This is a genomic window from Bacillus massiliglaciei (assembly GCF_900098925.1).
Classification (GTDB): domain Bacteria; phylum Bacillota; class Bacilli; order Bacillales; family DSM-1321; genus Peribacillus; species Peribacillus massiliglaciei.
On the sequence record NZ_LT622356.1, the window covers coordinates 1 to 115,343 of the forward strand.

112 protein-coding genes, 1 rRNA gene, 2 pseudogenes and 2 riboswitches (1 of these 117 running past the window's edge) are annotated in these 115,343 nt (G+C 45.9%); of the genes and pseudogenes, 31 read left to right on the top strand and 84 right to left on the bottom strand.

From position 1 onward, the window contains the following. The 6 genes from BQ4305_RS04155 to BQ4305_RS04180 all read right to left on the bottom strand — a co-directional run. Positions 1-217: ribosomal RNA gene (locus BQ4305_RS04155) — 16S ribosomal RNA — on the bottom strand; the annotation flags it as partial. A 698-nt stretch (positions 218-915) separates the two neighbouring features. Continuing rightward, positions 916-1,065 carry a hypothetical protein gene (locus BQ4305_RS04160; protein WP_110926605.1) on the bottom strand — a complete coding sequence of 50 codons (150 nt, stop codon included), beginning with the start codon at positions 1,063-1,065 and terminating at the stop codon, positions 916-918. Positions 1,066-1,341: 276 nt separating this feature from the next. Continuing rightward, positions 1,342-2,862, bottom strand: a complete 1,521-nt coding sequence (guaA, locus tag BQ4305_RS04165) for a glutamine-hydrolyzing GMP synthase (protein ID WP_199880577.1) — start codon at positions 2,860-2,862, stop codon at positions 1,342-1,344. A 188-nt stretch (positions 2,863-3,050) separates the two neighbouring features. Then, a riboswitch (purine riboswitch) is annotated at positions 3,051-3,152 on the bottom strand. A gap of 32 nt (positions 3,153-3,184) precedes the next feature. Then, positions 3,185-5,389, bottom strand: a complete 2,205-nt coding sequence (locus BQ4305_RS04170) for a DUF4129 domain-containing transglutaminase family protein (protein ID WP_110926607.1) — start codon at positions 5,387-5,389, stop codon at positions 3,185-3,187. Next, on the bottom strand, positions 5,386-6,576 hold the full coding sequence (locus BQ4305_RS04175) for a DUF58 domain-containing protein (protein WP_110926608.1): 1,191 nt from the start codon (positions 6,574-6,576) through the stop codon (positions 5,386-5,388). Before BQ4305_RS04175 ends, BQ4305_RS04170 begins: the two co-directional genes overlap by 4 nt. Continuing rightward, the gene (locus tag BQ4305_RS04180) at positions 6,576-7,529 is read right to left on the bottom strand and encodes an AAA family ATPase (protein WP_110926609.1); all 954 of its coding nucleotides are present in this window, start codon (positions 7,527-7,529) and stop codon (positions 6,576-6,578) included. The genes BQ4305_RS04175 and BQ4305_RS04180 overlap by 1 nt, the downstream gene beginning before the upstream one ends. A 224-nt stretch (positions 7,530-7,753) precedes the next feature. Between BQ4305_RS04180 and BQ4305_RS04185 the strand changes: the two genes are divergently transcribed. Genes BQ4305_RS04185 through BQ4305_RS04195 form a run of 3 tightly spaced genes read left to right on the top strand, consistent with a single transcriptional unit; the run spans position 7,754 to position 11,462 of the window. Further along, on the top strand, positions 7,754-9,277 hold the full coding sequence (locus BQ4305_RS04185; RefSeq protein ID WP_110926859.1) for a spore germination protein: 1,524 nt from the start codon (positions 7,754-7,756) through the stop codon (positions 9,275-9,277). 17 nt (positions 9,278-9,294) lie between these two features. Next, positions 9,295-10,389, top strand: a complete 1,095-nt coding sequence (locus BQ4305_RS04190; protein WP_199880549.1) for a GerAB/ArcD/ProY family transporter — start codon at positions 9,295-9,297, stop codon at positions 10,387-10,389. Continuing rightward, positions 10,359-11,462 (top strand): Ger(x)C family spore germination protein, encoded by a 1,104-nt coding sequence (locus BQ4305_RS04195; RefSeq protein ID WP_110926611.1) that lies wholly within the window; start codon positions 10,359-10,361, stop codon positions 11,460-11,462. Before BQ4305_RS04190 ends, BQ4305_RS04195 begins: the two co-directional genes overlap by 31 nt. Positions 11,463-11,507: 45 nt before the next feature. On the opposite strand, the gene mnmH is transcribed toward BQ4305_RS04195, so the two are convergent. Together mnmH and selD are read right to left on the bottom strand one after the other, a co-directional pair. Further along, complete coding sequence (gene mnmH / locus BQ4305_RS04200; RefSeq protein ID WP_110926612.1) at positions 11,508-12,557, bottom strand: tRNA 2-selenouridine(34) synthase MnmH; 1,050 nt, start codon at positions 12,555-12,557, stop codon at positions 11,508-11,510. A gap of 77 nt (positions 12,558-12,634) precedes the next feature. Beyond that, a complete protein-coding gene (gene selD, locus BQ4305_RS04205) occupies positions 12,635-13,675 on the bottom strand; it encodes a selenide, water dikinase SelD (protein WP_407640137.1) in 1,041 nt (346 codons plus the stop codon). A 175-nt stretch (positions 13,676-13,850) separates the two neighbouring features. On the opposite strand from selD, the gene BQ4305_RS04210 reads away from it, so the two are divergent. Further along, complete coding sequence (locus tag BQ4305_RS04210) at positions 13,851-14,912, top strand: permease (protein WP_110926614.1); 1,062 nt, start codon at positions 13,851-13,853, stop codon at positions 14,910-14,912. 96 nt (positions 14,913-15,008) lie between these two features. On the opposite strand, the gene BQ4305_RS04215 is transcribed toward BQ4305_RS04210, so the two are convergent. After that, positions 15,009-16,412, bottom strand: a complete 1,404-nt coding sequence (locus BQ4305_RS04215; protein WP_110926615.1) for a sodium:solute symporter family protein — start codon at positions 16,410-16,412, stop codon at positions 15,009-15,011. 51 nt (positions 16,413-16,463) lie between these two features. Next, the gene (gene speB, locus BQ4305_RS04220; protein WP_110926616.1) at positions 16,464-17,450 is read right to left on the bottom strand and encodes an agmatinase; all 987 of its coding nucleotides are present in this window, start codon (positions 17,448-17,450) and stop codon (positions 16,464-16,466) included. 341 nt (positions 17,451-17,791) lie between these two features. Here speB and BQ4305_RS04225 point away from each other — a divergent pair, with 341 nt between their 5' ends. Further along, positions 17,792-17,998 carry a DUF5316 family protein gene (locus BQ4305_RS04225; RefSeq protein ID WP_110926617.1) on the top strand — a complete coding sequence of 69 codons (207 nt, stop codon included), beginning with the start codon at positions 17,792-17,794 and terminating at the stop codon, positions 17,996-17,998. A gap of 97 nt (positions 17,999-18,095) precedes the next feature. On the opposite strand, the gene BQ4305_RS04230 is transcribed toward BQ4305_RS04225, so the two are convergent. Next, positions 18,096-19,403 (bottom strand): MFS transporter, encoded by a 1,308-nt coding sequence (locus BQ4305_RS04230; protein WP_110926618.1) that lies wholly within the window; start codon positions 19,401-19,403, stop codon positions 18,096-18,098. Between the two features lie 344 nt (positions 19,404-19,747). On the opposite strand from BQ4305_RS04230, the gene BQ4305_RS04240 reads away from it, so the two are divergent. Then, positions 19,748-20,248 carry a DUF6141 family protein gene (locus BQ4305_RS04240; RefSeq protein WP_110926620.1) on the top strand — a complete coding sequence of 167 codons (501 nt, stop codon included), beginning with the start codon at positions 19,748-19,750 and terminating at the stop codon, positions 20,246-20,248. A 59-nt stretch (positions 20,249-20,307) separates the two neighbouring features. Next, on the top strand, positions 20,308-20,652 hold the full coding sequence (locus BQ4305_RS04245) for a DUF6176 family protein (protein ID WP_110926621.1): 345 nt from the start codon (positions 20,308-20,310) through the stop codon (positions 20,650-20,652). 52 nt (positions 20,653-20,704) lie between these two features. On the opposite strand, the gene BQ4305_RS04250 is transcribed toward BQ4305_RS04245, so the two are convergent. From BQ4305_RS04250 to BQ4305_RS04285, 8 genes are all read right to left on the bottom strand, one after another. Further along, complete coding sequence (locus BQ4305_RS04250; RefSeq protein WP_110926622.1) at positions 20,705-21,589, bottom strand: SDR family oxidoreductase; 885 nt, start codon at positions 21,587-21,589, stop codon at positions 20,705-20,707. Positions 21,590-22,002: 413 nt separating this feature from the next. Beyond that, positions 22,003-23,376, bottom strand: coding sequence for a VWA domain-containing protein (locus tag BQ4305_RS04255; protein ID WP_110926860.1), 1,374 nt, complete (start codon positions 23,374-23,376; stop codon positions 22,003-22,005). A 75-nt stretch (positions 23,377-23,451) separates the two neighbouring features. After that, on the bottom strand, positions 23,452-23,937 hold the full coding sequence (gene essA / locus BQ4305_RS04260; RefSeq protein WP_199880550.1) for a type VII secretion protein EssA: 486 nt from the start codon (positions 23,935-23,937) through the stop codon (positions 23,452-23,454). Further along, positions 23,924-27,010, bottom strand: coding sequence for a type VII secretion protein EsaA (gene esaA, locus BQ4305_RS04265; protein WP_110926624.1), 3,087 nt, complete (start codon positions 27,008-27,010; stop codon positions 23,924-23,926). The genes essA and esaA overlap by 14 nt, the downstream gene beginning before the upstream one ends. A 15-nt stretch (positions 27,011-27,025) precedes the next feature. Next, positions 27,026-31,459 (bottom strand): type VII secretion protein EssC, encoded by a 4,434-nt coding sequence (essC, locus tag BQ4305_RS04270; RefSeq protein WP_110926625.1) that lies wholly within the window; start codon positions 31,457-31,459, stop codon positions 27,026-27,028. A gap of 44 nt (positions 31,460-31,503) precedes the next feature. Beyond that, positions 31,504-32,841: a type VII secretion protein EssB gene (essB, locus tag BQ4305_RS04275; RefSeq protein ID WP_110926626.1), complete on the bottom strand. Its 1,338-nt coding sequence runs from the start codon at positions 32,839-32,841 to the stop codon at positions 31,504-31,506. 78 nt (positions 32,842-32,919) lie between these two features. Continuing rightward, the gene (locus BQ4305_RS04280) at positions 32,920-33,159 is read right to left on the bottom strand and encodes an ESX secretion system protein YukD (RefSeq protein WP_110926627.1); all 240 of its coding nucleotides are present in this window, start codon (positions 33,157-33,159) and stop codon (positions 32,920-32,922) included. 119 nt (positions 33,160-33,278) lie between these two features. Continuing rightward, positions 33,279-33,572 (bottom strand): WXG100 family type VII secretion target, encoded by a 294-nt coding sequence (locus BQ4305_RS04285; RefSeq protein WP_110926628.1) that lies wholly within the window; start codon positions 33,570-33,572, stop codon positions 33,279-33,281. Between the two features lie 447 nt (positions 33,573-34,019). On the opposite strand from BQ4305_RS04285, the gene ypfJ reads away from it, so the two are divergent. Together ypfJ and BQ4305_RS04295 are read left to right on the top strand one after the other, a co-directional pair. Further along, positions 34,020-34,865, top strand: coding sequence for a KPN_02809 family neutral zinc metallopeptidase (gene ypfJ, locus BQ4305_RS04290; protein ID WP_110926629.1), 846 nt, complete (start codon positions 34,020-34,022; stop codon positions 34,863-34,865). 275 nt (positions 34,866-35,140) lie between these two features. Then, positions 35,141-35,635: a hypothetical protein gene (locus tag BQ4305_RS04295; protein WP_110926861.1), complete on the top strand. Its 495-nt coding sequence runs from the start codon at positions 35,141-35,143 to the stop codon at positions 35,633-35,635. A 198-nt stretch (positions 35,636-35,833) separates the two neighbouring features. Here BQ4305_RS04295 and BQ4305_RS04300 read toward each other — a convergent pair whose 3' ends face one another. From BQ4305_RS04300 to BQ4305_RS04325, 6 genes are read right to left on the bottom strand one after another with little or no spacing between them, the layout of a single operon-like run. Then, the gene (locus tag BQ4305_RS04300; RefSeq protein ID WP_110926630.1) at positions 35,834-37,333 is read right to left on the bottom strand and encodes an amidase; all 1,500 of its coding nucleotides are present in this window, start codon (positions 37,331-37,333) and stop codon (positions 35,834-35,836) included. Between the two features lie 28 nt (positions 37,334-37,361). Next, positions 37,362-38,372: an oligopeptide/dipeptide ABC transporter ATP-binding protein gene (locus BQ4305_RS04305; protein ID WP_110926631.1), complete on the bottom strand. Its 1,011-nt coding sequence runs from the start codon at positions 38,370-38,372 to the stop codon at positions 37,362-37,364. Between the two features lie 2 nt (positions 38,373-38,374). Further along, positions 38,375-39,364: an ABC transporter ATP-binding protein gene (locus BQ4305_RS04310; RefSeq protein WP_110926632.1), complete on the bottom strand. Its 990-nt coding sequence runs from the start codon at positions 39,362-39,364 to the stop codon at positions 38,375-38,377. Between the two features lie 26 nt (positions 39,365-39,390). Beyond that, positions 39,391-40,305, bottom strand: coding sequence for an ABC transporter permease (locus BQ4305_RS04315; protein ID WP_110926633.1), 915 nt, complete (start codon positions 40,303-40,305; stop codon positions 39,391-39,393). A 20-nt stretch (positions 40,306-40,325) separates the two neighbouring features. Then, positions 40,326-41,273 (bottom strand): ABC transporter permease, encoded by a 948-nt coding sequence (locus BQ4305_RS04320; protein WP_110926634.1) that lies wholly within the window; start codon positions 41,271-41,273, stop codon positions 40,326-40,328. Positions 41,274-41,314: 41 nt separating this feature from the next. Beyond that, the gene (locus BQ4305_RS04325) at positions 41,315-42,892 is read right to left on the bottom strand and encodes an ABC transporter substrate-binding protein (RefSeq protein ID WP_110926635.1); all 1,578 of its coding nucleotides are present in this window, start codon (positions 42,890-42,892) and stop codon (positions 41,315-41,317) included. 254 nt (positions 42,893-43,146) lie between these two features. On the opposite strand from BQ4305_RS04325, the gene BQ4305_RS04330 reads away from it, so the two are divergent. Together BQ4305_RS04330 and BQ4305_RS04335 are read left to right on the top strand one after the other, a co-directional pair. Then, positions 43,147-43,329, top strand: a complete 183-nt coding sequence (locus BQ4305_RS04330; protein WP_110926636.1) for a hypothetical protein — start codon at positions 43,147-43,149, stop codon at positions 43,327-43,329. Further along, positions 43,326-44,753 carry an amidase gene (locus BQ4305_RS04335; protein WP_110926637.1) on the top strand — a complete coding sequence of 476 codons (1,428 nt, stop codon included), beginning with the start codon at positions 43,326-43,328 and terminating at the stop codon, positions 44,751-44,753. Before BQ4305_RS04330 ends, BQ4305_RS04335 begins: the two co-directional genes overlap by 4 nt. Before the next feature lie 501 nt (positions 44,754-45,254). Here the strand turns inward: BQ4305_RS04335 and BQ4305_RS04340 are convergent. From BQ4305_RS04340 to BQ4305_RS04375, 8 genes and pseudogenes are all read right to left on the bottom strand, one after another. Beyond that, complete coding sequence (locus BQ4305_RS04340; protein WP_324611564.1) at positions 45,255-46,028, bottom strand: LamB/YcsF family protein; 774 nt, start codon at positions 46,026-46,028, stop codon at positions 45,255-45,257. A 25-nt stretch (positions 46,029-46,053) separates the two neighbouring features. Continuing rightward, positions 46,054-47,409 (bottom strand): acetyl-CoA carboxylase biotin carboxylase subunit, encoded by a 1,356-nt coding sequence (locus tag BQ4305_RS04345; protein WP_110926638.1) that lies wholly within the window; start codon positions 47,407-47,409, stop codon positions 46,054-46,056. Positions 47,410-47,425: 16 nt separating this feature from the next. Continuing rightward, on the bottom strand, positions 47,426-47,692 hold the full coding sequence (locus BQ4305_RS04350) for an acetyl-CoA carboxylase (protein ID WP_110926639.1): 267 nt from the start codon (positions 47,690-47,692) through the stop codon (positions 47,426-47,428). Between the two features lie 27 nt (positions 47,693-47,719). Beyond that, positions 47,720-48,691 (bottom strand): 5-oxoprolinase subunit C family protein, encoded by a 972-nt coding sequence (locus BQ4305_RS04355; RefSeq protein WP_110926640.1) that lies wholly within the window; start codon positions 48,689-48,691, stop codon positions 47,720-47,722. Continuing rightward, positions 48,684-49,580 (bottom strand): 5-oxoprolinase subunit B family protein, encoded by an 897-nt coding sequence (locus BQ4305_RS04360; protein WP_110926641.1) that lies wholly within the window; start codon positions 49,578-49,580, stop codon positions 48,684-48,686. The genes BQ4305_RS04355 and BQ4305_RS04360 overlap by 8 nt, the downstream gene beginning before the upstream one ends. Before the next feature lie 296 nt (positions 49,581-49,876). Then, on the bottom strand, positions 49,877-50,197 hold the full coding sequence (locus BQ4305_RS04365; RefSeq protein WP_199880552.1) for a hypothetical protein: 321 nt from the start codon (positions 50,195-50,197) through the stop codon (positions 49,877-49,879). 591 nt (positions 50,198-50,788) lie between these two features. Beyond that, on the bottom strand, positions 50,789-50,923 hold the full coding sequence (locus tag BQ4305_RS22070; RefSeq protein WP_324611561.1) for an SMI1/KNR4 family protein: 135 nt from the start codon (positions 50,921-50,923) through the stop codon (positions 50,789-50,791). Between the two features lie 352 nt (positions 50,924-51,275). After that, positions 51,276-51,374: pseudogene (locus BQ4305_RS04375) on the bottom strand (recombinase family protein); the annotation flags it as partial. A gap of 165 nt (positions 51,375-51,539) precedes the next feature. Here BQ4305_RS04375 and BQ4305_RS04380 point away from each other — a divergent pair. Next, entirely contained in the window at positions 51,540-51,740 is a 201-nt protein-coding gene (locus tag BQ4305_RS04380; RefSeq protein WP_026089141.1) for a helix-turn-helix domain-containing protein, read from the top strand. 325 nt (positions 51,741-52,065) lie between these two features. On the opposite strand, the gene BQ4305_RS04385 is transcribed toward BQ4305_RS04380, so the two are convergent. From BQ4305_RS04385 to gabT, 11 genes are all read right to left on the bottom strand, one after another. After that, positions 52,066-52,365 carry a contact-dependent growth inhibition system immunity protein gene (locus BQ4305_RS04385; RefSeq protein ID WP_110926644.1) on the bottom strand — a complete coding sequence of 100 codons (300 nt, stop codon included), beginning with the start codon at positions 52,363-52,365 and terminating at the stop codon, positions 52,066-52,068. Between the two features lie 16 nt (positions 52,366-52,381). Continuing rightward, positions 52,382-54,130 carry an RNase A-like domain-containing protein gene (locus BQ4305_RS21275; protein WP_234396872.1) on the bottom strand — a complete coding sequence of 583 codons (1,749 nt, stop codon included), beginning with the start codon at positions 54,128-54,130 and terminating at the stop codon, positions 52,382-52,384. Next, the gene (locus tag BQ4305_RS21980; protein ID WP_267888086.1) at positions 54,127-54,258 is read right to left on the bottom strand and encodes a hypothetical protein; all 132 of its coding nucleotides are present in this window, start codon (positions 54,256-54,258) and stop codon (positions 54,127-54,129) included. The genes BQ4305_RS21275 and BQ4305_RS21980 overlap by 4 nt, the downstream gene beginning before the upstream one ends. 26 nt (positions 54,259-54,284) lie before the next feature. Beyond that, positions 54,285-54,434, bottom strand: coding sequence for a hypothetical protein (locus tag BQ4305_RS21280; protein ID WP_199880553.1), 150 nt, complete (start codon positions 54,432-54,434; stop codon positions 54,285-54,287). Positions 54,435-54,459: 25 nt separating this feature from the next. Next, complete coding sequence (locus tag BQ4305_RS04395) at positions 54,460-54,669, bottom strand: hypothetical protein (RefSeq protein WP_110926645.1); 210 nt, start codon at positions 54,667-54,669, stop codon at positions 54,460-54,462. Further along, entirely contained in the window at positions 54,669-54,932 is a 264-nt protein-coding gene (locus tag BQ4305_RS04400) for a DUF4176 domain-containing protein (RefSeq protein WP_199880554.1), read from the bottom strand. The genes BQ4305_RS04395 and BQ4305_RS04400 overlap by 1 nt, the downstream gene beginning before the upstream one ends. Beyond that, positions 54,878-55,363 carry a hypothetical protein gene (locus BQ4305_RS04405; protein WP_110926647.1) on the bottom strand — a complete coding sequence of 162 codons (486 nt, stop codon included), beginning with the start codon at positions 55,361-55,363 and terminating at the stop codon, positions 54,878-54,880. Before BQ4305_RS04405 ends, BQ4305_RS04400 begins: the two co-directional genes overlap by 55 nt. 450 nt (positions 55,364-55,813) lie before the next feature. After that, the gene (locus BQ4305_RS04410; RefSeq protein WP_324611565.1) at positions 55,814-57,223 is read right to left on the bottom strand and encodes an NAD-dependent succinate-semialdehyde dehydrogenase; all 1,410 of its coding nucleotides are present in this window, start codon (positions 57,221-57,223) and stop codon (positions 55,814-55,816) included. Continuing rightward, positions 57,213-58,661 carry an APC family permease gene (locus tag BQ4305_RS04415; protein WP_407640134.1) on the bottom strand — a complete coding sequence of 483 codons (1,449 nt, stop codon included), beginning with the start codon at positions 58,659-58,661 and terminating at the stop codon, positions 57,213-57,215. The genes BQ4305_RS04410 and BQ4305_RS04415 overlap by 11 nt, the downstream gene beginning before the upstream one ends. A gap of 13 nt (positions 58,662-58,674) precedes the next feature. Further along, positions 58,675-60,024, bottom strand: a complete 1,350-nt coding sequence (locus BQ4305_RS04420) for a sigma-54 interaction domain-containing protein (RefSeq protein WP_110926650.1) — start codon at positions 60,022-60,024, stop codon at positions 58,675-58,677. Positions 60,025-60,110: 86 nt separating this feature from the next. Next, positions 60,111-61,469, bottom strand: a complete 1,359-nt coding sequence (gene gabT / locus BQ4305_RS04425; RefSeq protein ID WP_110926651.1) for a 4-aminobutyrate--2-oxoglutarate transaminase — start codon at positions 61,467-61,469, stop codon at positions 60,111-60,113. A gap of 282 nt (positions 61,470-61,751) precedes the next feature. On the opposite strand from gabT, the gene BQ4305_RS04430 reads away from it, so the two are divergent. From BQ4305_RS04430 to BQ4305_RS04440, 3 genes are all read left to right on the top strand, one after another. Further along, entirely contained in the window at positions 61,752-62,615 is an 864-nt protein-coding gene (locus BQ4305_RS04430) for a replication protein (protein ID WP_199880556.1), read from the top strand. Between the two features lie 196 nt (positions 62,616-62,811). Beyond that, positions 62,812-63,672, top strand: a complete 861-nt coding sequence (locus BQ4305_RS04435; protein WP_110926653.1) for a permease — start codon at positions 62,812-62,814, stop codon at positions 63,670-63,672. A 17-nt stretch (positions 63,673-63,689) separates the two neighbouring features. Continuing rightward, the gene (locus BQ4305_RS04440) at positions 63,690-64,523 is read left to right on the top strand and encodes a TIGR03943 family putative permease subunit (protein WP_110926654.1); all 834 of its coding nucleotides are present in this window, start codon (positions 63,690-63,692) and stop codon (positions 64,521-64,523) included. A 199-nt stretch (positions 64,524-64,722) separates the two neighbouring features. On the opposite strand, the gene BQ4305_RS04445 is transcribed toward BQ4305_RS04440, so the two are convergent. From BQ4305_RS04445 to rpmG, 3 genes are read right to left on the bottom strand one after another with little or no spacing between them, the layout of a single operon-like run. Continuing rightward, a complete protein-coding gene (locus BQ4305_RS04445) occupies positions 64,723-65,067 on the bottom strand; it encodes a hypothetical protein (RefSeq protein WP_110926655.1) in 345 nt (114 codons plus the stop codon). Positions 65,068-65,086: 19 nt separating this feature from the next. Then, on the bottom strand, positions 65,087-65,356 hold the full coding sequence (rpsN, locus tag BQ4305_RS04450) for a 30S ribosomal protein S14 (protein ID WP_110926656.1): 270 nt from the start codon (positions 65,354-65,356) through the stop codon (positions 65,087-65,089). Positions 65,357-65,406: 50 nt separating this feature from the next. Further along, a complete protein-coding gene (gene rpmG, locus BQ4305_RS04455; RefSeq protein WP_110926657.1) occupies positions 65,407-65,556 on the bottom strand; it encodes a 50S ribosomal protein L33 in 150 nt (49 codons plus the stop codon). 408 nt (positions 65,557-65,964) lie between these two features. Between rpmG and BQ4305_RS04460 the strand changes: the two genes are divergently transcribed. Continuing rightward, the gene (locus tag BQ4305_RS04460; protein WP_110926658.1) at positions 65,965-67,068 is read left to right on the top strand and encodes a 5-methyltetrahydropteroyltriglutamate--homocysteine S-methyltransferase; all 1,104 of its coding nucleotides are present in this window, start codon (positions 65,965-65,967) and stop codon (positions 67,066-67,068) included. Between the two features lie 41 nt (positions 67,069-67,109). On the opposite strand, the gene BQ4305_RS04465 is transcribed toward BQ4305_RS04460, so the two are convergent. The 6 genes from BQ4305_RS04465 to glcD form a co-directional block, all read right to left on the bottom strand. Beyond that, the gene (locus tag BQ4305_RS04465) at positions 67,110-68,291 is read right to left on the bottom strand and encodes a CdaR family transcriptional regulator (protein ID WP_110926659.1); all 1,182 of its coding nucleotides are present in this window, start codon (positions 68,289-68,291) and stop codon (positions 67,110-67,112) included. A gap of 74 nt (positions 68,292-68,365) precedes the next feature. After that, on the bottom strand, positions 68,366-68,938 hold the full coding sequence (locus BQ4305_RS04470) for a DJ-1/PfpI family protein (RefSeq protein ID WP_110926660.1): 573 nt from the start codon (positions 68,936-68,938) through the stop codon (positions 68,366-68,368). A gap of 27 nt (positions 68,939-68,965) precedes the next feature. Beyond that, positions 68,966-69,679: an iron-sulfur cluster assembly protein gene (locus tag BQ4305_RS04475; RefSeq protein WP_110926661.1), complete on the bottom strand. Its 714-nt coding sequence runs from the start codon at positions 69,677-69,679 to the stop codon at positions 68,966-68,968. A gap of 20 nt (positions 69,680-69,699) precedes the next feature. Next, the gene (locus BQ4305_RS04480; protein WP_110926662.1) at positions 69,700-70,722 is read right to left on the bottom strand and encodes an amidohydrolase family protein; all 1,023 of its coding nucleotides are present in this window, start codon (positions 70,720-70,722) and stop codon (positions 69,700-69,702) included. A 185-nt stretch (positions 70,723-70,907) separates the two neighbouring features. Continuing rightward, positions 70,908-72,278, bottom strand: a complete 1,371-nt coding sequence (locus tag BQ4305_RS04485; protein WP_110926663.1) for a (Fe-S)-binding protein — start codon at positions 72,276-72,278, stop codon at positions 70,908-70,910. Continuing rightward, positions 72,275-73,687, bottom strand: a complete 1,413-nt coding sequence (gene glcD, locus BQ4305_RS04490; protein ID WP_110926664.1) for a glycolate oxidase subunit GlcD — start codon at positions 73,685-73,687, stop codon at positions 72,275-72,277. Before glcD ends, BQ4305_RS04485 begins: the two co-directional genes overlap by 4 nt. Positions 73,688-73,903: 216 nt before the next feature. On the opposite strand from glcD, the gene BQ4305_RS21285 reads away from it, so the two are divergent. Then, positions 73,904-74,053 (top strand): hypothetical protein, encoded by a 150-nt coding sequence (locus tag BQ4305_RS21285; RefSeq protein ID WP_199880557.1) that lies wholly within the window; start codon positions 73,904-73,906, stop codon positions 74,051-74,053. 82 nt (positions 74,054-74,135) lie between these two features. Next, complete coding sequence (locus BQ4305_RS04495; RefSeq protein WP_199880558.1) at positions 74,136-74,552, top strand: GNAT family N-acetyltransferase; 417 nt, start codon at positions 74,136-74,138, stop codon at positions 74,550-74,552. Positions 74,553-74,689: 137 nt separating this feature from the next. Here the strand turns inward: BQ4305_RS04495 and BQ4305_RS04500 are convergent, their stop codons facing one another. Then, positions 74,690-75,013, bottom strand: coding sequence for a hypothetical protein (locus tag BQ4305_RS04500; protein ID WP_110926666.1), 324 nt, complete (start codon positions 75,011-75,013; stop codon positions 74,690-74,692). Positions 75,014-75,057: 44 nt separating this feature from the next. After that, entirely contained in the window at positions 75,058-75,675 is a 618-nt protein-coding gene (locus tag BQ4305_RS04505) for a TetR/AcrR family transcriptional regulator (RefSeq protein WP_110926667.1), read from the bottom strand. Between the two features lie 173 nt (positions 75,676-75,848). Between BQ4305_RS04505 and BQ4305_RS04510 the strand changes: the two genes are divergently transcribed. After that, positions 75,849-77,018, top strand: coding sequence for a YhgE/Pip domain-containing protein (locus BQ4305_RS04510; RefSeq protein WP_110926863.1), 1,170 nt, complete (start codon positions 75,849-75,851; stop codon positions 77,016-77,018). Positions 77,019-77,207: 189 nt separating this feature from the next. Here the strand turns inward: BQ4305_RS04510 and xylA are convergent, their stop codons facing one another. Continuing rightward, positions 77,208-78,533: a xylose isomerase gene (gene xylA / locus BQ4305_RS04515; RefSeq protein WP_110926668.1), complete on the bottom strand. Its 1,326-nt coding sequence runs from the start codon at positions 78,531-78,533 to the stop codon at positions 77,208-77,210. Positions 78,534-78,799: 266 nt separating this feature from the next. On the opposite strand from xylA, the pseudogene BQ4305_RS04525 reads away from it, so the two are divergent. Further along, a pseudogene (locus BQ4305_RS04525) lies at positions 78,800-79,848 on the top strand (IS3 family transposase); the annotation flags it as partial. Positions 79,849-79,870: 22 nt separating this feature from the next. Here the strand turns inward: BQ4305_RS04525 and BQ4305_RS04530 are convergent. Both BQ4305_RS04530 and BQ4305_RS04535 read right to left on the bottom strand, forming a co-directional pair. Further along, on the bottom strand, positions 79,871-80,914 hold the full coding sequence (locus BQ4305_RS04530) for a 2,5-dihydroxypyridine 5,6-dioxygenase NicX family protein (RefSeq protein WP_110926671.1): 1,044 nt from the start codon (positions 80,912-80,914) through the stop codon (positions 79,871-79,873). 20 nt (positions 80,915-80,934) lie between these two features. Next, on the bottom strand, positions 80,935-81,753 hold the full coding sequence (locus BQ4305_RS04535; protein WP_110926672.1) for an alpha/beta fold hydrolase: 819 nt from the start codon (positions 81,751-81,753) through the stop codon (positions 80,935-80,937). A 337-nt stretch (positions 81,754-82,090) separates the two neighbouring features. Between BQ4305_RS04535 and BQ4305_RS04540 the strand changes: the two genes are divergently transcribed. After that, a complete protein-coding gene (locus BQ4305_RS04540; protein WP_110926673.1) occupies positions 82,091-82,276 on the top strand; it encodes a hypothetical protein in 186 nt (61 codons plus the stop codon). Positions 82,277-82,789: 513 nt separating this feature from the next. Here BQ4305_RS04540 and BQ4305_RS04545 read toward each other — a convergent pair. The 6 genes from BQ4305_RS04545 to BQ4305_RS04570 all read right to left on the bottom strand — a co-directional run bounded on the left by BQ4305_RS04545 (position 82,790) and on the right by BQ4305_RS04570 (position 88,469). Further along, positions 82,790-83,662, bottom strand: coding sequence for an FAD synthetase family protein (locus tag BQ4305_RS04545; protein WP_110926674.1), 873 nt, complete (start codon positions 83,660-83,662; stop codon positions 82,790-82,792). A gap of 83 nt (positions 83,663-83,745) precedes the next feature. Beyond that, entirely contained in the window at positions 83,746-84,414 is a 669-nt protein-coding gene (locus tag BQ4305_RS04550) for an isochorismatase family protein (protein ID WP_110926675.1), read from the bottom strand. Between the two features lie 67 nt (positions 84,415-84,481). Continuing rightward, complete coding sequence (locus BQ4305_RS04555) at positions 84,482-84,970, bottom strand: flavin reductase family protein (protein WP_199880559.1); 489 nt, start codon at positions 84,968-84,970, stop codon at positions 84,482-84,484. Beyond that, positions 84,963-85,760: a maleate cis-trans isomerase family protein gene (locus BQ4305_RS04560; RefSeq protein ID WP_110926677.1), complete on the bottom strand. Its 798-nt coding sequence runs from the start codon at positions 85,758-85,760 to the stop codon at positions 84,963-84,965. Before BQ4305_RS04560 ends, BQ4305_RS04555 begins: the two co-directional genes overlap by 8 nt. A 44-nt stretch (positions 85,761-85,804) precedes the next feature. Further along, entirely contained in the window at positions 85,805-87,310 is a 1,506-nt protein-coding gene (locus BQ4305_RS04565; RefSeq protein ID WP_110926678.1) for a 4-hydroxyphenylacetate 3-hydroxylase N-terminal domain-containing protein, read from the bottom strand. A gap of 391 nt (positions 87,311-87,701) precedes the next feature. After that, a complete protein-coding gene (locus BQ4305_RS04570) occupies positions 87,702-88,469 on the bottom strand; it encodes an isochorismatase family protein (RefSeq protein WP_110926679.1) in 768 nt (255 codons plus the stop codon). A gap of 808 nt (positions 88,470-89,277) precedes the next feature. Between BQ4305_RS04570 and BQ4305_RS04580 the strand changes: the two genes are divergently transcribed. From BQ4305_RS04580 to BQ4305_RS04590, 3 genes are all read left to right on the top strand, one after another. Continuing rightward, complete coding sequence (locus BQ4305_RS04580) at positions 89,278-90,480, top strand: ROK family transcriptional regulator (protein ID WP_110926864.1); 1,203 nt, start codon at positions 89,278-89,280, stop codon at positions 90,478-90,480. Between the two features lie 218 nt (positions 90,481-90,698). Next, positions 90,699-92,216: an acetaldehyde dehydrogenase ExaC gene (gene exaC, locus BQ4305_RS04585; protein ID WP_110926681.1), complete on the top strand. Its 1,518-nt coding sequence runs from the start codon at positions 90,699-90,701 to the stop codon at positions 92,214-92,216. 8 nt (positions 92,217-92,224) lie between these two features. Then, positions 92,225-92,575: a DUF779 domain-containing protein gene (locus BQ4305_RS04590; RefSeq protein ID WP_110926682.1), complete on the top strand. Its 351-nt coding sequence runs from the start codon at positions 92,225-92,227 to the stop codon at positions 92,573-92,575. 55 nt (positions 92,576-92,630) lie between these two features. On the opposite strand, the gene BQ4305_RS04595 is transcribed toward BQ4305_RS04590, so the two are convergent. Continuing rightward, positions 92,631-93,116 (bottom strand): YjdJ family protein, encoded by a 486-nt coding sequence (locus tag BQ4305_RS04595; protein WP_110926683.1) that lies wholly within the window; start codon positions 93,114-93,116, stop codon positions 92,631-92,633. A 636-nt stretch (positions 93,117-93,752) separates the two neighbouring features. Further along, positions 93,753-94,271: an NUDIX hydrolase gene (locus BQ4305_RS04605; protein ID WP_110926685.1), complete on the bottom strand. Its 519-nt coding sequence runs from the start codon at positions 94,269-94,271 to the stop codon at positions 93,753-93,755. A gap of 853 nt (positions 94,272-95,124) precedes the next feature. Next, positions 95,125-95,223: riboswitch (guanidine-I (ykkC/yxkD leader) on the top strand. 60 nt (positions 95,224-95,283) lie between these two features. On the opposite strand from BQ4305_RS04605, the gene BQ4305_RS04610 reads away from it, so the two are divergent. Both BQ4305_RS04610 and BQ4305_RS04615 read left to right on the top strand, forming a co-directional pair. Continuing rightward, entirely contained in the window at positions 95,284-95,625 is a 342-nt protein-coding gene (locus tag BQ4305_RS04610) for a DMT family transporter (protein ID WP_110926686.1), read from the top strand. Then, complete coding sequence (locus BQ4305_RS04615; RefSeq protein ID WP_110926687.1) at positions 95,625-95,939, top strand: DMT family transporter; 315 nt, start codon at positions 95,625-95,627, stop codon at positions 95,937-95,939. The genes BQ4305_RS04610 and BQ4305_RS04615 overlap by 1 nt, the downstream gene beginning before the upstream one ends. A gap of 30 nt (positions 95,940-95,969) precedes the next feature. Here BQ4305_RS04615 and BQ4305_RS21805 read toward each other — a convergent pair whose 3' ends face one another. The 3 genes from BQ4305_RS21805 to BQ4305_RS21290 all read right to left on the bottom strand — a co-directional run bounded on the left by BQ4305_RS21805 (position 95,970) and on the right by BQ4305_RS21290 (position 96,952). Next, positions 95,970-96,197 carry a DUF3953 domain-containing protein gene (locus BQ4305_RS21805; RefSeq protein WP_234396873.1) on the bottom strand — a complete coding sequence of 76 codons (228 nt, stop codon included), beginning with the start codon at positions 96,195-96,197 and terminating at the stop codon, positions 95,970-95,972. 117 nt (positions 96,198-96,314) lie between these two features. Then, complete coding sequence (locus BQ4305_RS04625; RefSeq protein ID WP_110926688.1) at positions 96,315-96,506, bottom strand: hypothetical protein; 192 nt, start codon at positions 96,504-96,506, stop codon at positions 96,315-96,317. A 284-nt stretch (positions 96,507-96,790) separates the two neighbouring features. Next, positions 96,791-96,952, bottom strand: a complete 162-nt coding sequence (locus BQ4305_RS21290; protein ID WP_199880560.1) for a hypothetical protein — start codon at positions 96,950-96,952, stop codon at positions 96,791-96,793. Positions 96,953-97,130: 178 nt separating this feature from the next. On the opposite strand from BQ4305_RS21290, the gene BQ4305_RS04630 reads away from it, so the two are divergent. Beyond that, positions 97,131-97,817, top strand: coding sequence for an FHA domain-containing protein (locus BQ4305_RS04630; protein WP_110926689.1), 687 nt, complete (start codon positions 97,131-97,133; stop codon positions 97,815-97,817). 36 nt (positions 97,818-97,853) lie between these two features. On the opposite strand, the gene BQ4305_RS04635 is transcribed toward BQ4305_RS04630, so the two are convergent. Next, entirely contained in the window at positions 97,854-98,057 is a 204-nt protein-coding gene (locus tag BQ4305_RS04635; protein ID WP_110926690.1) for a hypothetical protein, read from the bottom strand. Between the two features lie 280 nt (positions 98,058-98,337). Further along, positions 98,338-98,973, bottom strand: a complete 636-nt coding sequence (locus BQ4305_RS04640; protein WP_110926691.1) for a cupin domain-containing protein — start codon at positions 98,971-98,973, stop codon at positions 98,338-98,340. 93 nt (positions 98,974-99,066) lie between these two features. Between BQ4305_RS04640 and BQ4305_RS04645 the strand changes: the two genes are divergently transcribed. Beyond that, positions 99,067-100,419 (top strand): MFS transporter, encoded by a 1,353-nt coding sequence (locus BQ4305_RS04645; RefSeq protein WP_110926692.1) that lies wholly within the window; start codon positions 99,067-99,069, stop codon positions 100,417-100,419. A gap of 84 nt (positions 100,420-100,503) precedes the next feature. Here the strand turns inward: BQ4305_RS04645 and BQ4305_RS04650 are convergent, their stop codons facing one another. From BQ4305_RS04650 to BQ4305_RS04675, 6 genes are all read right to left on the bottom strand, one after another. Beyond that, on the bottom strand, positions 100,504-100,968 hold the full coding sequence (locus tag BQ4305_RS04650; protein WP_110926693.1) for a hypothetical protein: 465 nt from the start codon (positions 100,966-100,968) through the stop codon (positions 100,504-100,506). 28 nt (positions 100,969-100,996) lie between these two features. After that, entirely contained in the window at positions 100,997-101,407 is a 411-nt protein-coding gene (locus tag BQ4305_RS04655; RefSeq protein WP_407640135.1) for a ribosomal maturation YjgA family protein, read from the bottom strand. Positions 101,408-101,442: 35 nt separating this feature from the next. Further along, positions 101,443-101,814, bottom strand: a complete 372-nt coding sequence (locus BQ4305_RS04660; protein WP_110926694.1) for an iron chaperone — start codon at positions 101,812-101,814, stop codon at positions 101,443-101,445. A 90-nt stretch (positions 101,815-101,904) separates the two neighbouring features. After that, on the bottom strand, positions 101,905-102,876 hold the full coding sequence (locus BQ4305_RS04665) for an ABC transporter substrate-binding protein (RefSeq protein ID WP_110926695.1): 972 nt from the start codon (positions 102,874-102,876) through the stop codon (positions 101,905-101,907). Between the two features lies 1 nt (position 102,877). Continuing rightward, positions 102,878-103,666 (bottom strand): heme ABC transporter ATP-binding protein, encoded by a 789-nt coding sequence (locus tag BQ4305_RS04670; protein WP_110926696.1) that lies wholly within the window; start codon positions 103,664-103,666, stop codon positions 102,878-102,880. A gap of 11 nt (positions 103,667-103,677) precedes the next feature. Continuing rightward, positions 103,678-104,697: a FecCD family ABC transporter permease gene (locus tag BQ4305_RS04675; protein ID WP_110926867.1), complete on the bottom strand. Its 1,020-nt coding sequence runs from the start codon at positions 104,695-104,697 to the stop codon at positions 103,678-103,680. Positions 104,698-104,861: 164 nt separating this feature from the next. Here BQ4305_RS04675 and nikR point away from each other — a divergent pair, with 164 nt between their 5' ends. Together nikR and BQ4305_RS04690 are read left to right on the top strand one after the other, a co-directional pair. Continuing rightward, entirely contained in the window at positions 104,862-105,275 is a 414-nt protein-coding gene (nikR, locus tag BQ4305_RS04680; RefSeq protein WP_199880561.1) for a nickel-responsive transcriptional regulator NikR, read from the top strand. Between the two features lie 310 nt (positions 105,276-105,585). Beyond that, complete coding sequence (locus tag BQ4305_RS04690; RefSeq protein ID WP_110926699.1) at positions 105,586-107,517, top strand: ABC transporter ATP-binding protein/permease; 1,932 nt, start codon at positions 105,586-105,588, stop codon at positions 107,515-107,517. 237 nt (positions 107,518-107,754) lie between these two features. Here the strand turns inward: BQ4305_RS04690 and BQ4305_RS04695 are convergent, their stop codons facing one another. Next, a complete protein-coding gene (locus BQ4305_RS04695; RefSeq protein WP_110926700.1) occupies positions 107,755-108,216 on the bottom strand; it encodes a YfmQ family protein in 462 nt (153 codons plus the stop codon). 150 nt (positions 108,217-108,366) lie between these two features. Beyond that, positions 108,367-108,534, bottom strand: a complete 168-nt coding sequence (locus BQ4305_RS04700) for an aspartyl-phosphate phosphatase Spo0E family protein (RefSeq protein ID WP_110926701.1) — start codon at positions 108,532-108,534, stop codon at positions 108,367-108,369. A 409-nt stretch (positions 108,535-108,943) separates the two neighbouring features. Here BQ4305_RS04700 and abc-f point away from each other — a divergent pair, with 409 nt between their 5' ends. Further along, positions 108,944-110,575 (top strand): ribosomal protection-like ABC-F family protein, encoded by a 1,632-nt coding sequence (gene abc-f / locus BQ4305_RS04710; protein WP_110926703.1) that lies wholly within the window; start codon positions 108,944-108,946, stop codon positions 110,573-110,575. Positions 110,576-110,706: 131 nt separating this feature from the next. Here the strand turns inward: abc-f and BQ4305_RS04715 are convergent, their stop codons facing one another. The 5 genes from BQ4305_RS04715 to ltrA (BQ4305_RS04735) all read right to left on the bottom strand — a co-directional run. Then, a complete protein-coding gene (locus tag BQ4305_RS04715; RefSeq protein WP_110926704.1) occupies positions 110,707-110,907 on the bottom strand; it encodes a hypothetical protein in 201 nt (66 codons plus the stop codon). A 127-nt stretch (positions 110,908-111,034) separates the two neighbouring features. After that, positions 111,035-111,973 (bottom strand): acetamidase/formamidase family protein, encoded by a 939-nt coding sequence (locus tag BQ4305_RS04720; protein ID WP_110926705.1) that lies wholly within the window; start codon positions 111,971-111,973, stop codon positions 111,035-111,037. 258 nt (positions 111,974-112,231) lie between these two features. After that, positions 112,232-113,491, bottom strand: a complete 1,260-nt coding sequence (gene ltrA / locus BQ4305_RS04725) for a group II intron reverse transcriptase/maturase (protein WP_110926455.1) — start codon at positions 113,489-113,491, stop codon at positions 112,232-112,234. A gap of 158 nt (positions 113,492-113,649) precedes the next feature. Beyond that, positions 113,650-113,820: a hypothetical protein gene (locus BQ4305_RS21295; protein WP_199880500.1), complete on the bottom strand. Its 171-nt coding sequence runs from the start codon at positions 113,818-113,820 to the stop codon at positions 113,650-113,652. A gap of 296 nt (positions 113,821-114,116) precedes the next feature. Next, positions 114,117-115,343: the 3' portion of a group II intron reverse transcriptase/maturase gene (gene ltrA, locus BQ4305_RS04735; protein WP_110926706.1), read on the bottom strand. Its footprint extends 33 nt past the window's final position; the window shows 1,227 of its 1,260 coding nt (coding positions 34-1,260); its start codon lies off the right edge, out of view; its stop codon occupies positions 114,117-114,119.

Here is a 115,343-nt window from a genome sequence, read left to right on the forward strand (position 1 = left end):
AGACCGTCTTTCCATCTTCCCTCATGAGAGGGAAGAAACTATCCGGTATTAGCTCCGGTTTCCCGAAGTTATCCCAGTCTTACAGGCAGGTTGCCCACGTGTTACTCACCCGTCCGCCGCTAATCTCCGGGAGCAAGCTCCCTTTGATTCGCTCGACTTGCATGTATTAGGCACGCCGCCAGCGTTCGTCCTGAGCCAGGATCAAACTCTCCGAAGAATGTTTGACTTGCTCATAGAAGTGCTGGCATTGATATCAATCAATGGTCAACATTACTTTTTTAAAATAGTGTTAGTTCACTATATATCGTACGCTTACGCTTTGTTTTGTTCAGTTTTCAAAGAGCAATTTCGTTTACTTCATCTGTGTGATGACTTTATCTATCATATCATCTTGTTTCGCAGAAGTCAACTTCTTTTTTATTTTCTTTTCTCTCTCAATTCCTTGAAAGAAAAGAAGAAAACGTCTGTGTCGCATATCAGCAACATATAATACTATATCATTCTATTTCGCGGAAGTCAACTTCTTTTTCAAGATTTGTTTTCCCGAAGAAAGTTATTCAGTTAGCTCTGCCGCGAAGCAGCTTTATTAATTTACTACGTATCCAGTCCGAAGTCAACAAGTATTTTCAACTTATTCTTTCTCATACTTATCCGGCATGTTAACTAACTTTTAAGATCCATCTTCTTGGATCCTGAAACAATCGCTCCAGCTGCACCTGAAATTTCTATCCTATGGATTTGTTGTTTCTGAATGAAAGGATGCCCATCCTCCTAAAAATAGACTGGGGTTGTTTATCCTCCTTACACCTATGCTTAATAAAATATGGACATGCCACTTCCGCAGCCTGTCCTGCAATCTCCAAACCTCAACAAAAAACATAGGGGAATTTTGTTCTTCCTATGTTTTCTGTCCTATTATTTATCTGATTGTATTTGCTTCTTTTTCAAATACTCCGCACGTAGTTTTTCAAGTTGTTGCTTTTTATCAAATTTGGCAGGCTTTTGTTTTTCATGATACTTTGCCACGGCTAGCTTACCTTTGGAATCCAATTGATATTTTCCCATGTTGTTCACCTACTTTTCTTTAAAGAGAATCTATTCAACACATATACTATACCTTATTTGACTGAAGTAAACCTTTTTACTTTATTAGTGTACTGCTTAACCTTGTATCCGTAATGGGATTCATTCTGCTTATCTTTGCCGACATTGAAGTGCTGATTCCATCCATCCATTCGCTCATTTTGACCATAATAAAAGCCCTCTTCTAGTTACTCGTTATAAATAACTAAAAGAGGGTTTAATTGATTTAGTGATGACTGACCTGCTTAGAGAATAGTCTTATTCCCACTCGATCGTTGCAGGCGGCTTGGATGTGATGTCATACACAACGCGGTTTACATGCGGCACTTCGTTGACGATCCTTGTAGAGATGACTTCGAGGACATCCCAAGGGATCCTTGCCCAGTCAGAAGTCATGCCGTCGATGGATGTGACGGCACGGATGCCGACTGTGTGGTCATACGTACGTCCGTCTCCCATAACACCTACGCTGCGGATGTTTGGCAGACATGTGAAGTATTGCCATACTTCCCGTTCAAGTCCGGCTTTGCGGATTTCTTCGCGAAGGATGTAGTCTGATTCGCGGACGATTTCCAGTCCTTCTTCGGTGATTTCTCCAAGTACACGGATACCAAGGCCTGGTCCAGGGAAAGGCTGGCGCCAGACGATTTCGTCCGGAATGCCCAGTTCTGTTCCAAGTGCGCGGACTTCGTCTTTGAATAGAGTGTTCAATGGTTCGATCAGTGTGAAGTCCATGTCTTCCGGAAGCCCGCCGACATTATGGTGAGATTTGATTGTTTGAGCCGTAGCCGTACCGCTCTCGATAATGTCTGTATAAAGCGTTCCTTGGGCCAGGAATTTAATACCTTCCAGTTTAGCTGATTCATCGTCGAATACATAAATGAATTCGTTACCGATGATTTTACGTTTTTGCTCAGGATCAGAAACTCCGGCAAGTTTCTTCATAAAACGTTCTTTTGCATCAACTTTAATGACATTCATGTTAAAGCCTTCGCTGAATGTTTTCATGACGCTTTCTGCTTCGCCTTTGCGGAGCAGGCCGTGGTCAACAAAGATACATGTAAGCTGATCGCCGATTGCTTTGTGGATCAATACGGCAACAACGGATGAATCCACACCGCCGCTTAAAGCACAAAGGACTTTTTTGTCTCCGACAGTCTGGCGGATTTTCTCCATTTCAATTTCAATAAAGTTGTCCATAGACCAGTCGCCTTTACAGCCGCATACATGAAAGACAAAATTCTTTAGAATTTCATTTCCATAAACGGAGTGACGCACTTCCGGGTGGAATTGCACAGCATAGAAGCCGCGGGATTCATCACTCATGGCTGAAATCGGGCATGATGGATTGGTCGCATCGACAGTAAACCCTTCTGGCGCTTCCACGACTAAGTCGCCATGGCTCATCCATACGACCTGCTCTTCCGGCAGTTCGCTGAACAATTTGGATTGGTGCTCGATTTTCAATGTTGCTTTTCCGTATTCACGGTTTTTCGCAGGCTCTACTTTTCCGCCCAAATGCTTGCTCATCAGCTGCATTCCGTAACAAATGCCGAAAATAGGCAGGCCTAAATCAAAGATGCGCTCGTCACAGCCAAAAGCAGCTGCATCATATACGCTGTTCGGGCCTCCTGAGAAAATGATTCCGCTTGGATTCATTTCCTTGATTTCTTCGACAGTAATCGTATGCGGATGCAATTCACTGTACACTCCGAATTCACGGATCCGGCGTGTGATCAGCTGGTTATACTGGCTTCCGAAATCGAGCACTACGATCATTTCTTGGTTTTGCAATTCTTTTTTCCCCGGCACTACAGTCACCTCAATTAATATAAATTCATCTTCCGTCCTTATTCGGACGCAGAACGCTTGCTTCTTAGCTTTCGCCTAAAATTGGTATCATATAAGAAAAAAAAACCAGAAATCTCCCTTGTATATCCATACAAAAAAAGGCAGATTTCCGGTTTCCTGATATCATCTGCCTTCATAGTCAAATCATTTACGGTGATTCGGTAGAGACTTTCGATCCATATTATCGAGGATATACGAAGGAATATATATTATTTTTCTAAAATATTGTAACAACAGATAGGAAAAGCGGTCAAGCGGCAGTTTTTCTCATTATCGTTTCCCATGGTTCCCGAAGTTCATCCCATGATGTCTCTTCTTCCCCACGATAGATCACTTTCTCATAATAGCTTGTTATTTCCCTCATTTCAACCGTCCCGTAGATCTCGTCGACATATTTAGCATATTCTCTCAGCGTCTGACCTTTTGGGCGTTTCAATCCCGCTCTTTCCAGCTGCTTCAGCAAAAGGCTGAACGCGCTGTTGAATTCATAACTGTGATTCTTTTTCACCTGGGCAATCCAGAAACGCGGCAGCCATTTCCGCCGGCTGAGATACAGCAGAACGGCAAGGACCAAAACGGCAGCTGCAGCAATCAAGATGCCTGTCCAAACGGAACCGGAATCCGATTCGTTTGAAGCGGCACCGCTCTGCTCATCCAGCTTCTTCTGTTCTTCCGCTTTTTTCTCCGCTGCCGGCTTCTCTTCCTCAGGTTCTGCTGCCGGAGAAGCTTCTCTTTCCTCGGCTGCAGCTCCGTCTGTATTCAAATCGGAATTATAAAATTCAGCCTGTCCTGAAAAACCCTTAGTCGGCTCGAACGGCACCCAGCCAACACCCGGAAAGTACGCTTCTGCCCAGGAGTGGGCCTGGTTATTCGTCACTTCATATACACTTTTTCCTTTATATAGGGTCTTTTCCCCTTCTGTATAGCCCTTCACCCATCTGGCCGGTATCCCGATGGAACGGAGCATGACGACCATTGAGGTGGAAAAGTTATCGCAATAGCCCATTTGGGTTTCAAACAGAAACTGATCAACATAATCCTGGTTTTCCCTCGGATACGTGATATCACTTTTAGAATAAATGAAATCCGGCCCATGGAGATAATTTTCAATGGCTTTCGCCTGATCATACCAGTTGTCCTTCCCTTCCGTCAGCTCAGCTGCCAGCTGCTTTGTCCGATCTGTCACTGTCAGAGGAAGCTCTGTGTTCGATGCCATAAGTTCCTGCATATTTCCGTCCGGACCGTCGGCTTCCCTTAGCTTAGCGATATCAAAGGAAGGAAGACTGTATTCAAGTGAAAGGCTGTCCGGCAGCATCGGCCTCCCGTTCTCTCCTTGAATGGTAATCTTTTCGATATCGCGGTTATAGCGGTACACCTGACCGCCTTCCACTTTTTTCACATAGCCGGAAGCAGGGTATGGGACATGATCATGGCGTTCTTCGATGACCAGGTCGGCCTCCATCTCCTCGATCCTGACGCCTTCAGGAATCTGATATCCTGCCGTCCCAGACAGGTCCTCGCCTTCATTGAAATAATAAAAATCCTGAATGCCCTTGGACTCCCAGCCTTTTCCGGTATAGATATTTTTGCTCTCCACCTTCCAATAATGGCCTGTCACAGAATTGCTGTAGAAGACGACCGAGTCATCCGGCTCAATGCTTCCGCCGAGACGGGAGTCATCTTCCCCGTAGCCGACCCGATTGACGCCTTCGCCCCCCCCTTCCTTACCAGTAAATTTATCTGAATAAGTGGTGATGAAGGGCACCGGATCGGCCCACTGCGCATCCAGCTTCGGGCCGCTGAAGCCAATCAATATGCTCACACAAAGCATAACGCCAAGCGGGATTCCCCACTTACGCATCATTTTCCCCGAAAGCGGCAGCTGTTCGCGAATAGACAAACGGAGCATAGTGAGCAGCCCCAGAACGCCAAACCCGACTAAGACCAGCCTTAGTATCGGCATTTCAGCATCATAGGGAGTGAACGTATCAAGTGTGGCCAAAAATAGAACAGTCAGCAGGAAAAAGAAGAAAATGCTCCGCTTCACCATTACCCAATAATGAATCAAATACGTTACAAGCCAAAGAAGGACGAAAAACAGGAAGGTCCGGAATGAATTGGATATTTCTGAAAGCCCTCCATTCCAAATCAGTCCGAAATTCTCGAATACATGCTGGAAATAATCGCCGATCCAGCTTAATGCAAATAGCGGAGTATTGCTGTAGAGAAGCTGGATTGACAGCATCAAATAAAGATTTAATATCACAAAGCGGAGCACCCAATGCACCCCGAAATAATGGAGCACCAACGAAAGGACGACAAACACGACAAAAACTGAAATATTATGAGTATCCGTCAGTTCATTGACCGGACGAAGCCATTCCGTGATCAGCAAAATCCCAAAACCGTACAATATGATATGGATCGCCAGTTCAAGTCCCTTCTCGGTCTTCATACCATCATTCCCCCTGTATTCTCTTTCCCCAAGGCACCTTCGCCAAGATAACGGACCTGGATTCCCTTCAGCTGCATGGCTTCCCTGGCTCCCTTCTCCTCTTCTGTCAGTTCGCTGCTGCTTTTAGCAACCAAAAGAACAGGCTTCTGATTCGTCCCCAAGAGAGGGAAGGCGTCCGCTTTATCAAAATCCAGGCTGCCTGTCACCAGGATCACCCGGGCGGATTGCGGAATTCTCCCTTTCAGTTCCGCCTCGCTGTCAGGCATCGCTTTCACCCGGGCCAATTCACTGAAAATCTTCTGTCTTTGGACGGATCCTCCCTGAACAGGAAGGATTGAAGCAGAATGAGTGCCCGCAAATCCAAGCTGAACGCCCCTTTTAATGGCCGCATGGGCAAAAGAAGCCGCAAGCATCACCGCTTCCTCAAAAGAAGCAGAATCGCTCTCGTCAAGTAAAAGAAACAGGTCCTGGCTTCTTTGATCTTCAAATTCCTTGGTCATAATTTCATTCGTCCGGGCCGTTGCTTTCCAATTAATCCAGGAAAACTGATCGCCCGGTTCATATTCGCGGATCCCTGAAACAACCGACTGTTCACGCTGCATTTTTTTGGCGGACCCAGCCTGCCCAAACTGAAACAGTCCTTCGAGCTGACGGTAGGATAATTCATAATAGGCCGGATAGACGACAATCCGTCCCGCAAGGTCAAACTGGGCTTCTTTTTCAAATAAGCCGAGGAAATCACCCGTTTGAATCCGGATGGCCTGAAACGCATGCTCCCCGCGCGGCAGGGGGCCAAGCTGATAGTCCAGCGTGAAGGAATCTCTGAAACCGGGGAATACAATAGACTTTCTTGTCCTTGAAGACACGCCGGCCAATGAATCCGGCAGCCAGTCCTCAACGACCAGGTACAGCAGGGGAAATCGGTTTTTCCGGGAAAGGCTCAGCTTGACCGAAAGCTCATCGCCTTGGCGAAATTCACGTTTCTCAAGCCCTCTCTCTGCCTCAAACTGCTTAATTGGATAGAAAAATACCAAGATGGCATAACACGCAAAAGGCAGGAATGTATAGAACAAAAACCAGCTGACAAACCCGCCTTGAAACATCGCAAACGAAAAGGCGGCGGCCAGCAGCACAAGCAGTCCGGCCAGCCTCCCGTATTTCTTTGCATACAGGAATCCTTTTTTCATTAATTCACAGCCCTTTTCACCGGAACCGGCACGGAAGAAAGAATTTCCCGGACAACGGCTTCTGATTCAAGACCGTTATATTTCGCTTCAGATTTTAAAATCAGCCTGTGTGACAGCACATAAGGGGCAAGGAACTGCACATCATCCGGCAGCACATAATCCCGTCCATTCAGAAAGGCGTACGCCTGCGCCGCCTTCATCAGGGCAATTGTCCCGCGAGGACTGGCACCCAAATACACTTGATTATGAGCCCTTGTCCGGTTAACCACGTCCACGATATACCATTTCACCGTTTCTTCCACACGGACGGTCTTCACTTCTTCCTGCAGTCCGACAAGCTCCTCCAAGGTTATGACAGACCGCAGCTCTTCAAGCGGCAGCACAAACTGAGAACGGCTGAGGATTTCCATTTCCTCCTCTGCCGTCGGATAGCCCATTTGCATTTTGAGCAAAAACCGATCCAGCTGTGCCTCTGGAAGCGGATAGGTTCCTTCATACTCGATCGGATTCTGAGTCGCCATGACAAAGAATGGCCTGCCCAGCTTCCTCGTCACTCCGTCCACCGTCACGCTCGCCTCTTCCATCGCCTCCAGCAGGGCAGACTGCGTTTTCGGTGAGGTTCGGTTAATCTCATCCGCCAAGATAATATGCCCCATCACCGGTCCGGCCCGGAAGATAAACTCCTGTTCTTTCGGATTATAGACGGAAACGCCCGTCACATCGGACGGCAATAAATCCGGGGTGAACTGAATACGTTTGAACTCCGCTCCGATCGATTTCGCCAATGCCCTGACCATAACCGTCTTGCCGACACCCGGGACATCCTCCAGGAGGACATGTCCGTCCGCAAGCAGAGCCACCAAACTTAATTCCGCGACCTCTCTTTTCCCAATGATGACCTTTTCTATATTAACGAGAACTTCTTCCAGCTTCGCATTCCTCATATATTCCATGCCACTCCTCCTCCTCAAACTTTCACAAGCCGACGACCAAAAAACTTTCTCTTTCATACAAGTTTACAAGATAACCGCCAAATGTAAAATAAAACAACTCTTCCAATTTCTGAAGAATTCAGGAGCGGCAAATGGCGTATTTTTTCAAAACCGGCCGGCAATGGATATTCTTCAGAAATCTAGTCATATTAAACCTAAGAAATGCTTTCAATCGAGGTGATCACATGCTGCGGAAAAAGAAATTCGGAAGAAGAAAAAAAGAAGAGACGGAAAACCTTTCTCCTCGTGAAGAAACGGTTACGAACTTATTTCAGGAGTTTGCTGCATCCCATGATTTTATAGACTATCAAAATATCCTGAACGGTGTGCCCTACAACGTCTCTTTTATCGGGACGTTAATAGATGCGCAGGAACTTCATCAAATTGTGCTCTCTGCCATCCAAAAAGTACCCGAAGTCAGCCTGCAAAGCTTCAAAGAAGTCATCCCTGTCGAAAATATGGTGATCACCGATTCCCCTGAGGTCATCAAAGAAAGAATTCTGAGAGGAGATATGGCCCTGCGCCTCGCCTCAAAGCCCGATGAAGTGCTTTTAATCAGCGTTCCCGCGCAAAAAGGAAGGCAGGTCAACATCCCCGAACTGGAATTTGGCACCATCAGCCCACAGGAGGCCTTTGTTGAAGATATTGACACCAACCTGAACTTAATTAGGAGGCGGCTGCCGACTCCAAACCTGAGGGTGAAAGAAACCGTCGTAGGATCGCGATCCAAATCACGTGTGGCGATTCTTTACATCGAGGACATTGCGGATACTACGAATGTCGAAACAGTCACTCAGAGAATTAATGACCTTGATTATGATGAGGTATTAGATACCACAAACTTGATCCAAATGATCTATGACGACTCCAATACCATTTTTCCGCTGTTTTTATATACAGAGAGGCCGGACCGTGTCGCCGGCGCCCTGAATGAAGGGAAAATCATCATTGCCGTTGACCGGTCGCCATTAGTCATTCTTGCGCCAACCACGCTTCTGGAGTATTTTGCGACGATGGAAGACTATAACATGTCCTGGATTCCCGGCTCCTTCTTTCGTCTGCTTCGGGTGTTTGCGGTTGTCTTCTCCATTTACGGCACACCGCTTTATGTAGCAATTCTGACCTTTCACTACGAACTGATTCCGAAAGATTTGCTGGAGACGATTATCTCATCGAGAATTCTCATTCCCTTTCCGCCGCTTATCGAGGCCCTGTTCCTTGAGATCGCCATTGAGCTTTTAAGGGAAGCTGCAGCCCGGCTCCCGACCAAGGTCGGCCAAACCCTTGGTATCGTAGGAGGGATTGTCATCGGGCAGGCATCCGTCGAAGCCGGCCTGACAAGCAATATCCTCTTAATTATCGTAGCGGCTTCCGCACTGGCTTCATTTGTGACGCCGATTTACAAAATGGGCAACGCCATCAGGCTCCTGCGTTTCCCATTCCTGCTCGGAGCTCAAGTCTGGGGGGGCCTGGGCATCATGATTGTGACGATGTTTACCCTGACTCACTTGGTTCGGCTGACATCTCTCGGGAGACCGTATCTGGAACCGATCTATCCATTCCGATTTCAAGACTGGAAAGACGGGATTGTCAAACTCCCGTTTAACTTTTTTCAGAAACGGCCTTCGAATATGAAGCCTAAAAAAGCAAACAGGTTTCATGCAACCGAGAAAAAAGATAATAAAGGAAAGAATGATTTTTATGAATAAAAAGGATGGGGGCTGCTATGAATAACTGTGAAGTAAATGTTAAAAATCAAGTTTCCCCTTTTTACGCATTCTTTTTGATTCATGCCATGCAGACAGGAATCAGTGTCCTGTCGTTTCAAAAGTTTTTAGTCAAGAGAGCTGGAACAGACGGCTGGATTTCCATCCTGTTAGCGGGCATGATGGTCCATTTGTTTATCGCCGTCATCTATAAAATTTTCAGCATGGCACCCGGAGACATTGTGTCCGTCAATAAGCATGCCATTGGGAAATACGCCGGCCACTTCTTCAGCCTGCTTTTTGCCGTCTATTTCTTTTTGATGAGCGCGGCCGTCATGACCACCTATATCAATGTCGTGCATGTGTGGATGTTTGCTCAAGTTCCTTCATGGGCTTTTGCTATTGTTTTTATGGCCTTGATTTATTATATAATCGCCGGAGGGTTCCGCGCCGTAACCGGCATCACCTTTATCAGCGTCATTCTCGTGTACTGGCTGGTATTCATCCTGTTTTACGACCTGTTTTTCTCGGAATTCGCCAATCTGCTCCCCATGTTTGATCACCCGATCAAAGACATCATCATGGGAATTCAGGATTCCTCTTTGACCATGCTCGGTTTTGAAACCCTTCTGGTCTTTTATCCATTTTTACAACATCCGGAAACATCACAAAAATCTGCTCATCTGGGCGCCTTAACAACCACCCTGCTTGCAATGACGATCTATCTGGTTTCCATCATTTATTATTCGCCAAAAGAATTGGTGGAAGTCATCTGGCCGACGCTGTCACTGTCCAGCATTATCGAGCTGCCTTTCATCCAGCGGTTTGAATATATCCAAATTTCCTGGTGGGCTCTTGTCATCATCCCCAATATGACCATTCCTTTATGGGCAGCCAGCCGGATTGTCAAAAAAGTGTTCAGCGTGAAGCAGATTTATCCATTGCTCGCCATGTTTGTCCTGATTCTTCTCTCTCAAATCTTCGTTCTTGATAAAGACATGTTCGTTATCTATGAGAAAGCCGTGAATCAATTTGGTCCGGCGCTGCTCTTTATGTATCTGCCTGTATTGCTGGGGATCGTTTATTGGAAAAAGAAACGGGGGAAACAGACATGAAAAAGGCCGTGATTCTGATCGTATCCTTCCTGCTTCTGACCGCCTGCGGAAACACGCGGGTAGTCGATGATTTGGATTTAGCACAAGCGATTGGCTTCGATTTAGCCGAAGAGGGGGAAATTAAGGGAATGTTTGTCATCCCCCTGTTTAAAAAAGAGGAGCAAGGAAAATACCGAATCGTTGAGAGTTTCTCCAAATCGGCAAGCGATGCCCAGGTAGAAGTCTCCAAGAAAGCGCCGAGGCCTATTGTGCTTGGGCAGACCCGAGTGGTGCTATTAAGCGAAGACGTCGTCCAAGAAAAGGGAATTCATCATTTGCTGGATTTCCTGAACCGGGATCCGAGCGTAGGAAGCCGGGTAAACGTTGCGATCGTGAAGGGAAGCGTTCACGAGATTCTATATACAAAATTTAAGGAGTCCAACCTTAATATCGGCGTCTATGTCTCAGACACCATCAATCAGCAATCAAAGGTCGGGAACGGCCCAAAGATCAATCTCCAAATTTTCACGAAAGATAACTTAGAAGACAATGGAAACGGATATCTCCCCGTTATTAAGAAGGAAAAAGGCGAAATCGGTGTTTCAGGCATCGTCCTTTTCGAAAAAGAACGGATCGTCGGCCGTATTCCGACCGATAAAATGTTCGTCTTCAAATCCCTGATTGAAAGACATAAACGAGGATTCTATTATTTGCAGACAAAGGAATTTAAAAACATCGTGCTCGAAAATATCGTTGGAGGCTCCACCTACTCCGTGAAGAAAAAAGCCGGCAAGCCTGCCGTTCATATTACGATTAAAATCAAAGGAGAACTGAAAGAAGTCACAGCGAAGAAAAGACTGAATAAAACGGAAACGGTCAAAATTGAGAAAATCTTAGAAAAGCACCTGGCCAAAGAAAGTGAGCAGCTCATCAGCAAGTTACAGAAAAAGAATATCGACCCATTTGGAATGAAAAAAAGAGTACATGCCCAAAACAAGAACCTGACCGAAAAAAAATGGCAGGAAATGTATCCTGAAATGCCCATCCATGTCAAAGCCGAAGTCGATATCATTCAGACAGGGACCATCGAATAAACGCAAAAAAAGCGCCGGAATATGCATTCACGGCGCTTTTCTTTCTTACACGGTCTGAGGTTCCCCAGCCGTATTCAAATAGTCTCGGACACGTACAATCGCTTCGTCAATATTCCGGACTTCGAGCCTGATAATCTGGCTCTGCGGAAAATGGCTGGTCGTATGTTCATAGAGCGGATCATAATAATATTCCAGCAGCAGCTGGACAGCTGAAGCATATTCCCCGGTCTCCAAATCTTTCTGAATCTGATTGGCCGCCGGTGTATGAATCCTTCGTTTGATGCGCGAGAAGGCCTCCAAACATTCCGCAGCATGCTCTGTCGGCTGATAATCCTCTAAAATGTGGCGCACCCGTTCTTCGATGGGCATATCGATGAACAATTGCAGCCCCTTCTCTTTTTTATCTAAAAGAAAGTCAGGAACCATCGCTTTGCCGACCCGCTTGCTTTCCCCCTCAAAGACCACATAAGGAGAATCACTGACACGCTGCAGATCCTTAAGCAGCAGGGAATCGAATTTCTTCTGGTTATGCGGTTCCAGCCCGATTTGTCCAAAAATAGACCCGCGGTGGTTCGCCATTCCTTCCAGATCCAAGACCGGATAGCCTTCATCCGCAAGTTTTCTGAGAATGATTGTCTTTCCTGACCCCGTATTGCCGTTCAGCACAATCGCCCGGGGTTTCATCTCAAAAGAACCCAGCTGGTCGGTTACATAATTCCGGTAGGCCCGGTAGCCGCCTTCCAGACGGAACGCCCGGATGCCCATCAAGGAAAGGACTGTCGCTGTTGTCCGGCTGCGCATGCCGCCGCGCCAGCAAAAGACCGCCTTCTCCCCATTCAGGCTTGAGAATTTCTTAACAAATTCCGGCAGTTTGGCAGAAGCGATTTCCAGCCCCCGCTCCTTGGCCGCCTGGACACTGACTTGTTTATACAAAGTCCCGACCTCAGCCCGCTCCTCGTCCGTGAAGAACGGAATATTGATACTGCCGGGGATTGTGGAATCTTTATATTCAGACTCTGACCGCACATCAATGATCGTAAGCTCTTTTTGCTCTTTTAACGAAAGTAATCTCTCAACAGATATATCTTGAAACACTCGTGTTTCCACCTTTCTATTGTGCACCACTGAAAAAACCGGCCTTTCAGCCGATTTTCCCTTTACCCAAGATGTTCTTACAATACAGTAATATGCCCTGGATTCTCTTCTGTAACCTCACCGATAATCGCCGCTTCCACTCCTGCTTTCTTGAGGTCCGCGAGCAGCTCTTCTGCCTGTCCGTCTGTCACCGAAATCAAAAGGCCGCCTGAAGTAACCGCATCACATAAAATCCATTGGCCAATTTGATCCATTGATTCAGGGAAAGTCACATCCCCTTCAAGATGGGCAAAGTTATTCTTGGTTCCGCCAGGCACAGCCCCGCCCTCTGCAAGTTCCCTTACTCTTGGCAGGACAGGAACCTGGTTCTCATAGATCCGCAGACCGGTTCCGCTTCCTTTCGCCATTTCAGAAGCATGTCCAAGCAGGCCGAAACCAGTCACGTCCGTAGAGGAATGGACTTCATAGGCATCCATTGTCTCTGCAGCTGTTTTATTCAGCGTTGCCATCACTTTCGTCACGCGGGAAATTTCCTCCTCAGTCAAAAGGCCGCGCTTGATTGATGTGGTCAAAATGCCGACTCCGATCGGCTTCGTCAAAATCAGTTTATCGCCCGGTTTCGCTCCTGCATTCGTCCGTACCTTATCAGGATGGACAATGCCGGTAACCGCTAAACCGAATTTCGGCTCATTGTCATCAATAGAATGGCCGCCAACGAGCGTAACGCCCGCTTCTTTCAATTTATCGCCCGCACCGCGCAGAATTTCCGTCAGGATGCTCTTATCCAGTTTGGAAATCGGGAATGCCACGATGTTCAGCGCAGTCAGCGGCTTGCCGCCCATTGCATAAATATCGCTGATCGCATTCGTCGCCGCAATTTGGCCAAAAGAATATGGATCATCCACAATCGGCGTAAAGAAATCCACGGTCTGAACCATCGCCAGGTCATCCGTCAGGCGGTAAACACCGGCATCATCGCTTGTATCAAGACCGACAAGCAAATCCGGATTCGGCACCGCAGCCGGCAGGCCTCTCAGAACCTGTGCCAGATCCGCAGGCCCGATTTTACAGCCGCAGCCCCCTTTTGTTGTCATGGATGTTAATTTTATATCATTCATATCTGTCATGAGAAACAACCCTTCTTTTACACTTTATATCTCCATTATAGACTACTTTACAAATAAATACATAAACATGCTTCAAAAATCCAATCGCCAGATCCTAACAGATTTCAAATTTATGGTATAATGATTTGTCGAAAAAAATATATTTCTATTCATATAGGAGGTTACCATGTCACAATTAGCCGAACCATCCCGGCACGGGCACTCATCCAACCGGAAAGCGCTCTGGTTCATTGCCGCTTTTCTTCTGATTGCCGCTGCCGGACTTCTTTATGTCAAATGGTGGCCATATTACCATAAAACCCTGCTCGCTGCAGGCACACACTCCATTGGGGACTCCATTCTCGGAAACATGTCCGATGCCTCCCCTTCTTGGAATGCCGCTTGGGAATATGCCGTTGTTTACTTTTCATCAATCTGGAAAGCCGCGATTCTCGGCATTCTGCTCGGTTCCCTCATTCAGGTGCTATTGCCGGCACAATGGCTGCTGAAATGGCTGGGAAAAACGTCTTTCGGAAGCACCGCTATCGCCGGACTCGCTTCTATGCCGGGCATGATGTGCACCTGCTGTGCAGCGCCGATGGCCGTCGGGCTACGCAAAAAGAAAGTATCTGTCGGAGCGGCGCTTGCTTTCTGGATTGGCAACCCGACCATCAATCCGGCAACACTGATTTTCATGACCTTTGTGCTGTCCTGGAAATTTACGCTGATCCGCCTGATTTTCGGGCTGATCCTGACATTCGGTGTCAGCTATCTCGCCAATCGTTTTGTTAAAAACGAAGAGCCTGTTGAAATAGAGGAAATGGCCGCTGAAGCAGAGCCTAAAGGTTCCTTTATCTCCAGATGGCTGAAGGCAATGGGAAGCATGCTTCTCTATATTGTGCCTGCCTACGTCCTGTCCGTTCTTCTTCTTGGCGCAGGACGGGTCTGGCTTTTCCCGCATATGAGCGAATCTGCTGCGAATAGTCTGATCGCCATCATTATTTTTGCTGTAGCCGGAATGCTGTTCGTCATCCCGACTGCAGCCGAAATCCCGATCATCCAGACATTCATGTCCGTCGGTCTTGGCGGAGGCCCGGCAGCAGCCCTTCTTATTACGCTGCCTGCCATCAGCCTGCCGTCGCTGTTGATCGTAGCAAAATCCTTCCCTAAGAAAGTCATGTACTTTGTCATGGGATCTGTCACGCTGATCGGAATCATCAGCGGACTCGTCGGAATGCTTGTTTTGTAAGAAAAAGGGGCATCCTGCAAGACAATCATCGTCTTGCGGGGTGCCCCTTTTTACTTTTTACAAAATAGGATTTCCGTCCCTCACAGCCGCCATTTTTTACATTTCTTCTTTCATCTCCCCTACCACAATGGTTTCTTTCTTTGGCACCAAAGCGCCGATACCCATGATGACAGCAGACGCCGCCAGTCCCCAAAGAATGGCATTTAATGACGTGACACCCTCAATGACCAAATCGACAATCACCACGATGGCGCTGACCACCATAGAGGACATGACTACCTTGGCAGAAATTTTCTTCCAGAACAAGGCCGCCAGAACCGGAAGGAAAATGCTGCCGGACAGAAGCGCATAAGCCACATCCAAAGCCACGATGATATCCTGAAGCATAAGGGCGATGAAGATGGCCGCACAGCCAACAAGAAATGTAACGATCCGGTTCAGCGTGATCAATTGCTTGTCCGTCCGCTCCTTCTTACTTTTCAAAAGAACGAAATCATTCACAATCACTGTGGAAGAAGCGATGATCGTACCGGAAGCCGTCGACATCACCGCCGAAGAGACCGCAGCAATCAAAAGTCCGATGACACCTGTCGGCAGGATTTCCATTACCAGCTGAGGAAGTGCCTGCTGCGGATCCGCCAGTCCCGGAAGAACGACACTTGCTGTCATCCCGATCACGGCTCCTGCGATTCCATAGACAATGCACAGGATTCCCGCGGAGATGGTCCCTTTCCGAAGAACTTTCTCATTCTTTGCAGTAAAAGCCCGCTGCCATATATCCTGCCCGATCATGACGCCAAAGAAATACAGAAGGAAATAGCTGAAAATCTGGCTGCCTCCGATATGGGTTAAGCTGAGGAATTCTTCGCTCACCTGGCTTTCAATTCCGGATACTCCGCCCGCATGGAAAATGCCGACTGGCAGCAAAATCAGGATGATGCCAATGAACATCACCCAGAACTGGATGACATCCGTCATGGTGACGGCCCACATACCGCCAAGCATCGTATAAAGCACAACGATCAGCCCGCCGACAAGGATGGACGTGATGCTGCTCCAGCCGAATAAAGCGGAAAACATCACACCGATGGCCACCATCGAGGTAACCGACACCATGATGTCATAGACAGCCATGACCAGTCCGCTAATAAAACGGCTGCTTTCGCCAAACCGCTTTCCAAGCAGTTCGCTTACACTGAAAACGGAAAGCTTGCTTATTTTTTTCGATAAAAAGAGGCCCATCCCCAGGATGCCGAGTCCGATCATCGCTACAAGCCATAATCCGGATAATCCGTATTGATACCCCAAGGCCGCACTTCCGAATGTGGACGCTCCGCCGAGCACGACCGCCGTCATCGCCGGAATATAGAGGCCATAGCCCAGCCGTTTCCCGGCCACAAGGAAGTCACTCTGACTCCCGACCCTTCTGGAACTGTACACCCCGACACCAATCAGCATAAGAAAATACACCATCACAATCCCTAAATCAAGAAACGCCATTTCCCTTCCCCCTTTAAATATCATGAATATTCCGAATTTTATTTCCGCTTTTTATCGCCTGCGATTTAAAACCGCTCTTACTTCCGCTTCTTTTTCCCGCTTATTCCAGGCAATGAGCGAAATGAATTCATAGCCAATGCCCGCCGCTGCAAGAGCGGTAATTTTCGTCGGATCCCGGTCCGGCAGCACCTCCACGATATCAAATCCCTTGAGGTTCAAGCCCTTGAGCTCCCTGACAAACTGCTGCGCTTCATACGTGCTGAAGCCGCCAATTTCCGGGGTGCCTGTCCCCGGTGCAAACGAAGGATCCAGAAAATCCACATCAAAGGTAACAAACACCGGCTGGCACCCGACCCTGCTGCGAATGGCATCTCCCAATTCCTCAGCGCTCATTTTCTTCAGCCGGTCGGCCGGAATAACCTGATAGCCGAGACCCTCCGCATCACGGAGATCATCCGGACCGTACAAGCCTCCCCTCATGCCAATCTGGATAGAGGCAGAAGGGTCGACGAGCTCTTCTTCCACAGCCCTCCTGAACATCGTGCCATGGGAAAATTTCTTCCCAAAGTAGGTATCCCATGTATCGCCATGCGAATCGAAATGAACAAGGCTGATCTTTCCATACCGCTTGGCCATGGCCCGCAAATGAGGAAGTGAGACCGAATGATCGCCGCCAATCAGGATCGGTACAATCGCCTGATCCAATATCGGCTTCAGCTGATTTGCGATCCTGTCATAAGAATCCTCAATATACCCGGGATTCACATCCAGGTCCCCATAATCAACCCCCGAGCAATAGGCAAATATATCGACGTCCAGTCCCGGATTGTAAGGCTTCAAAAGTGAAGACACCGACCGGACCGCCTCCGGGCCAAAGCGCGTGCCCACCGCAAATGTTCCGCCTGTATCAAACGGCACCCCAGCTACCACGAAGTCGACATCCTCTGCCGTTTTTTCATAAGGAAGCCTCATAAACGTTTTAATCCCGCTGAAGCGAGGCGATTCCTGAGCATTCACCGGCTGATATTTGACTGTCATATCATTTTCCCCCTTTAGTCCTTTCCCTTTATACTTGCAAACAGCATGCCAACTCTTTCGTCCTGTCTGAGACACAATCACAGCTTTCTCGTCCTTTTTCCTTAATCAAAAATGGTAAGCAGTATTCATAAATGACTAAAAAGGGACAATAAATGTGAGATGAATTTACATAAAAGGAGAAAATCACTTATTTATTCTTAGATACTATCAGAAAAATGGGAAAAATCTATTAGTATGTCAAACAATCTCACATATCCTCACATCATATAAACAGAAAAATCTTTTTTTTGAAACAAAGGAAGCGCCTGAAACGTATCTTTACTAGAGAGGCGGGATTATATATGGTTAAACTATTCATTTTGGCCGGAGCCATCAGCATACTCATTTCTGGTATTTTTATAGGGGCCTGGACGGGCGGACAGCGGGAAAGAGGCCATTTCCATTCCGAAACAAACGAACATCGGAAATTCAGAACACGGATCGGCATGATATTCGGTGTGATAGGGCTTCTTTTTTTAGCGGCTGCGGGGATGGCCTATATTTTATAAAAAATCAGGAGAGAAGAAATCAAAAGGAACTGAGGGGCAAAGACTGCAGCATCAAAAAAACCGGCCCCTCCTTAACGGAGAAACCGGCATACCTTGTTTATAACGGGAGACTCTTTGTCTGATCAGCCGTTTCCGCCTGCTCCTCATAGGAGGAAACCTTTCTCGTATCAGGTGCAATGAACGAGAGAATCAGAGAAATAGCCAGCACGGCGATCATAAACCCGCCGAATACATAAGGTGAGGCGCCATAAGAATCGGCCATCGCCGTCCAGGCCATCGGTCCGAAGCCGGCAATCGCTGCCGCAATCTGATAGCCTACCGAAAGGCCGGTATAGCGCACCTTCGCCGGAAACAGCTCCGAGAAAAACGTTCCCTGTGTCGAAAAGATGGCTCCCCAGATGATGCCGAGCATTGCAGTCTGCATGACAAAGAACCAGACTGTTCCTTTTCCAATCATGGTAAAATACGGAACAGCCAGCAGCAGCATTGCAATCAAGCCGCCGATATAAATCGTTTTTCGGCCAATATAATCAGACAGATAGCCTGCCAGCGGAATCGTCACCAGCATTACCGCACAGCTGACCGTCACGGCGGTTAAGGCCAAATCCCTCGAATAGCCGATATAAGTAGTGGCGTAGACAAGAATAAAAGACATGATAAAGACGTTAAACAGTCCATCCCCCACTTTTAAGCCGATCAAGTGCAAGACGTTTTTCCAATTGGAGCGAAACGTCTCGACGATCGGAACCTTCACAAGCTCTCCTTTCTCCTGCTGTTCCCGGAAAGCCGGTGTCTCTTCAATTCCGCTCCGGATCCATAGGGCCAGCACAATCAAAACCCCGCTGAGCAGAAAAGGAATCCTCCATCCCCACGCCATGAACTGGGCATCCGTTGTCAGCGAACTGATCAAGGTAAAACTGAACGTCCCGGCCACAAGTCCGATCGGTACACCCAGCTGCGGGATGGAACCGTACAATCCGCGAATCCCTTTAGGGGCATATTCCGTTGCCAGAAGAACCGCTCCGCCCCATTCCCCGCCAAGGGCCAGTCCTTGAATCAGCCTGAGCAGAACGAGAAGTGCCGGGGCAAGCAGTCCTACCTGTTCATATGTCGGCAGCGTCCCAATCAGAAAGGAGCTGCCGCCCATGCCAATCAGCGTCAGCATCAAGGAAGCCTTCCGACCGATCCGGTCCCCCATATGCCCAAACAGCACACTGCCGATCGGCCTTGCCGCATAACCGGCCCCGAAAGTCGCAAAGGCAATCAGGATGGAATCGGTCGGGTCATGATTAGGAAAAAAGAGAGTGGAAAATATAAGGCCAGTTGCCGTTCCATATAAATAAAAATCATACCATTCAATAACCGAACCAGCTACGCTCGCAAAAAGAATCCGGCTTTTCTTCATTTTGTTTCCCCCTCCCAAATGCCTGTTCATTTTTCATACTGTGCGTCCCACGCAGCCTTCCTCTCCGTCCCTCCCTTTCATTTTTTAAAACGCTTTCATATTTCTGTGTTCCTTTTTGGGACTGCCGCGGTGAACTGTCCTCTTTCATTTTAATACAACCTGTTAGACTGTCAATCTAATATTACAAATATTCTGAATTTTATACCGATCTTTCTTGCAGGCTTTATATTCACGATGACCAGATCAGTCATTTCCGTTCTTCCTGAATGGATTTTTTCTCTTTACTATACCATTTTCTGTTAAAATTTGTATAGATCCTCAACCGAAGAAAGGAGTGAATAGAGCTGAGCAATAACCATGATTCTGTTTTATATCGCGAAGTTCAAAAACCAAGACATTTCTTATATATCCTCGTGAGCATTTTGATCTCAGGCATTTTCTGGTGGGGGTTCATCCAGCAGGCGATAGTTGGAATTCCATTCGGAAATAAGCCGATGCCGAATACAGGATTGTTTTTACTCGGTGTATTGCTGCCACTGTTAGCCTTCCAGGTGAAAATGATAACGGAAGTGCGCAATGATGGGATTTATCTAAAATTTATCCCCTTTCATTTTACATACCGGCACTTTCCCTATCGAAGAATCCGCGAGTATAAAAAAGTCACTTTTCATTCACTGAAAGAGTTTGGCGGATGGGGAATCCGCATAAATCTGGATGGAAGACGCCTTTATAATATAGCGGGAAATGAAGGGATCGAATTAAGATTAGCATCGGGGAACACTGTGCTGATTGGAACAAGAAACCCTGAGGCGCTCAAAAAGGCATTAGATATGGCAGAGACTTAACAAACGGTTGGTACAGCTTCCTTTTTATAAAATATGAAATCAGAAGCGAGTGATAGTAAATGAAGGTAGAATTAACGAGATTCAGAGTGAAAGAGGGCAAATCGGTCCGCGTCGATGAATGGCTCAGTTTTTTAAATCAACACATGAAAGACGTGCTCATCACACTTGAGAACGAAAAAATGTATGTGGAAACAATTTTCCGAGAGCACCTGAACGGCGAAGAGTATTTGTATTGGTATTCCATCCAAGGTTCAGGAGGTCAAGACGTGCAGGATTCTGAGCATTGGATTGATCAAAAGCATCTAGCGTATTGGAGAGAATGCATCGATGAGACCTTTAAGCCTGTTGATTTGAACACAGAAGTCATCATGATTCCTGAAAAAATAAGAGAGCGGATGAAATAAAGCAAAAAAACAATCAGCCAACCAGAAATCGGGCTGATTGCTTTTTCTCGGGTTAAGCCAGTTCAATTCCGCCGGTAACCCCGTAGATCTGTGCAGTCACGTAGCTTGCTTCATCAGAAGCGAGGAACACATACACACTGGACAGTTCCACCGGCTGGCCGGCACGCTCCAATGGTACATTCTGACCGAATGAAGGGATGGCATCGCTCGGCTGGCCTCCGCAAATTTGCAGCGGCGTCCAGATTGGACCGGGTGCAACAGAATTGACGCGGATTCCTTTTGGTGCCAGCTGTTTGGCCAATCCGCGGGTAAAGCCGTTAATGGCAAACTTGGTCGCAGCATAATCCAGCAGATGCGCGCTCGGATTATAGCCTTGTACAGAAGATGTCGTGATAATCGAAGCTCCTGGATTTAGATGCGGCAGGGCGGCCTGAACCGTCCAATAAAGGGAGAAGACATTGATTTCAAATGTCTTGCGCAGCTGCTCCGTGGACAGGTCAGCGATGTCTGCAACCGACTGCTGCATACCGGCAACAAGGGCCAGGACATCCAATCCGCCCAATTCAGCATGGGCCCGTTCCACCAAATCCCGGCAAAACGCCTCATCGCTCAAGTCGCCCGGCAGGAGAACTGCCTTCTGCCCCTCTGCTTCAATCAGCTTTTTCACTTCATCCGCATCCGCCTGTTCTTCAGGCAGATAGTTCAGCGCAATATCGGCACCCTCTCTTGCATAAGCAATCGCTGCCGCCCGGCCGATTCCTGAATCTCCGCCCGTTACGAGTGCTTTCTTCCCTTTCAGTCTTCCTGTTCCTTTGTAGCTGGTTTCCCCGCAGTCCGGAAGCGGCTCCATCTTTTGCTGGACTGCCGGCGGTTCCTGATACTGTTTCGGAAAGTCCTCATTAAAGTATTGGGTCAATGGATTTTTTGATTCAGCCATCACAAACACTCCTTCATCAAATTGGGTTATACACGCACTAAGCCGAAGGTTCTTATTACAGAACCAGGCCTTTCCTATTTGGTTTCCCCTTTCTATTTTTTGCTAAACTAATAAAAACATCTCGCAAAATATTTTGGGCGGTCAGAATCATGAGTGAATAATGGATTTAATCGAAGGGGATATGTAATGAGAGTCTACACACTTTTTTCTTTTAAAATAAATATATGTAATAGCGTAGGTTGATTTCCTTTCCGGGTGGACGCTTTCCGCGGGCGGGGCAGAAATCAACGGATTTTAACAGCAATTTCATCCAAAATAACAAAAGACACCGAGAGGGCAGTTCAGGGGCCTCTCAATGCCTTTTTTCGACAATCTGAGGAGACAGACTCACAAGCGGGAGTCCCCTTCCAGCCTTAGTCTTTCGAATACTTTTCTTTCATCTCTTCTTCTTTGTCTCTGATCTTCGTCTTTAAGTTTTCCCCTTCTTCTGTGACGGTTTCTTTCAGTTCCTCATATTTCTGATCATAATACTCTTTAATGATGTCCTGGCGCTGCTGGCTCAGGCTGTTGACCTCCGAGTAGGTGTCATAATTGATTTGCTCTTTGTTTACCAGATAGTTTGCCGCTTCCGTTAGGCGATTGTGTTCATCAGAGGCTTTCCTTGAAAAAGCATTTCTCTGCTCAATCAGCTCACTGGTTTTTTTGTTCTGCTCTGTCCAGACAGCGCTCCAGTTCTTGTTGCCCCAGTTCCACCATTCGTTCCAGAGCCTGCTGCGTTCCGCTTCCCAAATTTTATTGAAGTCTTCTGCGCTGTTGACCGTCTTGAATTCTCCGCCGCCCGCTTCGGCTACATCCCTCAGCTGCTTTTGTCCTTTATTATCGACATTAAATCCGATGATATTGACCATGGCATCGATATTGGAATCATGGAGGTCCTTGGCGGCTTTGACCGGATCTCCGTCACAGGTTTCAATTCCGTCGCTGACGACATATATAATGTTCTGCCCGTCTGTCCCTGCTGCTTCAAAGTCTTTTTTCGTATCTGCGATCGCTTTTGCTATAGGCGTCCAGCCGGTCGGCTGAAACTTTCCAAGAGAGTCTTTGAAACTGCCTGAATCATAGGGTGCCAGATCATAAACGACTTCCGAGCTTTTACAGGACACTTCCTTATCGGCATCCTCATTGCTGCCTTCATGTCCGTATACCCGAAGCATAACATTCGCGCCTTCTGGCATCGTGGCCACGAATTCATCGACTGCCTGTTTGGCAAGCTCCATTTTCGTTTTCCCGTTCACTTTTTGAGCCATGCTTCCGCTCGCATCCAGCAGAACCGCGATATTGGCCTCCACGCCGACTTCCCCGCTGTCATCAATCTTGATTCCTCCGGGCATTTCCGTCAGCGCGGTCTGAATGGAAGGATCAAAGGACTCCATAAAATCATATTCCGCTTTATAATTGCTTCCTTCCCTTATCAGCTTCAGTAAAGCCTGATAGACTTCAAAACTGTCTTTATCGGCAAATGCTGTGTCATCCAGTTCGCGGTGAACGATCGCCTTGTTATACTTCGTCCCCGGATATTCTCCTGGTTTTTCGGCTGCGATTTCTTCTATCGAGCCTGCCACCTTAGTTGGATCATCTTTCTTTTCCGCATTTTCCTTTTTCCCGTTCTCCTCCTGCTTATTTTCCTGTTTTTCATCCCCTGAAGCCTTCTCTTCATTCGAGGCACCGCACCCGCTCAATAGGATGGAAAACAGTGCTAATGCGATGAATGTTTTCAGCTTATTCATTTTTTCATCTCCCTGCAGTTTTTTTAAAAAAAGGCATTCCCAGACTTGCATGCTTTCGTCCAGGAATGCCTTAGGTCATTTTTTTGCACTTTCCCCCATCTTCGGTATCAATAGGAAGAAGAGAAGGAAGGCTGCGATGGCTGCGATGACGCCAAGCAGGATGGGCAGGTCAAAGGAAAACTGGAAGTTTTTTTGGTCTGTCTCTTCAACCGCCGCCTGCGTCTGATAAGGTTCATCTGAAGAAAATAACCCCACTTGCTCAGCCTTGGCAATCACCGTATGATTCTCTCCCGCTCCGATCGTTTGAAACAGGAACGGTTTGATTTGTTCCCGAAGAGGAATCGTTTCTTCATCAAAAGTAAGTTTTCTTTGCTCTTCTGAAAGCTGCTTTTTCTGCTGGAACAGTGATTCCTCATGAAAGTAATCGGTCCGGATGTCCACGTCCTTTTCTTCATAGGAATTCGGCTCCACTGTGTCGCCCTCCTCAGCCTCGGCATCGATGGGCAGGATAAGGAAGGCCAAGATAAAAGCCGGAAGCAGCTTATATTTATTCCGCTTCATGGGCCGATTCCCGTTTTCCTTCCAGACGGCCGAGAATGTATGGCAGCACGCCGGCAAGAATGGCTGCTGCTGCAAGGCCAGCCGTGACGGCTGCATAAGAGGAGGCCGTGTTAAATTGAATGTCCATATACATATCCGCAATTGGATGATCCACACTGAAGTTCGGCAGAATCAAGTCCAGAAGCGGCATCGTAAAGAAGGCTATCATGGCAATAACCAGCAAGGATCCGATAAACGGCCCTATATAGAAGGCCAGGCGTGTAACCGCTGAGCAGAAGAACAGGAGAACCGTGGTGAATACCGTCCACTTAATCGCCTGAATGTCTTCCAGCGGATAAATCTTCAATCCATAGATGCTGATGATCAAGCCCACAATCAGGTTCAGCAGAAGGAACAATGCACTGTGAACCAGTACAGGAACAGCGGAGTAATGATGCAGGAAGAATCCAATCAATAGCCCGCTGATCAGTACAATAACCAGCATGACGATCGGCGGCAGGTTGACCGATTCCTCTTGCAGCACATCCCCGCTCAGCTGAACCGGATTCGCCAGGTAGTCATACACATAATCATTTTGCTGATCGTCAACAACCGTGTTATGCAGGACACTGTAAACATCGGTTTTGACTTTTTTCGTCGAATCTACATTCTGGGCCCAATTGGCATTCAGCTGGTCTGCCCGCTGCTGCACGGTTCCAACCTTTGTTTGCAGCTCACCGGTGTATTCTGTGACCTGGTCCTGCCGTTCTCCGACAGATGCGACCATTTCAGATATATGGCTTACGCTTGCCGCTGTGCTGTCCTGCATGGAAACAAACAGACTGCCGTCCAAGCCATCAACCGGCGCTGGATCGGTTTCTGGATCCTTCGTATTTGTCATCAGATTAGCAGAAACTTCATCAATTCCTGATGTGATGGCATTCAGTTCATCCATAATGGCCTGATGCTCTTTCTGCACATTTTGATCATAGAGGCTGATGAAATCGGAGACAGAGCCTGCAAATGTTTCAAAGTCCTGTTCATTCGCAGAAATCCCGTCCTTCACCGGGCCCACACCATTGTCGACAAAGCCCGGGAAATCAGCCTGATATTTTTCGATTGCCGCAAAGCTTGCCGCAAAAAGCTCATTCCTTTTTTCCTGAGATTGTTTTACGTTATCCTTCATTTCGCCATAAGAAGATAACATTCCGTAATAGTCGATCAATTTCTCTGAATCCCTTGTCAGGATAGGATGGCTGAAGAGATTTTGAAGCTGCTCTCTCCGGGGGCCTTCGGCAGCCGCTAACACTTCCGCTTCCTTGCCCTCTATTTTTTCGACCATTTCATCAATCGTCATTTTTTGCATCGTCTGCAAGTCTTCGATTTTTGCTGCAGCTTCTTCCGCTGCCTTTTTAGCTTCTTCTTTTTCTTTTGTATACCTTCCGTCCAGTTTGTCATATTCTGAGGAAAGGAGATCATATTCCTCAAGCAATGTACGGTATTTTTCATTCAGTTCGTTGTACTCTCCTGCCAAGCTTTGGTAGGCAGCTGAATGATCATTGGTCATTTCAGAGATTCTCTCGGACAGCTCATTGAGCGAACCGATAATACCTAAAAACGGATTCGGGACAGACGGCTGGTCTGGCTCAATTTCTGGTTCTGCTCCTGGTTCTGTTCCGTCTCCTGCTTCGCCATCTCCCGCATCACCCGCTTCTTCTTCCCCTTCATTCTCTCCTGGGTGATCGTTTTCTCCAGGAGCAGGGGCAGGCGGAGTCAGAGCGCTGAGCTCCTCTTTCAGACTGGCGATCTTAGCCAGCAGTTCATCGGAGTTAAACCCGCTCACCTCTTTGTCATCCGGCGCTTCTCCTGGATCCATGCCCGGTTTGTTTCCTTCCGGTTCTTCCCCATTCTCAGGGTCTGTCTGAGGATCGTCAGTCTTTGGAGGATCCGGCGGCACCTCCACATTTTTTCTGTTTTCAGCAAGCATCGCCTGGAACACATTCAAGTTATCCGTCTCGAATTGGGTCGTACTGGCCATCGCCTGTCTCTGGTTCTCGGAAATTTCGCTGATTTTTTGGTTTTGCGTGGCTTTCAGCTGGTCCGAGAACATGCTCAAATTTTGGCTGCTTTGCCGGATCCCGTTTTTCATCAGCGATACTTTCTCATTGAGGGACAGGCTCCGACCGCTCCCTTCCTGCTGATAGCTATAGGTCGGAATCGTATTTTGCTGAAATTGCGGGACAGCCGAAGCGCCGCTGTTCAAGATATCGGTATACTGCTTCATGCTGTTTTGCAGAAGCTGCTTGTTTTCCGCAGAGGTCAATTGGAACATGTCGCTTTGTGTCTGCTGATATTTCTGGAAGGCTTCGACACTGTCGACAAACTGAGATACATCGGCTTTAATTTGGTCCATTTCCCCCAATGTCTGCTGGCTTGTGCTTCCGGCTTGCTTAGTGGAGGCAAAGGCGCCTTCCAGCATTTTTTTATGCTGTTCGATTTCCCCGGCCAGTTTTTCGGAGCTCGGGGTATAGAATTGATACATCGTCGTCTGGAAAGCTATTTCCTTCTCCAGAATATTGTCGAATTTCTTGCGGATGTCATCGACAGACTGGGACACATAGCTCCAGTACATCGTCGAAACCGACTTATTCATCTTGTTTTTCGTTTTTTCCAGCTCTTTCTGGACCTTTTCCACGTTCTCCGCATTCAGGTCAGGCTGAATTTCATATTGGACGCCGGCCTTTACCGGACGGTCCTCGTTGAAAGTCAGAATGTTGCTGGAAAAGTCGGAAGGCAGGTATACAACGGCGTCATATCTCTTGCCCGCGAGCCCGTTCTCTGCAGTGCTCCGGTTCACGACATACCAATTATATTCCGAATTGGTGCCGAAGATTCCGGCGACTTCCTTCCCAAACTCAATTTCCTTATCATCCATAACCGCCCCGTTATCTTCATTGACAATGGCAATTTCACGCGTTGCCGGGTCCGTCCTTTTCATCGGATTTTGTCCGATATAGGAAAAGAAAGCGATTGGCATGACTATAATGATCAGGATTTTGACTAATAAGGATAAGGCCTTTCCCTTTCCCGCCATACACTCTCCCTCTTTCTACTTATATAATGGTATTTGCATTTTGCTTTCACGGCCATTCAGCACGAAATATCCGAACCCTGGCTGGATTTCCGCTTCTTTCCGGGAATACGCAAGGTTGTAGAGGCTTTGCTCAGATTTCTTCAGCAGCAGCACTGCCTGATGGATCTGTTTCAGTTCTGTTGTCAGGGTGTCGTAGCCTTTTGTGAATTCATTGGCATTGCCCGAGACGATCAGGGTAAAGCCAAGGTGGCTGTACTGCTTGATAAACAGGCTGATCCGATCCTGGATTTTGCTGTCGATGGACTGCTGGAATCTTGAAATGCCGTCGATGGCGAGAAGCAATGGAGAAAATTCAGGCTGGGTGGCCCCTTGTTCAAGCGCCTCCATATATTGCCGCTCCCTTTCTCCGAAGATGTCCATACACCGGTCGAGCCATGCTGCAATTTTGTCTTTGGAGTCCATATAGTGAACCTGTTCCTTTGCTGCATATCGGGAAAGACCCCGATCAACGCCGTCAAACACACCGATATCAGCTTCCGGCAGCTTCATAAGCTCATTCAGGATGATTTTCATCATATTCGTCTTTCCTTTACGCGACTGTCCGAGGATCAGCAGCTGAGGATTGGCTGTAAGATCAAGATAAACCGGTGTCACGCTTTCCTCTGACAGACCGATCGGGATAAGACCCGGCAGCCTGTTCTCCGGCACATACCGGCTAAGGATTTCAGCGTCCAGCATTTTCGGCAGCATCGGAATGGCCGGCGGTCTTTTTGCGTCCTGATGTCTGCTCTTCTGCCCGCTGATTTCCTGCTTCAGCGCTTCCAGAACTTCAATGTCATCCTTGCCCTCTCCCGGCAGGTACAGCTGCACAAGGCTTGTCTGATCCGTCTTGATCAAAGCCCGGCCCGGCACCGGTTCATTCTCATACGGGGTGCGCCCGAGGACGGAATATTGCTCCGAGCTGTCCAGCAGGTAATGGACAATCTTCGTCTTCAACGTATTCATCAGCGGCAGCCGGACCGCATTGATCCTTGTCGCCGCCAAAATCATGAAAATGCCAAGTGACTGGCCATCCCTCGCAAACTGGGTGAACTGAATTTCTGCTTCCTGCATTTCGTCTTTGACGAGGTCATAGTTATCGACAGCGATAAAAATGACCGGAAGCTTTTCTTCTGAAAGGGCATTATACATGCTGATGCTGCTTACTTCCTTCTCGGAAAACAGCTGTTTTCGTTTCTCCATTTCCGTCTTCATGAAAGTCATGAATTTCTCGATCTTCCGCTGCTCGTCAAACCGGAAATAATCGCCGGTATGCGGAAGCTGGCGAAGCGGCAGCAGTGCGCTGTTCCCAAAATCGAAAATGTAATAATGAAGTTCTTCAGGCGTGAGGCCTTCGGCAAAACTCATCAGCAGTGTCAGCACTGTATTCGATTTCCCGTAGCCCGATGAACCGAAAATCCCGATGTTTCCGTCTTCAATCCAGGTATATTCGTATGGAGTCTGGCTTTGCAGCTCCGGCTCATCCTTCAATCCTATGTAAAAAACGTTCTCTTTGCGGTTCGGTGCCTGCCTGCGTGCCAGGCGCTCCTCAAGCGGCGGCAGCCATGGGCTTTCCAGTTTTTCAAGCTGCATCTCTTTTTGCGTCTGGACAACCTTCCTGACGACGGCTTCGATTTCGCTCACCTTCTCCTTCGCCGCCCGCTTCTGTTCATTCACTTCTGAAATCCGGACAAGCCCAAGGTCCGTGACCAAGGCCACTTCTTCTTCCGCTCCCAGGGTGTCCTCATTATAAGGAGCCCCGCTCCACGCTGACTGGAACAGTTCATATACCTCATTGTTGCCGACCTGCAAATACCCGCGGCCGATGCCTGTAATATTGGCGGCATCTCCATTTTTCAAGATTTCCTTACTGTCGCTCTCATCCTGTACCTTCAGTGCAATCCGGAACCTTGCGTTGCTCCAAATTTGGTTGTCGATCACGCCGCCCGGCTTTTGCGTCGCCAGGATCAGGTGTACGCCCAGACTCCGTCCGATTCGGGCTGTGCTGACCAATTCCCGGATAAATTCCGGCTCCTCATTCTTCAATTCAGCGAACTCATCCGAAATCAGGAATAAATGCGGCAGCGGCTTCTCTGCTTTTCCCGCTTTATACAAATCCGTGTAATCGTTGATATGATTCACTTCATATTTGTCGAACAGCCTTTGCCGCTTCTTCAGCTCGCTGTTGATAGAAGCGAGCGCCCGGGCACTGAAGTTCTTGCTGCCTTCAATATTCGTAATGACCCCGAGCAGATGGGGGATATTTTTGAACGGCTGTGCCATCCCCCCGCCTTTATAGTCAATTAACAGGAAAGCCACTTCATGCGGATGGTAATGCACGGCAAGCGACAGGATATACGTCTGCAGCATTTCACTTTTCCCTGATCCCGTTGTCCCGGCCACAAGCCCGTGCGGACCATGCGCTTTTTCATGAAGATTGAGCTCCGCACGGTCATTCTTGCCCTTCAGCCCGATCGGGACGGCAAGCGACTGAGAAGATTGGTTTGTCAGCCAATTCGTCCGAATCGGCAAATCCTCCGTCTCCTTCACATCGAGCATTTCCATGAACGAAACCATGTCAGGAATGGAATTATTCATCCCCTTCTGATGATCGAGCGAACGCAGCAGCCGGGCATATCTTTCATTGCCTTCTGCTCCATGCCGGTCCAGCCGGAATGGCGTATGGACGGCCTTGCCCTGTTCAATCAGCACTTCCCCTTCCTGCTCATTGATGTACTTTACAAGCGTGTGAACGTGCTCAGACAGGCTTTCCTTCGCATCCGCCGCAAAAATGGCCGAAATGCCGAGCTCGCTGTCTTTTCCTTCCAGATACTCCATAATGACATGGTCTTCAATCAAATTGCGGTCCGTAACGATGAACACCACATGGGGAGAGAAATACCGCTTCCCCTTGTTCTCATCCAGATCCCTCTCCCTCACCATCTGGTAAAGGGATGACAGCAGCTGGTCACGGGTCCGCTCATTGTAGATCAGCCCTTTAGCATATGAATGGGGCAGCTGGAAATGCGGCAGCCATTTCATCCATTCCCATTCCTGATAATTCTTTTCCGGAAAAATTGCGACAAACCGGACATCATGGTAGCTATGGAAAAAGGCAATCTGTCCGATCAGCTGCTGCAGTTCATGCTTCACAATCGTTTCCTTGCCGACAAGTCCCATTGAACCGCTTGGAAGCTCCGCCGTCAGCGGCACATCCTCCACATTCTTATACACTTCGACAAGCTCCTGAGACTGCTCCAGCAAATCATCGATATCCCTATTCGACATATCATTGCTTGCGACGGCCACCTCATAGGTTGCCGGAATTTTCGCCGTGCCGAGCCGGAATGTGAGGAAATCCTCACTCTCCAGCGTCCGTTCCCAAATCCGGTCGCTGATCGTGCCAGCCATCACCTTCATCCGCTCAAAGGACGGGTAATGATAGAAAAGAACCTGTTTTTGCTTATCCGACAAAGCCTGCAGTTCTTCACGCTTTTGCTGCAAATAACGGGTATACACCCGGAGCCTTCTTTCCTCCCGTTTCTTGCGGTTTTTCTTTTCCCGAAAATACTGGACACTCGAAGTGAAGAGGGTTGCCGTGAACATGACCATCGAAATAATAATAAACAGACCGCGCGGCTGGATCAGGGCGATGACTCCCATCGCAGTCAGCATCAGCAAAGGCGGCAGGATAATCAGCCAAAGTCCCCGCTGGTTATCATCCTGTTCCTGGCTCGGGAACGAAATCTGCACCTTCTCTTCAGGGAGATCATAAATCATCCTTGGAGTCCGGCGATATTCCGGATAGTTCTTCTTCATTTCGGAAATCGGCTGCATCGTTTCGGACAGCCGGGTTTCAAACGGGCCCGCACTTGCGATCTGCAGCAAATCGCCTTCGACAATGGATAGCAGCATATACGGCCAGCATACGATGTCTCCGTTTTGCAGTCTGACGGCCTCTTTCACTTCCATCCCATTCAGATAAAGGGAGCTGTCCGCAGAAGGAATCAGATGCCAGCCCCCGTTTTGTCTCAATAGGGAAAAGGATCCCCGGCTCCCCGGCTGCTGTACATCTGCCTCATTTCCGCCGGAAAAAACGAGTTCCTCTTCAGCTCCTATGTAATAAAGATGTTCCTGCCATGCTTCCGGTGTATAAAAGATGGACAGGGGCTCCGCGCCCGCTTTCAGCTCAAGCCGTTCCTCCGGCCTGAGGATGCTTGTACCTCCGCTATGATGGACCGTGAAAGAATCGCCATTCTTCTGCAGTTCAACCTTGCCTTCTTCCCTTGGAAGTGAACGGATCGTAAGGTCATCCTTCTCCTCCCGGCCGATGACAATCGTGCCGGTCCGGCTGTCCTTCAGCTGAAAGAGCTGAAACGTTCCTTTATAAAAAATCCATAATCGACTCATGATTCTCAACTCCCGCAGCCGGCCAATTCCTGGTCTTCAGCTGGTCATTTTTCTTTTGGTTCTTCTTTGGCCGCTTCCTTATCCTTGTTCTCCTCATTCGCGCCATCGTTCGCTTCTCCCTCTGCTGGTTTTCCTTCTTCCTGCTGAAGCTCCCCATCAGGCTGCCCTGTACCAGAGGCTGCATCGGAAGCCGGCTCTTCTGCCTCTCCGTCTTCCTCCAGCTGTCTCTCATACTCTTCGATTTCCTGCTTGTACTCTTCCAATTCCGTTTCGATGCTGTTCATCTCTTCTTTCTTTTCGTCATCAGAAAGCTTGGAGTCAGCCTTGATCTCCTCCTGGCGCTGATACAGCGCGTACATAATCATGTCCCGTGCCTCCAGAGACCGGGCAACGCTTAGTGCCTCCTCGCTTTCGCCCCTGCCGATATGGATCCAGTACTGGAAAAACTGGCTGTCAGTCTGAAGCGTCAGGCTCTTGTCGACATTCTTCCGCTGTTCATCCGCCAGCGCAATGTATGGGACATACGACTTGGCCAGCTCATATTGAACGACATACGGCATCTTTTCCGGTTTATATGGCTCAAGCCCTTCGATGACCTCACTGTATTTCTGCTTCAGGAAATTCTCATTGCTTTGAACGTACGCTTCCTGCCTTGGATGTGAAAAAAGGAGAGAATAGACCGCATAGACAAGAACCGGCACAAGAACGGCTGCCGTCCCCCAAAATAGGTAGCGCTGCACCCGCCACTTCTTCTCAGGAATATGGATAAACGCCTTCTCTTTTTCTTCCAGACTATTAATCTCTGCAGCAATCAAAGCCGAAAGGGAATCAAAGCTTTTCGCCTCCATAATCTCCTTCGCCTTTGGAGACAGTTTAAGTGTCTCGTAATATAACAAATACTGTTCAAAATCAAACTGCCCGTCCACAAGCCCGGCGACAGAAGCCTTCGTCTCCTTCAGCACCCTCTCCTGATCATCCTCATAAGGCGGCAGGCTTTCCCTGATCCCATAATGGAAGAAATACGGAAAAGCACTCGAATCGAATAGAATATTTTCAGGACAGACAAGCAGATTCAGCCGGGAAAACCGATGCTCTTTCACCTTTTTCACCAGCTGATGGGCCGCATACCATTTAGTCAGCTCTGCTTTTTGACCCATTTTTTTATAGGCAGACAAAGAGGAAGGCGGCGTATAAGTGATCCGCACTTCGTTTTCCGTTACTTCAATCTCCTTGTGAATTCCGGGGTCGATTTCCTTGATTAACTCCAGCTCTAACGGATGCTGCATCGCCAGATTCGCCCGCTGAAAAACCATGACACAGCCGTCATCAGACCGAATCTCTGCTCCTGTCTGATTTTCCAAATATGATGGATTCTTTTCCATAAATGCTTGCTCCTTCTAATTTCCCTCGCTTAAGGGCTCACAGACTAATTTCCTATTTTTTACACATAGATAAGCCGGCTACAGCACCTCAATCCGGTCTCCCGCCGTGATGCCGCTGTCCTGAAGGGTTTCATATCCCGGACAGACCCGATCCTTGTTTTGCACTCTGACCCAATAGCCTTCACGCGGGACAGCCTCGATCCCTTTGACCTGCCAGACAATCTCAATCACTTTCTTAATGGACCGAAGATCAGAAACCTGGAGATCGAATACTTCCCCGGTATATCGATTCAGATCAATTGTCAATTGAATATACACGCCATCACCTCTAAAAAAAAACAAAATCCATCCTGTGTTCGCAAAGAAAAAAGCGCCCTCATCCCTATCGATTCGCGGCGCTTCCTCATTGAACCAAGATTTTCTCTCTTTATAACCGGTTACCCGCGAATTTGGCTGGCGATATCCCTGTCTGTATCTTCTAGAATCTGAGCAGATTTTTCCAATTGCTGGGAAACCTCTGTAAGAAGGCGGGCCATCTCGTTAAAAGAAGGCTTCAATTCCTCATACTGAGCAGCGAACGCTTCACTGGACGCCCCTTCCCAAATACTGACCAAATGGCTGATCATATTATCCAGCCGGACAATCTGCTCTGATACATTGCTGCTTTCGTTCTGGTACTGTCTGGCTACTTCTACTAACTCAGCTGGTGTTACGCGAATAATTCCTGACATAAATAACTCCTCCTTAAAATTGTGAATGTAGTTACATTTTAAGTGAATCATACATTTTTTGCCATAAGGATTCCGAATTTGAGGGAAAAATGGATATATATTCTTAGATTTCCTTTTTATAAATTTGGAACTCTTATCCTATTTACCTATATATCTAGTAAAATAAACCTGTTAAAGGAATATAAAGGAAATAATGTGTTTTTGATTCCATATTAGTAGGTAAAAAGAAGTCGCAGCTTCCCTTTCGAAAGACCCCTCCGAACACTTCGGAACCGCAGCTTATAGGGTGCGGGAAATTCGGAACCCCCTTCTTAAGCAAGCACCTCTCCCTTTTCATGCATCCGTTTTGTTTCCACGTGGAACATTTTTGTCTAACCCTTCTATTCACGGGGTATATAGCCAGTAAGAAGCAGCCGTAACAGAGATGGAGATTAAGGAGGGTACATAATGAAGTGGAAAGGCAGACAAGGAAGCACGAATGTAGAAGACCGCAGAGGAAGCAGTGTCGGCGGGAAAACGATGTTCGGGGGCGGAATCGGCCTCGTTGTCATCCTGATTGTCACGCTCCTCGGCGGCAATCCTTCTGAACTTCTCAGCAGCTTCCAGGACACCGGGACGGTCAGCAGCGTTCCCTATACAGAAACCGAAGAGGAAATGGAAGCAGCCGAGTTTGTTTCAGTCGTATTGGCCGATACAGAAGAAGTCTGGACCGAGATCTTTAAAAAGGAAGGCCTGACCTATGAAAAGCCGACACTCGTCCTGTTTACCGGAAGCGTCCAATCCGCCTGCGGGACAGCCGGGGCTTCCGCCGGACCGTTCTATTGTCCCGGAGATGAGAAACTGTATATCGACCTGAGCTTTTATGACGAGCTTGAGCAGCAATTGCATGCTCCCGGAGACTTTGCCATGGCCTATGTCATCGCCCATGAAGTCGGGCACCACGTCCAAAACCAGCTCGGCACCATGGAAAAGATCCAGTCCCTCCGCAGCAGGCTAAGTGAAACAGAATATAACAAATATCAAGTAAGACTCGAACTGCAGGCCGACTATTACGCCGGCGTCTGGGCCCACTACGCCCAGGAAATGAACCTTTTGGAAGAAGGAGACCTGGATGAAGCCATCACAGCCGCCAGTGCCGTCGGCGATGACACCCTGCAGAAACAGGCAAGGGGCTACGTCGTCCCTGAAACCTTCACCCACGGCACATCCGCCCAAAGACAGCGCTGGTTCAGCAAAGGTTTCCAATCCGGAACAATTGAAGACGGCGACACCTTTAATGCCGAAAGTTTGTAAGTCCCCATTCAAAAATGCCTGGATCCTAGTGGCACCAGGCATTTCTTATTGGTCTGAAACACACTCGATTCTTCCCCTTTTGCCATCTCCCCCAACAGAAGAATCGCTGTCCCTTTGCTCACAGCCGGCTGAATAAAACAAGACTGGAATTCATTTAACAGCGTGTTAAAATAAGCAAATCAGTGTGTAGAGATATTGGTCAAGAGACTGGCCAAAAATACATGTCGCAAGATACGTCTGCCATCTGAAATTTTCATCTTCGGAGGGTAAAAATGATGTACAAGGAAGCTCGGCTGCCGCAAAATCCAAAAGAAGGAATCCTATTTCTACTGATTATTTCCATTATTTCAGTCAATACGATCGCCCCGATTATTATGGGGATGGAACGTGGTTTCAGTAAAGAAAATTATCTTGAAACGCTCAAGATTATGCCGGTTATGTGGGTGATCGTTGTTTTATTAGTCACATTAGTGGCCGGACCGTTAGCGGGAAAAGCAATGCCAAAATTCACCGGACAACAGGATGGATTTAATGCACGGGTGTTATTAACGATTGTATTAAACGTAACCGTGTTATCGATCCTTCTGACCATTATCGGAACTTGGGTGGGCACGAAACAAATTAGCCTTGATCCTATTCAGAACTTCTTTCCCAAATGGTTTAGAAACTTCGGTGTTGCCTTTTGGATTGAACTGGTCATCGCACAGCCTATTGCGAGATTTGCTATGAAAAAACTGCATGAAAAGCAAACCGTAAAACAGGAGCCGTAAAATTAAATAAACGCAGACTCTTTCATAGCCGATTGGTTTGATTCAAGCCAGTCGGCTTTTTAGTGCAAAAATCCCCCCATCAATTTCCTTTGAGAAATTTGATGAGGGGTAAATGTTGCTGCATCGACTTCCGGTGCAGGAACGCTTTCCGGGGGGCCTGGCTCAAGCCTTCAGTCTCTCCCTCTTACCGCATAACACTTACCTCGGCGTATGAACCGGCAGTTTCCGATGTTTGGTTTTCTGTTCGAATGAATACGCAATTCCAAGCAGGGTTCCCTCTTCAAACGGCCGGGCTAAAAGCTCCAAACCAACCGGGATGCCTTCTTCTGTAAATCCAGCAGGGACGCTGACTGCCGGCAGACCGGAATAGGCGCTTAGATCCCCATTATTGTCCTCCCATTTTTGTTCAGATAGATAAGGTGCCGGGGATTGGAAGGTAGGATACAAAATGGCATCCAACTCTAAGTCATTCATCTTCTTGATGATTGTTTCCCGATATTGTTCTCTTTCATCTAATCGCTTTTTATAAATCGGGTCTTCCAGCGACATTAACGACGCTTCTGTTAAATCTCCCATGATAGTCGGGCTGCACAGACCAGATTCGATAATCTCTTCTAATGTGGATACCGGACGGCTTTCCCCTAAAGAATTCAAATACTCTTCAATGGCTGTCTTAAATTCAAATTTTGGAATACTGAGTGCATCGAAATCCAGCAATTCCTGCAGCCTGATTTCTAGCATTTCCGCTCCGTTGCTTTCCATATCCGAAATAGCCTTCAGCAAGACTTTATTGACAGGCTCAGAGTCTTTGTTTCCGCCAAATCTATCAATTAAAATTCCTATTTTCACTTTCTTCAATTGATTTGACTGCAGATAGGCCAGATAGCTTTCCGGCTGTCTGTCTTCTCCTGCTTTTGTACTCGGATCTCTCTCATCAAATTTTCCTGCCAGGATGTCCATGACAAGGGCGACATCCTCCACATTTCTGCCAATAGGCCCTCCTGTATCCTGGGTGAATGAGATAGGGATGATTCCAGATCTGCTCGTTAACCCTTGAGTAGGCCGCAAACCTACCAAATTATTATGCGCCGCCGGGTTGCGGATGGAGCATCCTGTATCAGTTCCTAATCCAACGGCTGCAAAATTTGCTGCTACAGCAGCCGCCGTTCCGCCGCTCGATCCTCCTGGATGCCTCTCCAGCTTATATGGATTCAATGTTTGCCCGCCCAGAGAGCTATGAGTGGAAATCCCATACGCAAACTCATGCATGTTGGACTTGCCAATGATGACTGCGCCGGCTTCCTTTAATTGCTGCACCATAAAAGAATCCTGCAGCGGATAAGAATTTTTCAATACAAGAGAGGAAGCTGTTGTGAGCATATCAAATGTATCGTAATTATCCTTCAGAACAATCGGTATTCCATGCAGCCATCCCCTGATTCCCTGTTCCTCCCTCTCCCTGTCCAATTCACGGGCAGTCAGGATGGCCCTTTCATTCACGTATACAAGCGAATTAATGGCTGGTCCTTCCTTATCATATTTTTTGATTCTCTCTAAATATTTCACTGTTAATTCCTCTGAAGTGACCAATCCCTGTTCCATGGCATTTTGCAGTTCCTTAACCGACAGTTCTGTGATGTCCAGTCCGTCTTCATTCCATACACTTTTTACTGCCGCTTCATTATTTTCTTGTATCATATTTACACCCCTTCTATTAAAGAAATTATTATCGCAATAATACTGCCTCTAATTCTTCTGTTTCCTGATTCAATGGATGGAAACAGGCGTAGGAACGTTCACTCCCATCGTTTTGTACACTCATAGGCGGATGAGCTTCAAAGCAGGCAGGCGTTGCATAGCTGCATACCCCTGCAAACGAGCAGCCCGAGCTCTTGTTCGAGGACCCTGACGGATAGACTTCTTTGAATTCCGAAGAGTCATCCCGTTTTTCCAGTGTCAAAACGGATTCAAGCAGCATTTCCGAAATCGGATGATACGGCTTTGCATAGAGGTCATCCACTTCTGCCGCCTCGACAATTTTCCCTTTATAAAGCACAGCAACTCTATGGCAAAAAAACTTTATGACACTTAAGTTATGGCCAATAAATAAATAAGTGAGGTTAAATTCTTCTTGGAGGTCTAACAGCAGGTTTAGGATTTGCGCCTGAATGGAGACATCAAGCGCTGAAGTCGGTTCATCCAGCACAAGAAATTCAGGCTTCAAAGCCAAGGCCCTCGCTATTCCGATCCGCTGGCGCTGCCCGCCGGAAAACTCATGTGGAAACCGATAGAAGTGTTCGGGCTTTAACCCGACTCTTTTTAATAGCTGCATAGCATCCCGCTCTGCTTCATATTTATTTTCGGCTACACCGAGCCGCAGCATCGGCGCCGTAATTTGCTCGCCGATTGTTTTTCTTGGGTTTAACGAAGAGGTGCTGTCCTGAAAGATCATCTGCATCTTAAGGTAATAGGGGGTTTTTTCTTTATCTGTCAATTGGCTGATTTCTTCGCCGTTAAATTTTATGGAACCGCTGCTTGGATTCGAAAGACCCATAATCATCCGGCCCAGAGTAGATTTACCTGATCCAGATTCACCGATTAACCCAAGGATTTCTCCTTTTTTTATCTCTAAGTTCACATCATCAATGGCTTTAAAGAATTCTTTTTTGCGGAATAGTTTATTATTTTTTTTCGGGAACCGTTTATGAAGGTGCTGGATTTCTAATAATGCAGTCATGTTCAGATTACCTCCTTAGCATGATAGCAATGCACAAATTGAGAGGCTGCTTTGTTGGGATAGGTTGCTTCCGGAAAGGCCTGCTTGCATAGTCCGGTGCCATACTGGCAGCGGTCGAAGAAACTGCAGCCAGACGGCAGATGAATTAAATCCGGCGGTGTCCCGTCAATTTGGGCAAGCCTTTTCGCGCCAGCCCCCTCCAATTCTTGATATTCTGGCATGGCGCCCATCAGCCCTTTAGTATACGGATGCGTTGGTTTAATCAGGATTTCCGAAGTCTCACCATATTCCACAATCCTTCCGGCATACATCACTGCCACCGTATCACATAAATTGGCCACCACTCCAAAATCATGGGTGATGATCAGGATGGCCGTTCCCATTTCCTTATTGATTTTTTTTAATAAATCCAGGATTTGTTTTTGAATGGTAGCATCAAGCGCAGTCGTCGGTTCATCTGCTATTAATAGTTTTGGATTACAACTTAAAGCCATTGCAATCATGACCCTTTGCCTCATCCCTCCGCTTAAAGCATGGGGATAAGCGGCAAGGACTCGTTCCGGCTCATGGATGCCCACCAATTCCAGTAAGTGAAGAGCTTCTGCGTTTGCTTCCTTTTTCTTGATTTTTTTACGGGAACGGATGATTTCAAGCATTTGATTGCCAATCGTATAAGAGGGATCCATGGCCGTTAATGGATTTTGGAAGATCATCGCAATCTCTTCTCCTTGTATTCTTCGGTATTCCTTCGTGCTTTTCCCAACAAGATTCTCTCCATTAAAAAGTATATGACCATCTTCAATTTTTCCGTTTGGCTGAGGCACCAGTCCTAAAATGGATAAACCTGTAATACTTTTTCCAGATCCCGATTCGCCGACAAGAGCCATGATCTCTCCTTTAGCAATGGAAAAAGAAACACCATTCACCGCTTTCACCTTCCCCCTGGCTGTATGAAAATGTGTTTTTAAATTGGAAACTTCCAGTAATGTCATAACTTTTTCCCCTCTCTCCTTCGATATTATTGAGTGCGCTTATACGGATCAAAAATATCCCTGATTCCGTCTCCCAGCCAGTTGAAAGCAGTAGCCACAATTAGAATAACCAATCCCGGAATGGTCGCAATATGGGGGGCTCCCTGTGTCAGCACCTTCATTCCGTCGGACGTCATTTTTCCCCAATCGGCATCCGGCGGCTGAACACCAAGTCCCAAAAAGCTAAGACCGGCCCCGAATACCATCGCTACCCCAATTAATGTAGTCGAATATACGATGAGATCAGAAATGACATTGGGCAGTACTTCTTTGAAAGCAATCTGAACCTTACTGGCCCCTAAAATTTTGGAGGCTTCCACATATTCCTTCATTTTCTCATTGACCGTTGAGGTATAAACGACTCTCGTCATATATGGGAGCATGACCAGACAGCAGGAGGTCATGATTGTTAAAATGCCTGCCCCGATAATGGCTGAAATGACAATGGCCAGAAGCACCATCGGAAAGGCAAACAGCACGTCCAGCAGCCGCATGATTACTTCCCCGGTTTTCCCTCCCCAATAGCCTGCGAACAGTCCGAGCATCAAACTGATACCGAACACTAGAACAATCGGCACAACCGCTGTTAGTAAGGAAGTTCTCCCGCCCCAGATCAGCCGGCTCAAAATATCTCTCCCCTGTTCATCCACTCCCAATATATGCCCCGGTGTGCCGATACCTAACAGCCGCTTAGATCCGTGCGCCATATTGGGATCATAAGGAGCAATAAACGGGGCAAGCAAAGAAACGGCTGTCACCAAGAGGATGATAAAGAGACCGGCTACCGCCAGCTTATCTTTTTTAAAAATATTCCATAGCTGGCTGACCTTGTTTTCCTTCTGAATGGCAGGCTGATGGTCTAGGACTTGCTCAGTTTCCAAAACGGGTTCTAATTTTTCCATTTGATTCATTCTCCTTCCTATTAATGTTTGAGGCGTGGATTGAGAGCCGCAACCAATAAATCATTGATCAGATTGACCAGTACAAAACTAATGGCAATAAAAAGAACGCCGGCTTGGACCATTGGCAGATCCTGTCCTGTAATAGATGCATACAGCTGGCTCCCAAGTCCCGGCCAGGAAAATACTACTTCTACAAATAAGGCACCGCCCAGCAGTGAGCCAACCTGCAGTCCTGTCATATTGATGATTGGTGATAAGATGTTGCGAAACGCATGCTTCACGACAATTTTCTTTTCTGAAATTCCATAAGCCCTGAATGTTTTAATATAATCCGAATTGAAAGCATCGATTAAACTGCTCCTCGTCAGTCGGGCAATGACAGCGAGTGAAACCGTCGCCGCTGCAATCGAAGGCAGGATAAGATGCTGAAGCACACTAAGGATACTCCCGTCTGTTCTCATATCGTACATGCCAAATGCCGGAAGCCAGCCAAATTGAATCGAGAAGATCCACATAAGCATGATCGCCAGCCAAAAGACAGGTACATTCGCGCCAAATTGCGCGAAGAACATAGAGACGCGATCAAACCAGGAATACGGTTTTAATCCGGCGAACAGGCCGATTAACACTCCTCCAATGATACATACTGCCAGGCTTCCTGCCGTTAGGATCAGCGTATTGAGCAATTTTGGCAGCAGGACTGTATCAACGGGCACCCTCATCGTGATTGAGGTTCCAAGGTCTCCTGTCAGCATATGCCCCAGCCATATTCCATACTGTGTGAAAAACGGTTTATCCAGGCCTAAATCCTGTCTCAGTGCAGCCACGGATTCCTCGGTAGCAGCCTGTCCTAATATTTTCACAGCCGGATCCCCCGGAATCAGATACACGATGGAAAACACCAAAAATGAGACACCAAACAAAATTGGAATAATCGCCAAAATTCGCTTTATCGCATATGAAAGCATACTTCACACACCATCCTTTCCATATTCAATGACTTACTGAATTATTTTAATTTGACGTCCGTCAGGCTGAACCATTCCTCATTCGGAACAATGAAGCCTTCTACCTTATCAGACATGGCATATGGCGCTTTATCATTCACAACCCCAATAATCCCCATATCCTCTGTCACCTTCTCATTCGCCGATCTCCAGTAGCCATTGGATCTCTCAGTGTCAGTTTCTGCAGTGGCCTTCGCCATCAGCGCATCTGCGTCAGCATTTTTGTATTTTCCTACATTTGAATTACTTTCTGATTGAGACATGATGGACAGAATATAAGGAGTGCTCATCCCCCAAGACATCTGCGAAAAGCCGATTTCCTCCGGAGCTTCCTGGTAATAGACACCTAAATATGAAATCCATTCATACGTCTCGATTTTGACTTTGATTCCTATTTTCGCAAGATCCCGCTGGATCCATTCTGCCATCTGAACGGGAATCAATTGGCCGGATCCGTCAACAGATGTTCTGAAGACTGTATCGAATCCTTCCTCATACCCTGCCTCCTTCAGCAGTTTTTTGGCCTTCTCAGGATTGTATTCATAGCCATCATACTTGTCATCATAGGCTTCATTTGCCGGGGACAGTACACTCTTCGCCGGGGTAACCGTATTCTGCAGCAGCTCTTTGGTCATTCCCTCCCGGTCAATCGCAAGGCTGATTGCTTCCCTTACCTTCTTGTCCTGCATTTCTTTATTGTTAAAATTCATCGACAGATACCATACATGCGGGGCTGCTCCTTCTACTACTTTGAACCCCTTCTCCTTCAGTCCTTTTACACTGTCCGGCGGCGGGACGGAAATGATATCCACACCCCCGCTTTCAAGTGCAAGCACCCTTGATGAAGCATCTGGGATCGGCCGGAAGATTACCCTGTCGATGTTTGGCTTCTTTCCCCAATACTTTTCATTTTTATCAAGGACAATTTTTTCGCCCCGAACGCGTTCCACGAACTTGAACGGTCCTGTTCCCGACGGATGTTCGGCATAACCGTCATTCCCCCACTTTTTTAAAGCGTCCGGGCTGATGATTCCTGAAGAGCCCAGTCCTCCCTGAGCCAGCATGCGCAAGAAAGGGGCAAATGGCTGATCCATGACAAGCTGGATTGTATAATCATCGATGATGTTAATTTTTTCCAGATTTGCATATGTAGCCGCCACCTGTCCTGCCGAAAGGGCATCATAATACTTAAAGTCTTTATCCCAGACACGCCTGATGTTAAATTCTACATCCTTTGCGTCAAAAGACGTGCCGTCATGGAACGTAACTCCTTTTCTTAAATGAAATGTATAAATCAGTCCATCGTCTGAAACAGACCATTTTTCAGCCAGCCCCGCTTTCAGCGGCGGTGTCTTCTCAGCATTCGTGGATAAATCTTCTGTAACCAAAGATTCATGCATTTGATAATTCACCCGGAATGTCACCCAGCCCCCCGCTCTGTGGGGATCGAGTACATCGGTTTCTGATTCAATTCCGATAATAAGTGTTTTCCTGTCTTCTGCTGATTCTGCAATTCCGCAGCCAGTGAGGTAAATGGAAATGATACAAACGAAAAGCAGCTTAAAATACTTTAATTTCAAAAATAATCCTCCTCTCAAAATTATCAGAATTTTCAAATCTTTTATGCTGCACAATATATCACCAAATTTATACAGTATCCAGTTTTTTGTCAGATTTCTTCACATTAATTTTCGTAAACCGCTTCTTTTTTTACTTTTCTTGTAAATTCATCGACTAAATTATTGTAATTTTCCGAACCTTATTGTAGATTAGGATTTACAACGTAAAGTTTTATCACATCAAGGTTTTATAAATTGAAAGAGGAGGAGAAAAAATGAAAGACTTTATTTATCTCACCAATCAATTGAAAGGCCTATCGATTTCGGAGGAAGATTACGAAGTATTAGAAGCGAGAATGACAGTCTTAGAGAATTTAAGAGTTTCAGTGGATGAAGCCCAGCTTAACGAATGCAATATGGCTCTGACCAATATTCCGAATGGAGGGGAAATCATTTGAATCAGGAACTGGCAAAGAAATCAATTGGAGAATTGGCCCCATTAATTCAATCCAAGCAGCTGTCCCCAGTAGAAATTACAGAATCCGTCTTATATCGGGTTGAGCAATACGACGGTAAAATCAACTCCTACATACGTGTAGATGCTGAGGATGCCAGAAAATCAGCCAAGCTTGCGGAAAATGAAATCATGAAAGGAATTTATAAGGGAAAACTGCATGGAATCCCAATGGCGCTCAAGGATATCTTTTATACAAAAGGTAAAATTGTGACGATGGGATCCAAAATCCATAAGGATTTCATCCCAAGTTACGATGCGACAGTCGTACAGAAATTAGCAGAGGCAGGAGCCGTATTCACAGGTACATTGAACATGCATGAATATGCCTGGGGAGGCACGACCAATAATCCTCACTACGGGCCGTGCAGAAATCCATGGAACCTGGAAAAAATCCCAGGCGGATCAAGCGGAGGATCCGGTGCGGCGGTGATCGCTGATTTAACCATTGCATCTCTCGGCACTGATACAGGCGGATCAGTCCGAATCCCGGCTTCTGTCTGCGGGATCGTCGGATTAAAACCAACACATGGAAGAGTCAGCAAGCATGGCGTTTTTCCTTTAGGATTCAGTTTGGACCATGTTGGTCCCATGACCAAAACGGTTCAGGATGCAGCCATCCTTCTTGAAGCAATTGCCGGCTTCGACCAAAATGATCCCACTACCATCCAGAAAACAGTTCTGCCATACAGCACTTTACTCACCGATGACATTAAGGGCATGGTTATCGGTATCGAAGAAGATTTTTATTTACAAAACATCCAGCCCGGAGTAGAAAGTTTATTCTATCAAGCTATTGAAACATTAAAAGATCTAGGTGCGGTTATAAAGCCAGTTAAACTTCCAAGTCTCCAAAACTCTTTCTACGCTGAAATGATCACCATATTAGCTGAGGCCAGTGCGATTCATCATAACAATTTAAAAACCCGGCCCGAGGACTTCGGAAAAGACGTCCGTCTGTCATTGGAGCTTGGCGAACTGCCAAGTGCCGTGGAATATGTACAGGCCCAGCAAATCCGCTATCAAATGAAAAATGAATTCCAAGAAATTTTCAAGACGGTCGATACCATCGTCGCCCCTACCCTTCCATTTACCGCGCCATATATCGGACAAGAAATATCCATGCTGAACAATCAGCAATTAAGCACTGCCGACGAACTGGTTCGTCTGCAGTCTCCTGCCAATTTGACAGGATTCCCGAGCATCTCTGTCCCGTGCGGCTTCAGCGAAAACATGCCAGCCGGGATCCAATTCATCGGGAACGCCTTTGATGAACAAACAATCCTTAAAGCAGCCTATGCTTTCGAACGGACAAATCCAACTCAACATAAAAAACCAGAATTGGAGGAGATCACAGAAAACGTCTAAATGCATCCACAAAAATAATCCCAGGACAATCACTTATGTCCTGGGATTATTTTTGTTCTGGACCATCGAGCAACTCCATTTCTTGCAGCCTGTTCTTTTCCATCCTCTGCTTTCCTATCTATGATTCTTTTTATCAACAAAGGAATATCCAATATAGTTGATGATTGCTCCTACAACTACTACAAGGACATAGGGAGTGACACTTGAATCAATGGCTCCCCCTGTTTTCAGAATAACTATTACAATGAGTCCGACGATTAAACGCTTGAATTGATTTTTTTAAGGCCCTGTTCATCGATTTTTCACCCCATGATATGTATTTTTTTACTGACTAAGATTTTCTCATATTTTATCTCAAGCGGTCCTTATTTTTATTCAAAATAAGTAAAGCCGGTGAAATTTTACACTTTGTAAAATTTCATCGGCTTTTTGGGGCGGTCGGTTCTGGCATAGTAAAAAAGCAGAGAAGTCACTCCTTTTCTCCGCTTTTTCCCTTAAAGCTCAGCGGCCTATCGTTTCTTCTGAGCGGCCATGAATGGAACTTACAAGAATATCATTTTCTGCCAACGCTTTTCTGATCGCTTTGGCAAGCTGGACGGCACCCGGGGTATCGCCATGGATACAGACCGTTTCGGCGGTGAGGTCTGTGTCTTCTCCGGAATCCGTCCGCACTTTCCCGTCTTTCACCATGCGGACTACGCGCTGGGCAAGCGCCTCATAATCTTCAATCAGAGGCCCTTTCCTTGTTAATACGATGGAGCCGCTCTTTGTATGTTCGCGGTCGGAATAGACCTCTTTCACAATCCTCATGCCCATGCGGCTGCCGACTTCCTCCACAGCAGATCGATTCATCGCAAATACGGCGATGTCCGGATTGATTTGATAGAGTCCTTCTAAAATGGCCTTTGCCACATCCTCTTCCTCCATCGCCATCATGTATAAGGCTCCATGCGGCTTACAATGCTGGACCTTCACTCCATGCAGCTTGGCAAAAGCCTGGAGCGCTCCCAATTGATAGATTACATAGTCTTTGATTTCAGCGGGTGTCGCATTCATTCTTCTTCGGCCGAATCCTAATAAATCCGGAAAGGATGGATGGGCGCCGATGGCTACCTGATGCTCCTTAGCCATTGCAACGGTCTTCCCCATGATCTGCGGGTCTCCTGCATGATAGCCGCAGGCAATATTGGCAGACGTAATATATTGCATCATTTCTTCATCCCGGCCCAGTTCATATAAGCCAAAGCTTTCTCCCATATCACAGTTCAAATCCACTTTCAGCAATGCGCTCCCTCCCATTCTATAAAACGAGATTATTCGACTTTAACCGGTTTTCAATATATTTTGTCGTAAACTGACCTTCTTGGAACAGGCGGTCCCCGACAATATCCTGCAGCAATTCAAGATTGGTTGTAATGCCTGCCACACGCATCATCTTTAAAGCGGCTTCCATTTTGGCAATCGCCTGCCCTCTCGTTTCTCCATAGGAAATTATTTTCCCGATCATCGGATCATAAAAAGGAGAGACGACTGACCCTTCTTCGACGGCCAAGTCAAGTCTGATCTCTTCCGGCAGAATGAAGGATGTAATTTTTCCTGGCGACGGGAAGAAGGTTTTCGGATCCTCTGCACAGAGACGGACCTCAATGGCATGCCCGTTCTGGCTGACATCCGTTTGATTCAATGCAAGCTTCTCACCGGCCGCGATTTTGATTTGCAGTTCCACCAGGTCCAGGCCTGTCACCTCTTCTGTGACCGGATGCTCCACCTGAAGCCTTGTATTCATCTCTAAAAAGTAAAAGTTTTTCTGCTCATCAAAAATAAATTCCATCGTTCCGACATTTGTATAATTAATCTTTTTCACACCGCGGATCGCCGTCTCGCATAATTTCTGCCGCAGCTCTTCATCCAAAAACGGCGAAGGGCTCTCTTCGACAATTTTCTGATTCCGCCGCTGGATGGAGCATTCCCGCTCAAACAGATGAATCGCCTGTCCGAATTGGTCGCACACAACCTGGACTTCAATATGGCGCGGATTTTCAATTAGCTTTTCTAAAAAAAGGCTGCCGTCCCCGAAAAAGGAATCCGCTTTTTGCATGGTGGAGGAAAAAACCTGGCGCAGCTGATCCCGGTCCCGAATCAGCTCCATGCCAATTCCCCCGCCGCCTGCGCTTGCCTTCAGCATCACCGGATAGCCGATTTCTTCAGCAATTTCCAGCGCTTGCTGTTCGGATTCGATTTTTCCGTTATAACCGGGAACAATCGGCACACCTGCCGCCTCCATTTGCTTGCGGGCTTCAATCTTGCTTCCCATCATGTCAATCACTTCCGGGGACGGTCCGATAAACGTAATCTCCTCTTCCGCACACCTTCTCGAAAAACCGGAATTTTCAGACACAAAACCATAGCCGGGATGAATGGCATCTGCTCCAGTCTGTTTGGCCGCAGCGATGATTTTCTCGATCTGTAAATAACTGTGTTTTGCCTGTGATGGGCCAATATGTACCGCTTCGTCCGCTTCTCTGACAAAACAGGCATCCTGATCTGCATCAGAGTAGACAGCTACCGTCTGAATCCCCATCTTGTTACACGTTCTGATAATCCTTCTTGCAATTTCTCCCCGATTGGCGATGACGATTTTTTTGAAATAACTCATTCCATCCGCTCCTTTTTCATAAGGATGTTTCTTTATTCGCTATGCTTAACACCGCGACTTCCTGGCCGGCATCGACAAAATCTTCATGTTCCACTCTAAAGGATTCGAGAATGCCCTCTTCCTCCGCCTTCACTTCAAAGAAGTTTTTCATCACTTCGACCAGTCCTATAATGTCCCCTGCCTTTACATAATCGCCTTCTTTTACATAGACCTCTTTATCTGGTGCCGGTTTCCGGTAAAACACGCCTGGTATGCCTGATAAAATCGTTTTTGTCTCTGCCATTTCCCTTACCTCCGTATGTTTATTTTCTTATAAAACGGCCTTTATTTTTTCTAAGTTTTCATCCAGTTCCTTGCGGGCTTCCAACGCTTCCTCCAAGGTCACAGGGATGAATTTCACTTTTTCATTAGATTTAATCTGTCCCATCTTATAGAGGTCGGTACTGATGATCGTCGCAATTGTCGCATATCCGCCTCCTGTTACAGCATCATTCAGCAAAGCGATCGGTTCGATGCCGGAAGGAATTTGGATGGAGCCGATCGGGTAGCCAAGATCCGTCACATTCGAAGGATTGCTGCCCGCTCCAAACGGCTGCTCCCGCTCAATGAAATCAAGCGGTTCCCCTTTGAATCGGTAGCCGACACGGTTCGCATCCGGGGTAACCTTCCACTCAATCTCAAAAAAGCGCCGTTTGCTTTCTTCCGTCAGCCGATAACTGCAAAGGCCCATCATCACCCGAATTTCATGCTCCCGTTGATAGACCGGAAGCAGTTCTTCTGGGATAGAAGATGGCTCTGCACGGGCCGCTCGGGCCACGGCATCTCCAATTGGAAGGATGTCTCCTTTTTTGAGCGAACGACCTTCGAGCCCGCCGATGCCGCAAAGCGTGTACGTAGAACGCGATCCCATTTTGACCGGCACATCAATGCCGCCGGCCGCCGCAATATAAATTCTCGCTCCGCTTTTGATAAAATCAAAGGAAAGTACATCTCCTCTTTTAACAGAAACGGAGCTCCACTGCGGAATCGGCTCGCCATTAAGCTTCGGCTGCATCTCTCCGCCTGTGATCGCGATGACGGCATCTGCCTGAAACTCCAATACCGGCCCCAAATATGTCGCTTCCAAAACCGCCGCATTCTCTTCATTCCCGACTAATAAATTGGCCACGGTGAAGGCATACTTGTCCATCGCTCCTGAAGGCGGCATTCCTAACGCATAATAGCCGATCCGGCCGTTATCCTGGACGGTTGTTTCCAAGCCAGGCTCAATGACTTTAATCATGGTATAACCTCCTCATCACTTTCCCCGCAAACCATTCTGGATCCTCCAGCACTTCTTTCGGCGTAAAGACCAATTCCTCTGTGTGGTACTTGAATTCCCCTCTTTCTACCTGCTCCCGAATGGACTGATACTCCTCCATGGTCACGTCCCGGTAGCGCAAAATATCCCCCTGCCGGAAATAAACCATCGATTCCTGGAAATCAGGGAGCTTCTGTTCAACATCTAATATGGGTGCGGCCGCCACTCCGAATAACTGGTATCCGCCGGCACCCTGAACAGGATAAATCACCGCAAAAGCCCCGCCAAATCCAAAAGCCCGTTCAGGTGTGAAAGTGCGCGGCCGCTCATATTTCGGCACTTCAATTTGTTTGTCTTGGGAAGTTAATTGGAAGGAAAACGGCAGGCCAGGAACAAAACCGACCATGGACACTAAAAAGGGATAATTGACAATAGTTTGGATCAGCTCTTCTTTTGATGCAAACCCGTTGACGCGGGCCGAATATTCTAAGTCCGTTGAATCAGGATCCTGATGGTTGCCGCGGAATCTCATCAGCGCTTCATGTGTCCACGGATCTTCAAACAGGATCGGAACATCCACTAGCCGGGAATGGATGTGAATATCCTCCAAATCCGACACAGACTCTTCTATCCGTTTCAATTCCTGAATTAAGACCTTTGGGTGCAGTACATCCGGGTTGACCCGGATCATATATGAAGCGTTTCCCGGACAAATATCAATAATGCCGGGCAATTGCTGCTCTGCCAGTTTTTTCGTAATGGCCATGCCTGTAAACATTGCTTCCAAGGACATCGCCTCAGACAATTCCACAAACACAAATTCATCTCCGCCATGCTCATACCTGATTGCGGTTTCTATTTGTTCTGCCATGTTCATTCCCCCTTTTTATGCTCACTTATCTACATGTATACCAATGCAAAATCCATGCCAAAATCCCCTATTTTTCAACATATCCACAATTTTCAGGCATTTCAGGCTGCAAGACGGGACCCAACAGCTCCCGCCTGTATGGAAAATAAGTCAAAATTGACCCAACGCTGCTCAAAACTGAATACAAAGTAAAAAAGCCAGCTATAGCCGGCCGAAAATGTCTGCAGTATATATACTCTTTCAATCTGGTATCCTCCTGAGCCTAAGTGCAAACAGACTCAAACTGAGTGCCTTCGTTATTCGCTGAATACTAGATAAAGAGATAATATGAGCAGGAAAAGGAGCAAGCGCACCAATTGATGACTGACAGTTATCTTTCCATGGAGATGAAATCCATTCAGGATGGCCGCAATTTGGATAAGAATAAATCCGGCAACAAGAAGAATTCCCGTTGTATAGGTGTTTTCATACGTGAAGGGTGTCAGCAGCAGCACGATACTGCCCACAATGAAAAGAAGCGCATTTTTAAGAGGAACTTTCCTTTTCCTGACTTGCATGATTCCCGCTAACAGGTGAAGCAGCGCATAAAGACCGGCTGCCAGTATCATCATACCCATAAAATCTCCATTTATTTTTTCTATATTTTATCGCAAGGACCAGCTGAGAGGCCCTAACTTATCCACAATTGCTTCGGTGTGGATAAGTTTTTCTTTAGCCAACCGGTTTCAATTTGTTTGTGGATTCTGTGGAAAAATAGATTCGTTCTGTACTGAATCTAGTAAGGAGGGAAGCCAGTAAGAAAATTTTTTTACGTAACCTACCTTTTATCGTCACGAGCTTTGTCATTCTCGTTAGTTTTTTAGCCATTCCCTGTCATAACTACCCCTGCCATTTAAATTGTCATCTCGTCCATTTCTCGTTTTCGTTCAGTTCATCCAAGTATTAAAACAATACTCCATGATGGTACAACCTTCATGAGTTATGAATTTCAGTAAAGCAAAATTCATGTTATCCAAAGCATAAATGTCTCATTAAAAAACGAAAAACACCTGTTACCTAATAGGCAATCAAGTGCTTTATAGTTAGCTTTATAGTTTAGCTTTATAATGTAATTCATTGCTAATACTTTTTTATTCTTCGGTGTTCTCATATAAATTATCCAAGAATTCATCAATATCATTTGCTAAAAAATACATATTACTCATATATCAGGAATCTTCTGGTTCTTGCTCATGATCCCAAAAATAAATTTTTTCATAATATGGCTCTTCAGTACCTATGCATATAACATCACCTGCTGAATCATCTGCAATTGGTAAAGCCCTTTGCAAGCCTAAACTCATATATATCTATAACCTTCTCTAAATTATCATACATATCTCCAATTCCATTAAATACATTCAAAACACTTTTCCCAAGTTCATCAGAAATATTAAATATACTAAGTTCTGGGTATCCACCATTCCATTGAAGTAAAAATTTCTTATATTTTTCTTGTTAATTTCACACCATTTTCTATTTCAAACAGCTCAATCTCTTCCATAGAAAGTTTCTTATGTGAGTTTTCAATTTTCACCATATTAAAATACCCCTCTCAAATTATTTTCCATTAACAATTGATACTCCTCCAGCATAAGTAAATTCCCTATGAATATCTTTATCCACAAGAATCATTGTTTTTCCATCTTGATGGGTCTGACAGTATACCTTAATTTCATCTTCCTGGTAAGCAAGGCTGTAACCATCCCTTGCTTGTCCTTGTGTAGATACTCGAATATATCCGATAACATTCATGATATCTTCCCCCTCCGTTACGCTAATCTGGATTAACGTAACGCTTAGCCGCTATATTTAATATAAATTCATTGTATGCGGCTTTAGCGATACAATCAACCCCTTTACCGATACAAATTTATTGTGTATCGTAAAGGTAGCATAAGAAAGAGGAAGGGAATTACCATGCCAATATCAATCAAATTAAAGGAAATTCTTAAAGAACGTGACCTTTCACAACGTGAATTGGCACGAATGACAGGTCTGCGACCAAATACTATCAGCCATCTCTGTTCAGACAATGTGGACAGGGTTTATCTATCAACATTAGAAACAGTATGCAAAGTGTTAGACATCGACATTCAGGAATTAATCGAGGTGGAGTAGTCCTCTTACTATAGTAATCGTTCTATGTACGTAAAAGTTGCGAAAAAATTTAAAAGGCAGTGAGAAAGCGAAGGTAAGGTTTTGAAGAATTGAAATGGTGGTAGCTGATGATATTATGGTTATTTGCTTAATAAAATAAAGAGTAGATAGGGCATACATTTTAAAGGTGTGTGCGTACTTTATAATTCGTTAAAACATCATATAGGGCTTATATGGGCTATCTATATTCTATAAATAACTGGCGGTTCATTCGGCACTAGATCGCCCCCATAAAAAAAGAAACCTTGAAAGGCATTAGCCAATCAAGATTATCTTTTAATTTTTTTTATTTTGTTTTCACTCCTTCTTTCATTTTCTCTACTAAATTATTTAGCCACTGTAGAGGGTTTAATTCAATAGCTGGAAAATAAACTTCAGCATTATTTTGAATAATATTTTCTTTCTCCTGTTTTGTTAAATTACTATTCAAAAACTTCTCACAATCCTTTATTGTAGACAGCAGACATTCTATGCTAGCTTCGTTTATAAACTCATCTAATGCTTGTTCTGGAGAACTGATGTCTTGATGAAATGTTCCTCCTAAAAAATCTTCCAGCTCCTCTAAGTAATCATAAGTTTCATCCATAAACTATCCCTTCTTTCTATTTAACAGGATATCCTGTTAAAATAAAACTATCATTACTATCCTTTTTAAGTATTATTTTTGCGTTTGTAACATTCTCGATTACTTCTGAATTTCTAGTAGCACTTCTACCAATTATTTTCCCATCACCTTTGAATTTTAAAGGTAAGGTAGGTCTACTATTTGGGTCTGATATCCATTTTTGGATTTTCTCGATATTCTTAGGTTCTCTAAGAACTGTATCAGCAACTTTTTCAGCTGTCATTCTATCCTTAAAAGTAGAAGAACCAGTAATTTTAGGATTATTTTTCAATCTCTCCAATAATTGTTCATCCGTTTTTCCGACATGCCTATCTATTAAATGCCCACCTTTTAACTCATGAGCAGCTAATCCACCACCAGGGGCTAGAGAACTTTTATCTCCTTGCTTAACATTATCTATATCCTTAGTAACACCACCCCCAGCTCCCTTCCCCTCAACCTTCCCAGGAGAAGCAGAAACAATCGAATCCATCCGATTTTCGATCATAGTTCTGTTCATCATATTGATGGGTGCTTGATTCGCCGCACTTAGCTGAAAGGGCGGATTGGGCATTAAGGTTTGTCTAAAGAACTGGGTGACATCCTGGATGTATTGTTGGCTGCCATTTTTTATATGGCTCAGCCATGCGGCGTTTTCTTTCTTGATTCCGCCCAAGCCTTGAACGGATTCTGTTGGCTTTTTGGAGATGGCTGAGCGGGTTCCGCTGGCTTTATTGATACTTTTTTCCACTTTTAACAGCTTGAGGTATTTGGCTTTGCCGGCGTATGGGATGAAGGAAGTGGCTGCACTTCCCGATGCGTACATGATTCCTTCTTTTTCAGCGGTGTCTGATATGGATTGAGCCATCGATTCAAGGATAATGACCGGATCTTCTATAATCAGTTCGAGCGTTTCCGCAGCACTCTCTATCCTTTTATCGGAAGCTTTTTTTAGAAAATCCGGTTCTATACTATCTGGAATCAGGTCTGATACGGCAATGATGCCAGCATCGATAACAAGCGTAACAACGCCTTTCAGTATCTCCAGAATTGTATCCTCTACCCCATCTCTAAAATCCCTGATTCCACCAGTCGTTACAGAAACCGCATCGCTTATCTTTTCATAAAAATTCATATAGCGATCTTGGACCGCCGCGGCCTTGTTTGCATATTCGTCATCTGTGTTTTCAAACTTTTTTACTTTTGACTCATAGAGGTCCCACAGCTCCTCCATTTTATGTTTAAGCCTGGATTGAGCGGATTCCATGTCGTTTCGAAGGCTTGCCAGCTTCTGTTGATTAGATCTGCTGCGCTCTTTTTCTTCCGGATCTGCATCGTCCAACAGACTAGACAGAAGGCTTGGGGACCGATTGGCTTCCAAGATTGCACGGGTAAGGCTGTTCGTTACTCCCCATTCAATCTGTGAGAGATTCCCCCAAATATCGTTCCGGTCGACTCTCATCATGCTGTTTCTGGAAATAGGTGTGATATAAGCTGTTGTATCGGCCACATAGCTTTCAAACAATGTCAATAAATCCTCAATTTGCGTCTGATAGCTTTGGATATTTTTCTTGGATTGCTGCATGAGATCGTCCCAGGCTTCCAGGCTCTTTCCTGCATTCCTCTCTGCGTAGACCGCTATTGTGTTGAGAGAACTCTGCATCTGATGCAGGGCATGCCTATATGTATGAAGCTTTTCAATGATCTGGTCCAGCGTTCCATAGTTGATTTGGATGTCCCGTTTCATGACTGCCCGCTCCGAATCGCCCTGCCCACTTCTTCGTCTGCCTTTTTCATTTCTTCCAATATTCCTTTACCGGCTGCATAGACGTCATTCATGTTTTTTACTAAATCCGTATTCATATCATTATTCATATGATCCAGAATCGCATCCACTTTTTCTATAAATCAGAATGAAAGCTTTTCAGCTGATTTCTTGTCCCCGTACGAAAGGTGTCTGTGTAACTGCTAAACTCGTCGATACTGGATTGCAGGGTTTGTAAAGTGGCCTGCAGCTCGCGGATATCCATCTTGATATGTTCGGTTCCCAATTCTACACTCCTCTCTGCTATTTTCTCATCTAAAATGAACGGATTCAATGGCGGCGATCAGCCGATTCAGTTCAGTGATCATTTCTTCCGTTTTTTCGCGCATTTCTTCTTCCACAGAAGCATTTTCTAAGTCCATTTGCTCGAAATTCTTCTGTATCCCATATTTGGCATCTTCCAAAGAGGAGATCATATTGGATGCTACGCTATAACAAAAACCGGACGTATAGTTTGCCATTATCTTTCACCCGCTTTTTCCATTTCCATCTGAAGGGATTGCATATCCTGTGCGGAAAACTCAATTGAAGTCATATTTTTTTCTACAATCAGCTCTTCTTTCATAAGCAGCTCAAACGCTTCTTCCATTTCATCTTTAAAACCCGTATGGATCACATTTGTAATCAAGGGCTCTGTAAAATAGAGGATGGCATCCTTCTTCATTTCCCCTACAGGGTACACCACACCGCCGTACGGAAAAAACGTTTGATAGCCTGTTGGCACTGTAAAACGTTTGGTGATGACAATTTTGGCGGTGAGGAAGTTTGCTGCTCCGGAAGAAAGTAAAGCGGGTTCAGCTCCACCACTGACCCTAACGGCAGCACTTCTCTCATAATTTCAATGCAGGAAGTAACGAAAGGGAAGAAAAGAGTTTCATGTAAACAATAATGGGTCCGTTTAAACTGAACTACATGTTCATCATTCTCTTTTCTATAATAAATTGCTTCCCCATTTGTGCTTTTTATATCGCAGGAAGAGAACCCTTGCTTGAAAGCAAAATAAAGTTCCTGAAATACGAGCTCATCCTCCAGGTATAAATCAGCGAACTCCTGGATTGCCGCACGGTATCTGCCTTTTGATTCATCTGATAAGGAGTCCATGATTTGAGCTATTTTTTGCATAGCCAGTGCCTTTAACTGAGTCTTATGATTCAAACCGTTCCCTCCCTCTCATGTTAAATTTTTACATACATATATATTATAAACGAATGAATTGGAAATGATATGGTTAAAAATATCTAAATACCAAGGACTCACTATAATACCTTTTTTTTCTAAAGGTGGGAGGCGTTTTACAAGATTATGTTCCAGCTTTCAGAGAAGCCCTAAACGACGGGAAGTGGAAGGGTCAAGGCTGGCATAAAAAACCTCTTTGGCTTAATAAAATCTGAATTGCTTTATTTACAGAAGTTTGACAGTATGGAGCATCCCCAACAGAATTAGGATAATATACCCACCATTATAATCTCCATCAAATTAATGAAAAAATAAAAGGCATGACCCCGTATGATTTCCAGGTTCATGCCCTCGATTGCCTAACTAAATAAAACATCTAACTTTTATTGGTTCCACACTTATTGTTTAGTCACTTTCTTACAAAGAGAATTACAGTCCGATTGAAATAAATTTCACTTCTAAGTACTCGTCAATGCCCAGGTGGCTTCCTTCGCGTCCGAGTCCGCTTTCTTTGAAACCGCCGAATGGCGCCTGTGCCACGGATGGAAGTCCGTCATTCAATCCGACAATTCCGTATTCAAGTCCTTCGGAAATTTGAACGGCTTCACTGATGTTTTCACTGAATACATAGGCTGCCAATCCATATGGAGAGTTATTGGCGCGCTCAATCACTTCTTCCGTTGTCTGGTATGTAGCGATTGGAGCAAGCGGGCCAAATGTTTCTTCATTCATGCAGAGCATATCGTCTGTCACATCGACAAGAACGGTCGGTTCCACAAAGAATCCGTTCAGATGATCGAGCTTGCCTCCGCCGATTGCGATTCTTGCGCCTTTTTTCTCAGCGTCTTCCAATTGATTAGACACTTTCTTCACGGCACGGTCATCGATCAGCGGCCCGATATCCACGCCTTCTTCCAAACCGTTGCCGACTTTAAATTCAGCGACCGCTTTCGTAAATGCATCAACAAAGGCATCTTTCACCGTTTCATGGACATATACGCGGTTGGCGCATACACAGGTTTGGCCGGCATTGCGGTATTTAGAAGCAATTAAGCCTTGAGCCGCTTTTTCAATATCCGCATTGGCCGTCACGATAAATGGTGCATGTCCTCCAAGTTCAAGAGAAACCTTTTTCACGGTATCTGCCGCTTGGCGCATCAGCAGTTTGCCGACTGGCGTTGATCCGGTAAAGGAAATCTTCCGGACACGGCCGTCCTTCATCCATGTTTCCCCAATTGATTTGGCGTCTCCTGTAACGATATTAATGACACCCTTCGGAATGCCTGCCTCCTCTGCCAGTTCCACCAATCTAAACGCTGTCAGCGGTGTAAGCTCTGCCGGCTTGATGACTGCTGTACATCCCGCTGCCAAAGCAGGGGCCACTTTTCTTGTAATCATCGCTGCCGGGAAGTTCCATGGCGTGATGGCAGCCATAACCCCAACTGGCTGCTTCTGAACAAGGATTCGTTTATTTTTTGCAGATGCAGGAATCGTTTCCCCGTAGACACGCTTTCCTTCCTCAGCATACCAGGAGATGAAGCTGTTGGCATAATTCACTTCGCCAATTGCCTCTTTCAGCGGTTTTCCCTGTTCTGTTGTCATAAGCTCTCCGATTTCTTCTTTTGCCTGATCAATAAGCTCATGCCATCTCATCAAATAGGCTCCGCGTTCTGCAGCTGTTAAAACAGACCATGTTTTGAACGCTTCATACGCTGCATCAACGGCTTTTTCCGCTTCTGCCGCACCGCCGTTAGGGACCGTTGCAAATACTTCATTTGTTGCTGGATTCACGACTTCAATTTTTTCCGGTGTATCGATCCATTCGCCGTCAACGTACATTTTCCATTGTTTCATCTTCGAGCACTCCCTTTGCATTTTGTACTGGCACTTGTTTTTCTTCTATATGTGACTCATATTTTCCTTTATTCATATGATAATAGAAATACGCGCCAATTAACATCCATATGCCTACCATGATCCACTCATACGGCCAAACCAGGGCTGCCGGCATTCCGGGCATATACAGCGTAATGAACCCAAGGCTTAAAACAAGCGCAATCCAGCCAATCGCATTTTGCTTTCCTGCCTTGAACGGGCGGGCCATATTGGGCTCTTTTTTACGTAAAAGAATGAAAGATAATGCGACAAGAAAGTACGCCACCACAATGCCAAGTCCCCCTGCATCCACAATCCATACAAGCGCAGGCCGTCCTAACAGCGGCGCCAAAACTGCAAGTGCACCGAGGAAAAGAATGGCATGCGAAGGGGTTTTATATTTCGGATGCAAATAGCTGAACCATTTTGGCAGCATACCAGAGTCAGCCATGGCATAAATGATGCGGCTTCCGCCAATGATGAAGGCATTCCAGCTCGTCACAATGCCGCAGACTCCTCCGAATATTAAGATATTTGCGAAAATTTTAGATCCAAAGACAGCAGCCATCGCATCAGCCGTTGCCAATTCAGAAGCCGATAATGCTTCATGGCCTAAAGCCATGGAAACCCCAAAAGCGATGGCCAGATAAAAGATCACGGCACAGGCAACAGAAAAAATCAGAATCTTGCCGATTTCCCTTGGCGGCATGTTCGCTTCCTCCGCCACCTGCGGAATGACATCGAACCCGACAAACAGGAAAGGCACCATGATAAGCACGGCCATAACCCCTCCGGCCCCTCCGTTAAAGAACGGCTGAAGATTCTGGGCATCTCCGTTGATCGATGAGCCGAACACAAGGAACAGGCCAATCCCGACAATGAATATCGTCAGCACGCCCTGCATGAAGGCTGCGGGCTTTAATCCAAAATAATTGAGCGCCGTCAGCAAGACCGCTCCGCCAGAACCGATCAGCACCCATGTCAGATAAACATCCCAGCCGCTGATGGTCCACAAATACCCCGTTTGATAATCCGGAATGATATAGTCCATGACGGTCGGGAGAGCAACCGCCTCAAAGGTCACAACCGATACATACCCGAGTGTGATGGCCCAGGAACCGATAAAGGCTGCTTTTCTTCCCATAGCGCGTTCTATGTAATGATGTTCCCCTCCCACATTCGGCATCGCCGAGGCGAGTTCCGCATACGTCAGGCCGACAAAGGTAACCAGCAATCCTCCGATGACAAAGGCAACCAGTGCCCCCATCGATCCCGCCGAGTCAATCCAGTTTCCGGAAAGGACAACCCAGCCCCAGCCAAGCATGGCCCCAATCGATAAAAACAGTACATCTACTTTTGACAGGACTTTTTTGAACTTCTTATTTTCCATCTCATGATTCATCCGCTTCATCCCTTCAATCCAGATACTTTTTTATTTTCCGTATTGCCGATGATTGGCTTATGCCAAGAGCTTCAGCTGCTTTATAAGAAGAGCCGTATTGATCATATGCCTTTCTGATCATCGATTTTTCCACTTCTTCCAGCACTTCAGGCAGCGTGCGTCCTTCTTTTCCAAGACTCCCATGCTGCATTTCTGACGGCAGCTCACTTTCCATGACTGACCTTTCATTGGTGACAACAAGACGCTCAACCATATTGCCAAGCTCACGGATATTGCCTTTCCACTCAAAATCGATGAAGCTTTGCAGGACTTTTGGAGAAAACCGGACATTCCGGCCATAGGTTTTGTTAAAATGATCGAGAAAATGATAGACAAGAGGAGCGATATCCTCTTTTCGTTCACGCAAAGGCGGAATAAAGATGGGAACAACATTCAGCCGATAATATAGGTCGCGGCGAAAAGTACCTTCCTCCACCATCTGCTCCAGGTTTTTATTTGTTGCGGCAATAATGCGGAGATTCAGGGAAATTGGTTTTTTCCCTCCAAGAGGCCTGATCTGCTTTTCCTGCAATACATGAAGCAGCTTGCTCTGCGCCTGCAGCGAAAGCTCACCCACTTCATCCAGAAACAGCGTCCCGTGATTGGAAAGTTCAATTAAGCCCTTTCTTCCCGTCCGGGAGGCACCCGTAAAAGCGCCGGCTTCGTACCCAAACAGTTCCGACTCGATCAGCTGGTCGGGCAGGGCTGCGCAGTTTATTTCATTTAATACTTGCTCTTTCCGATGGCTTAGGGCATGAATGGCCCGGACGATTTTGCTTTTGCCTACACCGGTTTCACCCAGCAGCAGGACCGTCGTATCCACCTTAGCCACCTTTCTGATGGTTGAGAGTACATGCTCCATCTTTTCACTTTTCGATATCAATCCTTCTACTTCGACAGGCTCATGAAACTCTTTTTTATAGGAAGCCAACTGATCTTCCATTTCTTCTATTTTATTACGCAGACGGCTCAGCTCCGTTAAGTCGCGGGAATAGCTGATGACGCTTTTTAATTCCCCGGCCTTATTAAACACGGGCTGCGTACGCACATGGAGAGTGCGTCCTGCATTCGTTGTCTGAAACAATTCGATCGGCGTCTTTTTTTCGATCACCTGCAGTGTTGCCGACGGATAAAAAATTCCCATTCTCTCTAAATCCTTCACATGCTTCCCAACTAAATGACCGGATGGCATTCCATAGTTCCGCTCACATGCCGAATTCACAAGAAGGACGATTCCTTCTGCATCAGTCAAAATGATTTCGTCAAATGATGATTCAAAAATATCCAGCAATTCTTCTTCCACAGAACCGAGTGACAGATTCATAGAAAACCTCCCTCCAGACAGATTCACTTGAATGAATTATATCAGAAATTTCTGTCTCTTAGGAGGGGGTTCCATATTTTGAAAAATTAAACGGCCGGAATCGCTCCGCCAATTGCCTCTTTAATGGATGCTTCAATAATATCAAGGCCTTCTTCTAATTGATCCTCCGTAATTACAAGCGGCATTAAGATCCGCAGAACATTTCCATAGGCACCCGCACTCAAAAGAAGCAATCCGCGCTGATTGGCCTCATGAATGATTTGGTTCGTTAAGGCTTTATTCGGCTCCTTCGTTTCCAGGTCTTTCACAAGCTCCATCGCACACATCGAACCGAGTCCGCGTACATCTCCGATAAAAGAGTACTTGGTCTGAAGCTGACGGAAGCGGTCCATTACGATACGGCCCAGCTTCTCAGCACGCTCATTTAATTTTTCTTCCTCAATTATGTCCAGAACCGCAAGCGCTGCCGCACATCCAAGCGGGCTTCCCGCATATGTGCCGCCCAATTCACCCGGAGAAGCCGCATCCATCACTTCGCTTCGTCCGATTACACCGCTGATTGGCACGCCCGCTCCGAGCGATTTAGAAACCGTAATTAAGTCTGGAACGACATCAAAATGCTCAATGCCGAAATATTTGCCTGTCCGGCCAAAGCCCGCCTGGATTTCATCAGAAACAAACAGGATTCCATGCTTTTGACATTCTTCGTAAACAGCCTGAACAAATCGCTTCGACGGCACAATGAACCCGCCTTCGCCCTGTACCGGCTCCATGACGACCGCCGCAATCGTTTCGGGGGCTACATCATTCACAAAGCAGTCGCGGAACTCTTGAATAATCAGATCCTCATACTCGGTTTCCGATACCTGTATCGGCCTGCGATACGCATATGGATACGGCGCTTTATAAACCTCCGGCGCAAATGGGCCGAATTCATATTTATAAGGTTTCACTTTGCTCGTCATCGTCATTGTCATCAGCGTCCGGCCATGGAAGCCGCGGTTAAAGGAAATGACCCCGGGGCGCTTTGTATACTTGCGGGCAATTTTTACGGCATTTTCCACCGCTTCGGCACCGCTGTTTAAAAACATCACTTTCTTATCATGGCTGCCCGGCGCAATCGCTGCCAGCTTTTCCGCCAATTCGATATATGGCTCATACATCACCACATTGAATCCGGTATGGATATATCGCTCCGTCTGGTCATGTATCGCCTGTTTTACTTTAGGATGGCCGTGGCCGACATTAATCGTGCCGATCGCCCCTACAAAATCAATAAATGTATTTCCGTCCACGTCACGCACCAGCGCGCCTTTTGCTGTATCGACAAATGCCGGGATTCCATAGCTGACTCCCTTTGGCACAATGTTATTTCTTCTTTCCAGCAATTTTTCAGACTGGCTTCCTGGTAATGGGGTGGTTATGTTTGCAAACTGATCTGTCATATTCGTCTCTTCCTTTCAGGTTGGTTTGTTACTATATCAATGCAAAAAACGTGCCAACTTGAAATGTCTGAAAAACAGGAAATTTGCACAGAAACAAGCGGCCTGTTAAGTCATTTAAGACTCACATAAGTCTAAAACGAATATTAGCCACTGGTCTATTTCCCCTGTCCTGAAAAAGAAATCGAACCGATGGATGCTACTTTTCCTGGCTGAGTTTGGATTATGGAAGAAAAAGCTGATGATGACTGTAAAATTCATCAGCCGCCAAGGGGGAATATTGGAATGAAGAATCTTGTCCATGAAAATAAAATGATCATTGTTTATCCGCAGCTTGCAGCAAAGCTAGGCCTGAAGGAAGCGATCATCCTGCAGGCAATCCACTATTGGCTTGAGAGAAGCAAGCACCATATCGACGGCAGGACATGGGTGTATAACACCTATCAAGGCTGGCATGAGCAGCTTCCCTTTCTATCGGCGGAAACGATCAAACGGACGATCCGGGGACTGGAGAAGAACGGGTATTTGCTGTCAGCCAATTACAACCGGCTGAAGCTCGACAAAACGAAATGGTATACGATTAATTATGAAAAGCTGCACGAGGACAGCACAGACAGCTTCCCGTCCGGTCAGGCTGAGCCATCGGACGGTTCAGAAGAACTGCCTGGTGACAGTCCTTTGACACCAGCATTACCAGAAAGCACTTCAGAAAGTACTTCAGAAACAACGGACAGATATCCAATCGAATCAAGAGAGGCCAATGACGCTAAGCCTGCTTCCGAGAGCATCCAGCTTCTGATCCAGGAAACCTTTCCGTACGGACTGAAGAACGATTGGACGGAGACGATTCAGTCAGTCTTTCACGACTTCAGCCACCGGCTTTCCCTCCCTGTCTTCCGGAAAATCCTTCAGGATATCAGCCGCAAAGCGGGACAAATTCTCTGCTTTGACAAATATTTGCGGAAATCTGTCCAAAATGCCCTCTCCCCTCAGAAAAGAATCATGAGACAGGAGCCTGTTCCGGATTGGATGAAAACGAGGGAAACCCCTCATCCTCCTATGGAGAAGTCTGCCCATCGGTCTATTGCGGAGCGGCGGGAAGCCATCCTAAACCAGCTGGAGGCCTGGAGAATGATGAAGGCGACGTAAAGAGATTTTCGACAAAAAGGAAGGGCGGATATTTCCGGGGAAATTCTACAAGATTCCTCCCTGTGCCGCCAATCATTTCGATTGGATTTCCAGTCGTTCCAGTAATAAAAAATTGACTTCCAGCCGTGCCAATCCTACTATAGATGAATCAGTGAATTAGGAGGTGTTTATCATCAGCTATCAAAGTTTGCTGCAAATGAACACGATATTTATCAGCCTTTTAATCGAATCTCTCCCTTTTATTTTAGTGGGAGTCCTTATATCCGGTATCATACAAATGTTCATATCAGAAGAAATGCTGGCGAGAATCATTCCGAAGAACCCCTTCCTGGCTGTTTTATCCGCCATCGGAGCCGGGGTTTTCTTTCTGGCATGTGAGTGCGGAATTATCCCGATTACCCGGCGCCTGATTGCAAAGGGCGTGCCGCTTCCGGCTGCAATGGCCTTCATGCTATCCGCTCCCATTCTGAATCCAATCGTGCTGTTTTCAACCTATATCGCCTTTGGAAACAGCTGGAGCATGGTACTCTACCGCGGCGGAACGGCTTTGCTGACCGTTCTTTTGATTGCCTGGATCATCTCCCTGCAATTCAAAACATCGCAGCTGCGCCCTGAAAAGATCGTCCATGATCATGACCATGACCACCCGCAGACCTTCAAGCAAAAAATTTCAGGTACGCTGAAGCATTCCATTGAAGAATTCTTTTCTGTGGGGAAATATTTAATTATCGGTGCTTTATTGGCAGCCGGCATTCAGACGTTCTTAAAAACGTCCCTGCTGCTTGAAATCGGACAGGGAAATGTATCGGGCCATATCGTGATGATGGGGCTGTCCTATGTGATGTCGCTTTGCTCTCAGGCAGATGCCTTTGTGGCCAGTTCTTTCCGGAGTACGTTCTCCATTTCATCACTGACCGCATTCCTTGTATTTGGAGCGATGTTTGATATTAAAAATACCATCATGATGCTTGGAACCTTCAAGAAGAAATTTGTCTTCTTCCTGATGCTTTATATTTTCCTTGCCGTTCTGATTCTGACCTTATTATTCATTTCTTAAAAAGGGAGGTGCTTTACATGATTCGTTTAGTTATTTTAATCGGGCTCACATTTTTGTTTATGCATCTGCACGCCTCCGGAAATATTTCAAAATACATCAATATGGAATATGCGTATGTGTCCAAGATCGCCATCTACATTCTGGCTGTCTTTACGATCATCCAGTTTTATCTGTATATCAAAGGCGACGGCCATGAGGAAGAAGATTGCCATTGCGGCCATGACCATTCCCATGACAACAAGGGCTGGAATAAATTCTCCACCCAGGTTTTATTTTTGATTCCGATCTTTACAGGCCTGTTCCTTCCCGTGGCCACGATGGATTCCAATATCGTCGATAAGAAAGGATTCCATTTCCCGGTCTATGACGAACAGGATGAATACAGCCAGACGCAGTTCCTTCAGCCTGACACAAGCCTTTATTATGATAAGGAAGCCTATCTGAACATGATCGATAAATCGCTTAAAGGCTTGGATAAGAAGAAGGAGCTTCAGCTGAAGGACGACAATTACCTGACAGATCTGGAAACGATCTATTACTACCCAGGGGAATTTACCGGCAAAAAGGTCACCTTAACCGGGTTTTCCTATCATTCCGATGACCTGGCGAAAAATCAGTCCTTCCTGTTCCGGTTCGGAATCATTCACTGTGTCGCCGATTCAGGAGCCTTCGGGATGCTGATTGATTGGCCGAAAGAAGCCAAGCCCGCCAACGATGAATGGTTTACGGTAACCGGCGAGCTGGAAACGGTCTATTACCAGCCGTTCAAAAAAACGATTCCGCTGCTCAAAGTCACTTCCTATGAAAAGACGAGCGAACCGGATGATCCATATGTATATCGGCAATATTAAAAAGTAAGGGGCTTACGTCTCCTTACTTTTTTATATGATTCAAAAGGGGGTTCCGAAACATACATAACCCTCCGAATCATTCGGAACCAGCTTACGAAGGGCTTTTGTTAATGCAGACCGGCCAATGCAGAGAGAAACCATCTGCAATAAAAAAAGCAAGGACCTTATCGGCCCTTACTTTTTTCGGTTTATACCAGAATCAGCACATAAAGAGATAGGCACGGTGGCCGGTGTCTTCTCCCTGATGAATATCCGAACAGTCCACCCATTTCATTCTGCTTTCCCTTTCTCTGATGGACCGTTCGATTTCCGTCTGTGCCTCATCCATCACTTTTTGAATGTCGGCCAGTTCAAGGCCAAAATGGACGGCAGCCGCCCTGTAAGGTGAATCTTCCTGCATCAGCCGCATGAAGTGCTGCGGGTCGGCTGCGATTTCCTCCAGCTGATTTTCCTTTCTTTCGATGAACTGGTAGATTTCCCTCATTTGAGGCGGCAGGCCCTCAACCGCGCTTCGAAGCATAAATTCAAGTAAGATTGGATTCATACGGCACCTCCCTGACAGCTTACCAGCTAGCTTTTTTTACTCCAGGCACTTGTCCTTTATGGGCATATTCCCTGAAGGCAATCCGGGACATTTTGAATTTACGCAAATAGCCTCTTGGTCTTCCGGTTACTTCACAGCGGTTTTTCAGCCGGGTTGGCGATGAATCCCTCGGAAGTTTTCGAAGTGCTTCATAATCTCCTTTTTCCTTCAGCTCTCTTCGAAGTTCCGCATATTTGGCAACCATTTGCTCCCGTTTCTTTTCTTTCACGACTTTCGACTTTTTTGCCATGTTCCTGTTCCTCCTTAATCGAATTGATTACGATTTAACGTGTAAATGAATTATTTTGTTTCCCTGTGCAAAGTGCGCTTTTTCAGCCGCGGGCAATATTTCATCAGTTCAATACGGTCCGGGTTTGTTCGTTTGTTTTTCGTTGTAATGTAATTCCGGTCCCCTGTTTCCGTGCATGCCAGTGTAATTTTCACTCTCATCTTCTTTTCCTCCTTTTATCTCGAGCTTGATTATATTCATGTTAAAACCGATTTCCGCTGCAGGATGCCCGCTTTTCGCGGAACGTGCGGTGAGCCTTCTCGGCGCAGGCACCTCCGGGGTCTCACCCGGCCCGCTAATTCCGCAGGAGTCTCGCACCTTCCGCTCCAATCCTTTGTACACATCCATATGACTCATCAATAAAACGAAATGATTCTGATTTAAGTCAGATAGCTGCCTGACTATAAAACTGCTCGCCCACTATTATAAATCGAAATCATTCTTATTTGCAACCCTTACGCACTAAAACTTTTTTCTTCAATAATATGAATTTTTTAATAATTTATCTCGTATTATGTCCTATTTCCGATATAATAGGTGTAATATCGATGAAGAGGAGTGTACAGCATATGACAACGATTGTAACTACAGGACCTTTCCGTGCAGATCATGTCGGAAGTTTTTTACGCCCCAAAGCGCTTAAGGAAGCACGTGCGCAGAAAAAGGCGGGCACAATAACAGCAGAACAGCTGCGTGCCATAGAGGATGAAGAAATCCGGAAGCTTGTCGAAAAACAAAAAGAGGCCGGACTGCAGGCTGTGACGGATGGCGAATTCAGACGGTCATGGTGGCATTTCGACTTTCTGTCTGACCTTGTCGGCGTGGAGATGTACCAAGCAGAATCGGGCATCAAGTTCAATGGCGTAGAAACGAAGGCTGACGGCATTAAGGTGACCGGAAAGATTGATTTCAAGGACCATCCGGTGATTGAAGATTTCAAATTCCTTCAAAGCATCGCCGGTGACCATGTGGCCAAATACCCGATTCCAAGTCCGAACATGCTGTTATACCGGGCAAAATTTGAAGAAGGCGTTTATGAAGATAAGGAAGAATTATTCCATGACCTAACAGCCGCTTATCAAAAAGCAATTCAGGCTTTCTATGAAGCGGGATGCCGCTACCTGCAGCTGGATGATACGTCGTGGGCGCAATTCTTTTCACAGGAAAGCCTGGACAAGATCAAGGCCCGCGGAGAAGATCCGGATGAATTGGCCCAGCTGTCAGCAAGAGCGATTAATGAGTCAATCAAGTACAAGCCGGAGGATATGGTCATCACAATGCATATCTGCCGAGGAAACTTCCAGTCAACCTTTACATCAAGGGGCGGATATGACAATGTTTCAGAAGTCATTTTCGGCCAATTGAATGTGGACGGGCTGTTTCTTGAATTTGATGATGAGCGTTCCGGCGGGTTCGAACCATTGAAGCATGTGAACCGCGATGATTTACAAATCGTTCTCGGGCTTGTCACATCCAAGTTCGCTGACCTTGAGGACCCTGAGCGCATCCGGGAAAGAATTCGTGAAGCAAGCGAATATGTCAGCCTGGATCAGCTTTGCCTGAGCCCTCAATGCGGCTTCGCCTCCACCGAGGAAGGCAACCTTATCACAGAGGAAGACCAATGGAACAAAGTCCGCCATGTCGTCAGCATTGCTGAGTCTGTGTGGAAATAAGAACTTATAAAAAACCCCCGCTGTCCTGTACGGCGGGGATTTTATTTTTGCCTGGTGAGAGTCCGGACGGAATACTCCCCCTTTTCCCCGCTCACATGTTTTTGGTTATGATAAAAGTGGACTGCCAGATAAAAAAAGGCAATCCCTTCTGTCTTTCTCGGATCAATGCCTGTCAGCTCCTTAATTTGCTTCAGGCGGTAATGAAGCGAGTTAATGTGCAGATGCATCGCTTTCGCCGTGTCTTTAATCGAAAGGTTCTGCTCAAGGAAGGTCTGGAGCGTTTCCAATAAGTCATGTGATTCCAGCAAGGTGCACAGCGTCCGCTTCATGAACTCCTCCTGGATTTGAGAAGGGATTTCTTCTAAAATCACATCAAGCATCAGGTCTTCATAGAACACGGCTTCCTGCCGTTTTTCCGCAATTTTCAGCGCCTTCTTGGCTTCAGTAAAGGATGGCTGAATCACATTCGATTGGGCCGCCCTGCCGATTCCCGCAAACACCTTCATGTTATAGCGGAACAGGTAATTTTGCTGGATTTCCTTCAATTGAATCTCGAATTCCTTTCGGCTGAAGCTCGTTTCAAAACTTTTGACAATCAGGTACTTCCCCTGCCCCCAGCGGACAATAAACGTGTGATCCGAGGAAAAATGCCTGGCGAACAATTCGAACATATCCTTTTGAATCCAGTTGGCCTCACTTTCCTGCACATGGCTGATATCCAGCTGGAGCATACAGCAGACATGCCGATGATCCATCGGGATGCCAAGCAGTCTCCCCCGCTCAATGAATTCCTCATCGATGGCTTTTTCATTCACCCATTCATAGCAATAGGACTCAAGCGATCTCATCTTCCATTCCAGCTGTTCAGTCATATAGGCTTCCCGGATGATCAGCTCGGTCATTTTCCGGATGACCTCGGCATAAGGCTCGACCGTTTTGGGTCTGCCGGTAATCCCAATCACCCCGACAATCGACGTTCCGAGCATGACCGGCATATTGATTCCTTCCCTGACACCTTTCAATGTATGTACCATTGTTTCATCGATATGAAGCCTTTTCTTTGTGTCCAGCACCCGATTTGCGCCCTCATGATAGGTGCCGATCCGATCTTCCTGGGTCGAGGCGATAATCATGGAATGCTGATCGACGACAATGAGGTCTTCCTTCAGCACCTGGCAGACTTCCTGGACGATTTTCCCTGCTAATTCCGGCAGTAAGTTCAATGATGCTCCCCTCCTCTCCGGGTGATCGAAAACAGGACCTATGCATCCATGTGCATAAGCCCTGCCCCTTTTTATTAAACTGCTGCTTCCTTTTTCACATTCAGCAGCTTGAAAAATTCCTTCATGAAGCCCGGCAGATCCGGCCATGCATGCCCTGAAACGATATTGCCGTCGACATGGAGCATCTTTTCTACATAGGTAGCACCCGCCGCTTCCACTTCTGGCCGGCAGGCGGAATAGGCGGTCATTTCTCTGCCCTGGATGTGCTCACGTACCGTCGTCAGAACAAGCTGGCCATGGCAGATGACGCCAAGCGGTTTGTCTTCTTTCAGAAAATGGGCGGTGATATCCCGGATCTTTTGATTCATCCGGATGTATTCCGGGGCCCGTCCTCCCGGGATGATCAGGCCGTCAAAGTCTGCCGGATTGATATCATCGACGGCGGCATGCGCTTCGATTTTATATCCCCATTTTTCCGTGAACGTGTCCATTTCCGGAAGAAAATCATGCACAACGGTCTGCAGCTTCTTTTTCACAGGCGAAGCAATGGTACACTCGATTTCTTCTTCGATACAGCGGTAATACGGATAGAAGACTTCCAACGCCTCGACTGCATCACCGGTTACAATCAATACCTTTTTACTCATTCCGATACCCCATTTCCATTTATTTTTTTATGCCAATGGCACAGTATTGCTGTTCTTTGGCTCAAGCCCGTACCTTGCTTCAAGGAGCCCCCTGCAATAGTAGGCGTTAAATTCCATGTTCATCCTGGTCCGCTTAGCCCCGTGAAGGTAATCCATGAACTCCTCCTCACTGAGAGGCTTGTCCTCGGGAGTGGTGACGGCGATGCCGCTTGTATGGTTCAGCCGCTCTTTTTTCTCCAGATAGCGTTCCCTCACTTCCCTGCCTTCTGCGTCCAGTGTCATTGCCTCCAGCTGATTTACTGTCAACTCAATAATGCGGCGCCGGGTCATGCCGGTTTTCATCAGATAGCGCATCAGCTTTTCCTGCCTGGCATAATAAGCCTTAATATTGAATGTCTTTCTCAGCTCGCCCAGATTGCCGTCGGTAAGTTTTTTAAAAGACTCACTGAAACTCACACCGGCATTGGCGCCCTTATTGATTTCTTCGGAAGCGCAGTGATCGATCAGGTTCACTTCCACTTCCTGCACCCAATCCAGCTCCGTAATCGCAGCCTGGATATCCTCCGCCATAATATAAGCGAAATTCGGGGAACACCAATACGTAGGCAGACGGAATATCACCTTGACTTTTCCTTTTGAAATGACGATCCCTTCAATGAACCCCAGTTCCGGCAAAGACTGATCCAGTTCCGGATCATATACCTTCTCCAGCTGTGCATTGACTTCTTCAATCTTGTTCAAGGACTATCCACCTCCTGTTTTTACATGATCGGAGCTGAGGCTGAATCGGAATGAAACTTGCGCTTCATGGCCTCCAGATCCACGTTATAAAGCCTTGCGGCGTTTTCAGCCATGATTTTCTTTTTGACCGGCAGGCTGAGGGTGACGCCCATTTCTTCCTCAATGTCTTTTGGCAGCTCAAATTCCATGAATTTTTCAATCAGCCATTTCGGCTCCCAAATGGCATAGTCGCTTCCGAATAGGATTCGGTCTTCATCAAGCCAGTACAGGAGCTCGCCGATGATTTCAGCAAAGTAGCGCGGCCGCGTATGGATCAGGGCATTTGCTACAGCCAGTCCTGCATACACATTCTTTTCCTGTGTGGCAATCCAGCAAAAATCCTCCAGGCGCGGCAGGCCGACATGCTCTACGATGAAGTTCAATTCCGGGAAACAGCTTGCCGCATCATCCACATCCGCTACATCGAAGGCATCCCGGTTCAGCGGGGTAACGGTCGGTCCTTTATGCACATGAATATTCTTAATTCCGAGCTGCTGGCATTTCTCCAGGTAGCGTTTGGCTGAGTCATCAGACAGCTTGTACCCTTTGGAATCGCCGTGCCAGTCAGCTGTATAAAGCTTGATTCCCTGCCACTTATAGCGCTCATGCATTTCCTCGAGCCTCTCCAGCCCCCGCTCGCCATGCCTTGGATCAAATGTTCCATTGCAGATGAACCGTCCCGGATACTGTTTGGCCATCCGGTCATTAGCTTCGAAATCCCCGAATCCGTTTCGATAAAACTCCCGTAAATACACCGGCTGGAAAATCGCCATATCGGCATAGCCGTTTTCAATGACATCCCTCACCAACCGCTCGGGAGAATACTTGACGAATTCATCCTTATCCCACAGATACTCTTTCGGGCTCAAATTGGTATGGTAATCATAAAAACAGCTTATGAACTGCTCCCCGTGAATATTCAGCTGATTTTCCTTGCTCCCGTCCCATAAGGCAATATGCGCATCAATGATAAAAATCTCTTCCCCGTCCTTCGTCTTATACATGTTCATCCTCCTTTATTGAAAACGCTGTCATTTTCTCCAAATAGGTGACTGTATACTCTGCTTATTCAAGTAGATTATAAGATACAGGGAATTGGTTTAATAGGTGTGTTTCTCTAAAAATGGATGTCCAATTGATGTAAAATTTTGGATGTTCACCCAAAGCACTGCACTCTAGTTGTCTATTATTATACTAGAGTGCGGTTTACCGAAACAGATTCCTTTTTACTATTTTTTCCATTCTTGTGTGCTTCCAAAAGCAAATCGGCCAGATGTACAGCCCGTACCTGCCCCGTAAGCCCCTCCCGCTCAATGCCCAGCTTCATCTGAAGCAGGCAGCCCGGATTTCCGGTTACAATCGTTGCCGCTTCGGCCGCTTTCGCCTGTTCCATCTTCCTGTCAAGAATCTGCATTGACATGTCGCTTTCCACGATATTATAGATGCCGGCGGATCCGCAGCAGCGGTCACTGTCCTTCATCTCTCGGAATTCAATCCCCTCGATGGCCTGAAGAAGGCGCCGCGGCTCGCTTCCCACCTTCATGACATTCCGGAGGTGGCAGGAATCCTGGTAAGTGACCGTCTGGGAATCAAGCGAAAGCGGCTGTTCATGAAACTCCAGCTCTACGAGGATTTCGCTGATATCTTTGATCTTTCCGACGAAAGCTTCTGCCCGCTCCTTCCATTCCGGCTCCTCCTTCAATAAGTAGCCGTAGTCGATTAAATAAGCGCCGCAGCCCCCGGCATTCGTGATAATATAATCGGCTCCGGTCTGTTCGAAGGCCGCAATGTTCCGCTTGGCCAAATCCTTGGCCAGATCCTTCTCGCCGCTGTGTCCGTGCAGGGCGCCGCAGCATGTCTGCTGTTTTGGGATGACAATCTCGCAGCCTGCCAGCTGGAGCAGTTCTGTCGTCGCCTGATTGGTCGGCAGGAACATCGTATCCATGAGGCAGCCTGAAAAAAAGGCGGCTTTCGCTTTCGTTTCCTGCTTGCTCTCCAGTTCCCGCGGACGGTTCTTCATCTCCTTCAGCGAAGGCACCTGCGGCAGGATTTTTTCCATCGCCGCAAGAGATTCCGGGAAGAGCTTCATGACCCCCATTTTATTTACGGCCGTTTTCAGGCCCGTATTCTGGTACATATGAAGCAGGCCGACCATGGTCCTCATCCGCTTTGGATGCGGGAACATCCCCTTAAACACAGCGCGCTTCATCATCCTGGCCGGAAGCGGCGCCTTCTTGTTCTGATTGATGATGTCCCTTGCCTCCTCCAGCAAATGGCCGTATGTGACGCCCGAAGGACAGACCGGCTCGCACGCCCGGCATCCCAAACAAAGCTCCAGACTCCGCTCCACTTCTTCATCCGGCTCGATGACCCCGTCGACGACTCCCTTCATCAAGGCGATCCGGCCCCGAGGGGAATGGGCTTCCTGATAACCCGATTCAAGATAGGTAGGACAGCTCGGCAGACAAAAGCCGCATTTCATGCAGTTAAGCAGCTGATCCTGATCCATCCGTTCCTGAAACGATTGCTCAATGCTTTTCCGCTCTTCAACACTCGTCATGAAGTCACCACCACCCGTTTCCGGACATCGCCGGCAAAGATTTTCCCCGGATTTAAAAGATTATGCGGATCCAGGGCCTGCTTAATCTGTTTCATCACAAGAACGCCTTCTTTTCCCATTTTCATCTCCAGATACGGAGCCTTCATCGCGCCGACCCCATGCTCGCCGGTAATGGTGCCGCCAAGCTCGACTGCCTTTTTAAAAATCTCCTCAAAGGCCTGTTCCACCCGCTCAATCTCCTCTTTATTCCGCGCATCGGTCGGACAGGTCGGATGGAGATTGCCGTCACCCGCATGGCCAAACGTACAGATGGAAAGCTTGTACTTTTGGGCGATTTCATTAATGGCCACAACCATCGTCGCAATTTCCGAACGGGGCACGGTCGCATCCTCCAAAATGGTCGTCGGCTTCAGCCGCGCCAATGCCGACAGAGCCGTTCTCCTTGCAGCCGTCAGCGCCTCGGCCTCCTGGGCTGACTGGGCGACTTCCATGGAAAGGGCCCCGTTCTCAAGGCAGATCGCATTGATGCTCTCCATGTCCCGCTTGACCTGTTCCGCCTCCCCGTCCTGTTCAATCAACAGCACGGCTGCCACATCCGTCGGCAGGCCGATCTGGGCATAATCCTCGACAACCCGCAGTGTCGGCTGATCCAAGAACTCCAATGTTGACGGAATAATCTGATTTTTAATGATCCGGGATACCGAACGGGCGGCCTCCTCCAAGTCCTGATAAAGCGCCAATGCCGTCATCTTCATCTTTGGCTTAGGAATGAGCTTCAGAATCGCCTCTGTCACAACACCGAGCGTTCCTTCCGATCCGACCATCAGCCTCGTCAAATCATATCCGGCCACGTCCTTCGCAAGCTTGCCGCCGGTGCGGATGATATCTCCATTGGCCATAACGACCGTCAGGCCCAGCACATAGTCACGGGTCACCCCATACTTCAATCCCCTAAGACCGCCGGAATTCTCGCTGATATTGCCGCCGATGGTCGATATTTTCATAGAACCAGGATCAGGCGGATAAAAAAGCCCCCTCATCTCGACTGCCTGGATCAAATCCTGCGTGACAAGTCCAGGCTGCACCGTTACCGTTAAATTCTCTTCATCGATCTCCACGATTTTATTCATATGCTTAAACAGCAGGACAATCCCGCCCTGGACCGGACACGTGCCCGCGCTCAGGTTTGTTCCCGATCCTCTTGGGACAATCGGTACCTGATGCTCACTGCAAAGTTTCAGCACTTCAGCGACTTCCTCTGTGCTCCGCGGTGATACGACCGCGTCCGGCATCGCCTGGAACTGCGGGGTCGCGTCATAGGAATAGGCGTAGCAGCTCACTTTCGAATCCTCCACATTCTCTCTTCCGACTAGTTGCATCAAGCTTTCTTTCAGTTCATTCGCAATCATCGCTCCACATCCCATCCATCGAGTTATCTTCTTCATCTTGCCTTCATTGTAGTAGAGTTCATTCTCGAAAACTATGGATGAATGTTTAAAAAAAGAACTGGAAAATGCCCTTTTATTGGATGAATATACAAAGAAGAAGTCCCCAGAAACTGAATAAACATCCAAAAGAAGAATTGTAGATTTCCTGAATCATCAGTATAATTATGGAAAACAGAAGTGCATGCCATTGAAATCGCAATGCAAGAATCCCTTCAATATGTATGGCTTGCCATCATTATCTTGCTGATCATCCAATTTGGAGGGAAAACCCCCAATGGCAGAGATGGTTTCTTACGTTATGTTTTCCGCCATTTTGGCCGTCCGTAAATTCTTTGTTCATTTCTTTATTGAAAAATATAAGAGGGGATGCACCTTAACTAAAACAGAAGATAAATACCGGAGGATAAAGATGCCATTCATTTTTAGAACATCCACACTGGAAGACATCACAGCGCTGCTGGCCATACAGCAGGCAGCGTTTCAGGAAGACCTGGAAAAATATGAAGACTTTGAAACCAGCCCAGCTTGTGAAACGCCTGAGAAGCTGGAAGAAAACATCCATACCTATCATCATTTCACGATTTTAGACGGCGAAACGATTATTGGCGCGATTGATGTAAGAGGCCATCAGGAGCATAGACACATCGATAAACTGTTTATTGCCCCGTCCTATCAAAATAAAGGCGCAGGTACCGCTGCGATGGAATTCCTTAAGAACCAATTTCCGGATGCCCAGCGATGGTCGCTGTATACGCCTTCTTTAAGTTTTCGGAACCATCATTTTTATGAAAAATCCGGCTTTACCAAGAAAAAGAGACTGCGCTGACACCTAAGCTGCTGCTCTTTAAATATGAAAAAGCAGTGGAATGTCCGGTGATGATTGCTCCGGACTCATCGAAAACGCTCGAATAGGAAGACTTAAGGGCGGAGCCTGCCCATACATCGCAGCCCGCCCGTTTGTTTTCAATGCTGTTTATTCATGACCTTATACAGCACCTCTTCCTCCCCATCCTCTGTATATGATTCTAAAACAATAGCCTGATGATCTTTGAAATAATAATAGGTTCGATCATCGTTTTTACATTTAATCGCTACCATCCAGTTGGCATTTCCTCTTAAATTCGCGATAAAGGCTTCATTATAAATAATATCTTTTTGAGGCTCTGCAGTCTGCAAATACTCCGTCACGCTTTTTTGAGCGCTTCTCAGTTTATATTGAACATAAGCAAATGGAATGCCAATCAAGAGAATAAAAACGGCTAAAGCCATCCATAATTTTTTCCTCATTCTGTTCCCTCCCTCTTTCCCTAAAATAGTTCTCTGCGGCCGTTTTAGAAGGAAGCAAGGCCAATTGCCGCCGCCGGACCCTTGAAGGTCATGCTCAATAAAATCAAGGCCATCTCCTTCGGCTCCTGCGTCATGCCCCCTGCCAGCCATTGCTGGATGACCCCGAGATGGGCAGAGGTGATATAGGCGGAAAATAAATCAACCGGGACACCCGCTTCTCTTTTTTCCAGCTTTCGCAAAATGTTCTCCACAAGGTGCCTCTTAATCATCTCTTTTATTTTGGCCTGGAAGGACGGGTCTCCCTTCGGCCCCAGTGCAGCTTTCATGAATGGGGCATTTTCCTGGATGCACTCAAATAAAGTAATGACAAAGGGCAAAGGGATATTGTGGATGACGTACCTGCGGAAGTCTTCCAGATCGACGCTGGAAGCAGCTTTGCCAATCTGACTGAGCTGGGCCAGCACGTCTGCTTCACTTTGCTCGAGCAGATCGTATTTATCCTGATAGTGCAAATAGAAGGTGCCGCGGTTGATATCTGCTTTTTCGGTCAAATCCTTCACCGTAATCGCTTCAAACCCTTTTTCCTCCATTAATTTCGTCAGCGCATCCCTGATCCCTTTTTTCGTTTTGAGGATCCTTCTGTCCGTTTTTGACTCTGGCACCGGTTTGTCCTCCAATTTTTTATAAATTATTGAACAGTTCACGGCATGGTGTTGAGTATTAATCACCCATGAATAGATTGTTCATTGTATTTCTTATCATCCAGATTATAATTTACAGCATGGGCATTTATCAACTATGTGTCTATTAAAATATTGGAGGTCACTGCATGAAAATATTGAAAAACAAATGGCTGCTTCTGGCACCCATTATCGCCATACTTGTCATGTCCCTATTGTCACTGACCCAGATTCCGTCCGCTAAGCAAGGGCCGAAAAATCTGCCGATTGCGCTTGTCAACGAAGACACCGGAGTGGAAATCCCGAATCAAGGCCATGCCAACATGGGCGAAACCATTGCAGCAAACCTGGAAGCTTCAACCAAGAAAACCGAAGGAAATGAAGACCCTGCCGTAAAATGGATCAGCGTCTCAAGCGCAGAGAAGGCGATGGACGGGATGGACAATCAACAATACTTTGGCGCAATTGTGATTCCAAAGGATTTCAGCCAAAAACAGGCATCCCTTCAAACACCCAATCCTTCTGCGCCTGTCATCCAGGCGTATGTGAATCAAGGAATGAACCAGATTGCCGCCAATGCTGTTACACAGATTTTGAATGGCGCCGCGGATGCCATCAATGAAAAGGCGAGCGCCCACCTTGTCGAAGGACTGAAAAAGCAAAACGCTGTGCTGACGGCTGATCAGGCGGCTTTGATTGCTTCGCCGATCAGCAAAGAAATCCACAATGTCCATGAAACAGGCACACAGGGCAATGCCCCCGCTTCCCTGTTTCAGCCGCTTTGGATGGGAAGCATCTCCGCGGCCCTGATCCTATGGAATGCCATGAAGAAAAAACGGCATAATAAAGCAACGATCCTTGCCGTACAGGTACTGACCGCTGCAGCTGCTGCCATCCTTGTCGGTTTCGGCCTTGCGTGGCTTGCCGGCAGCATGCTTGGCTTCGATATTCCGGCGTTTACAGATACAGCACTCTTCTTAGCTCTTGCCTGCTTCACCTTTATCCTGATGATTTTAGCGGTCCTTTCATGGATCGGGCTGGCCGGAATGCCGATCTTCATCTTGCTGCTGTTCTTTGGCGGCCCGCTTCTGGCCATGGCTCCGGAATTTATGCCGGTCTTCTATCAGGACTGGATCTTTTCTTGGCTGCCAATGCGCTTTATGACAGACGGTCTGCGTGATCTGTTCTTCTTCAGCAAGGAATGGAACTGGAATCATCCGACCGCCGTTTTGACCTGCGTCGCCATCGGAGGCGTCATCGTCCTGGCCCTTTCTTTATTCAAGAAGAAGCCTGAAACAGAAACCATTGCTCAAGATACCCTGTAAAAACAAGAAAAAGCAAAAAAACAAATTTCTCCCAGAGAAGTTTGTTTTTTGTGCTTATCTTTACGGATTTCCGTTTCAGGGATTGATTTCCGCGGGTGAGGCTCTAGCCTGGAGCAGAAATCAGCCAGCGCCCTTACCCACACTAACCAAAAAACATCATGGACAAATGCCCATGATGTTTTTTGGTTCTTATTCTCCTGCAAAAGTTCTTAATAAATACTGGTTGACGGTTGCTTTGATTTTTTCCAGGCGTCCGGATTTATTTTCGATGTTAGTTAAGCCGAGCGCATAATCTTCTAATTTATGAAAATCTGTTTTTCCTTCTACGATATCCAGGCCGATTCCTTCTTTGTAGCTGCTGTAGCGGTCATCCAGGATATTTTCGAATACTTGGTCCTCAATAAGCTTATTGGCAACCTTCAGACCGATGGCAAAGCTGTCCATTCCGGCGATATGCGCATGGAACAAATCATCCGTTTCAAATGATCCGCGGCGCACTTTCGCGTCGAAGTTCAGGCCGCCGCGGCCAAGACCTCCGTTTTTGATGATTTCATACATAGCCAGAGTCGTAGCATACAAGTCTGTCGGAAATTCATCTGTATCCCATCCGATCAGCGGATCCCCTTGGTTGGCATCCACCGAACCAAGCATGCCGTTCACACGCGCATAGCGAAGCTCGTGTTCGAATGTATGGCCCGCAAGTGTGGCATGGTTCGCTTCAATATTGAATTTGAAGTGATCCTGAAGACCGTAATTTTGCAAGAACGCATAGCCTGTCGCCACATCGAAATCATATTGATGGGTAGTCGGCTCTTTTGGTTTTGGCTCGATCAGGAATTGCGCATCGAAATTGATTTCCTTCGCATAATCCACAGCCATATGCATGAAACGGCCAAGATTGTCCATCTCAAGCTTCATATCTGTATTCAAAAGGGTTTCATAGCCTTCACGGCCGCCCCAGAATACATAGTTTTCTGCGCCGAGTTCCTTACCGACTTCCAGGCCTTTCTTCACTTTCGCAGCGGAATAGGCAAAGATGTCTGCGTTGTTGGAGGTGGCTGCACCGTGAACGAAACGCGGATTCGTGAAGTTGTTCACGGTATTCCAAAGCAGTTTTGTCTTGCTGTCTTTCATATAGTCCTTAATCATTGCCACAATGGTATCAAGGTTTTGATAGGTTTCTCTCAGTGTGTCTCCTTCAGGTGCGATATCGACATCATGGAAACAGAAAAACGGAACATTCAATTTTTCAAAGAATTCAAAGGCAGCCTCTACGCGGGCTTTTGCCTGATCCATTCCCGTGAATTTATCCCAAGGGCGGACCATTGTGCCTGCACCGAAAGGATCCGTTCCGTCAGCGACGAATGTATGCCAGTAGGCAACACCGAAACGAAGGTACTCTTCCATCGTTTTATCGCCGATTTTTTCTGCTGGATTATAAAATTTAAATGCATTCGGGTTTGTTGAAGCCGCACCCTCATATTTTATCTGCTGAATATTATTGAAATAAGCCATCGTATTACCTCCTAAAATTCTGTTCTGAAATTTTCGAAATGTAACTGCTTACAAAAATCATTATAACAAGTCTACTTAGTTTGTACAATGAATAAACTAAGTTTTTTTAAAATTAATATTTTTATATTCTTTTAGTCATGCGATTTAAAAGACATATGGTACGTCTAACGCTAGATTTAAAAATAAAAAAAGTGAACTGCCGCTAATTTTACGCCGGAAGAAAAAATTTTCATTGCTCGTCTTTACCTTGAGGGAAAACATAGTTATTTAGAGCTGGTGGATTTGATGCCCTTATTCCTAAGAAGAAGGGGCAGATATCCATGAAAGGATCAAAAAGGGAAAAGAAAACCGAAGGTTCAACTGAAGCGCTTGAAAAACGGATTAAACAGCTGGAAATGGAGAACGCCTATTTAAAAAAGTTAAATGCCTTAGTTCAAATGCAGGAAGAATTACGTCCAAAATCAAAGCGCAAGTAATTCATGAACTAAAGGCAATCTATGATGTGGTATCCCTTATCAAAGTCGCTGATATTCCACATAGTACCTATTATTATTGGGAAAAACGTTTAAACAAGGAAGATAAATACTCTACAGTAAAGACAGCGATACAATCCATCTATCAGGCACATAAAGGGCGATATTGATATCGCCGTATCACCAAAGAATTAAAGAAACTCGGATTTGCTCATGATCCCAAGACCATCAATCGCCTTATGAATGAAATGGGGTTAAAATGCCTTGTCCGTTTGAAAAAGTATCGTTCATACAAAGGAAACGTTGGGCGTATTGCTCCAAACATTATTCAGCGGGACTTTAAGGCGGAAAAAATGAATCAAAAATGGGTGACAGATGTAATAGAATTTCATTTATTTGGAGAGAATCGCTATTTATCTCCTATTCTTGATTTATGCAATGGAGAAATCATCGCCTATAAAGTAATGGAACGCCCCGTCTATCAACTGGTAGATAACATGCTGGATCAAGCAGTTAAACGTTTAAAACTAGAAGACCGGGTCATCCTCCATTCAGATCAAGGCTGGCATTATCAAATGAAGAGATATCGAAGAACATTACAGAAACATGGTATTACCCAAAGTATGTCCCGTGAGGGAAATTGCTTAGATAACGCAGTTATGGAGAATTTCTTTGGTTTATTAAAGTCTAGATTGCTTTATCTACAAGAATTTGAAAATATTTCACACTTCGAAAAAGAATTAGACGATTATATTCATTACTACAACCATGAACGTATGAAGGCAAAATTAAAAGATCTGAGTCCAGTACAATACCGGATCCAGATCTTAGAAGCTGTTTAATTTATTTGTCTAACTTTTTGGGTCAGATCACCCGCTGCTTTTGTACAGGTTTCATCTCGTCAATTACAATATCCCCATCTTTTACAATTAACTTACCATCAAGGTATAAAGTACAATTCTTCATTGGTAAATCAAGATGGCAAGGGGTATCGTTGGATCCGCCTAATTCAGAATTCGGTCCTAAGGAGAATAAGACATTTCCATAGAATGCACGCCCATCCATACCAAATACTTGATCGTCAAACGCCAAACTATACCATTGTGCCCTTTCATTCAGTCCCCAGCCAATGTGGGATATTGCATATGCTTGAGGATCATTAAAGCTCTCTATATAATCCTTCATTAGCATAGCATCAAACCCACCTTCTATGTTTGTGACATAACCATCTTTTATGGTTAATTGTATCGGGTCTTGTAAATACCGGTTAAAAGGGAAGAAAATATCCCCTCTGTCCATAACAACAATCCCATCGACTCCGCCATCGTTGGAAGTCGCTGCAGAAAAACAGCTGGGCAAGTGATCCCATCTTCCTCGTTCATCAGCAAATCCATACTCAGTAAGGATTGGATATTGCCCTAACTGATAAGTGACATCTGTTCCTGCTTTATTGGTCACTCTCAGTTCTTTTGCATTTTTTAACAGATTGGTAGCATATAGCACCCTCTCTTTATCGCTTTCTTTTGGAAACATTCTTTTAATCACATCAAAAGGTTCCACCACTAATAATATTCTTACTCCTGCTTCTTGAAGTTCAAGCTGTTCTTTTGAAAATAAGAGAAGTACTAGGTCAATGACTAAATCCGCCTTTTTTAAACATTCCACAGCGACTCGATTATCCGTTAAAGGAGTGACACCAAACGATCCTGCACTCCCTTTTTTAGCTGGCGGCAGTTTCAGTTCAAAAGCATTCGCCCCAATTTGGGAAGCAGCTGTTAAAAATGCTTTTGCATAATCCTCTCTAAGTTCACCCGAGGTTAATACAGCCATGGTTTCAGATGGATTTAACTGACATAATTCAAGTTCTTTTTTAAAAAGAGCAACCATTTCATCGAATTCAATAGTCATTTATAAACAACCCTTCTATATTAATTTTTTTGTTTTTCAATAAAGGACATAATATAATCAGCTGTCTGTTCAGGGGCATCTTTATACACCATGTGCCCGACTCCTTTTACTCTTTTCACTTCCATTGAGGGGTTTATTGTTTTCAGCACCTGCAGTTCACTTTCACGGATGGTATCTCCATGTTCGGCAGCTAATAGCATGGATGGTACAGTTAGCATTTTCATATATACTTGAAAAGGCTCTCTTAACAATGACATGTAAGATTCAATTATCGCTTCCGGACTGTTATTACGATACTCTTCAGCTCTTTCAGCTACCTGTTCTTCAGTGAAAGTAGGGAAAAAACTTCGGAATAATTCCATTTCTCTCTGATCAACCGCTTCCTTTTGTTTTAAAAACATGGAGAGCGGATTAGGATATACCTCTCTCTGACCGGGACCGTTAATCGGAGGATCAATTAATACCATACCGGATACAAGAGAAGGATATTGGCTGCCAAAAGCAGCAGCAATTCTAGCTCCCATGGAGTGCCCGACCAAAATTGGGGACACGGCATTCTCTGCTAATGCATTGACTACATTCAACAGATCTTCGGTATAATCTCTTAATAAATAACCTTGTTTAGGAGAATCGGAAAGCCCCCTTCCTCTTATATCCATCGACAATGTATAGTAATTTTCCGGCATCATATTTAAGATTTTTACAAAGGAATAACTATAACTGGTGATCCCATGTAAGAAGATAACTGGGATACCGCCTTTATCCCCCTTAGTAATAAGATGGATTCTTGCATTTATTCCCTTTACAAATAAGTCCTCAAAAGTATGCTCTTGATTCATTCCTGTTTACTCCTTCCAACAAAAACCCTCAAAAATTCAAACAATCATCAAGACCCCATCATAATTTCTTAAATCATTACATTCTCATCTTTGTGTATTTACACCAGGCCTATTAGAATCATTTGCATAAAGAACATATCCGCATCTTCCATCCCATTTGAACATGATGTAACGAAGTGGAAAATCTAAAACTTTTTAAATTTCGATCTGATTGGTTCGCATTATAGTTATTAACTTAGCAGAAAGATGTGGACTTTATTAAAAAGTTGGATGAAACGCTTGATAGGAGCTCCAAGTTCCATGAAAATATTTAATCTAGAGGAAGATCAATCGATGTTTGTATATGGTTCATGAAGGGGGAGAGACTCTGATTCTTGATATAGACGCCGTAATCAAAGAAAGATTGGGATATAGAAACTGTTTCTCCGAAGACAGTGCGGCTCCAAGTACATGGTTTGGAACAGAAAGCCATAATATTCCGCAGTCTCGGCGCGGGACAAAAGCGGAAATTCCCTTGATTTGATTTCTATTCTCTACGAACAGGCGGGCATCTGCTGCGGCGGCTCTTAAAATCTTCCTTCATTCCAAGAACCATCTCCCCTGTATTCAAATTCTTTGATATTCCCAAATTATTTCCCATTCTTTTTCCCTCCTTTCGAACATATTAGTTAAATTTCACTGCTCACATAGCAAAGTTAGCATAGTTTCAATTTTATCAAAAACCTACAATAAAAACCAAACTTACCAAAGTTTCCATATATTTATTTTACTTCAATTTCACAATTACGTCAATTTTCTGAATATTGTCGACCCAATAGAAGTGAAGGTGGGATTGATAAATGGAGATCAAAAAAATAAGCCGGCTTCCAAACAAGTGTGCTGCATTTTTTATGAATAATTCTTATTGGGTGCAATCGTTTGTATTAAGAAAAAAGAGCAGTTTTCAAGTTTTTTTAAATTTACATAAGTAATCATCCCGAAGTTAATATAGGAGAGTGAGGAGTGCATTTTTGTAGTATTTCATAGGTTAAGGACTTCAAATCATTGATCTAGCAGTGAGATGATTCTTATATGTTTTTAATTTAGTTTCTTTATTTTTTATAATTGACCTTAGCTGTAAAAACCTTAAAATAACATAAACATGAGAAAAACGATAAATCATGGGCTTTGATACGATAAGATCTATTGATTTCGAAATGACAGCATTAGCAGAAAGTTTATCATTATAATGTGCAATTTCGACTGAATATTCCCCTGCAGGCGGCAGAATAACGTCATAATTTGGTATAAAGGATACAATACATTCATTCACTGTCTGAACAATCTTTCCACTGATTTCATGTTGTTTTCCCATAAGATCTGTCGCCAGCTGAAGATTGCCGTCTTTAATGGCATGACGCACCCTGGTACTCGAGATACGCTCTTTCCCTTCTTCGATGAATTCTACTATTTTTGTCTCAAATCCCAATATCTGACCTGCCTGTTTTAAAACCGCGGAATTGCCTGATCCCTTAAATCCAAATCTAAAGTCTTCCCCAATAAATATTTTTTTTGGGTTTAGGCCAACAAGTATTTCATTAATAAATTCATCTGCACTGATTTTTGAAAAACGTTGATCAAAGGTATATTCAATCAGAATGTCAATTCCGTTTGCTCCTATTCGCTCAGCCCTCGTATACGGACTTGTTAAACGGAAAGACTCTGTATCCCCGTTACCGAAAAATGTTTTCGGCAACGGGTCAAATGTAATTACAATAGTTGTACAGTTATTTTCTTTGCCATCTCTTACAACATTTGAAATCAATTCTTGGTGGCCTTTATGAACACCATCAAAAGTACCGATCGTTATATATGAACCATGCTCCAATTCGCTTAATGCCGGGTTGAATAAATCCTTATAATACTTCAAATATAATCACCCCACCTATTCCATTCGTTTCATTCTCATGTTCCCCCCAGGCTGACATCTAGTCTCTTTTATCATTCATAGAGTTATTCATTTATTAACGTTTTTAATGAACATGAAAAATATTTATTCGAAACAGTTTTGATTACTTCATCCGTTTTTAATACATCCGCATATTTTTGGCGTAGATCAAATAGACTTTGTTCATGAGATGCCGCTGAACGATCACCTACAGCATCTTCAACTACAATCGGCCTGTATCCATATTGCAAGGCGTCTACAGCTGTAGCACGCACACAGCCACATGTAGTACATCCAACTATTATGACAGTATCAATATTATTTGCATTGAGGCGTGCTATTAAATCTGTTCCAAAAAAAGCAGAGGCATATTTCTTAATAAGCAGGCCGTCACCCAATCGAAAATCTAATCGAGGATCGAGATCAACAGCATCTGTACCAGCCTTTAATGTTTTTAATCCCTCCATTTTTTTGTACCATATTCCTGAATCAGCAAATGTGTCATCATCATAAGAAATAGTGGTAAAGAATACCGGAAGGTCCATGGCATGCATAGTTTTCAAAACCTTATTTACCTTTTCAATTTGAAATGTTAAATCAGAACCCATAGGCATGCTCGGATCTGTGAACCCTTGGATCATATCTACTACTATCAAACCTGGTTTCTGGCCGAACCCTAATAATTTTCCAAATCCTCTTTCTTCAAAGAAAACCTCATCAGCTTTACCTTGCACTACTATAACTCCCCCTTAACTTCCAAGATTGGAGTACAGCCAATCTTGGAAGCCGCTCATTTGTTTTTTAGCTCTTTACACCAGTACTAAACTCACCAAACTGTCTATTAAAGTGCAGTAGTGGAGATTTCGATTCACCTAGTTCTACATGTTCAACCAGCCCAATAAAAATAGTATGATCACCCGCCACCACTATATTTTCAACTTTACAATGAATATTTGCTAATGCATTTTTGACTTCATAATGAATGTTATCTTTGCTTTCTGCAAAATCCTCAAAAAACTTTGGTACCCCTGCTCTAGAGCCTGATATTGCTACTTCAGCTTGGTCCTCTGCCAGTACACTTACGCTAAAACGATTATTATGAACAATGGCTTGAGTGCTGGCCGCTTTAGTTGCCAGGCTTACTAAAATAAGAGGAGGCTCCATGGATATTGAACAGCATGCACTTACGGTTAATCCCCAAGGCCGCCCTTCTATCTCTGTCATTACAATTGTTACACCGGTAGCCAGCCGGCCCATCGATTCAAGGAATCTATCTTTGACTTCATTCATTATAATTCCCCTCCTGACCAGGAACTTCTTTGGACACCATATCTCCTGACAATAATTTCCCTGCATTAGGTACATAAGGGTTTAAGTTAAGCGCTTTAAGAATGTTATAAACTGTTGCGCCAGCAGCTGAAAGCACCGGTTTCCCTATTTCATTTTCAACCTGCTGAATAGCTTCTAATGAGGGCATCTGAACGCAAGCAGATAATACAACAGCATCGGCTTGGCTAACATCTAAATTTTTAGCAATCTCGACCAAACGCATAGGATCTTGACGTCCAACTTCCAAATTATCCGCGATTTCCAAGCTAATAGAATCTGTCACTTGTATATCACTAGCCTCTATATAGTCAATGACTTGATTCGTTAGCGGCTTCATATAAGGTGTAATCATTGCGATTCTTTTTGCTCCTAATGTTTTAATTCCCTCTACAAGAGCACCTGCGCTGCTGATAACTGGAGTTGGTGCCCCGTTTTGTTTAGTCGCTCTGAATAGGCGTTGCTCTGATTTCATATGATACCCAGGCCCTTGGCACATAATAGCAACAAGACATGCATAGGCAAGAACATCGCATCTGGCATCTGAAAGTTCTACCGCACAGCGATCACTTTCTATATCCATCGCTTTCAATTCCTCTTTTGTAACATTTTTCATTCGCATCCTGCTTGAATGAAATGTAAACGATAATTCTGGATCGACTTGTTCTTTCTTACGAAGCATAGCCGGTATCTCTGTTTCCATTGTGGTATTTGAACTAGGTACAACGAGTCCTATTCGATAGTTTTTTTTCAAATTTCACGCCTCCTGGATAAATCTTACTTAAAGACCGTTCATAACTACAAAGGAAGTCCAATCGATTTGCGAATATGGTTCATAAACGGGGCTCTGTCGTATTCATGGTACAGACGCTCGCGGAGTAATGGTGCTGGCAGGGCATTCACATTCTCGAATAGACCGATGCGTCCCGCATGGGAATCAGTGGTGATATCCCAAATAAAATTCATCAATAAGTTCTTCTGCTTCGATGTCATTTCCCGGCCAAATAGAAGCTCTTCTAACTTTCCGCCAATAAAAGGGTGATCATAGTCTTTTTCGGAGAATCTCATAACGAGGCCTTGTCCGCATAATTCTTGGAGGTGATGGATAATTTGAGGATAATGCGTGATTCCATAGAGACGTCCGGCAGTAAGCATATTGACATCCGGCCACATGACTTCATCTTGAGTCGGTTTTGCTAACTCTTCAGAAGCTAATACATATGCTCTTAACGTTTGAGCATATTGGATGACCTCGGATACAATGGAACGAACTCCCGGGATTTTTCCTGTTCCCAGTGTATCTACTATAAGTTGAGCTGCCCCGGCATACATTTCAGCCTTGGTGGCTAAACGGGAGAGTACATGCCAGTGAGCTCCTAATACAACGCCTCCATACAATTCATTAAGTTCTGGAACTCCATAATTGAAAATTCTCCATTTTTCTACAAAGACATTATCAAAGATCAAAAAGGAATCCATTTCTTCTCCGCGTGATTTAACGGGATGATCAAAAGAAAGGGAAGGATCTGTAGAGACTGTTTCGCGGCAGACTATGTGGACGCCCGGTGCATTGATTGGAACAGAGAGCCAGAGTGATTCTTCAGCTAACAAACCCGGGCGCATTAAGTTAGAAAGGATCATTTCATTGCCTTGGGCAGAAATAGAACCTACCGCCTTCGCTCCGCTAATATAGATTCCTTCTTCTGTCTCTTTCACTACCCTCAACAGGGCAGGAGTAGAATCTCCCCCTTTGATTTTGTTTCCTAATTCTTCATCGAACAGGCGGGCACCTGCTGCGGCGGCTTTGGAACGGTCATTTTGAGGATCGACCAATACTTCAGGTCCCATCAAATTATTTTTCTGTGCATAGTCGATATAATGAAGAACATTGTCTGCATATTCAGGTCTTTTATTGCGGAATTGGGAAAGATGAGCTGCCATGCCTACAGGCACAAGCGGCGCCAAATCGAAAGGCCGGCCAAACACCCCGAAGGTTTCCTGTGCAATATAGTCGGTTACTTCTCGTCGGCTCTTAAGATCTTCCTTTGTTCTTGGAACCATCCAGGCTTTGCTTACTCTCTCCCCCAGGTCTGGGTTGATATAAGTAAGTTTATCTTGAGTTTCCGGGCTATGCTGCGCATCAAAGATCTTAGCCATAATATTAATACCACCGCTAGTAGCCGGATGAGATGTTACATCTGGGATTAATTCTCCCTTATAGTAAACGGTTCGTTCATCCCGAAGACTTTCCTTATACATCTCACCTGTTTTCAAATACTTTGATATGACCTGAGTATTTTCCATTTTTTCTCCCCCTTAATATATTTGAGTATCCCTTTCCACTCATTAAATAGAGTTATCAAACCTATATAGTTATTTAAAAGCTACCTCCTTTCACTAAACTTATCAAAGCTTTCATAAATTTATTTTATCCTATCCTTAAAACAGTGTCAATATTCTGAATATTAATTTATTTCACAAAAAAACATAAACTAATTGAACTGACCTGATAAGTCGATTATGGCTAATATAGAGCAGTAAGGTTTGTCTGTGTTTGCTCATCCTTATTTCTAAATGAACTGTTTATCCTCATGAAAAAACACACTCTCCTAAAAATCATATTGTTTAAATATGATTTAGGGGGTGTGCTTCCTTGGGTCTCTCCATAGGTTTTCGATAAATTTCCTTTTAATAATTATGGCTTCATACCTTTTAGAACTTTATCCAGGGTCATTACATCTGCGTATCTTGCGTTTAAGTCTAATAACGTCGAAGTTTGTAGAGTTTTGTTGCGATCACCTACAGCCTCTTTAGGGATAATCACTCTGTAACCTTTTTGAAGGGCTTCAACCGCAGTTGCTCTTATACTTCCACTTGTTGTAGCACCAGCCAATATTATTGTATCAATTCCATGTTTTTTCAAAAAATCATCTACCTGATTGTCATATAAGCTTGTAATATATACTGAATGATTGATCATATCATACGGATATTCACTTAATTCAGGATGAATGTTAACCCACGTACTTTCACGGTCTAAAATCTGAAGTAACGGAAATTTCCCACTCCATAATCTAGATACTAAATTTTCTGATTTATATATGGTGATACTAAAGATAATCGGTATTTTGTGTAAAAGAGCCTCTTCTATAAGTTGTTGTGTAGCAGAAATTTGATTTTCGAGTTTAATAGATAATTGGGAAGGCGGATCAGTAAAGGCTATAGTTAAATCACGAATTAAAACAGCAGGTTTTTTTCCAAATCCTATTTGTTCAGAAAACCCTTGGTTGGAGTAAAGCTGCTGTATATCATCTTGAATATACCTTCTTTGACCTCCAGGAGTATATATAACCTTTAACCCATACTCTTCAATATTTCCATTCTTCTCTAACCGCCGTAATGTGCTGGGAGAAACCCCCAGTAACTTTGCAGCATCTGATATATTTAAAAGATTCTCATACATATTTATTCCTCTTTTCACAGAATTCAATATAAATATACAAAAAATCACTAAAGTTATCCACCCATCTTAAACTTACCATTTATTATAAGGCTTTTTTATCTCCTTTATGAGGTAAACCAAAAGTTGGACATTTTATTAAGCAGTTAGGAAATCTTAAAACCTAGTTCATCCATTTTAATTTTGCCTTTAATCGATGCGGTTGTAATAATGGAGATATTCTTCGTAGTTCTTATTGAAATGCTCCATATTGCCGATTTTCTTAAAGCCATTCAGAAATAACCGAAAAAGTTGTCCATGACAGTTTTTGTTATCCTTTTTATGGATGCAGGTCCCTTTTTCTCCTCTCGCTTCATATTGTTTTACCAACATGTTAGGTAGAAAGTGCAGAATATTAAAAATCGTATCAATCGCGCAGAGACCTCTCTTGTAAATCCATATATTCAAGTACTCTCAGTTTATCCTCCACTGTATAAAATGTATAGCGTTTTCAAATACACATCCTCCATGATATTGAGAATAGCGAATCACAAGTTTGGATTATGCGCCTTTTCTATCATGTCTCTCTGTACCTAAAAAAAGATATCTTTTTATACTTGTATTTTCTATTGTCTGGGAATAAAGCCATAAAGACAAGATTCTCGACCTTCCGTTTCCATCCTAAGCAATACAATTTGAATTCGATTTTTTCCTGTTATTCATCCCAGCAAAAACAAGGTTTGTTTATCCGCCGAACAAAGTTTATAATGGCTTTATTCAGAAAAACACGTCTCCGTGACTTTGGAAAAATACGTATAAGTTGAAGGTGAGAATCAGAGTGAATAAAACATGGAACCAGCACGTGGTGAAAGAAGGCAATAAATCCTTAGTGTTAGAAACGATTAAAAGCAAGTCCCCGATCTCGAGAGCGGAAATTGCCAATGTGACCGGCCTGAATAAAGGCACCGTCTCTTCCCTTGTCGGTGAATTATTGGAAGAACAGTTCATCACTGAATCCGGTCCCGGCGAATCAAGCGGCGGCCGCAGACCGGTCATGCTGCTGTTTAATCAGGCGGCCGGCTTTTCCATCGGCATCGACCTTGGCGTCAATTATCTGCTCGGAGTCCTGACCGATCTCCAAGGGAATATTGTCTGTGAAAAAACAATCCAGTTCCCTCCCTTGTCCTTCGAAGAAATCGAGAACAAACTCAGCGGCATCATCGATCATCTGATGGCATCCGCCCCGCCCAGCCCATATGGAGTGGTCGGCATCGGCATCGGGGTGCCCGGAACGGTCAGCAAAGACGGCAAAGTCCTCTTGGCACCGAACCTCGGGTGGAAAAACGTCGATTTGCAGGCGAGGATGGAAGAGAAATATCAGCTGCCTGTCACGGTAGAAAATGAGGCAAATGCCGGGGCTTACGGAGAGAAACGGTTTGGGGCGGGACAGAATGCCCAGCATATCATTTATGTCAGTGTCGGCATCGGGATTGGCGTCGGCATCCTGCTGAACGGCCAGTTATATAGAGGAAACAACGGCCTGTCCGGAGAAATGGGCCATATGACAATCGACATTCACGGAGCCCAATGCCGATGCGGCAATGTCGGCTGCTGGGAACTGTACGCCTCTGAAAAAGCGCTGCTGGAGAAGGCAGAACGCCGGGGCATCCCTTCTTCCCCAAATGAGCCTCTTTCCCTGGAGAGCTTAACCGCGCTTGCCGAAGCCGGAAACGCGGATGCCATTCTTTTGTTTGAAGAAATTGGCGGCTATTTAGGAGCCGGCATACATAATATTATCCATATCTTCGATCCCGAGCAGGTCATCATCGGGAACCGAATGGCCTCCGCCGGGAAGTGGCTCGCCGATCCTATGAAAAAACGGCTGGAAAACCAGACACAGTGGTCGCCATACGAAAACCTGGATATCGGTTTTTCCGAGCTGTCCACCCATTCCGCAGCTCTTGGCGTGGCCGCCTTTTCCATTCAGCATTTTTTCAGCCAGGATACCCAGAGCATCGAAATGCTGTCTAATTGATTTCTTCCAGACTGCGCTAAAGTATGCGCAGTCTTTTTTATGCTTCGACAGAGGCTGCCATCATTCTCTCAATCTCGCAAAGATTTTCTTGCATTTTTCAGCAATTAGGAACATGATAGAGATAGAAACCTAACTTGCTTGAATTTCGCTGACAGCAACAATGTAAGCGCAATCATGCAAGTTCTGCTTTCAATTCGGATAAAAGGGGAGAAACAACAATGATTTATGCGAATCCAAACACTGAAGGTGCCTTAATCCACTTTAAGGAAAAATACGATAACTTTATCGGCGGAAAATGGGTTGCACCTGTTAACGGCCAATACTTTGATAATAAATCACCAGTAACGGGCGAAGTCTTCACAAAAGCGGCACGGTCTTCTGCTGAAGATATCGAGCTTGCTTTAGATGCCGCCCATGCTGCAAAGGAAGCGTGGGGAAAAACTTCCGCAGCAGAGCGCGCCCTTCTATTAAATAGAATTGCAGACCGTCTTGAAGAGAATCTTGAAATGATTGCGGTTGCAGAAACTTGGGATAACGGAAAGGCCGTCCGCGAGACGCTGAATGCCGATATTCCGTTAGCAATTGACCACTTCCGTTATTTTGCCAGCACCATCCGCGCCCAGGAAGGACGCACGACCCAGCTGGATCACGATACCGTCGCTTACCACTTCCATGAGCCGCTCGGCGTGGTCGGACAGATCATTCCTTGGAACTTCCCAATCCTGATGGCTGTCTGGAAAATCGCTCCGGCCCTTGCTGCAGGCAACTGCATCGTGCTGAAACCGGCTGAACAGACTCCAGCTTCCATTATGGTCGTGATTGAGTTAATCCAGGACCTGCTTCCTGCCGGCGTTTTGAACGTTGTCAACGGCTTTGGGGTGGAAGTCGGCAAGCCGCTTGCGACGAATAAACGCATTGCGAAAATTGCCTTCACCGGTTCAACTGCTGTCGGCCGTCAAATCATGCAGTATGCAACGGAAAACATCATTCCGGTGACATTGGAGCTTGGCGGAAAGTCTCCTAACGTCTTCTTCGAAGATGTCATGGACAAAGACGATTCCTTCTTGGATAAAGCCATTGAAGGCCTTGTGATGTTCGCCCTGAACTCCGGCGAAGTCTGTACCTGCCCTTCCCGCGCCCTAATCCAGGAATCCATCTACGACAAATTCATGGAACGCGCCCTGGAACGCGTCAAAGCGATTAAAATTGGAAATCCGCTTGATACAGAAGTGATGATGGGTGCCCAGGCTTCCAATGAGCAAAAGGACAAAATCCTGTCCTACATCCAGCTCGGCAAAGAAGAAGGCGCAGAATGTTTGATCGGCGGCGAAGCCAACACGATCGACGGCCTGGAAAACGGCAACTACATTAAGCCGACCGTCTTCAAAGGACATAATAAAATGAGGATTTTCCAAGAAGAAATCTTCGGGCCTGTCCTTGCGGTGACAACATTCAAAGACTTTGATGAAGCAATGGACATCGCCAATGACACTCTTTACGGCTTAGGCGCAGGGGTCTGGTCACGCAGCGGCGACCTTGCCTACCGTGCCGGACGCGGCATCCAGGCCGGGCGTGTCTGGACCAATACGTACCACCAGTATCCGGCAGGAGCGGCATTCGGCGGATACAAAATGTCCGGCATCGGCCGTGAAAACCATGCGATGATGCTCGAGCATTATCAGCAAACGAAATGTCTGCTTGTCAGCTATGACAAAAACCCGCAAGGATTCTTCTGAGCCGGATCATGATGGAACGGGTTCTGGCTACAGACGAAGCGCTCGAATTGATTGAACGGATGAAAAAGACCCACGGATCCATTCTGTTCTATCAATCCGGCGGCTGCTGCGACGGCTCGGCGCCGATGTGCTACAGAACGGAGGATTTCCGTCTTGGCGATTCCGATCTTAAGCTCGGGACCGTTGGGGAAATCCCCTTCTATATGCACCGCAGCCAATACGACTATTGGAAACATACCCAGCTCATCCTGGATGCTGCCGACGGACGCGGCCCTGAATTCTCGCTCGACAGCGTGGAGGACCGCCACTTTTTGATCCGCTCGCGGGTATTCACCGAGGAAGAACGCGGAGAACGATAAAACAAAAGCTGTCCCGAAACCGGAAAATCCCGGCCGGGGACAGCTTTTTTTGTATCTACTTGATGATTTTTCCTTTGAAGCGGCTGAAGACCGATGATTGGAGAAGAAAAGCTGCTGACATGCACAGCAGACCGCTCACTGTCCAAATAAAGAAAAAGACATGGCCGCCGAATGTAGGGGAACCCGAAATCAGTAAACTGCATCCCAACAAGCCTGCACTGAGCAACAGCAAATAATAGGAAAACCATTTAGTCCGCCGCTTGGACAGCCGGTACCCAATTAGAAGGACCGCATATAATCCGCTCAATACCATAAGAATTGGATAGGTTGGCTGGAATTTAAAGGCATAAATGAAATAGTCCAGCTGCGAGATATGGTCATGGCTGCTGGATACGCTCCCATACAGCCATTCTGAAAAGGGGGTCGAATACTTCCATTCCCATGGATTATTCACAATGGCACTTCCCTCATATAAAGCACAGGCGCTGGCAAACAAAAACAAGCCAAGGGCCAGCGCAATTTGAAGCCAAAATCCAAACATAATAACTCCTTCCTTTTTTACTATTCTTAGTTAAACTGTACAGCATGAGAGATTCAAAATGAATCTTTTTGTTTGATGGTCAGGATCACAGAACCCAAAAAGAAAATCACAGCGGCAATCGCCGTTACCGTGAAAGAAATGGAATCGCCCCCCAAATTAAGCTCATCCACGATGATTCCCTCTTGAAACAAAAGCGTAAAAGCAAGCACAATCAAGAAAAAAGAATTAAGAATGATGTACCTGTTGCTTTGAAACAAAGTTTGAACAAAAACACCTCACAAACCCGTATTTTACGTTAAATACAAAGAATCCATTTTGAAAAAAAGATTGATCAAAATGGATTCTTATCTAGCAATTATAAGTCTCGATTTTATAAAAAAGTTTGATCATTTTCTACCGGTGTTGCTCTACAATCGCGCCCGATTATTGAAGATCGTTATTCAATTAAAGCCCCTTTAAAGTTGAGGGACCGATTAAAAAACACAGATTTAAAGTGTTAATAAATTGTCTATATATGCAACCCTAAGAATGCCACAAATACTGATATAACACGTTTATAGCTTTTAGGTGTGTACCCAAACTTGCATTTGGGAACGTTTTATTGAATGAATATGTTTGATTCCTTGCACGTTTCATTTAAAGACGAATAGAGCCATAATGGTGTCGACCATCAAAAAGAAACGCAATTATACTCTCATAATAAGGTATAAATTTTTTTAGTTCGATTAGCTTTAAGATTTCCTCTTTAGAAGCCCATTTGGCTGCTTGTACCTCTTCAGTCTGTAACCTCAATTCATTCAAATCAAAGTCATATTCTATTAAATAATAATCATCAAAGCCACGTTCAAAGTTAATAGTAAATTGTGGACGTATTTTTTCAAAGTTATAATGAATCCCCAACTCCTCGAATAACTCTCTTGAAGCAGCCTGTTGACTTGTATCGCCTGCAACCGCACTACCACCACAAGTGATATCCCAAAGGTTCGGCCATCCTTGCTTAAAGGGCTGACGCTGCTGAATGAGCATCTCACCTTTTGAATTAAATATACATACGTGTACTACTAAATGAAACTCGTCTGGTGTCATTTCATCTCCACGAGTTATTTGTTTCTCTATTTTATTACGATGCTTATCATATAAATCCCACTTTTCCATTGCTAAGCTCCTTATGTATATGTTTGTAACAGAATCCCAGTATACTATAAATAAAATTATTATTATGAACTTTGCAAAAAATATTTAACGATTTGAAATAAAGTAGATAAAAGTTCCCAAAGCGTCGTTTGGTAACATTTCAAAAAAGAATGTTATCCAATAAAATGGCCCGATTGCGAAACAAAAAATCCTGCATATCATACAGGACTTTTAATCAAACTTTATTAGAAATTATCAATCTTTTTTATAAATTATCGAACTTTAATTTAAATCAACAGTACCCGCTGTTCGCTGTATTTTTCATAAACTTCAAATAAAGAGTATTAAGCACAATAAAGACCAGGATTAAATAAAAAGCAGGCCTTAAGTGCAGAAAGACTTCCCCTTCCATCCAAAAATCTCCTCTTTCTAGTAAAATATTCATATTAATTATACATCATAGCCGTTTGGTTATCTGCTGAAATTTCAAACAATTCTCAAACTATTTATTCCCGCTTTCCTTTTTCCAGTTATACGGTGTCTTCGCCCATTCAATAAGCAGTGTAAATAAGAAGATAAACAAACAGAGGAGCAGATTTTCGCCCCAGCGAATCTCTTTGCCCCCGCCGGACTGTACGATCGATGCATGATAAAATAAAGGATAGGCATCCTGATAGATTGCTTAATCATGCAGTCCCTCCTTTTCCTTCTCGTCCTCTGTGATTCAATTACTATCATTTTAACACAAATTGGTAATAAAATCCCTTTTTTCTGAAAATAATGGCTTAAAATTCCTGATGAAAAATCACCTAAGAGAAAACCCCCTCCCCTTGACTCTTTGTTAAAAATCACTATACTAGTTGGTAATTGCATACAAAAGGTTTTCTAGGGTTCCGCAGCCGTCAAAGCTGGTCTGGTCCGAGAGAAAACTCACAGTTTTACTGTGTCACGGAAGGATAAAAGCCTGGGAGGAACTGTTTACAGTCAGCCCGGGCTTTTTTTGGCTGCCTGATAATAAATGGGAGGTGTCTTTATGAATGTAAATTGGATTGCCGTATTGGCGGCATCTGTTTTTGAAGTGCTGTGGGTCATCGGGCTGAAGCACGCCCATGATGTTTGGACATGGACGGGAACGGTGATCGCTATTCTCATCAGCTTCTATGTCATGGTCATGGCCGGACGAAAATTGCCCGTCGGAACGGTGTATGCCGTTTTTGTCGGACTGGGGACAGCGGGAACCGTTCTCTCAGAAATTCTCTTTTTCGGGGAACCGGTGAAACCAAGCAAACTGTTCTTTGTCCTCCTGATCTTAGTGGGAGTCATCGGACTGAAATTCGTCACAAATGAGGAAGCACAGAAAGGGGATGCGTCCTAATGGCCTGGCTCACTTTAATTGCGGCGGGCATATGCGAGATGTTCGGCGTTGCGATGATCAATAAATGGCATATCGAACGGAATGGGCTGTCTTTCCTTTTACTCATGGCCGGATTTGGGGGAAGCTTCTTGTTTCTTTCCTATGCGATGGAATCCCTTCCCATGGGGACAGCATATGCCGTTTGGACAGGAATCGGCGCATCAGGCGGCGCCCTATTGGGAATGATGCTTTACGGGGAATCAAAGGACTGGAAAAGGGTCATCTTTATCGTCATGGTGCTGGCCGGTGCCATAGGGTTGAAGCTTGTCTCTTAAAAGAAACTAAAGGCAGCTTATAGTTCAGCTTCAGAAAAAAAGATAAATCGAAATAAACAGGCTGAACCCGGAGATAAGAAAAATTGGATAAGCGGCTGCCTTTCCTTTTTCCTGCAGTTCAGAAATCCCCATCACCATGAACATGGCCCCTAAAAAGAGAATCATTATGGGCAGAACTTCAAACGATTCCGTCAATAACGCATAAATAGCTAAAGCCGATGCAATGAGACCGAATACCGTCCTTACTATAACCAACATCCCCGCCTCCTTTTCCATCATTATACTATTTATAGAAAGGAGGTGTCTGATCATAAAAAAAAGACTGCCGCTGCAGTCCTGTGCCAAGGAAGCTTTTATGTATTCCGTTTCGTCATCTCAGGGGCCAAATTCCGAAACAGCTGCGGAGATGTCCGTCTTCTCTTCATCATAGGACGGCCCTTCATACAGCTGAATATAGGCAAGTCTCAGGAGCAGGACAACGAATAAAACGAAAATGAAGCCAATCATGATCTTCAGCCGGGCGGACAGCACCCGCTTTTTCTTTTTAACCTTCTGTCTTTCCTCCAACGTTCCTTCCCTCCGCTTCCATTTCAGCCGGCTAGCTTCGCACCGTCAGGCCAACACAGGCAATGCCCAATAGGCAAAATAAACTGAGTGTAAGGGGCTGAGGAAAAATAATGCACAGCATACTGCTGAAAATCACGAGCAGGACGCTGATGCCGCTCATCCTTTCTCTCCACTTACTCACCCTGCAATCACTTCCCTTCTTAGTATTTTTCCGGATCCTGTTAAATATCCGCATAGGTTATATATTCCTCTTCCATCATCTGTAAAACATCTTTTTCATGGTGCTAATTCATCAATTCTCCCTCTGAGATTAATGGAAGCATCTTCTCATAGTCCTGTCCCGGCAGCTGATCAATCGTCTCTTCCGGCGCCGGCCGGTATGCCGTATGGACATGCCATAGCAGGACAATGAATACGGTCAGCAGAAGAAACATTCCTTTCTTCACGGACCATCCCTCCCTTGAATGGGCTTTTTGTCTCATCTTCATAACTTTCATAGCGTACACGCTTATGATAATTTATAATTATAAAATTGAATTGCCAATGAAGCCATGTAATGGAAATGATAAGTACATCACAAGAGTCCTACTATTCAGACTTTTGCTGCAAGGAGATTAGGAATACATGAGCATCACCGCCTATAAAATTGGAGTACAGACCGCACAAAAGGAACCGTTTGATGACTTTGTCTATGTCTCTGAAGGAAGAAGCATCCTGATCGGGCGGGCCAGCCGTCATTCACAGGCTGACCTTGCCCTGTACAATGACTTCGTCTCCAGGGAACATTGCCGAATGTATATCCAAGACGAAACGCTTTATATAGAAGATTTGAACAGCAAACACGGAACCGCCGTTAACGGTGTTACGCTCGTGCCCGAAACACCCTGTCCCATTCAGCCGGGAGACGCCCTTACACTGGTCAACGGCCTGGTCCGGCTGTACGTTACAGCGGACGATGACGTGACGCGCGACCTTACGTCGCTGACCCTGCAGCTCCTTCAGACCATTTCTGTCAATGAGCATCTGCAGACGGTTCTCGTCCACGGCACACTGATTAAAATGCCGGCCAAAGAATTCACCTGCTTTCAATTGCTGTACGCAAGACTTGGAAACCTGACCACTAAGGAAGAAATCATCCTGAATGTCTGGCCGGAGAGGACAGGCGACCCGCAGCATATCGTCTCAGCAGAAGAAATCACCTCCCTTCTGTACCGGGTCCGGAAACGCCTGAAAGGCCATTTCTCCATTCATTCCGTCCCCCATAAAGGCTATTATATGGAGTACGCCGCCGTTGAATTGCATAACGCATAGCCTTCCCCCTTCTCACTTGAAGGGGTTTTTTGTGCCTTACGTTTGGTCCATTTCCGCAATCGCCTCCATCGCGGATTCAATATCTTTCCTATATTCGATTTCATCGCCGTGCACAATTTGAAAGGAATCTTCTTTATACCCTACAATGATCGGCTGCTCGTTATGAGTGAATCGAAACGTGATATCGCATGTATGAAAGGTTTTTAAGGTTTCAAGCATGTTTCGCAGATTATCTGACATACCGGTTCATCTCCTTCACTCTGAAGATGCGCTTTGCACAGGCAAACACCCTTTTCGAATTGGCAAAACTTATACGGAGGTATCAAGTCCCTTTTATATCCCTTTTTTTCAATAATACATGAAAAAATTCAGCAAAAAATGATGATTAAGAACTAATAAAGAGGAAAATCACATAAATTGTTTGAAAATAATGACAAAATAGAATAACAGAGTCCATGTTTCGAGGGAAAATGACAGGAAAAGCGGGATCTTAAAAAAAACCGGCATGGTTTCCCATGCCTCAGCCATTGAGCCGTTTGTGATTAATGGTGACTGAAATCTCGTCGCTTTTCCGGTCTTGCTTTGGAGCCGGACGTGTCCCTTTTGCCTTTTCAGGAGGACCGATGACGACCTGTTCCTGAATGGGCGCAAGCGCATCGGCGATTTTTCCAGCCTCCACGCCATAGGCGAGCTGGAACACCTCCGGCGGCGTATGCCGGAGCATGCTGGAACCTTCCGCCGACTCGAACTGGTCATTGTTAAAAAAGAGATGCAGATGCAATTTATCGGACACCGGCCGGATCCAATGCCACCACGCCATCGGAATGAAGACGACCTGGCCGGCTTTCGCCCGGTACTCATGCAGCCGGTTCGTATCCGGATCGACAATCGAGACGGCCGCTTCACCGGAAACGATGACATCCAGCTCCCAGGCATTCGGATGCCAGTGCGGCTCCCGAATATGTCCCTTCGTCAGATACAGGTCCACAAAAGCACCGCCGAGCATGGCCGGCATCTGGGTCGAAGATACCTTGTAGGCAATATTGTCACGGTCTCTTTCAAAAAATACACTGTCCCTCGAGTCAAAAAAAAGATTGGGAGTCCCGCTTGATTTCTTAATGTTCCTGTTATCTGGGACAAACCCGGACTTCGCCATCCCTATCCCTCCTCATCGTCCTGACCTACCTAATATTCCTCTACCATCCTTATGTGGAAGGATTGGGCATGGTGACTCAAGTCCAAGCATAATATGGCTGAAGGAGGACTGAGCATTGTACTTGCCAATCAGCCAAATGCGGGGTATATTCTATTACCTAACCGAAAAAAATCGGATACCTATTATAGAGAGTCCGGATGTATCCAGACTCAGGAAAGAAAGGGAATTATCGTGAATCATCATCCAACACAGCCCCATTATTCCTTCATTACCGTCCTGTTATTCTGGTGCGGCCTTGTTCTGCTCAGCAGCATGTACATTACCATTCCATTGACAGCGACTTTCACGGAGGCTTTTCACATCACAGCGGCGCAAACCGCCTGGATCGGCAGCTCTTTTTCTTTGTGCTATGCCCTAGGCTGCCTGCTTTACGGCCCGTTTTCTGATAAATACGGCCGTAAAATCTTTTTGACCGTCAGCATGGTCCTCTTAACGATTGTCACCATCGCCATCGGTTTTGCCGACAGCTATGCTGCCATGATTGTCTTAAGGGGAATCCAGGGACTGATCGCAGCAGCGTTCGCCCCAATTTCACTCGTTTATGCCGGGGAGCTGTTCCCGCCGAACAGAAGGCTGACCGCCATCGGTTTCATCAGTTCCGGCCTATTGATGGCAAGTGTCGTCGGCCAGGTGTTCAGCGGATTCATCGCGGAAACCTTCGGATGGCGGGCGATCTTCTTCATCTTAGGTGCGGTTTACTTCCTGACCGCCCTTGTCGTGATTTTCAGGCTGCCAAAGGAACAGACAGCGAAGTCAGACGACAGTGTCCTGAGCAAATTCCAGCAAATGTCCGGCCTGCTGAAACGGCCGCAATTGGTGTTCACCTTCTCGATCACCTTCCTGCTGCTGCTCTCCCTTGTCGGCATGTATACCGTGCTCGGAAGCTATTTAAGCTCGGACAAATTCGGGCTTAACGCCCATCAAATTCTCGCTGTACGCGGCGCCGGCATTGTCGGCATGCTGCTGTCGCCTTTCGCGGGCCGAATCGCCGGCAGAATCGGCAGGGCAGCTGTCCTAAGAGGCGGACTAATTCTCGCTGCCGTCGGACTGCTATGTATCGGCATCAGCCCGACCCTGCCGCTGCTCGTCTTAGCAAGCATCGTATTCGTGGCCGGCATTGCGGTCGTAACACCTGTCATGATCACGCTTGTCGGCCAGCTCGCTGGAAACGCACGCGGAAGCGGCATCTCCTTCAATGCCTTCGTCCTATTCCTTGGGGCGAGCGCAGGGCCGAACCTTGTCATCGGTTTAACGAGAACCGAGCATTACAAACTCGCCTTTGACATGCTGAGCGGAATCTTGCTTGCAGGCTTCCTGCTGTCCCTGCTGATCAAGGTCCATTCCCCGGCACCTGTCGGGAATGTGGCGAAAAAGCCTGTATCGTAAATTAAGGCATTCAGAATAACCAAAAACATCCAGTTCTCTGTGAGAATTGGATGTTTTTCATTTTAGCCTCATCCTCTTTTTCGTTCAGAAAATGGTATCCTGCTTTTTATACGTGTCGCTGCAAATGAACAAACCCAAATAAACAGCGAAGAAAACAAACAGCAAGAAAAGATCCGAGGAATGAAATCTTTGAAAAATAGTCAGAATGACGGTTTTCGTCAGCAGGAAACTGCAGAAAACCAGCATAAGAAACGCAAGCAGTTTGTGGAATTTGTGAGAGAGTTGCAAAATCTCTCTCTTTTTCAGAATGATAAATAGCAGTTCCAAAAGCGAAATCAATAGATAAACAGAACCCAAAACCAAAAGAATATAACCAAAATTCATAACATGACTTTCAAAGAAATCTACCGAAAAAAGCGACTCCCCCCACAATCTGCCAAGAATACTGACAAATCCATAAAAGCCGAAGAAAGGAACCAATAATAGAAGAAGAACAGAAAGAAGGACAAATAAAGAAACGATCGCCAAAGCTGTTAGTTTATCAAACATGCATATTCCCCTTTTAAAACGCGACTGCTCAGAGCCTCATCCATTTCGACATTCCCCACCGATCCAGAACCGCCCCAATCAAAATCCCGCCGGCATACCGGACCAAATCTGCCCAGAGGAATCCATGCCCAAGAATCAGCGCCCCCAGCACCGTCCCGCGGATATCATTGATCCACTCCGCCTGATAGAGCTGGCTGAACTCGATGCCAAAGCTGAATAAAAGACTCAGTCCAATCACCGTCCTCAGGCTCTTCGCAGCAAGCAAAGCACGAAAACCGAAATAGACCATCATCGCCCAGAGCATGTCCCCGGCATGCTCGGCGACCGCTGCAGGCAGCAGCCCGCCAAACCGTCTCGAGAACAGGCCGAGCAGCATTGTCAGCAGCACCGCCAGAAAATAATGTACACGCCGGCTGGCCGGCTTACGTAAACATGACAATATAATTCATTCCTATCTTTAAACTGACCTTCTCTTTATTTCCTCCAAAAAGTTGAACAGTCCGCCTTGTCGAGCCTATTAAACTCGATCATTCGCTTCAGCAGCGAGTAATCGACCGGCAGATTCCACTTGATCCGCATCAGCTGCTTCGTATGGTCATAGCCCGCCTTTACGATTTCCTCTGAAAAATGATCAATCCCTGCCTTTTCGGGCGCAACGGCCATATGCTGCTTGGCTGTGCTGAATCCAATGATAAAAGTCCCGTGATCGGTGAACATCGGCTGGTTCCAGGCCACTCTCGGCTCCAGGTCCGGAAATGTCGCCGCCGCCCATTTCAGCATCTCTTCCATCCGCGTCCGGTGCTCCTGATTTTCAATCTTCGCTATATATTCCGCAAAAACTTCCATATAGATCCCTCCTCAGTGCTTTTCCTCTATTGAAACATAAAACCCCTGACAATAGACACTTTTTCTCGTGCCTAAGTCAGGGGAACCTTGTTAAAACGAGTCCGGATAGAAGCCTTTAGCCAAAGTTTCCACCGTATAGGCCATCCGGTCGCCAGGCAGAACGCTCTCCAGTGTAATCGGAACGAAGCGCTCCTCCTTCACGCAGTCCAGCTTGGACAGTACCGGATCCTGTTTAATGTCCTTGATTTTCTGTTCCAGTGAAGGGGCATCATAATCATGAATCACAATGACATCCGGCTCCCGTTTCAGCACTTCCTCATAGCTGACGGTCAGCCACTGCTTTTCCGTCCTGTCATCAAAAATATTCTTCCCGCCGGCCTGCTCCAGCAGCAAAGTCTCAAAGTTGGTGCCGCCGGCTGTGAAGACGCCGTCACCGCCGCTGTCATACACGAGCACATTGACCGGTTCCTCGTCCTTTACTTTCTTCTGAACGGCGGCAATGCGGTCTTTTTGATCCGCTACATAGGCTTCGGCTTTCTTTTCAACGTGGAAAATTTTACCGATATCCGTGATTTCCTTATAAATCTCTTCAAAGTTGGAGGCTTTGTTCATGTAAGTCGTGATTCCGAAGTCCTCCAGCTCCTTGATATCAAGGCCTTCCTCGCCGAATTCCCAGTCGATCCCGTAGATGAAATCGGCGCCGCTCGTCGTCACCGCTTCCCGGGTCGCCGATCCGTAGGTCAATTCCGGAATTTTCGCATAGGCTTCCTTGTATTCCGGTAAAGCGCCCCGGCTGTGATTATCCAGGCTGTTGCCGATCACATAATCGCCAAGGCCCAAGGCGATGAACAATTCAGTAGCATTCGGACCCAGGGTCAGTACTTTTTCCGGCTTCTTGGACACCGTGACTTCCCTGCCGTAATTGTCAAACGTCTGCTTTTTATATTCAGATGCCTGTGCTTCTTTTGCCTCCCCGGCAGATTCTTTCTCCCCCGAGCAGCCGGCCAGTGCGGCCGCCAGAAATACCGCGCCGAATAAGGCCCCTAACGTTTTCTTCTTCATCTCATTTCCCCCTCTGCAGGTTCAGGCTATTTGGCAAATAGGTGATCGAAACTTTATTCGTAATCGGATGGACAATCACATCCGCCCGGATTCCGTAGACCGCAGAAATCAATTCCGGTGTCAGCACTTCCTCCGGTGTGCCTGCCTGATACAGGCGCCCTTCTTTCAGGACATACAGCCGGTCGCAGTACAAGGCCGCAATATTCAGGTCATGAATCGCGGACAGAACCGTCACACCCAAGCCCTTGACCAGGTCAAACATCTGCAGCTGGTAGTGGATGTCCAAGTGGTTCGTCGGCTCGTCCAAAAGCAGGAAGTCCGTCTGCTGGGCAAGCACGCGGGCGATGATCACCCGCTGCTTTTCCCCGCCGGACAGCCGGACATAATCCCTTTTGGCCATGTGCTCCATTCCGGTCTGCCTCAAGGCATCCGCCACGATTTCCCGGTCCGCCTGCGTATCTGTGTCAAACAGCCGTTTATGCGGATTCCGTCCCATCGCCACGATTTCCTCTACTTTAAAATCGAACGGGACGGCGTTTTCCTGCCCGACAACGCCCATGGACCGCGCCGCCTTTTTGACATTCATCCGGTACAGGTCCTCCCCGTCCAGCAGGACCGCCCCGGCATCCGGCTTCAGGGCCCTGTATACATTTTTCAGGACCGTCGATTTCCCGCTTCCGTTCGGCCCGATGATCCCGACAAATTCCCCTTTGGATACATGAAGGGAAATGTCTTCAAGGATCGCTTTTTCTTCGTATGAAAAATATAGATGTTTGACCTGGAGCCGCATCAAATTCCCCCTCACGCCCGTGAATTTTTCTTCAGAAGCCAAATAAAGAACGGACCGCCGATCAAAGCCGTCAAAATCCCGATCGGCAGTTCCTCCGGAGCGATGACCATCCTTGCGGCCACATCCGTCCAGATGACCAATATCCCGCCGAGCAGCGCGCTTACCGGAAGGACCCGCCGGTGGTCCGAACCGATCAGCAGGCGGGTCATATGCGGCACCATCAGCCCAATAAACCCGATAGAACCGCTCACCGCAATCGTCACACCGGCTAAGAGCGAGGCGACCAGCACAAGAATCTTCTGCATCCGCCGAACATCGGTGCCGAGCGTCCCCGCCGCCTCTTCGCCCATCAGCAAGGCATTCAGGGCCCGATGATGGATCATCAGCACCGCCAGGCAGATCACCATAACGGCAAGCGGAAGCTTCAAATAGCCCCATTTCGCCCCGGCCAGGCTGCCGGACATCCAGAAGGCGGCATTATGGAGACCCAAGGCATTCGGAGCGCTTAAGGTGATGACATTCGTAAGCGCATCCATAATCATCGCCAGAGCCACCCCCGAAAGCAGCAGCTGGGTGACATTGATCCGTCCCTTGACCCTGGAGAGCGTGTAGACAATAAGAATCGTGACCGCTGCACCAAGGAAAGCGCTGATTGAAAGCGCATAGGTTCCGAAAAACGAAAAGACGCCGAACAGCATCCCCAAGGTCGCTGTCGCCGAAGCTCCGGATGAAACGCCAAGGATGAACGGATCGGCCAAATGATTGCGCACCAACGCCTGCATCGCCACACCGCAGACCGCAAGCGACGCCCCGACAATCATTCCGAGCAGCACCCTCGGCAGCCTCAGTCTCCAGACAATATTTTCTTCTAACAGGGTCCAGTCATGGGGAATGCTGCCAGAGAAAAACGGCAGCTTGCCGGCAATGACCTTCGCCGCGGTCAAAGGATCAACCAAAACCGGCCCGATTCCGATTGCCAGAATAATAGATACAGCACTTGCCGCCAGCAGCAGCAGGAGAACCACCTTCATATTCGGTTCATCCCGATTGAAAATCGTACGTATTCCCAGAAAACGCTTGGAGTGTGGAGACATCTTTTTTTATCCTTTCAAATGCTTTACAATAATTGAGGGAATCATCCGAATTTTTGAAAGAGATTCCGCCTCATATGTATCTAACAAGGAGCTGAATGGTTTTGGAAAATAATAAATTAACTAGATTTGGTGTTTCAATGGATGAGAAATTACTAGAAAGCTTCGACCAAATCATTCACAACAAAGGCTATCAGAACCGTTCCGAAGCCGTACGCGACTTAATCCGCGACTTCATCGTCCAGCATAAATCTTCAAACAATACTGAAAATTTAGCCGGTGCCATCCTGCTATTCTATAACCATCACCAGAACAATCTCGTCAATGAAATGATGAGCATCCAGCATGGCTATCATGACAACATCCTTGCCACCACCCATCTCCATATCGACCATCACAATTGCCTGGAGCTGATTGTCGTTAAAGGAATCATGAGCGACCTGCAGGAACTCAGTGACAAACTGATCACATTAAAAGGGGTTCTGTATGGAAAACTGACCATTTCCCCGCTCGCTTAAATCGTGTTACCTTTCTTACAAATTGTAGCACTTCTGGTGATTACCATACAAGGGGAAATCTCGTTCCCCTTCCTCTTCTCTCTCCTCCTAAACAGTCTTTCTTGTATTTTAACAGCTAGGTAAAAAGATAGAAAAATTCCTCTTCTTATTTTCCTGCCATTTCTTTCTATTATCTCTTCTTTTCTCATTTTTTCTCTATTAATCTGCATATATGTACATATTTCCAATATTGAAAAATTGTGTTTATACTTTTCAAGTATACTTCTAAACTAGGTAAAAAGACGTTACACCAAGAGAAAGGAAGAATAGAATGATTTCATTAAAATCCATCGAGAAGCACTATAAATTGGCGGATGAAACGGTTCCCGTACTGAAAGAGGTTGATTTGGAACTGAACCCTGGCCAATTGTCGTATTTATTCGGAGAGTCGGGATGCGGGAAATCAACATTATTGAATATTATCGGCGGGATAGATGAAGCCACCGAAGGAGAATATTTTTTTCACGATAAAAATGTCACAGGTTTCAGCGAAAAAGACTGGGCCTTCTTCAGGCGGAAAAAAATCGGATTCGTGTTTCAGAACTTCAATCTTGTCCCCCACTTAACAGCCATCGAAAATGTAGAAATGAGCATGATCTTAGAAGGGCTCCCGAAAACCGAGAGAAGAGGCCGGGCAAAGGAATTACTCGAGTCAGTCGGTCTAAAAGACAGGGCGTTCCACCTCCCCAAACAGCTGAGCGGCGGACAGAAACAGCGGGTAGCGATTGCCCGATCCCTGGCCAACAATCCTGACATTATCTTGGCGGATGAGCCTACAGGAGCACTTGATTCCGAAAATTCCAAACAAATCATGAGCCTGCTCAAACAGGTGGCGAACCAAGGGAAAATTGTATTGGTTGTGACCCATTCCCAAGAGTTCCTTCACTATGCAGATCGAATCATCCATATGAAAGACGGCACGATTACCAAGATTGAACAGACAGCTGCACAAAAGCATGAACATCCAGCCATCGACTCAGCCCTCTCACATAAGGGCAAAAAAATAAATTGGGCAACCACACTCAAATTAGCCGTCCGAAACCTAAGAAATAAAAAATGGCGCAGTACACTGACCGCCATCGGTGCCTCCATAGGGATTTTCGGAATCATCCTGATCGGAGCATTAGGAAATGGTGTAAAAGAAAAGATAACCAGCACAGTGGATGGGACAGTCGCTCATTCATCAATAGCGGTTTATAAAGAAGATACAGAATTACTGCCGAACACGATGATCCATGACCTGGAGAAAACGGAAAACATCGAAGCCGTTTATACATACAATCCATTCACCATCAGCATCACAACAAAGGAAGGAAAAAGGGAAACCAGTTCAGCCGATACCTTAGTCCCCGCTTCCCATCAATCGATATACGGTAAATCTTATATAACTGAGGGGGACTATCCTTCAAAGAATCATGAAGTGGTGATTCCCGAAAGACTCGCTCAAAAACTGTTCGGGTCTAACACCAAACAGGCAATCGGTCAGCAAGTGACCATAATCGCACAGCTCATGTCATTAAAAGACGTCTATCAAACTGTGAAAACCGAGGCTGCAATCACAGGAATTTCCAAAAACGGCGCAATTCCGTTATTGGATTCAGTCGGTTTTTCTTATCCTTTAGCTTTGTCAGTTACAAACGACAATCCACAGACGAAACAGACAGCTTTACAGTATACAGCGATTCCTTCTTCTCCCGATAAAGCCGATTCCGTCATAAAAAGCCTGCAGTCTAAAGGGTACAAAGCAGAGACAGAAGGTGACAGCGGGGAAGAACTTTCTAACTATGTGACCATGGCGGGTGTCGCAGTCGGTCTATTGTCCGCTATCTCTTTAATCGTATCTTCCATCATGATTGGAATCGTCCTGTATGTGAGCGTCTTAGAAAGAACGAAAGAAATCGGCACCTTAAAAGCCATTGGCGCCTATAGATCGGATATTAGACGCATCTTTGTCACAGAGGGGTTCATGATTGGCATGCTGGGCGGTCTTTTCGGAGCCGCCGGATCGATGGCAATCGGAAAACTGGCGAATTTCATTATCAAAGCTGGGTTTGAAAAGCCCAATCTGCAGCTCTTTCAATTTGATATAAATCAAATGCTGATCATCATTGTGTTCAGCGGACTGTTAGGCGCAGCGGCCTCCTTCATTCCTGCCTTCAGAGCCTCCAGGATGAAAGCAGCCGAAGCCTTAAAGTATGAATAAGAAAAAACAAAAGCTGGGAGAAAATTCTTCGAGGCAAACATCTATATCAAGCCGTTCCGTTTATAAATGGATGAGAGTGGAGGGGCGACTCCTGGGGGAATAGCACGAGGGAGAGACTGCAGGCTCGAGCCGTGCCCCCGGAAAGCGTCCCTGGAACGGAATCCATGCAGCATAAACAAAAAAAATAACAACTTTCCCTGTAAGGAAGTTGTTATTTTTAATCGTGTATCTTTTTTATCAGTTCAATACCATTTCCTGCCCCGCTCCCGCAGGCATGAAGCGTTCTTGAAGGCTGTCGGAAAGCAGGCTGTACGCCAGCACTTTCTTCTTGTACTGTTTGACTACATCCACGCGGTCGCTGTAGATGAACATCGTCAGCCGAATATCCTTTTTGCCTTGCTTCGTATCAATGATGATCGGAGTCCCGCCGTCCTCCGGCTCTAAAAACATGGACTCGTTTCCAGGAAATATATGTTTTTGCTTTAAAAAGATCGCTTCGTTAAAAGAATCAATGACACGGGTCTTCTCGTCCCCGTCCAGGAGTTTCCCCTCCATCGTGATTTGGGTCTCTTCTGCATGAAGCTCGGCATGCAGTTCAAACTTTCTGAGAATCCAATTCACCACATCGGTCGGAAGGCATGTCGCCAAAAGCTTTATGAGACTGAGCACAATCGTTACAATCAAAACAGTTATCGTCATGTTTCATCTCTCCGTTACTATGAAATGGCTGTATCCCTCCCATTATAACAAGAGGACGGACTGTTTTTCCTGCTAAATTATGTCCATTCTATTAACATCCTGATTTTTGGAAAAAACGTATGTATTCCTAAAAAGGCAACATGGGAATCGTTACTTGGAATTCTTGATTTGATATTTATAAAGCCACCGGTCGAGCTCTTTGCTTGTTTTTATCGTATCGGGGTGGGTGAGCCCTTTCGTCAGGCCTGTCGTGATCAGCTGGTGTCGTAAGGAATCAATCTGGCGAACAATGGATTGCTGGGAGGTTTTGGGCGGCATGGTTCTCTCCTTTTTCATAGACAGACATGTGTACACTCTGCTGCTATTGAATGATATTATATACACATTATCCATTTTTTTCAAAAATAAAACCAAATTCTGTGAAAAAAGCACCGTTTCCTGCAATATTCCGAGTGCTATCGGTTGCATATATGCTATACTGATTGTCATAAAGGCGGTCTTCGGGCGCCGACTAAGAACGGAAAGGAATGATGGGTGGACGATGATTAACTAATCTTATTTTCAACATTTGAAATTCCATATTTCAAATCATACAAAATAGGATTAGTCTGCCCATTTTTCTATAACTCCCTGAGTTATTCATCTCGATAGCTTATTTACGGTACGGCTAATCCTTCCACTACATGGGGAGGATTTTTTGTTCTCCCTGAAAAGAGAGGGATCGAGTATGAAAGAACTGATGAAATTATCGAATATCAGCTATGAAACCGCCGAGCAACCCATTTTTGAACAGGTGAAGGCAAGCGTCCGGCAGGGAGAAGTCATCGGGATCATCGGCCAGAACGGCGCCGGGAAATCCACCCTGATGCATCTCCTCCACCAGGATATCCAGCCGTCAGAAGGCCAGATCCTAAGGCTGCAGCAAGACCTGAACATAACGATGGTCGAACAGGAGACCGAATCGTACACCCCTGATGGCACTTCCCCTGCCGAAGCCCAATTGCTCGAAAAGTGGAAAGTGCCAGACCAGGATTATTCCCGCTTAAGCGGCGGCGAGAAGCTGAAGGCCCGGCTTGCCCTCGGCTTTTCCAAAGAAGCCGATGTATTGCTGCTTGATGAACCGACGAACCATCTCGATGAACCGAGCCTGTCCCTCCTCAAAGAGCAGATCAAGAAGTACCGCGGAACGATTGTCTTCGTTTCCCATGACCGTCACTTCTTAGATGAAACGGCCACAAAGATTTGGTCGATCGAAGGGAAAAAGCTGATCGAGCATAAGGGAAACTATACGAGTTACATGGAGGCCCGCAGGCTGAAACGGCTGACGCAGGAGCGGGAATATGAAAAGCAGCAGAAACGGACTGAGCGGATCGAGAACCAGATGAAGGAACTCACCTCCTGGTCGAACAAGGCCCATGCCCAATCGACGAAAAAGGAAGGCACCAAAGAATACTGGCGTGTCAAAGCCAAGCGGACGGACGCCCAGATCAAATCGAAACAAAAACGGCTGGAAAAAGAAGCAGAGAAGTCGAAAACAGAAGCGGTCGAGCCGGAGCATACGGTACACTTTTCCATGGAGGCCGCCGGCAAAACCAGAAAACGGTTGTTAGAGGTGAAGAAGCTCACCAAGGCGTTTGACGGGCGGAGCTTATTCCAGAATGTTTCCTTTACGGTCCAGCACGGGGAGAAAATCGCCATCACCGGTCCGAACGGAAGCGGCAAGACGACGCTTTTGAACATACTGATGGGAGAAGAAACGGCTTGGGGCGAGGTATGGGTGTCACCTTCTGCCAAAATCGGCTATCTGACGCAGGAGGTGTTCGACCTTCCGCTCGAAGAAACCCCTGCGCAGCTCTTCCATCAGGAAACCTTCGCCGCAAGGGGCAAAGTCCAGACACTGATGAAGCAGCTGGGGTTCACGTCCTCTCACTGGACCGCCCCTATCCGGGACATGAGCATGGGCGAGCGGGTAAAGCTGAAGCTGATGGGCTATATGCTGGAGGAAACCGACGCGCTCCTTTTGGATGAACCGACGAACCACCTCGATCTCCCTTCCCGCGAACAGCTGGAAGAGACGCTGTCCCAGTATGGCGGAACACTGCTCGTCGTTTCGCATGACCGCTATTTTCTCGAGAAAACGACAGACAGCCGGCTCATCCTCTCAAATCAGCGCATTCAAAAGCAGGCGAAAGAAGCCGTACGTTCACAGGACAGCAAAGAAGAACTTCGCCTGACGCTTGAAACAGAAAGACAGGCGGTGCTCGGAAAGCTCAGTTTTCTCTCCCCAGGCATGAAGGAATACGCGGAGCTTGACGAGAAATTCAGAGAACTGACCAAACAGATTAAGGACCTTTCATGAGGAAGTCAAATAAGAAGAGGATGTTTGTAGGTTTCGGACAAAAATGAGAAATTCACGTGCTGAAGGCTCATCCAAAAGTTCGGCTGGAATCGGGGTCTCCCGGCAGGTTAATCTGCCGTGAACAGAACATATTACTGAAAAAAATTGTAGGCCATATTTAACAGAAAGATCGACAGAAAAATGGTCGCATAAAAGGCATACACCCAAAGCAGGAGAATCCCTTTGTTCTTAATGATCCGTTTCATTATAAAAAACTGCGCCCAGAGAGTCAGCCCGACAATAATGATTAAGTACAGCAGCGGCGCGGTGACAACATCGATAAAGCGTTCCATCCAATCACCTCAAAATTATTATGGGCAAAAGGAAAAACGATATACAAAAATCAAGCAGGTCATCCAAAAAGCACCTGTATGCTCCGGGCATCCCCGACATGCATACAGGTGTTTTTTCTTTCATCCGTCAATCCATTTCGGGCTGGGCATACTTCTTCTCAATTTTCGCGACAAGCGAATAATTGGTGTCAACCATATTCCCTACATGCAGCTTGCCGATTTGGGACAGCGCCTGGTACGCCTCAAATTTCTCCCAGCCCATTTCCTCCATCCAGTCAATCAGCTCCGCGTAAGCAATTCGGGCGGCATCCTCCATCGGGCGGGCGCTGCCGACAACCATATATTCCGTCGGGCTTTCAATGCGGGGCCATCTGATCTCCTTGCCTTTGATGAGCTCGAATGTAATTGTCACCTTCGCGGTAATCTCAAGTGCAACGCCGCACAGCTCCCCATCCCCCTGGCCGGCATGGACATCTCCCGTGAAGAAATAGGCGCCCTCCGTACGCACCGGAAGATAGACTGTGTTTCCCGGCTTCGTGTCCGGACAGTCCATATTCCCGCCATGATCTGCCGGCGTCAGGGCCGACACGGCCTCAATTTCAGGGGCGGTCCCAATGGTTCCGAGGAACGGGCGCCAAGGGAAGTTCAGGCGCTCATTATGGCGCAGCATCCCGTTCTCCATCTTGTAGATCCAGACTTTTTCCGGCAGCGGCTCATTCAGCGTCCGTGTCAGTTCCGTAGCTGTCAGTCCGCCGAAATTCTCCTTCTGCAGGCTGACCGCCCAGTCCCGGGTCGGTTCAATATCCACAATATGGGCAACGAGCGTGTCCCCAGGCTCCGCCCCTTCAATATAAATCGGACCTGTTTGCGGATTCAGATAATGGCCCAAGATTTCGGAAGGGATATCCTGCTCGCTCGTGATCCGGTTCTCAAAGGCATCTTTCGTGAAAATCTCCACCGTTTCCCCCGGCTTCACACGGGCAATCGGCTCCAGGTACTTGCTGAACACATAGCTGTGCGCTCCCGGCTGTTTAATTTGCTGGATCGTTTCTTTCGTCTGTTCCATACAAAAAACCTCCTCATTTTTAACAGGCCAGCTTCACTTCTCCTGTCCGACTCGCTTCCGTATGTAAAGAATATATCCCTGAAGCACATCGAGAAATCTTGTCAAAAGAGTATCAAATCCACTTCGTCAAATCCATTGGCTTGTCAGGATCTCTGACACATTTTTTGCCTATTTCCTGATCCAAATCGAGTAGGAGGGGGTGATTAACCCCCGACCTCTCACACCACCGTACGTACCGTTCGGTATACGGCGGTTCCATTAAGTTTGACGCAGAAATTCATATCGATTATATAAACTTTTCAACCCTCGGTGACTCCAATACAAGTTATTGAGGGTTTTGTGTAAGATTGGACTACAGGCTATTCTCCAATATTTCTTTCTGGAGTTTCCCCATTCATATGCCTTTTGGTCAGGGACACCTAGACCTTTGAGTTTTCTTACTCTTGTCCTCGGTTTCTTCCATTGTTTCCATTCAAGCATACGGAGTCTCCGTCTAATCCACTCATCAAATTCTTTAAATTTACTTGGTGTATCAGCCAATGCAAAATATCCACACCATCCCGTTAGATATTGATTTAGTTTCTCGATTCTAACTTCCATAGGAATTTGTTTAGAACGGGAGGTTAACTCCCGTATTTTAGCCTTAAGCCTTTTAATACTTTCATTGGCTATTCGAACCTTCGGTTTCTTATTGACCGTAAAGCTAAAGCCAAGAAACTTTCGTTTCCACGGGCGATCAACTGCTGACTTTTCTCTATTTACTTTGAGCTTTAATTTCTGCTCAATAAAGCATGTAATTGAGTTCATCACTCGTTCTCCAGCTTTCTTCGATTTCATGTAAATATTACAATCATCGGCGTAGCGGACAAACTTGTGACCTCTCCTTTCTAACTCTTTATCAAGTTTATCCAAAAGGATATTCGAAAGAAGGGGGCTCAGTGGACCTCCTTGTGGTGTTCCTTCTTCTGCATCATAGACTACACCATTCATCATAATTCCTGCTTGGAGATATTTCCGTATAAGTTTCAAGACCAGCCGGTCTTGGATTCTACTTGCTAATATCCCCATTAACTTATCATGATTGACTCTATCAAAGAATTTCTCCAAGTCCATGTCAATCACCCATCTATAACCTTCACTTATATATTCCCTTGCTTTACGAACCGCATCATGACCTCTTCTATTTGGTCTAAACCCATAACTATGTTCTGAGAAGGTTGGGTCAAGAAGTGGGGTTAGAACTTGGGCGATAGCCTGTTGAATGAACCGGTCTGTCACGGTAGGTATTCCTAGTAATCTTACTCCACCGTTCGGTTTCGGGATTTCGACTCGACGGACTGGGTTAGGTTGATAGGTACCTTCCCTTAATGAATCACAAAGAGTTTCCCAGTTCTCATAGAGATGTCTTCGTAGGGATTTTACGGACATTCCATCTATGCCGTGACTCCCTTTGTTCTTCTCCACACGTTTAAGTGCTTCTATTAAGTTTTCCCGTGACAGAATCAGATCCATTAACATGTGATATTTCCTTTCGACGTGAACGTAGAAATCTAATTATGTTATTCCTGCTCCACCCTCATGAAGTCCCCTGTGGAATTCACCACTTCCTCCTTCAAGTAAGTCCTTTCGGATTGTCTGCTTCTATACAGGAATTATATGCCTAGTTCTCGTTCTTCCTAATAGTTCAGTCCTTCCCATTCCATCTCGAGTTGGAATGGTACTATGACCTCGGCTGACTTCTGATTGTTCAGCTGTCCATCGCTGGATAGGTTACCAAGGGAACTTGGCGTTCCAATCAGACCTCCCCGGGTAAGAGTACAGTCTTTCCCTCCATCTATCTGCTTCATTTACTCTGTACCACCTTCGGCAGTAAGGACTTCGTTTTGTTGTGCAAACTCATCCAATGGTACCTAGCCTTATATGAAGTTCGTGTTCCTCAGACCGGAGGTTTGCCGCTCGCTTCCTTCAGATTCTGCGTCACCACAGACACCCTTGCGTTAAGCTAACCATTACTACTGCCTTCATGGTTCGGGACTCTCACCCTATAGACTGCACCCATGCCGGGCNAAATCGAGTAGGAGGGGGTGATTAACCCCCGACCTCTCACACCACCGTACGTACCGTTCGGTATACGGCGGTTCCATTAAGTTTGACGCAGAAATTCATATCGATTATATAAACTTTTCAACCCTCGGTGACTCCAATACAAGTTATTGAGGGTTTTGTGTAAGATTGGACTACAGGCTATTCTCCAATATTTCTTTCTGGAGTTTCCCCATTCATATGCCTTTTGGTCAGGGACACCTAGACCTTTGAGTTTTCTTACTCTTGTCCTCGGTTTCTTCCATTGTTTCCATTCAAGCATACGGAGTCTCCGTCTAATCCACTCATCAAATTCTTTACATTTACTTGGTGTATCAGCCAATGCAAAATATCCACACCATCCCGTTAGATATTGATTTAGTTTCTCGATTCTAACTTCCATAGGAATTTGTTTAGAACGGGAGGTTAACTCCCGTATTTTAGCCTTAAGCCTTTTAATACTTTCATTGGCTATTCGAACCTTCGGTTTCTTATTGACCGTAAAGCTAAAGCCAAGAAACTTTCGTTTCCACGGGCGATCAACTGCTGACTTTTCTCTATTTACTTTGAGCTTTAATTTCTGCTCAATAAAGCATGTAATTGAGTTCATCACTCGTTCTCCAGCTTTCTTCGATTTCATGTAAATATTACAATCATCGGCGTAGCGGACAAACTTGTGACCTCTCCTTTCTAACTCTTTATCAAGTTTATCCAAAAGGATATTCGAAAGAAGGGGGCTCAGTGGACCTCCTTGTGGTGTTCCTTCTTCTGCATCATAGACTACACCATTCATCATAATTCCTGCTTGGAGATATTTCCGTATAAGTTTCAAGACCTGCCGGTCTTGGATTCTACTTGCTAATATCCCCATTAACTTATCATGATTGACTCTATCAAAGAATTTCTCCAAGTCCATGTCAATCACCCATCTATAACCTTCACTTATATATTCCCTTGCTTTACGAACCGCATCATGACCTCTTCTATTTGGTCTAAACCCATAACTATGTTCTGAGAAGGTTGGGTCAAGAAGTGGGGTTAGAACTTGGGCGATAGCCTGTTGAATGAACCGGTCTGTCACGGTAGGTATTCCTAGTAATCTTACTCCACCGTTCGGTTTCGGGATTTCGACTCGACGGACTGGGTTAGGTTGATAGGTACCTTCCCTTAATGAATCACAAAGAGTTTCCCAGTTCTCATAGAGATGTCTTCGTAGGGATTTTACGGACATTCCATCTATGCCGTGACTCCCTTTGTTCTTCTCCACACGTTTAAGTGCTTCTATTAA

Coding starts and splice junctions, on each gene's coding strand:
- BQ4305_RS04330 (WP_110926636.1), top strand. CDS start 43,147: ATGAAAGACTTTATTTATCTCACCAATCAATTGAAAGGCCTATCGATT.
- BQ4305_RS04255 (WP_110926860.1), bottom strand. CDS start 23,376: ATGAATAAGCTGAAAACATTCATCGCATTAGCACTGTTTTCCATCCTA.
- BQ4305_RS04355 (WP_110926640.1), bottom strand. CDS start 48,691: ATGATTAAAGTCATTGAGCCTGGCTTGGAAACAACCGTCCAGGATAAC.
- BQ4305_RS04180 (WP_110926609.1), bottom strand. CDS start 7,529: ATGGAATATATGAGGAATGCGAAGCTGGAAGAAGTTCTCGTTAATATA.
- BQ4305_RS22070 (WP_324611561.1), bottom strand. CDS start 50,923: ATGAGTTTAGGCTTGCAAAGGGCTTTACCAATTGCAGATGATTCAGCA.
- BQ4305_RS04445 (WP_110926655.1), bottom strand. CDS start 65,067: ATGAATCCAATCTTACTTGAATTTATGCTTCGAAGCGCGGTTGAGGGC.
- BQ4305_RS04460 (WP_110926658.1), top strand. CDS start 65,965: ATGACAACGATTGTAACTACAGGACCTTTCCGTGCAGATCATGTCGGA.
- glcD (WP_110926664.1), bottom strand. CDS start 73,687: ATGATTGCGAATGAACTGAAAGAAAGCTTGATGCAACTAGTCGGAAGA.
- essC (WP_110926625.1), bottom strand. CDS start 31,459: ATGAGTCGATTATGGATTTTTTATAAAGGAACGTTTCAGCTCTTTCAG.
- BQ4305_RS04695 (WP_110926700.1), bottom strand. CDS start 108,216: ATGACGATAACTGTTTTGATTGTAACGATTGTGCTCAGTCTCATAAAG.
- BQ4305_RS04645 (WP_110926692.1), top strand. CDS start 99,067: ATGGCTGAAGGAGGACTGAGCATTGTACTTGCCAATCAGCCAAATGCG.
- BQ4305_RS04160 (WP_110926605.1), bottom strand. CDS start 1,065: ATGGGAAAATATCAATTGGATTCCAAAGGTAAGCTAGCCGTGGCAAAG.
- BQ4305_RS04190 (WP_199880549.1), top strand. CDS start 9,295: ATGAATAACTGTGAAGTAAATGTTAAAAATCAAGTTTCCCCTTTTTAC.
- BQ4305_RS04250 (WP_110926622.1), bottom strand. CDS start 21,589: ATGGCTGAATCAAAAAATCCATTGACCCAATACTTTAATGAGGACTTT.
- BQ4305_RS04715 (WP_110926704.1), bottom strand. CDS start 110,907: ATGGAACGCTTTATCGATGTTGTCACCGCGCCGCTGCTGTACTTAATC.
- BQ4305_RS21275 (WP_234396872.1), bottom strand. CDS start 54,130: ATGAAACGGGACATCCAAATCAACTATGGAACGCTGGACCAGATCATT.
- BQ4305_RS04500 (WP_110926666.1), bottom strand. CDS start 75,013: ATGAGGAAAAAATTATGGATGGCTTTAGCCGTTTTTATTCTCTTGATT.
- BQ4305_RS04230 (WP_110926618.1), bottom strand. CDS start 19,403: ATGAAGAAAAGCCGGATTCTTTTTGCGAGCGTAGCTGGTTCGGTTATT.
- BQ4305_RS04420 (WP_110926650.1), bottom strand. CDS start 60,024: ATGAATCTGTCACTCGGTTCTGTGGAAGAAGAATTGCTGGATATTTTT.
- BQ4305_RS04700 (WP_110926701.1), bottom strand. CDS start 108,534: ATGCCGCCCAAAACCTCCCAGCAATCCATTGTTCGCCAGATTGATTCC.
- BQ4305_RS04410 (WP_324611565.1), bottom strand. CDS start 57,223: ATGTACGTTGACGGCGAATGGATCGATACACCGGAAAAAATTGAAGTC.
- BQ4305_RS04350 (WP_110926639.1), bottom strand. CDS start 47,692: ATGGCAGAGACAAAAACGATTTTATCAGGCATACCAGGCGTGTTTTAC.
- BQ4305_RS04430 (WP_199880556.1), top strand. CDS start 61,752: ATGAAGAATCTTGTCCATGAAAATAAAATGATCATTGTTTATCCGCAG.
- esaA (WP_110926624.1), bottom strand. CDS start 27,010: ATGGCGGGAAAGGGAAAGGCCTTATCCTTATTAGTCAAAATCCTGATC.
- BQ4305_RS04310 (WP_110926632.1), bottom strand. CDS start 39,364: ATGACATTACTGGAAGTTTCCAATTTAAAAACACATTTTCATACAGCC.
- BQ4305_RS04345 (WP_110926638.1), bottom strand. CDS start 47,409: ATGAGTTATTTCAAAAAAATCGTCATCGCCAATCGGGGAGAAATTGCA.
- BQ4305_RS04610 (WP_110926686.1), top strand. CDS start 95,284: ATGAATGTAAATTGGATTGCCGTATTGGCGGCATCTGTTTTTGAAGTG.
- BQ4305_RS04635 (WP_110926690.1), bottom strand. CDS start 98,057: ATGTCAGATAATCTGCGAAACATGCTTGAAACCTTAAAAACCTTTCAT.
- BQ4305_RS04360 (WP_110926641.1), bottom strand. CDS start 49,580: ATGGCAGAACAAATAGAAACCGCAATCAGGTATGAGCATGGCGGAGAT.
- BQ4305_RS04555 (WP_199880559.1), bottom strand. CDS start 84,970: ATGAATGAAGTCAAAGATAGATTCCTTGAATCGATGGGCCGGCTGGCT.
- BQ4305_RS04385 (WP_110926644.1), bottom strand. CDS start 52,365: ATGGATGAAACTTATGATTACTTAGAGGAGCTGGAAGATTTTTTAGGA.
- BQ4305_RS04295 (WP_110926861.1), top strand. CDS start 35,141: ATGTACAAGGAAGCTCGGCTGCCGCAAAATCCAAAAGAAGGAATCCTA.
- BQ4305_RS04650 (WP_110926693.1), bottom strand. CDS start 100,968: ATGTTTGATAAACTAACAGCTTTGGCGATCGTTTCTTTATTTGTCCTT.
- BQ4305_RS04215 (WP_110926615.1), bottom strand. CDS start 16,412: ATGGCGTTTCTTGATTTAGGGATTGTGATGGTGTATTTTCTTATGCTG.
- BQ4305_RS04665 (WP_110926695.1), bottom strand. CDS start 102,876: ATGAAGAAGAAAACGTTAGGGGCCTTATTCGGCGCGGTATTTCTGGCG.
- BQ4305_RS04640 (WP_110926691.1), bottom strand. CDS start 98,973: ATGGCGAAGTCCGGGTTTGTCCCAGATAACAGGAACATTAAGAAATCA.
- BQ4305_RS04245 (WP_110926621.1), top strand. CDS start 20,308: ATGAAGGTAGAATTAACGAGATTCAGAGTGAAAGAGGGCAAATCGGTC.
- BQ4305_RS04415 (WP_407640134.1), bottom strand. CDS start 58,661: ATGAATCATGAGATGGAAAATAAGAAGTTCAAAAAAGTCCTGTCAAAA.
- speB (WP_110926616.1), bottom strand. CDS start 17,450: ATGACAGTCAAATATCAGCCGGTGAATGCTCAGGAATCGCCTCGCTTC.
- BQ4305_RS04670 (WP_110926696.1), bottom strand. CDS start 103,666: ATGCGGCTCCAGGTCAAACATCTATATTTTTCATACGAAGAAAAAGCG.
- BQ4305_RS04395 (WP_110926645.1), bottom strand. CDS start 54,669: ATGGCAAACTATACGTCCGGTTTTTGTTATAGCGTAGCATCCAATATG.
- BQ4305_RS04720 (WP_110926705.1), bottom strand. CDS start 111,973: ATGGAACAGACGAAAGAAACGATCCAGCAAATTAAACAGCCGGGAGCG.
- guaA (WP_199880577.1), bottom strand. CDS start 2,862: ATGATCGTAGTGCTCGATTTCGGAAGCCAGTATAACCAGCTGATCACA.
- BQ4305_RS21805 (WP_234396873.1), bottom strand. CDS start 96,197: ATGTTGGTTATAGTAAGGACGGTATTCGGTCTCATTGCATCGGCTTTA.
- BQ4305_RS04690 (WP_110926699.1), top strand. CDS start 105,586: ATGATTTCATTAAAATCCATCGAGAAGCACTATAAATTGGCGGATGAA.
- selD (WP_407640137.1), bottom strand. CDS start 13,675: ATGAATGATATAAAATTAACATCCATGACAACAAAAGGGGGCTGCGGC.
- BQ4305_RS21295 (WP_199880500.1), bottom strand. CDS start 113,820: ATGAAGCAGATAGATGGAGGGAAAGACTGTACTCTTACCCGGGGAGGT.
- BQ4305_RS21980 (WP_267888086.1), bottom strand. CDS start 54,258: ATGAATAATGATATGAATACGGATTTAGTAAAAAACATGAATGACGTC.
- BQ4305_RS04495 (WP_199880558.1), top strand. CDS start 74,136: ATGCCATTCATTTTTAGAACATCCACACTGGAAGACATCACAGCGCTG.
- BQ4305_RS04570 (WP_110926679.1), bottom strand. CDS start 88,469: ATGTATGAGAATCTTTTAAATATATCAGATGCTGCAAAGTTACTGGGG.
- BQ4305_RS04565 (WP_110926678.1), bottom strand. CDS start 87,310: ATGGAAAATACTCAGGTCATATCAAAGTATTTGAAAACAGGTGAGATG.
- xylA (WP_110926668.1), bottom strand. CDS start 78,533: ATGGCTTATTTCAATAATATTCAGCAGATAAAATATGAGGGTGCGGCT.
- BQ4305_RS04615 (WP_110926687.1), top strand. CDS start 95,625: ATGGCCTGGCTCACTTTAATTGCGGCGGGCATATGCGAGATGTTCGGC.
- essA (WP_199880550.1), bottom strand. CDS start 23,937: ATGAAGCGGAATAAATATAAGCTGCTTCCGGCTTTTATCTTGGCCTTC.
- BQ4305_RS04595 (WP_110926683.1), bottom strand. CDS start 93,116: ATGTTTGGATTTTGGCTTCAAATTGCGCTGGCCCTTGGCTTGTTTTTG.
- BQ4305_RS04320 (WP_110926634.1), bottom strand. CDS start 41,273: ATGCTTTCATATGCGATAAAGCGAATTTTGGCGATTATTCCAATTTTG.
- exaC (WP_110926681.1), top strand. CDS start 90,699: ATGATTTATGCGAATCCAAACACTGAAGGTGCCTTAATCCACTTTAAG.
- BQ4305_RS04590 (WP_110926682.1), top strand. CDS start 92,225: ATGATGGAACGGGTTCTGGCTACAGACGAAGCGCTCGAATTGATTGAA.
- BQ4305_RS04480 (WP_110926662.1), bottom strand. CDS start 70,722: ATGTATAAGACGAAGGACGGGGAAGAGATTTTTATCATTGATGCGCAT.
- BQ4305_RS04185 (WP_110926859.1), top strand. CDS start 7,754: ATGCTGCGGAAAAAGAAATTCGGAAGAAGAAAAAAAGAAGAGACGGAA.
- BQ4305_RS04380 (WP_026089141.1), top strand. CDS start 51,540: ATGCCAATATCAATCAAATTAAAGGAAATTCTTAAAGAACGTGACCTT.
- BQ4305_RS04530 (WP_110926671.1), bottom strand. CDS start 80,914: ATGACTATTGAATTCGATGAAATGGTTGCTCTTTTTAAAAAAGAACTT.
- rpsN (WP_110926656.1), bottom strand. CDS start 65,356: ATGGCAAAAAAGTCGAAAGTCGTGAAAGAAAAGAAACGGGAGCAAATG.
- ypfJ (WP_110926629.1), top strand. CDS start 34,020: ATGAAGTGGAAAGGCAGACAAGGAAGCACGAATGTAGAAGACCGCAGA.
- ltrA (WP_110926455.1), bottom strand. CDS start 113,491: ATGTTAATGGATCTGATTCTGTCACGGGAAAACTTAATAGAAGCACTT.
- BQ4305_RS04435 (WP_110926653.1), top strand. CDS start 62,812: ATGAACACGATATTTATCAGCCTTTTAATCGAATCTCTCCCTTTTATT.
- BQ4305_RS04485 (WP_110926663.1), bottom strand. CDS start 72,278: ATGACGAGTGTTGAAGAGCGGAAAAGCATTGAGCAATCGTTTCAGGAA.
- BQ4305_RS04535 (WP_110926672.1), bottom strand. CDS start 81,753: ATGAATCAAGAGCATACTTTTGAGGACTTATTTGTAAAGGGAATAAAT.
- BQ4305_RS04315 (WP_110926633.1), bottom strand. CDS start 40,305: ATGGAAAAATTAGAACCCGTTTTGGAAACTGAGCAAGTCCTAGACCAT.
- BQ4305_RS04225 (WP_110926617.1), top strand. CDS start 17,792: ATGGTTAAACTATTCATTTTGGCCGGAGCCATCAGCATACTCATTTCT.
- gabT (WP_110926651.1), bottom strand. CDS start 61,469: ATGACAGATCAGTTTGCAAACATAACCACCCCATTACCAGGAAGCCAG.
- BQ4305_RS04630 (WP_110926689.1), top strand. CDS start 97,131: ATGAGCATCACCGCCTATAAAATTGGAGTACAGACCGCACAAAAGGAA.
- rpmG (WP_110926657.1), bottom strand. CDS start 65,556: ATGAGAGTGAAAATTACACTGGCATGCACGGAAACAGGGGACCGGAAT.
- BQ4305_RS04300 (WP_110926630.1), bottom strand. CDS start 37,333: ATGATACAAGAAAATAATGAAGCGGCAGTAAAAAGTGTATGGAATGAA.
- BQ4305_RS04210 (WP_110926614.1), top strand. CDS start 13,851: ATGTCACAATTAGCCGAACCATCCCGGCACGGGCACTCATCCAACCGG.
- BQ4305_RS04365 (WP_199880552.1), bottom strand. CDS start 50,197: ATGGGTATGATGATACTGGCAGCCGGTCTTTATGCGCTGCTTCACCTG.
- BQ4305_RS04170 (WP_110926607.1), bottom strand. CDS start 5,389: ATGAAGACCGAGAAGGGACTTGAACTGGCGATCCATATCATATTGTAC.
- BQ4305_RS04175 (WP_110926608.1), bottom strand. CDS start 6,576: ATGAAAAAAGGATTCCTGTATGCAAAGAAATACGGGAGGCTGGCCGGA.
- BQ4305_RS04470 (WP_110926660.1), bottom strand. CDS start 68,938: ATGAGTAAAAAGGTATTGATTGTAACCGGTGATGCAGTCGAGGCGTTG.
- essB (WP_110926626.1), bottom strand. CDS start 32,841: ATGGAAAAGAATCCATCATATTTGGAAAATCAGACAGGAGCAGAGATT.
- BQ4305_RS04440 (WP_110926654.1), top strand. CDS start 63,690: ATGATTCGTTTAGTTATTTTAATCGGGCTCACATTTTTGTTTATGCAT.
- abc-f (WP_110926703.1), top strand. CDS start 108,944: ATGAAAGAACTGATGAAATTATCGAATATCAGCTATGAAACCGCCGAG.
- BQ4305_RS04305 (WP_110926631.1), bottom strand. CDS start 38,372: ATGACTGCATTATTAGAAATCCAGCACCTTCATAAACGGTTCCCGAAA.
- BQ4305_RS04660 (WP_110926694.1), bottom strand. CDS start 101,814: ATGGAAGTTTTTGCGGAATATATAGCGAAGATTGAAAATCAGGAGCAC.
- BQ4305_RS04675 (WP_110926867.1), bottom strand. CDS start 104,697: ATGAAGGTGGTTCTCCTGCTGCTGCTGGCGGCAAGTGCTGTATCTATT.
- BQ4305_RS04285 (WP_110926628.1), bottom strand. CDS start 33,572: ATGTCAGGAATTATTCGCGTAACACCAGCTGAGTTAGTAGAAGTAGCC.
- BQ4305_RS04605 (WP_110926685.1), bottom strand. CDS start 94,271: ATGGAAAAGTGGGATTTATATGATAAGCATCGTAATAAAATAGAGAAA.